Here is a 115343-nt window from a genome sequence, read left to right as displayed (position 1 = left end):
TCCGGACTGGAAGGCGTACTTTATATTGATCAAAATAATTTTGCTGTCGCCAAAGCCATTATGCGCATAAAAGGCGTACTTGACATTAGCGGAACACATAATTTTAAATACATTCCCAGTGAGAACTTATGGTTCCCATCTGATAAAACTTTTAAAATAGTAAAAGGCAAAAATGATGACGACCTAAAAATTCTGGGGGGAACCATTCAATTTGATGGTGATGTCGAAAAAGATTTTAAACGACGAAAAAAAGAAGCCTCAGATTATACTTACTTGTTATCGCAAAGCAATAATTTTGATATTCATTATAATACTCCAATAGAAATTAAAAAAGCATCCATTTACATCGAGATTAAAGATGATGCTATTAACAAACCTGAAAATTTTTGGAATACTTACAGAAAAGACAGCCTAGACAGTCGAAGCCATAATACCTATTTGGCACTTGATAGCATTTCCGTAAAAAAAAGAATCGAAAGTCGCATCCGTTTTGGTAGAAAAATCATCAATGGTTATTTGCCGATAGGAAAGTTTGACTTAGATCTTCGAAAATTATTCAGCTACAATAATTACGAAGGCTTCCGACTGGGAATAGGCGGTATCACAAACGAAGATTTTTCAAAAAAATATAGAATTGAAGGCTATTCTGCATATGGTACAAAGGATGGCAATTTCAAGTATAATTTAGGAACGGCAACTCGGGTGGGGAAATTCTCTAATTCCTGGATTGGTGCTTCCTACACTGATGATGTTCGGGAAATTGCCAGTACTTCCTACGCAATAGATAAAAGAATTTTTAAACTCTATGATCCAAGACCTATAAACATCAGTACATTTTACAAATATGTGAGTTGGAAAACATTTATAGAAACTAAAATCATCCCTAAAACAGAAAGTATATGGGAACTATCCCATTCTGTTGTTGAACCCAAATTCAATTATATTTATAATCTGAATGGAAAATTATATTCTAATTATACGATGACAACAGCTATGGTTTCGTTGCGATGGAATCCTTTCAGTGATTATATGCAAACACCAACAGGAAGAATCGAAGTAGAAAAACGTTTTCCGAAATTTACCTTTCAATACACGCAATCACTACCAAAAATATGGCAAAATAATTTTGTCTTCAGTAAAATTGACTTCAAAACAGAATATGAAAAAAAGTATTTAAATGGTCAAAAAACGAGTTTGATTTTTGAAGCGGGATATGCTTTTGGCGACATTCCATTGACCCATTTGTACAATACTTCCCCTAACAACTTAAATAAAGAAACAATAATTCAAAGAATTACTTTTGCAGGAAAAAACAGCTTTGAAACCATGTATTTTAATGAATTTTTCTCCAGTGAATTTGCTTTTTTTCAATTCAAGCACAGCTTTAGTCGGGTTACTATATTCAAAAAAATAAAACCTTCCTTAGTCCTTGTATCCCGAATGGCTTGGGGAAACATGAAAAAACCAGAACAACATGTTGGTGTCGATTACAAAACTTTAAATAAAGGTTTTTTTGAATCAGGAATAGAACTCAACCAAATTTTTAAAGGCTTGGGAATAAGCGCATTTTACCGTTACGGCCCGAATCAACTTCCTAAATTTGAAGATAATATTGCTGTAAAAATAAACTACGTACTTAATTTAGGCCTTTAAACTAAAAAACAAAGTCCTGACTTTTTTATAGAAAAGCAGAACTTTATTTATTTTAATTTAAAATATTTTAAGGTTTAATAATCAACACTGATGGTGTATTATTGAGCCAAATACTATGAGAATCCAGCAGTTTTTTCCAGCTTTCTAAACTGATAATCATCAAATCCTGTTGCTCTAAAAACTCTTTTTTAATTGTCCTTTCCTGCATCACCATAATATGATTAGGAGCTATTTGTTCTATCGAACGAATTCCTTCTTGGATTTTTCTATTGTTTCTAATGTGTCCAACAGCATCCAAAACGGTAATTTGAGAACCGTTATTGCGAATCAATTTTTGGGCAAATTCAATCAAAAAAACATCTTCATCACTAAAAATGGGCATAAAGACCTGATTAATCTCCTCTAATTCTTTATCCACAAGAATTCCAACTGACATTTTGCTTTTAGCAATAATTTGCCTCGTTCTTTCATCAAAAGGCGAATTTTCAAACAAGCCTTCTTTTCCAGTAAATTTATCAATCAAACGATCCGGATTAATAATTCTTGTCGTAAAACCAAGTACTTTACCCAGTAACGTTCCTTCGAAAATAGATTGTCCTAAACCTACTAACAGTAAATCGTATTCGCCTTGATTAGCCGTATCCGTTATATCTGAATCAATATCATTTGACGCTTTGAAAAGGGTAATTATTTTTTGATTCAGACTTTCTGATTCCGAGATAACCGGCAAAAACATATCTCGTTCATAATCTTTCATATCAAAAGAATGCAGCTCTGAACTTAACGATAAATGCATTGCGGTAATCACCGTATTTCCACTTTGCTTTTTGACTAAACTATTAGCTACTTTCAATAATGTTTTTCCTTTTTCGGGTGTGGCAAAAGAAATCAGCACTTTATATTTACTTTTATTACTGATCTCTTCCGGGATAATACTGTCTTTTGTTTTGAAAAGATAATTTATTAAATCCAAAGCCGGACCCGTCATAAAGGTCGTCGCCAATGCCATAATAACCATCATGGTAAAAATTTCGGTTGATAAAACCCCTAAATCATATCCAATATTTAGCACAACCAACTCCATCAAACCTCTCGTATTCATTAAGGTACCAATAGACAGACTGTCTTTCCAGCTATGTCCTACGAACTTTGCCGCAAGCGCGCTACCAAAAAACTTACCAACCACAGCAACCAAAATAATCAAGCCTGTAATTTTCCATAAATGAGGATCGTCAATCAATCCTATTTGGGTTCGTAAACCTGTAAAAACAAAGAATAAAGGGAGTAATATTACAACGGAAACGTCTTCTACTTTTTCGATAAAAATAGTGCGGAATTTATTATTTTCCGGCATGATTACCCCCGCCAAAAATGCTCCAAATAAAGCGTGAATCCCTATCAACTCAGACGCATAAGAAGACAATAACAATGTCAAAAAGAAAATAGCCACAACCGGTTTGTTAAGACTTTCTCTTGTGGAATTCAAATCCCCTACTCTTTTTAAGAAAGGTCTAACTACATTCAGCATTACAATTACATAAAGTATTGCGAGTGCAATAACATACAAAGAGCTCATAAAAGATCCTGCTTTTACAATTGCAATTACTGCTGCAAGAATACACCATGCCGTAATATCATCGGCGGCGGCACAGGTAATTACAATTGCGCCTAATTTAGTCTTATGAATTCCGCGTTCCCTAACGATACCCGCCAAAACTGGAAAAGCCGTAATACTCATGGCAATTCCCAGGAACAATCCAAAAGAAAGAAATTCAACTCCGGGAGGCGCAAAAGAATGGTATATAAAATAAGCCAATCCTAACCCTAAAGTAAACGGAATAATAATACTGGCGTGACTAATAACAACAGCATCGTGCGCTTTATTTTTAAGCACTTTTAAATCCAATTCCATCCCAATAACAAACATGAAAAGAATTAATCCAATTTGGCTCAAAAACTGCAGGTTGCCTAACGAATCTTTTGGAAACAACATTGCCGAAAATTCAGGAAAATACATCCCGATTAAAGAAGGTCCTAAAACTATCCCCGCAATCATCTCCCCTATTACAGTTGGCTGCCCAATTCTTCTGCAAACCCATCCAAAAAATCGAGCGACTAAAATAATAGTGACAATTTGCGCCAGAAGAATGGCCAGTGGATGTTGCAAATTATGGTTCATCGATGCTAAAAAATCATTCCAATGTCCGTTTTCTATTTGGTGATGAACAATGTTTTGTCCTATTTCGAGGGTTTTCCCTTTTAGGACAATCCAATACATCAAGGCAGAAAATCCGCCTATAATTATCAAATAAAAAAGTGAATTTTTAAAACTTCTCATACAACCTGTTTTTTTAATTAGCAATGCTTTACGATGCAAATATGGGAAGTGATTTTTGAGAAATAAAGGAAAGCACAAGGTAATTTCTTCCGAATGTAACAAGATTGGAAAACTTTGTAATAAGTTAGATTTTGACTTTGATTAAAAAATCAAAACGATAAGTTTCACTTAAAATTAGCGTGGTGAATTTTCCGTTTTGTTCTTGATGGCTTAGCGTAATTTCATTGTGATTGAAAAATTTCACGGCCTTCATCGCAATGATTTCTTTTTTATTCACCCTGCAAAAATCAGTTTCAGGAAGCTGACTTAAAAGGGAATCGAAATTAATGTTTTTTAAAATCAGAGAACTGCCGTCAGTAAGAAATACTTCTTTATCTCTACTGTCAGTCACTGCAGTTTTTACATAATGAATCTGATGGAAATACAATAATGCTTTCCCTTTATCCGTATTTAAATGGATGAATTTTTTAGTAATCTCAGGTTTATTAAATCGTTCCAAAGCCTTTGTGACTGCTTTTTGCAAACGCTCTTTTGTAACCGGTTTTGTGATGTAATCAACGGCATCAATATCAAATGCTTCGGCAGCGTAGTTTTTATAGGCAGTGGTAAAAATGACTAATTTATTTTGTAATAAACCCGCCAGACTCAAGCCATCAATTCCTGGCATTTCGATATCTGAAATACATAAATCAAAATCGAGTTTTGGAATTTCAGCCAGTAATCTTTCAGGATTGTCGAATGCTTTTACGATTTCTAATTCTGGAATTTGCTCACAAAGCATCTTCAGGTACGTCAATCCAGGTAATTCATCGTCCAGCAGTAAGCATTTGAGTTTTGTATTCAAGAAGATTGATTTTTAAGTGCGCAATATAAATGTCATTTTCTACAAATTTATCCAGTTTAAACTGATTTTTGTATATAATTTTCAATCGTTGTTCCAATGCGGTGGCTCCAATACCGCTTCGTTCTTTTTTCAATATCTTTTTATCTGAAATTTTATTCGAAACCGTCAAATAGAAACAATTGTCTTTAAATTCAAACAACACCGAAATAAAAGCATCCGCACTTTGCAAATCAGCATGTTTAAAAGCATTTTCAATTAAATCTATCGAAATTAAAGGTGCTAAAAGTCGCTGTTCATAAAGCATTTCACCTTCGTTAATTTTGGTTTTTACCTTCAATTCAAAAAGTGGACTGACTTTAATTTTATTGATTTCTATCAGATTCAGTGCAAACTCGATTTCTTCTTTTGGTGAAACAAATTTTTTCTGGCTTTCGTATAAAATGTAATCCAGCACATTCGCTAATTTATCTAACGCAAAATAGGTTTGGTATGCATGTGACTGAATGGAATTGAGAATATTTTTAAAAAGATGGGGATTAAGCTTTGATTCTAATGTTTCCAACTGTAAATTATTTACTTTCATTTCCAGTAAATGAAACTTTTCCTCTACGCTTTCTTTGGCTCTTCCAGATTGGATTAATCGATAAATAACATAGCAAAGGGCAATTATCAGGATTAAAATAATAGCCAGAAACATATAAATCACACCATTATTTTCTTGAATTTGATTCATATTTTATGTTTAAAATACTTTAGAAAGTAAAAATCATTTTCGCATTTCATTTAATGACTCGACACAAATTTTAGTCCAATAATCGAAGCTATTAAAGTAGTGATAAAGAAAACCCTCCAAAAATCAGCTGGTTCTTTAAAAACAAAAATTCCCACTAAAACGGTTCCTACAGCACCTATACCAGTCCAAACCGCATAAGCAGTTCCTATAGGTAATGTTTGTGTGGCTTTATAAAGTAATAGCATACTGATAGTCAAACAAAGTAAAAACCCACCCAGCCATAGTGTAGCGGCAACACCTGAACTCTCTTTGGCTTTGCCTAAACAAGTGGCAAAACCCACTTCAAAAAGGCCTCCGATAATCAATAAAATCCAGTTCATTATTAATGTTTCAATATCAATACCGATGGAACACCACTCAACCAAACACTTCTGGAATCCACCAATGTTTTCCAACTTTCGAGACTAATTAGCATTAAATCCTGTTTAGCTAAAAATTCCTTTTTCACAATTCTATCCGTGATTATACCTATGTTGTTTGGGTATTTTTGTTCCAATGAATTTATCGCACTCTTAATTACAAAATTAGAATCAATATGACCATTTACATCCAAAATCATTATTTTGGAATTGTTATTATAAATTAATTTTTGAACATATTCAATCAAAAATGAATCTTCTTGACAAAAAATAGGAAGAAAAATTTCATTTACATTTTGCAAATCTTTGTCAATCAAAATCCCAATCGGCATCTTGGTTTTAGAAATAATTTGTCTAGTTCTTTCATCAAAAGGAGAATTTTCAAACAATCCTTCTTTTCCGGTAAACTTATCAATCAGTCGGTCCGGATTGATTATTCTCGTGGTGAAACCAATTACTTTTCCGAGAATGGTTCCTTCAAAAATTGATTTCCCTAAACCAATAAGCAGTAAGTCGAAATCTCCTTGATTTGCAATATCAGCAATGTCGGTTTCAATATCGATTGTTGCTTTAAAAATAGTGGTAATTTCTTGTTTTAGTATTCTAGATTCTTCAACAATTGGAATAAAACTATTTTTCTCTTTGTCTTCCATATTAAATTGATGCATTTCATCACTCAATGACAAATGCATAACCGTAACTGATGCTGTTTCTTTTGTTTTCTTGATTAAACTGTTGGCCAATCGTAAAAGGGATTTCCCTTTTTCGTTATTACCAAAGGAGATTAAAATTCGGAATTTATTATTTGACACTTCCTCATTGTCAATATTGTCTTTCGTCTTAAAAATGTAATTAATTAAATCCAAAGCTGGGCCAGTCATAAAAGTAGTCACTAACGCCATGATAACCATCATTGTAAAAACTTCGGGAGTCAATACTTTAAGTTCTAATCCAATGTTCAACACAATTAATTCCATTAAACCTCTAGTATTCATCAAGGCACCAATAGTTAAACTATCGCGCCAACTCTGACCTACAAATTTAGCAGCTAAAGCACTCCCTAAAAACTTCCCGACAACCGCAACCAGAATAATAAATCCCGTTACTTTCCATAAGTAAGGATCATTGATAAGTCCAATCTCCGTTTTTAAACCAGTAAAAACGAAAAATAAAGGCAATAAAAGTATCAAGGCAACATCTTCTACTTTCTCAATAAATATAGATCTGAATTTTGGAACATCAGGCATGATAGCCCCTGCCATAAAAGCACCAAAAAGCGCATGAATACCAATCACTTCAGTAGCATAAGAAGAAAGTATAAGAACAAGAAAAAAGATGGCAACAACCGGTTTTATAATACTATCCTTACTTCCATATAAATCACCTATTCTTTTCAAAAAAGGCTTTACAATAAAAATCATCAATAGAACATAAATTATAGCTAGTGAAATGATGTATAACGAACTGACAAAAGTTCCAGCTTTTACAATTGCAATTACAACTGCCAGTATACACCAAGCAGTAATATCATCAGCTGCGGCACAGGTAATGACAATAGCACCTAATTTAGTTTTATGAATTCCTCTTTCCTGAACGATTCTTGCCAAAACTGGAAAAGCAGTTATACTCATGGCTATTCCCATAAACAAACTAAAAGAAAGAAATTTGACTCCTTCTGGAGCAAATCTATTGTAAACAAAGTAAGCCAATCCAATGCCTAGCGTAAAAGGAATTACAATACTGGCGTGACTAATCACTACGGCTTCATTGGCTTTATTTTTTAATACTTTCAAATCGAGTTCCATGCCTATAACGAACATGAACAGTATCAACCCTATTTGACTTAAAAACTTTAAATTCCCTAACGATTCCACTGGAAACAATGCCGCTGAAAATTCAGGAAAATACATCCCTAATAAGGATGGACCTAAAACAATACCGGCAATAATCTCCCCTATTACTGAGGGTTGTCCAATTTTTTTAAAAACCCAACCAAAAAATCGGGCTACAAGTATTATCGTTATAATTTGGGCTAAAAGTATCGCTAAAGGATCTTGAAAGCTATGTTGCATGGAAGCTATAAAATCATTCCAAGAACCATTTTCAATTGTAGCAAGGGTAACTTTTTTGCTTACTTCTAAATGCTTTCCTTTTTTAATAATCCAGTACATTAAAGCGGTGAAACCACCAGTTACACCGAAATAAAATATTGCATTTTTATAATTTTTCATATTTATTTTTGAATAGACTTACTCATCTCTAAAAAAAGCAAAGATGAGAAAACCAAATATATAATTTATATCTCATAAATTATCTTAATGTAAAATAAAAACTAAGAACCATCCTAGCGCCAATACAAAAAGTTTGCTTTAAACTTCATGATTTGTAACGGTTTTCATTACATTTGCATGCATTTTTAAAACAGCTATGAAAAAGAAAATAACAGTAGGATTTTGGGAATTAATCGCCCGAATTGTGCTTAAAAATAGAATCGTAATACTAGGAGTTATTCTTGCCCTAACCGTTTTTTTGGCATTTCAATGGAAAAATCTTGGTATGACCTATACCGAAGCCAATCTACTTCCTAAAAAACACATTGTAAATCGACAATATGAAGATTTCTTAAATAAATTCGGTGAAGAAGGCAATTTGATTGTTATAGGTTTCAAAGACAATACTTTTTTCACACCAAAAGCTTTTGCTGCCTGGAATGAATTAATGACTGGTTTAAAAAACTCCAAAGAAGTAGAGCTGGTTGTTTCATTGAACGATTTAAAAAAATTAGAAAAAAACGAAGCAGAAGAAAAATTTGAATTGGTACCACTTATCGACCAAACTCAAACAGTAAATCCAGGATACTTACAGAAAATAAAGAACGAACTCTTCAATAATTTGCCTTTTTACGAAGGATTATTGTTTAATAAAAAATCAGGAAGTATTCGATCAGCGATTTATTTAAACAAGAAAATTGTAAATACTGCAGGAAGAAAAACTTTTATTATTGAGAATCTGGTTCCAAAAATTGAAAAATTTGAAAAAACTACCGGAATCGACCTTCGCGTTTCAGGAATGCCTTACATCCGAACCATAAATGCCGAAAATATGAAAGGGGAAATTGGCCTTTTCATTGGTGCGGCTTTGTTAATTACTTCATTAATATTCTTTTTATTCTTCCGTTCCTTTCGAGCGACATTTATATCCATTTGTATTTTGCTTTTTGGAGTAATGTGGTCTTTTGGAACATTGGGGTTATTCCATTACAAAATCACAATTTTAACGGCTATTATTCCGCCACTAATTATTGTCATTGGAATTACAAACTGTATTTTCCTGATTAACAAATACCAGCAGGAAATAAAACTGCATAATAATCAAGCGAAAGCCTTGCAACGTGTCATTTCAAAAATTGGGGTTTCAACCCTAATGACGAATTTAACAACAGCTGCCGGTTTTGCAACGTTTATGATTACGGGTAACGACTTACTTTTTGAGTTTGGATTAGTGACTTCTATCAACGTAATCTCCGTATATCTATTGACACTGGTTGTTGTACCAATTATTTATAGTTTTATGCCTTTGCCAAAGGAAAAACACTTGTATCACCTGAGTAAAACATACATTTCGACCTTGTTGGATTGGGTGGAGAATATTGTAAAATACAAACGAAAAACGATTTATATCATCTACGCTTTATTGCTTATATTCAGTGTAATTGGGGTTTCACAGATGAAAGTTTCGGGAAGTTTAATTGGCGAAATGCCAAAAAGTGCTTCTTTCTTTAAAGACATTGTTTTTTTCGAAAAGGAATTCAACGGCGTTATGCCTCTGGAAATCATGATTAACACCAAACGCAAAAAAGGAGTTATGAAATTATCCACAATGAAAAAAATGGACGAATTGCAAGAAACCATTGCTACAATTCCAGAATTATCGAAACCTATTTCTATTGTAAATTTGGTTAAATATTCCAAACAAGCGTATTACAACGGTAATCCGGAATATTACGAATTACCAACATCACAAGAACAGGCCTTCATTCTTTCGTATGCCAAAAATGCTACTAAAAACACCAAAGAAAACTTGATGAAAAGTTATGTAGATTCTACTGGACAATATGCCAGAATCACTACTTTCATGAAAGACATAGGGACCGTAGAAATGGCAAGAGTAGAAAATCAACTGCGACAAAAAATTGACAAAGTTTTTCCTAAAGACCGTTACGAAGTGACCCTTACCGGAAAAGCGTTGGTATTTCAAAAAGGAACTTCCTACTTAATTGACAACCTTATTGAATCCTTGATTTTCGCTATTTTTCTTATTGCATTATTAATGGCCTATTTATTTAGATCAGGTAAAATGGTAATGGCATCCGTAATTACTAATGTTTTGCCGCTTTGCATCACCTCAGGATTAATGGGTTATTTTGGGATTCCGCTGAAGCCATCAACGATTTTGGTTTTCAGTATTGCTTTTGGAATTTCGGTGGATAATGCGATTCAGTTTATGGCAAAATACCGCCTTGACTTACAGCAAAACAAAGGGAAAGTAAAAAAATCAGTATTCAGTTCACTGAGAGAAACAGGAATTAGTACATTTTACACTTCGGTGGTATTGATTCTAGGATTTGCAACTTTCACTCTTTCCAGCTTTAGCGGTACGATTGCGCTTGGCGGTTTGATTTCTTGTACATTACTGTTTGCCATGTTTGCAAACTTATTGGTTTTACCTGCACTAGTATTGACTTTTGAAAAGAAAAAAGCTAAAAAAGAAGAACTTATTGAAGAACTTAATTAAGTTTTTTAGGAGCTAGTTCATGCTATTCGTTTCAATCTTTTTTCTCGTTCTAAAAAACGAGAAAAAAGGATTTTCACTGCAAACATAGTTCACTAAACTCCTATAAAAATTATAGCTAAGTGAAGTAATTGGGGGCTAGGTAATTGCAGTAAACTAAAAACATCTTTATTCAAAACTTCACTTGCTAACTTATCATTCCTCCTCGGTCAAACACGAGGGTAACATCCGGACTGGCGAAGCAATGACAATAGAAACGAAAAATTTCTAACTATTCCCATTCGTTTAGCCCCGATAGAAGCGGCATCCTTTGTGTTTTTTCTTTAAAAACACAACGATACAGCGAATAGCGGGAAATAGCTCCTGATTACCCTATTTGTCGCAATGACTTTTAAAACAAATCCTTTATATTTGCAGTTCGGATACACGATGTTTTTTAATATCAATTATATACTTAAAATGAGACATACAAAAGTTAAAGACTTACTAAACAGCGCCATGACGCTTCATGAAGTAAATGCAAAAGGATGGGTGAGAACTTTTAGAAACAATCAATTTATTGCCTTAAACGATGGTTCAACCATTGATAATATACAATGTGTTGTCGATTTTGAGAATACTCCTGATGAGACTTTAAGGAGAATTACGACTGGAGCAGCAATATCTGTAACGGGAACTTTGGTAGAAAGTAAAGGTGCCGGACAGAAATTTGAAATTCAAGTGGCAAAACTAGAAATTCTTGGAGATTCAGATGCAGAGAAATTCCCGATACAGCCAAAAAACAAACCAAGCTTGGATTTCTTGCGTGAAAATGCGCATTTAAGAGTGCGTACGAATATATTTGGAGCCATAATGAGAGTACGTTCGGTATTGTCGTATGCGGTTCACAGTTATTTTCAAGAGAAAGGTTTTGTGTATGTGAATACGCCAATCATTACAGGTTCGGATGCTGAAGGTGCCGGTGAAATGTTTAAAGTTACCGCTTTGCCATTTGACGGAACACCAAGAAATGAAGACGGAAAAGTGAATTACAAGGAAGATTTCTTCGGAAAAGAAACGAACCTAACGGTTTCGGGGCAACTGGAAGGAGAAACTTTCGCCATGGCTTTGGGTCAAATTTATACTTTTGGACCAACTTTTAGAGCCGAAAACTCGAATACTTCGCGTCACCTTGCGGAATTTTGGATGATTGAGCCGGAAGTGGCTTTCAATGATTTGAATGACAACATGGATTTGGCTGAAGATTTCATTCAATATGTAATCAAATATGCTATGGACAAATGTCCGGAGGATTTGAAATTCCTTGAAGGAAGATTATTGGACGAAGAGAAATCTAAACCAGCGGCAGACAGAAGCGAAATGCCTCTTTTAGAAAAATTAAACTTTGTTTTGGAAAACAATTTCAAACGTGTTTCGTATACGGAAGCCATTGACATTTTAAGAGATTGTACACCAAATAAAAAGAAAAAATTCAACTATATTCTCAACGAATGGGGTGCTGATTTACAGTCAGAGCACGAACGTTATTTGGTAGAAAAACACTTTAAATGTCCTGTAATCTTGTTTGATTACCCGGCAAATATCAAAGCATTTTATATGCGTTTGAACGAAGACGGAAAAACAGTTCGCGCCATGGATATCCTTTTCCCTGGAATTGGAGAAATCGTAGGAGGTTCTCAAAGAGAAGAACGTTTTGATGTTTTGGTTGAAAAAATGAAAGCCTTAGGAATTAATGAAGAAGAATTGTGGTGGTACCTTGATACCCGACGATTCGGTTCAGCAGTTCACTCAGGTTTTGGTCTTGGATTCGAAAGATTGGTATTATTTGTAACAGGAATGACCAACATACGTGATGTAATTCCTTTTCCAAGAACACCATTGAATGCGGAATTTTAAAAATTTGTTTCCCGTTTAAAGTGTCAAGTTCAACAACCTGAAACTTTAAACCTTAAACAAAAACAACAAAATATAAAATGCTAAAGCAATTCTTAAATTTAAAATTATCACAGAAATTATCTCCTCAACAAATACAGTTGATGAAGTTAATTCAATTGCCAACGCAAGCTTTTGAACAACGTTTATTGGAAGAAATGAACGAAAATCCAGCGCTGGAAACTGGAAAAGAAGAAGAGGATTACGAAAAAGACGAGTTCGAAAATGAAGATTATGACGATTATGATGATTCGGAATCAGACAGAATTGAAGCCGAAGACATTAACATCGACGAATATTTAAGTAACGACGAAACACCCGATTACAAAACTCAAGCCAACAATTACAGTGACGATGACGATGATCGCGAAACTCCTTTTGCGGCTCCAGTAAGTTTTCATCAGGATTTAATCAATCAGTTGAATACGTTCATTCTGAATGATGAAGAGCGTGAAATTGCCGAATTTCTAGTAGGAAGTATTGACGATATGGGCTACATTCGTCGCAGTGTACCTGATATGGTAGACGATATGGCATTTACTCAAGGTATTTATACTGATGAGAAAATGGTAGAAAAAATGTTGCAGGTCATTCATGAACTGGAACCTTCAGGCGTGGGAGCACGAGATTTGCAGGAATGTTTGTTGTTGCAATTGAAACACAAAACACCAACGGAATCAGTTGAATTAGCCACTGATATTATCGAAAATCAGTTTGATGCATTTACCAAAAAACATTACGATAAATTAATTCAAAAATACAACGTTTCGAATGAGCAGCTTAAAAAAGCCATTCACGAAATAGAAAAACTGAATCCAAAACCAGGAGGATCTTTCACCGGAAATAACAAAGTAACTGAAAATGTAGTTCCTGATTTTGCTATACGAATTGTGGACGGCGAGCTGGAACTGACCTTAAACGGACGAAATGCTCCTTCCCTGCACGTTTCCAAAGATTATCAGGAAATGATGCAAACCTATAAGGATTCCCGTGATAAATCAGCGCAGCAAAAAGATGCCGTGCAGTTCATCAAGCAAAAACTCGATTCGGCTAAATGGTTTATCGATGCGATACGCCAACGCCAAGAAACGCTTTTTGTCACCATGAATGCTATTATGCATTATCAGGAAGAATATTTCCTCGACGGTGATGAAACTAAGCTAAAACCGATGATTCTAAAAGACATTGCGGATATGGTAGGTCTTGACATTTCGACTGTTTCCCGTGTAGCCAACAGCAAATACGTAGAAACGCCTTATGGCACTAAATTGATAAAAGAATTCTTCTCGGAAGCGATGACTAACGACCAAGGTGAGGAAGTTTCCACCCTTGAAATCAAGAAAATCCTAAAAGATGTTATTGATGAAGAGGACAAACTCAAACCGCTTCCAGACGATCAATTAGCCGAAATCCTTAAAGAAAAAGGCTATCCAATTGCGAGAAGAACGATTGCAAAATACAGAGAACAACTGGATATTCCAGTGGCGAGAATGAGAAAGAAGATGTAAACGGAAAATTAAAAATACTAAAAAGGGGAAGTTTGTTTGAAACAAATTTCCCCTTTTTTAAATTATATTTCCAAATATCTATTTATCCTGATCTTTGCGCATTGCGTGATAATACGCAGCACGACTCAATGGCTCGTACTCTTCCGTTTCCCCCAGCATGACTAGTTTGTCATTATCTGTTTTACGGAAACTGTAATTCGCCAGATTTCCGGTGCGAGTGCATACAGCATGAACTTTAGTAACATATTCGGCAGTAGCCATTAATGCGGGCATCGGGCCAAAAGGATTTCCCTTAAAATCCATATCCAATCCGGCAACAATTACACGGATTCCCTGGTTTGCCAAATCATTACAAATTTTGACAATTTCATCATCAAAAAACTGAGCTTCGTCAATTCCCACCACATCACAACCTTGCGCCAAAATAGCAATATTTGCAGCAGCGGGAACGGGCGTGGAACGAATTTCGTTAGCATCATGCGAAACTACCATATCGTCATGATAGCGTGTATCTATTTCCGGTTTGAAAATTTCAACTTTTTGTTTGGCAAATTGCGCTCTTTTCAAACGACGAATGAGTTCCTCGGTTTTACCCGAAAACATAGAGCCACAAATGACTTCAATCCAACCAAATTGTTCTTTATGATTTACTGTATTTTCGAGAAACATTTTGTATTTTTCTGACTTAAAAAATGAATAGTTTTTATTACTTTGTAACGGATAAAACCGACTTAAAAATTTTATACTTTTACGTCGTTTCAAAAGTATAACATTTTTATTAAAGGTTACTTCTTCCTAAGGCTAAATAAAACTCAGGAAGGAATTTATTGAAAAAGACCCGCCTAACACACTATAATTTCTAAGTTATGAAAAAAAAATTGGAAGCCGATTTAATCAGCATTGCACACAGAATATTACAACTAAAAAATAAATCTGATATCAATCAATTATATTTGGAAACTCAGAAACTGTATGAAAAACTTTCTGTCTTGCGATTTGTAGACGAGCATTTTAGTGACGCAAAACCAACTATTGGAATTACCGAAATAGAGAAAAAAATTACGGAAGTTTTTGAACAACAAGAAACTACTAAACCTGAAACGAAAGTAGCTATTGAAGACATTACAACAGAAAAAACTGGATTATTTCAACCAACTGCGACTATTGTTCCAGAAGAAATAATTTCTGAGGAAACCGAGGAAAATCCGTTAGAGGAAAAAGAAGAAACAGTTACCGAGAAAGAACCTGAAATTGAAGAAGAGATAGTTGCGGACGCTGAAATTAAAGAAGAAATATCTGCGCCAGAAACCGCTCCATTCGTACCAGCTTTCGAATTATCAGAAGAAGAAGTTGAAGAAGTTGAAGAAGAAAAAGTAGCTGAAATTGAAACACCAAAGAAAATGGAAGCAGTCCAAATTTCTTTTGAAGATTTATTAGGTGGTAATTACAGCGATACTCAGTTTGTAAAAGTACATCCGCTTGAAAATATTCCTACCGCCATTGCCATTGATTTTGAAGAAAAACAACTGGACACCATTGAAGAAGTAAAAGCGGAACCGGTAGAACCAAAAATAGCTTCCCTAAACGAAAAATTAGCCAAAAATATCAATATCGATTTGAATGATCGCATTGCCTTTACAAAACACCTTTTTGGCAACAGCAGCGAGGATTACAACCGTGTTTTAAATCAATTAATCACGTTTGACACTTTCTACGAAACTAGAGACTTTATTCAGGAAATGGTGAAACCAGATTACAATAACTGGGAAGGCAAACAAGATTACGAGGAACGTTTTATGGATATTATCGAGAAAAAATTCTTGTAATTCCATTTGAATTGTTCTAAGTTCCTTTAAAAAACAACAAAATAATAAAAAACGGAATGGATTTTAAGTTTTAAAATTCATTCCGTTTTACTTCTTATCTCGAAAATTCGGGATGCGTTTAATTTTTTAATTTATGTCAAAATTATATATCGTTCCCACGCCTATCGGCAATCTCGAAGACATGACTTTCCGAGCAATTCGGATTCTTAAAGAAGTCGATTTGATTCTAGCCGAAGACACGCGAACCAGCGGGAAATTGTTGAAGCATTTTGAAATTGGCACACACATGTACAGCCATCACATGCACAATGAACACAAAACTATCGAAAATTTAATTTCTAGATTAAAAGCTGGAGAAAATATCGCCTTAATTTCGGATGCGGGAACGCCGGCCATTTCTGATCCAGGCTTTTTATTAACCCGCGCTTGTGTCGAAAATGGAGTTGAAGTAGAATGTTTGCCTGGTGCAACGGCATTTGTCCCTGCATTAGTAAACAGCGGTTTACCCAATGACAAGTTTGTTTTTGAAGGATTCTTGCCTGATAAAAAAGGGAAACAAACCCGTTATTTAGCTTTAGCCGAAGAAACCCGTACAATGATTTTATATGTTTCACCGCACAAATTAGTGAAGACTTTAGCCGAATTCATTACTTATTTTGGCGAAGACCGTCAAATATCAGTTTCTAGGGAACTATCCAAACTGCACGAAGAAAATATTCGAGGAACAGTACGAGAAGTTTTAACTCATTTTGAAAAAACAGCTCCTAGAGGAGAAATTGTTGTGGTTGTGGGCGGAAAACCAATAACAAAAGAACCTAAAAAATCTAAATTCTCAGCTGAAGAATAATCATGAAAAAGGAAAAAGTTATTGTAATCGGTGCGGGACTTTGCGGACTTTACACCGCTTTTTTACTTCAAAAAAAAGGAATAGAAGTTCTAATATTGGAGGCTAATACCAGAATTGGAGGTCGCATAAAAACCATAACGGGCATAACAGGTGTCACGATGGAAATGGGTGCGACTTGGTTTGGAAACCAACATCAACATCTTTTGGAAGTACTCCACACTTTAAAATTACCCTATTTTAGACAACATACAAAAGGTATTTCATTATTTGAAACGATGTCTTTTGTACCGCCACAAAAATTTAAAATCTCAGATTCCGAAGAACCTTCTTTTCGCATTGAGGGCGGAACAGCAACACTAATTGAGAAATTAGCATCTGAGATTGACATGCAGCATATTAAAACACAAACCATAATAACGGGAATAAAAGAGGAAAACAACCAATTAATCGTAACTGATTCAAGTGGTAATAGTTATTCAGCTGATAAAGTGATTAGTACTATTCCGCCTAATTTACTGGTAAACTCGGTGATTTTCGAACCTAAATTACCCGAAAATTTCACACAACTAGCCAAGAAAACCCATACTTGGATGGGCGAATCCATAAAATTCGCTGTGGAATATAAAACTCCATTTTGGAAAAAGAATAACTACTCTGGAACGTTATTCAGCCAAGCCAGTATCATTCAGGAAATGTACGACCACAGCACCGCCGACAATTCCGGTTTTGCGCTGAAAGGATTCCTAAATGGTGGAACCGCAGTTCTTTCCTTGGAGGAACGTAAAGAGAAAGTGATTGCACAATTAACGACTTTCTTTGGGTCAGAAGCTACCGATTATGTATGCTATTATGAAAACGTTTGGAGGGAAGAACCTTTAGCATTTCATCCGTACGAGCAACTCGTATTACCGCACCAAAATAACGGACATTTACTCTTTAAAACCCCATTATTAACAGATAAACTATATATTTCCGGGGCCGAAACCGCTACTCAAAACCCTGGTTACATGGATGGCGCTATTTTTGCCGCGAAAACAATCGCTTCACAATTTTAAACAATTAAAATCAATATGACTATAGCCGCTTTTTTAGAAAAATTAACACAAACTCCTGAATCAATAGCATTTTCGGAGACCATTGCAACTATCGAAGAAAACTACGACTTTACACCAACAGCATTCGAGAACGGTTTGCAACACAATGCAGCAGGAGAAAATTCAGGATCTTGCAAATTATTTGCTTTCGGCGAAATTCATAACTTATCAAAAGCAGCTACACTGGCTTGTTTTGGAGCGTATTACTACGATGATGTTTTGAAAAACCCAAACGGAACAGATCACCAAAACATTCGTAATTTTATGAAAACCGACTGGAATGGAATTGCGTTTTATGGAAGTGCTTTAGTGTTGAAATAAAAATTAAAATTCGCTGTCAGGTCGAGCGCAGTCGAGACACATCGGTTGGTCTCGACTGCGCTCGACCTGACAAAATTCCTAACACAATTTTATAATACCAAATCAATATGCGTTGGACCATTAAATCAAAACCTTCTGAAGAAAAGATAAAACATCTCGCTCAATCTCTGAATGTGGAAGATTTTGTGGCAACCTTATTAGTGCAACGCGGTATTGAAACTTTTGAAGATGCCAAACGATTTTTTCGTCCCAGTTTAGATGATTTACACGATCCATATTTGATGAAAGATATGGAAAAAGCAGTTGCCCGAATCGAAAAAGCGATTGAAAATGAGGAAAATATTCTCGTTTTTGGCGATTATGATGTCGATGGAACCACAGCAGTTTCACTCGTTTCTTCCTATTTAAAGACCTATTATCCAAACGTGGCGACCTACATTCCGGATCGTTATGACGAAGGTTATGGCGTTTCGTTTAAAGGAATTGACTTTGCGGATGACAATGGATTTTCGCTCATCATTGCTTTGGATTGTGGTATAAAATCCATCGATCATGTGGCTTACGCCAAAGAGCGAAACATTGATTTTATCATTTGTGATCACCACAGACCTGGTAAAAATTTACCGAAAGCAGTTGCAGTTCTCGACCCAAAACGGGACGATTGCAACTATCCGTATGACGAATTATGCGGTTGCGGAATTGGTTTCAAATTAATTCAGGCTTTAGGGCAAAATCGAGAGGAAACTATTGAAGACTTATTCCCCTATTTGGATTTGGTTGCGGCAGCCATTGCGGCTGATATTGTACCGATGACTGGGGAAAATAGAGTGTTGGCATATTTTGGATTGCAAGTTATCAACTCACAACCAAGACCCGGAATAAAAGCGTTAATCCATCAAGTAAAAAAACAAATTTTAGATATTACCGATGTTGTTTTCATCATCGCACCACGAATAAATGCTGCGGGACGCATTAAACACGGCAATCATGCGGTGGAATTGTTAACCGAATTTGATTTTGAGCAAGCGCAACAATTTGCCTCTGAAATAGAAAAATACAATTCAGACCGGAAAGAATTAGACAAACAAATTACTAAAGAAGCGCTTTCACAAATTGAAGACAATCAGGAAAAAGAGCGGTTTACATCCGTTGTTTTTCAAGAAGATTGGCACAAAGGAGTTATTGGGATTGTAGCGTCCCGATTGATAGAAACCTATTATCGGCCAACCTTGGTTTTTACTAAAAGCGGCGATAAATATGCCGCTTCAGCACGTTCTGTGAAAGGATTTGATGTTTATAATGCATTGGAAGCCTGTGCGGAACATTTAGAACAATTTGGTGGTCATATGTATGCTGCCGGAATGACTTTGAAGGAAGAAAATTACCAACTTTTCAAAGATGCTTTCGAAAAAGAAGTAGAAAAAACCATCCATCCGGATATGTTAACTCCTGAAATTTCAGTTGACGCAGAAATTAATTTTGCCGATATTACTCCAAAACTGACTCGGATTCTAAAACAATTTGAACCTTTTGGACCGCAAAATATGACACCCGTTTTCCTGACCAAAAATGTAAAAGATACCGGTTACGGAAAGCCAATGGGACAAGAAGACGAACATTTAAAACTGTTTGTAAAACAAAATAATTCCGATGGCATTGCTGCAATTGGTTTTGGCTTAGGCAAAAAATTAGAAACTACTAAAAACGGACAACCTTTTGAAATCGTTTATTCTATTGATGAAAACGAATGGAAAGGAAATATCAGTTTACAATTACGATTAAGAGATATTAAATAATTAGGTTAACACAATGAAAAAAACACATGACCCCTACGCAGCCTTGCGCTATAAAGAATTCAATACCTTTTTATTATTACGTTTTGCCATGGTTTTTGCCTGGTCCATGCAGTTTATTGTTATTGAATGGCAAGTATATAGTTTAACCAAAAATCCTCTTTCACTGGGAATCATCGGATTGATGGAAATCATCCCTGCTATAGCCATGGCGTTATTTGCAGGACATATTGTAGATCAAAATGAGAAGAAAGGGCTTCTTGTTAAATGTATTTTAGGATTTTCGGTAATTAGTTTTGGCTTGTTTTTATTAACCTGGCCACCAGTTGTGAGTGGCTATTCTACAACTGTAATTTTATATGGAATCTATTTTATGGTCTTTCTGGGAGGAATCGTTCGCTCTTTTCTCGGACCAACTATATTTTCACTTTTATCCTTAATTGTTCCTAAAAAAGTATATCCAAATGCAGCTACATGGAGCAGTTCGGTTTGGCAAATAGGGGCTGTTTTAGGGCCTGCAGTAGCTGGTTTTTCTATTACTTTGATTGGGGTTCACTGGTCAATGTGTTCCGTATTTGCGTGTTCTATTTTTTCATTAATCGCTTTATCACAAATAGCCGCAAAGCCTATTTTGAATCCAAACATTGGGGAACCTATTATGGAAAGTTTAAAAGAAGGCGTGAAATTTGTTTTTAATAACAAAACCGTTTTGGGAGCATTATCATTGGACATGGTTGCTGTTCTTTTTGGTGGAGCGGTTGCGCTGTTACCGGTTTTTGCACAGGATATCTTGAAAGTTGGTCCTGAAGGATTTGGCGTATTGAGAGCTGCACCAGCCGTTGGTTCTTTTTTAACCTTGCTTATTTCGGCTTATGTGCCTATGAATAAAAATGCCGGAATGAAACTTTTAGCAGCTATTTTTGCTTTTGGACTTTGTATAATTACATTTGGACTTTCTACAATTTTTGCTTTATCAGTGTTTGCTTTGTTTTTAAGTGGTGCCGTAGATGGAATTTCGGTAGTGATACGACAAACTATTTTACAATTAAAAACACCAGACCACATGCGAGGTCGAGTTTCGGCAGTGAATTCTATTTTTGTGGGTTCTTCTAATGAATTGGGGGCTTTTGAAAGCGGATTGACCGCCAAACTGATGGGAACAGTAACTTCAGTAGTATTTGGTGGATGTATGACTTTATTGATCGTTCTTGGAACTGGAATATTTTCTCCTTCATTCAGAAAATTGGACTTACAAAAGGATATTGACGAACATGAAAAGGGAGAGTAATCACTTTCTGGATAAAAATATATTTATACATTAGAATAGAACACAGATTTGACAGATTAAGCAGATTTTTTTAATTAAAAATAAATCTGTGATAAATTTTAAAAAGTCGGTAAATATTCTCAGGATTCGTTACCGACTTTTTTTATGGATATCATTTTTAAAAAGAAAAACAAAATATCACTAAAACTGGGTATTTCATTTGTAGTAAATTAGTCATAAGTTTGAAAACGATGTTTTTTACACGAAAAAACACTAATTTTAAATCATAATATGAAAGTAAAATTATTTACCCCCCCCCCACATTTTTAGGAATATTCTTGGTTTTAATGCTCTTTTCTTGTACTAAAGATGATCTGCAGGACAACACAACAAACCCAATTGTAAATCAACTAAAAAACGATTTAAAACTGGAACAATTTACCAATAAAAACATTGCTGATAATTTAGTTGTAAATTGGGAAACGTTCTCCAAAATTGAGAAAGACGGATTCGAAATTTATGAAATTGAAGTCTCTGAAAAAAAGCCAACTCAAATTGAATCCAATTTATTTCAAAATCAATTAAAATACGAATTGATTGCAATAAAAAAAGGAACTGAAATCCATTCCTACTTAGTGGAAGCGTATACAAGTTTAAACCATACTTTATTCTCTAATTCCATTGAAAATCTTAGTAACTTTATTGGAACTCTGAATGTATTTCAACTAAATGGAACTTCATTAGGACAACTTGTTATTTTTAATGGCCATAGCAAAAATACTACCGAAAAAAATATAATAGAACCCTTAAACGATATTATCAACTTACACAATTTCAATCAATCTGCAACCAATAAAGCACCAGAATGTATTGAAACATATATTGTATATACGTATGCATTAGAAAATACAAATCATTATTCTTCAGTTACTGTTGGAAATTATACCAAACTTACCTACAGAAATACGACGCAAGAGACAATAATTACAACTTCTTTCATGAATACTCCTTATCCTTGTGGGACAAATGGAGATTCCAATTATATTCTATACAGAACTACAATAAGTAGAGATGTAGTTGATGTAGTAATTGACCCTTGTGAAAAATTAAAAGCTCAATATAACAATCCAATATATAAAGCAAAAATTGATGTCCTAAAAACGCAAACTGGACAAACAAAAGAAAATGGTTATGCACAAACAAAGGACGGGTCCTTCACTACTTTGACTGCAAATGGTTCTGATGCCGTTACTTTGCCAAGAGACATTAACAGGATAGGTTATATGCACACTCATTTAGATTCCTATCAAAAAACAAATGCAGAAGGAGAATTAATTGATGTTTTTCCTATTAAAATATTTTCTCCAGAAGATGTAAAACAGTTTTTAATTTTAATCATTAATGCACAAAATTATGGTAATCCTATAAGTGATACTTATGGGGTGTTGGTGTCAAGTGCTGGAACCTATCAACTAGGTTTTACTGGAAATGCAGCCGATATTAATGTAAAAGCCAACACTATTAATTGGGGCGAGAGTCTAGATAAAATTTATATAACAACAATTCTCGAAAATGGTTTGGAAAAAGGTTTATTAAAATTCTTAATAGACAAAATTGGTATCGACGGTATTGAATTGTATAAAATAGAAGATACAGGAAATAAAAAAATAACATTGGATATCAACGGTAAAAAAATAACAATAAATTGTAATTAATACTTTAATAAAATATAAACATGAAAAAATTAGTAATAATAGGATATTTATTAACAATTGCAATATCCTGCAAAGCCCAAACAATTGTACCTGTAGAAAAAACAATTGATTATATGATCGCTCAAAATGGTATACCTGAAGGAACTTATCTAAAAGATGTAAATAATTTACTTGGCAAATATATAGGAACATGGAAAGGGACTTTTGAAAACAAAAATTATACATTTATAGTAAAAAAATATACTTGTAAACCACAAAATGTAACCTATGACAAATTACTTATACGATATTTAATAACTACTACTAACGGTGTGATCATAGAAGACACAAGAAATTTGCCTGATACAAGTACTTATGTAATTGAAGGATATTATTTCAGTAAAGACTTGACTTATTATGTATCAAATTATTACGGTAAGAATTCTGGCTGTGGTCAAAAAGGAACGGTATATATCCGTATGAAAAACATATCCAATACTGACATGTCTTTAACTTTTGAACCAGAAAAAATCCTTTTAACTGAGGATAGTTGTACAGGATTAAAACTGGCTGAACAATTATTGCCTAGAAACGGGATGCGATTAACCAAACTGTAAAATGACAAAAAGTAAAACACAATAAACAGTTTCAGAAATTAAATAAGCAAAAACGTTATTAAAACTAATAAATTTAAATTATTACCCTTTCAGCATTTTGAATACTGAAAGGGTTTGTTTTTTAATTCTATATCATCTTAAACAATCTCCGATTCAAAGAATAAAAACATTATTTATTCTATAATCAAGAGCAATCTTGAATTATTACTAAAACTGGGTAATTCATTTACATACTTATAAAAAGACATTGATGAACATGAAAAGTGGGAATCTTAAAATCATTGTAATATAATTTAAAAAGTCGGTAAAATAATCCCAGGATTACTTACCGATTTTTTTATGAATCTTTTATATTTTTTTATTTAGAATAAATCTAAATAATTATTGTATTTGTTTCAAATAATTCACAAAATGAAAGAAATAAAACAGATATACTACAATGATTCAGGAACTTCTTTCTACTGGAAAAAAGAGGATGAAGTGGTAACTGATAAAGTACAATTGATTTTTAGAGAAACGGGGTTTTATTTTACCAAACACGAACTCCAACTATTTAAATACTCATTGAAGAAAGTAGCATTCTAAATAAATGTTGTGACGATTGCGAACTTAGAAACAAATGCCACAAATTCTTACCAAAAACACCTTGTTCCCAAATTGATTTGGCTGTTTCCATGGAAGAATTAAATGCTGTAAAAGACTTGGTGGAGGGATCTTTATTTAAGATGAATCTGGATGATTATTTATATGGTGTGGGGATGAATTAATTCTCGTATTTTTTGATTTCGAAAGTTTCCCCATCAAAAACGCCATAGGTGAAATAAGTAATCCAGTCACCTAAATTCACATATTCTGAATTTTCTCCTACAGTTACTTTCATAGGTAAATGACGGTGCCCAAAAACAAGGTAATTGTAGTGTTTGGTTTCTAGTTTTCGTTTGGAATAGAGAATCAACCATTCGTTGTCTTCGCCAAGAAAGGTAACGTCTTCATCACCAGAAATCAATTTATTTTTTACGGAAAGATATTGCGCCAGTCCTACTCCAATATCAGGATGAAGCCATCTAAAAAGCCATTTGGAGAATGGATTTGTAAATACTTTCTTCATGCGTTTGTACCCCATGTCACCGGGACCTTTCCCATCACCATGACCCACTAAGAACGTTTTATCACCAAAAGTATATTCTTGATTATCGTGGTACACTGGAATATTCAATTCTTTCTGGAAATAATCATCCATCCATAAATCGTGATTTCCCACGAAGAAATAAATAGGGATTCCGCTGTCGTGAATTTCAGCCAATTTACCTAAAACACGAATAAATCCTTTTGGAACCACTGTTTTGTATTCGAACCAGAAATCAAATAAATCACCTACTAAAAAAATAGCTTCCGCGTCTTTTTTTACCTCATCGAGCCAAGCCACAAATTTTTGTTCTCTTGGAAAACTCAATTCTGGGGTTGGCGCACCAAAATGCTGATCGGAGGCGAAATATACTTTTTTGTTGTTTGGTAATTTCATGAAGCTACAGTATCGATTTCATATTGTCACTTGCAAACCATTCGGCGAAAGAAGATTCTGTTTCTTGCAATTTTAAGGAGAACAGTTTAATTCCTTCCGGTAATCTTCTCATGATTCTTTGAGAAAAATCGACTACCATATTCTCGCTCGTTGGCTGATAATCCACCAAAATAACGTGATGCCCACGATTTATCAATTCGTTTGCCAATTCAATATGAGGAGTGGTTTCGTTAAAAACCGTTGCGTGGTCAAACTGATCTACAATTTCTTCTTTTACAATTTTCTTTAAATCCGAAAAATCGATTACCATTCCAAATTTTACGTCGTTACGGTTTTCGATTGGTTTCCCTATCACGGTTACTGACAATTTATAACTATGTCCGTGAACATTTTTACATTTCCCGTCATAACCATATAAAGCGTGACCGGTTTCGAAACCAAATTGTTTTGTAATTCTGATATTGCTCATCGAAGTTTAATTTTGATTGCAAATTTAGCAAATTGATATGAGAAATGAGATGTAAATGTTGGTATTCGAATTTCAATGAGGTCTAGCCCTGATGGAAGCGGCATCCTATTGTGGCGGGGTTCGCCACGATAGATATAGCGGACAGCAGGAAATAGCTCCTAAAATACATCCTGAAAAAATTATTTTTTGAATTGAGATAATGCCTTTTTGGTAAAATCAGACAAGACTAATTTTCCCGAAATAGCGGCTCGTTCCAGCAATAAAGTCTCCCAATCTTGGGTTCCTTCCCACAAAACCTTTTTCATTTCGGTTAACGCTTCTGGATTATAACTGGATAATTTAGCACTGAAATCAGCTACTGCACTATCAAGTTCTTGAATCGTTTCGAAAGTATTGGCGTACAAACCCTTGTCTTTTGCCCAGTCGGCCGTTTTCCATTCGTGTGCTGCCAGCGTCATTTCGGCCATGGCCATTTTTCCCATTTTTCGTGAAACTGCGGGTTCTATTACGAACGGCCCAATTCCTATCGCCAACTCGGATAATTTTATAGCCGCATTTTTTGTTGCCAATGTGTAATCGCAAGCCGAAGCAATTCCTACGCCTCCGCCAACTGCTTTGCCATGAACGCGACCAACAATAAGTTTTGAGCAATTTCTCATTGCATTAATCAAATGTGCGAATCCCGAGAAAAATCGGGTTCCTACTTCCTGATTAGAAACTGCCAAAAGTTCATCAAATGAAGCTCCTGCACAAAAAACACCGGTACCTTCGCTTTTTACAATAATCACTGAAACAGCAGGATTATTGTTCAAATTATTGAATTCATTTGTTAATCGATCTAACAATTCTCTTGGAAAGGAATTGCTCGCCGGATGACCAAATTGAATTGTTACGATTTTATTTTCGATTGTTGTGATGAGCGAACCTGTTGGGATTTCTGTTACCATAGCACCTATTTTGATGTAAAGTTAAAAAAAGTAAAGGATGCTTTTGCTTTTTTTTCAAATAGTATGGATTTGAGTTTGGAAAATTGTTTTTTGGAAAATTTATATGTTATATTTGCGAAACAGTTTGGGGGATTAGCTCATTTGGCTAGAGTGCTTGCCTGGCAGGCAAGAGGTGATCGGTTCGAATCCGATATTCTCCACAAACAAAAACCGTAACAAGCTATAGACAAAGCTATTACGGTTTTTTTTATTTTAAAATTGTACGATTTTTGTATTGTTAGGTTGTGATTTTGTATAAAAGTACTTTTTTTAGGTAAAAATAAGTTTGTTTTTTTGGGTACATTTTTTACACCTTTTACACTATCTACTTAAAAAAAACCTCTTTTTTAATATTATTTCAAACTCAAAAACTTTATTGGTGTGCAAACAAAATAGTTACGTTAATATATTAGTTTTATCTACTTTGCTCTACTTTAGATATGTATTACATCATTAATAAACTTTCGAGTGTGTTTGCTGGATACCTTTTTGCCGTTTCAATTATATTTTTTAGTTTTTTATAGCGTTTTGTTTCTTTGCCGTTGTAATGGGTTTTGAAATGCTTTTTGTATAACTCATCATAAACCTCATCTTTTACATAAACCGCGTCAAAGACTTTATACATTGCTCGGGTGCTTTGTGATTTTATTTGACTTTCGTACATTAAACCCTTATACGCTTCTCTATGCAAAAAGTGTGTACCGTTTAAATATAATTTACGGCAACAGTTACCCGTTATGGGGCAAACAAAAAACCACATTTCGCCCTTGCCTAAATTTGAAACCCTACTAATAAGATTAACGTTATAATTGATGGGTTCGCCGTTGCATCTATAATTAAATGTTATAAACGTGCCGTTTTCTGTATGTGTTACTTTAAAATCAATTTTCGCGTGCGGTTGCCCGTTTATAGTCCAACTTGTAACGCCCGTGCGTATTCCGTACGATTTTAAGTAATTATTGTTGTTTTCGGTTAAACTCTTAACCCTGTATTTTAAACAGTCTTCAACGGTTGTATTATAATTTGCATATCGTGGCATATTGTCTGAATTTAAAACCTAAATTATTAAGGAACATTAAACCTATTTTTGTCAATTATAGATAAAACAAATGTAATGAATTATTTCAATAGTATTTAATTATAGCGTATCTTTGATGAGGTTTACCGCTTGCCTGTGGTTTACGTTTTGAACAAAAAAAAGGCGTTCCGTTATGGTTCGCCTTTTGTGTTTTATTATCACAGATTAATTTAGTTTATGTATTCCTTAAAAAATAACTGTTGGGGGAACAAAATATTGTCAATTGAATTATTTGACACTCCAAACAGTTTATAGTTTTTATCAAAAACAAAATCTTTTGTATAAATATCCAATGCACCTAATCCGTTTTTAGCTCTATATTTATGATTAACCACATAGGCAATAACTTCTTTTGAATTTTCAAGTTTTCTATATTTAGCCGTTTTTGTCGCACTTGGATGTCTTAAATTAACAGGGTCTATTATTTGTTTTTTAGCAATTACTCCTACGAAAATTGTATCTATTATTTGTGTTTCAATTGGTTCATAACTACTATAATCTTTTAAAATTTCACTCATTTTTTTATCAATTTCAGATTCAATTTTGCTGTTTGTTGTACAACTCATTACACTTATTAATAACAGACTTAACAATAATACTTTTTTCATTTTTTTAAGATTTAGATTAATAATTTTTAAATGTAATTTATTAAAAATCAATTACTTTACGGTTTCCCGTAAACGAGTTAATTTATTTTATAAATTCAAATAATAGTCTGCCAAATCAAAACCGTTTTCAAACTCGGTGTTTTCAATTATTTCGCTAACTGAAATTTTAAAACCTATTGCGTTTAACTCGGTGGCTTTGTTTAACCAGTTAATGTATTCGCCTTTATCAGGAAACGAAACAATATTTCTTTTTTTGATTGGTTTCAACATCTCAAATTTAAAGTTTCCTTTGCTTCCTGTGGCAATCCAAATGTAATGCGGTAACAAAATACTCATTATTATTGCCGTCTTTTCGCTTTCAACAATAGCAATAGTTTTTTGATAGTCTTCAGTAACTCGGTGCAATCCAAATAAGCATTGATTAAGATTAAAATCAGGCTCTTTGGTGGCTTTATGTAACCAGTTTATGCGATTGTAAGGTTCTTTAATTCTTTTGCCAGTAAACCTATCGTATTGCATTATTTTACCAGCGTGTATTTGTTCTTTGTCATCTATTTGCCAAAATACAGTTGAGTTAAACCAGCAAATATTTGTTCCTGTAATCAAATAATTTTGTGTTGCTTTGAACACCTCATCTTTTGAAAACCTCATCTTTAAAAACTCGGTTAAATTGTCAATTTGAATTTCAGTATACATTTTGTCTAATAATTCGATACTATGGTAACTCGGTGCTATTGGTAAAGGTTGTACCATTTGTTTAACTTCATTTATAAACCCCGATACATTTGAATAATTATATTTAAACTCATTCGTTAAATATTGAATAGTACTACTTTTTAAAAACCATTCCGAAATCCAGCAATCATTTTTTGACTGCTCCAGTATTTGTGATTTTGGCACTATCGAAATAAGGCCGTTTATATCAGTTGTTTTAATTGCCTTATCTGTTATTTCCTTTATAGATAAAACCTTTATTAAATAGTACTTATTGCCTTTTGGGGGTGCTTTGTGATAGTTACAGTTTTGCTCCCTGTCACATTTACCAAACTCATCAGACAAATAGTTTCTTGTTTCAGTATCAATGTACTTTACAAATGTTTTTTTGGTGCAATTTGGACAAAGAAATTTCTTACTTCCCTTGTCCAAAGTGTATCTGTAAACTTCCATTAAATAAAACTTATATCAGTAGTAATGTAGGCCACATTACCCACGTTTAAGCGTGTAACATAAATTTTGTATGCTGTTAATCGCTTCATAAAATTTGACTTATTTACGGGGCGAAAACCGTCTTCAATACAAAATATTTTAAATTGTTCGTATAGTGTTTTTATTAATGTGTAATCAGTAGTTGAAGTTTTAAAATTCAATTCATTAATAAATATTTGCACGCTATCACTTTGCTTTTCGTAATCGCTTCGGGCGTTTTCTATTGCTTCACATTTACTGAAATTCTTTTGTTCCAATACCCTGTCAAGTCCTTGCAAAATCCAGTTGAATACGCCCGATAATTCATTTTGTATTATTTTGTTTGGTAGTTGTTTGTCCTGTCTGTCTTCAGGAATAGTTACATCAAAACAAATAATTAAAAACCGTCTAAAATATGCGTTCGTGTGTTCCACGTCTTTTGGTAATTCATTACAATTGAAAATTAACTTTGCATACTCTTTTAAAATCATAGGGTTTCCATAGGGCAAACGTGCTTCTATTGGTTCGCCCGAAGCCATTTGTTTAAATACATCGGTTTCAAGTTTGCCGTTTATCTCACTTGCATAGTTTACCAGTTTATTAGCTATTTTTGCCCTGTAATAACCGTTTGCATCTGTCAAGCTTTGTAAAGAGTAGTTGCTTACATTTTCACTTCCTAAAAGGGCGTTTAAGACTTCAAAACAAACACTTTTACCATTTGCTCCAGTTCCGTATAAGATTAACATCTTTTCAAGTTTCAATACACTTGGTTTTATAAAAATGTAACCGAAAAATTCTGCAAATACTTTTTGTTTGTCTTTATCAGGCAATACCTCATCTAAAAACTTTTGCCATTGTGGGGCGGTTGCTTCGGGGTCATATTCGAACGGCAATTGGTGGGTAATAAAGTCTTTTTGCTCAAAGTTCCGTAAACCTCTTTTTGTGGGTGTTATTTCAAACGTACCGTTTTGTAAATTAATCAAAACACTATTGGGTTTCGGTTCGGGTTTCGGCAAATAAGCTTCGGCCATAAATTGTCGAAACAACTCATCTTGGAACGTATGAATTTTAGCTTTGAATTTTTCAACTCCCATTTTTAAAGACGTTTTGCCTAAGAAAGATTGAAGTAATTCTTTGCTTATTTCATTCCAGTAACAACCATTATACAAATAAATAAAGGCTTCATTTTTACATAAATCCCATTTATTCGCATTTGCAATATCCAAAAGCTTTTCAATGCAAAGGATTAGATAATGGTTTTTAGATAGCTTGCATTTATCTAATTCCCTACTGACTTTCTGCCATTGTTTAAATACTTCTTTGTACTCGGTGCTTTGTTTATCAGTATAAAGTGGTTCTATACCGTCCGAAATACTTCCAAATAATTCAAGTTGCAATTTTGAATAAGACTTTCTTAACTCATCGATGTTTGGAAATGCCAATATTTGAAAATCTAAATGCCCTATACTGTTTGTAAGTTCCTTTAAAATATCGTTTGGCGTTTTCTGTTTTGCAATCTCAAACGAATTAACTTTGCTCTCAATATCACTTGCAATGATACTTTTTAGTGTATTTACTTCCATAGCCTAAAACATTTTTAATTGGTTCGACTTTGGAAATAAATCGGGGTTTGTCGTATAAATACCAACCTTATTATGTCCTGTAATACTACATTTTCTATATCCAATTAATTCAATGCGGTTTTCATTCCTGAAAGTCATTACATACCTACAAATGTTTTCACGCATTATGCCTGTATAAACATCGACTTCTTTCATTGTCATTGGGTTTTCAAAAAAAGCATTAAATACTTTTCTTAACTGGTCTGTTTCGTTTTTGCCTGTGTAGTTCATAGCCTATTTTTTTAGTAAGGTTAAACTATTCATTAAGTCGGATTTTTTAAAAAACCGTCTGTTTGCAATACCGTAACATTGAACTTTACCAGCCTTTACCCAATGGTACAAAGTGGTTTGCTCAATTTTTAGAAACTCGCACGCTTCGGCTCGAGTGAGTAAAATGTCAGGATCGTTGGTGTTAAGGTTCTTTTTAAATTCTTCTAATTGACTTTTTACACCCTCATTAATTAGTTTTACTAATGCTTCGGGTGTTACCTGAACTAATGTACTATACTGCATAATTCAATTTTTTAGAATTATACAAAGCCACATCTTCTGCAGTAAATAAAAAGTGTCCATTCTGTAATGTAATGGCTGGAGTGATCTTTTTTGCTTTAATCAAATAGCAAATGTTTCTTTGAGTGTATCCCAATAATTGAGAAACCTCCCTTGTTGTTAGGTAGTGCATAATTTTGCTCTTAACAGTTAGTAAATAATTTATTTAACTGAAAAACAAAATGCTAAAATGAAGTGATGAGAAGTAACTGTACAAAAAATACAACTAATTAAGATTTTAGTTATATTTGCAAAGTATTAGACCGACCAAAATTTAATACTTTTGTTGTACTTGCTACTTCAAAATTTCAAAATAAACTCATTGTTTTCAGTTTTTTGAAGATAGTGGGTTTTTTTATTCCTACTTATTTTCCTTACAAAGATATTTCTTCTTTTTATGTTAGATAGCAATTTAGATGATTTAATTATTAACATCTGATGTCGCACTTTACTTTTGCAATTTGACAAATTCAATTTTGTATTTAATATTTTATCGTTTTTGATTCCGTAAATTTTTCTTACTTTTTAAAATTTAATTTCTTTTAAACTTTTTTTTATTTTTATTTAATAGTGAAAATCAATTAGTTAAAAATGATATACTATGATTTTGATATATCATTTTGTTCTAACAAATTGTAAATCAATTAGTTATTGAATATTCAAAACGCACAATTAGAAACTGTATTTTTTACGCTTCGAATGTTAATAAGGCTTGAAAAATAATTTTCATTAAATAGCATATTTTTTATATTTTAAAGAATAACCTTACAAATATATTTGTGTTTTTACTCTAATAGATTTTTAATCTTTCGCAAACTTTTTCTGCTTTTACTTTTGTAGGTGTAAAAGGTGTAAAATATGTACTTAAAATAAAACATTTATTTTTTACTATTTAAAATACTTGTGGGTTTCTTTTGCTAAATCTTTATTGCTTTTGCCTATGTACGTTAAAAACATTGTTTCGGTACTGTGGCCAGTAATATTTATCAATAAAGAAGTTGGAATAGTTCCGTAAAAATTTGATGCAAAGGAACGTCTTCCAATGTGAGAGGTAACTAAATCGCATTTTCTGTATTCTTTTGTTTCTTTGCGAAATATTCCGCTTTCGGGTGCGGTTTCTGTTTTCTTACTACCGTAAACCATTTGAGTAATTTCGGCAATCTCACAAACGGTTTTGATATAGTCATTATATTTTTGGTCTGAAATAGCATAGGGAAACATACCGTTTCTTTTGTTGAGTATTTCAATAACTTTTGGGTGTACTGGAACAGTCATAATTTTATCGGTTTTCTTTTGAGTAAATTCAATAAAACTTTTACCGTCTTCAATACGTATCATTTTATTTGTAAACCTCAAAAAGTCCGATACTCTTTGACCTGTATAACAACTAATAATTAACCAGTCTTTTGCATTTTCTAAACTCTCGGTTAATTTATCTTTTTGGATATTCTCAATTTTTTGTATCTCATCAAAAGTTAAATGAATACTATCAACTTTATAATATTTTACTTTGATATTGTATAAATCTGGGTTTACGTCTTCTTTTTTGCTCTTTGCGTGAATACAAATAGTTTTTATAAATCGTATCGTTCTCGAAATGGTATTTGGTGCGTAATTTTGAGTAATACAATAGTTTTCGAAGTCTTTTTTAAATTCAGTATCGATGTCGGTTAATAAAAGCGTTTTAACTATTTCCGTTTGATACCTTTTTAAAAGTTCTCTAACTACATTACATTTTTTTATGGTGCTTTCGGTTACTTCATTACGTCTGTCCTCCTTGTACGTTTCAATGTAGTTTATCAATTCTGTTGGCATAACTTCAATAACTTTTACAGGATTGTAATACAAATCAATTTGAGTTTGCAACCAGCCTTTATTTACCTTATCAGGATTAACAGAATTAAAAGCGTTTAAAATATGATTTTCAATTTTGTTGAGTTCATTATCAACATCGTTTTGCTTTGCCTTAATATCTTGAATTTGGTTTAACTCATCAACGTTATTCGTTTTCTTAAATACTCGTTTTTTATGTTGGTTGTTCCAGTAGTCTTTTAAAACTTCAAACTTTGTATTTGCTCCAATAACAAAATCATTTTCATTGAAACGATACAATAAACGTAAATGTAAATTTGCTTTGTCTTTTGTAGAACGGTAAAGAAAATTGATAGTTGCCATAGTGTTTGATATTTGAACACTACAAATATAATCAACTTGTACGATAGTTGTACGGTAAAAGCGTGTTTGTCGCAATCTACTGCAAATTACAATACATTTTTAATAACTTATAAAGTATTGTAATCATTGCATTTATTACTAAGTTTGCAATAAAATTAAGTGTTGAGGTAATTCTACTTTACGTTTTAAGTGGTGCGATATTCTCCACAAAAAAACCGTAAAATCTTTTAATTAAGAGTTTACGGTTTTTTAGTTTTAACAGTTTTTAGGATTACATTAAAAGAGAAATCTGACCTAAATCTAATATTCAATTTTTCCCACATGTCTCATGACACGAACAATTTTGTCTTTTCTTCTGTTAATGTAAGATGACGAACTAGTCGCTGAATATTTTCTTGGATTTGGTAATATTGCAGCTATTCCTGCAGCTTGTTGTGGGGTTAAACTAGAAACATCTTTTCTATACCAGTGTTGAGCTGCTGCTTCCGCTCCATACACCCCATCACCCATTTCAATGCTATTTAAATACACTTCCATAATTCGTTTTTTTCCCCAGATTGCTTCTATCAAAACAGTAAAATAAGCTTCGAGTCCTTTTCTTAAATAACTTCTCCCCTGCCACAGAAATACATTCTTTGCAGTTTGTTGGGATATTGTACTCCCACCTTTTATTCTGCGACCTCTTTCGTTGCTTTTATATGCTTTTTGCATCGCAGTAAAATCAAAACCATTATGTTTCAAAAAGGTTCCATCTTCACTGGCAATAACCGCTTTTTGTAAATTAACTGATATATTTTCTATAGGCTCCCAGTCATGACTGAAGTAATTTTCCTTCCCCGCCATTTTATTTTCAATGGCTCGAATCACCATTAAAGGAGTAAATGGAACCGGTACAAATTTAAAAAGGACTACAAAAAACAAAGAAAGTCCAATGAACCATAAGAAAATTTTAAGCAGAAAACGTTTTACTTTAGCCATAAAGGTTGTTGATTCTTTTTTTGTAGGTTGTTTTGATCTTTTTGGTGTTATTTTCGTTGCCATTATACTAATTCTGCTAATTCTGTTCCTATTAAACTTCCTATTGCCACTCCCATTCCGCCTAATCGTACACCACAATACACATTTTCTGACAATTGTGTAACGATAGGATTCTTGCTGTTGCCTATACCCATAATTCCACTCCAACGGTGTGCAATTTTGAAATCCTGATTCGGCAAAATTACTTCTTTTAATAATTGTTCCAATTTTTTTTGCACAATTTCCGTTTGACCAAATTCGGTTGTTGTTTCCGTCTCAAAATCAAGGTTTCTCCCTCCGCCTAACAATATTCTATCTCCAATATTCCTGAAATAATAATAGCCTTTGTCCAAATGAAAAGTCCCTTTTATATCTAAATTTTTAATTGGCTCAGTAATCAAAACTTGTGCTCTGGCAGGTTTTACAGCACCATCAGTTAGTGCATTTGCAAAACCGTTAGTAGCAAACAACATTTTTTTAGTAGTGAAACTAAAATCCCCAAGCGCTACTTCTACACAATTTCCTTTGTCTAAATACGCTGTTACCGTTTGCTGGTTCAGAATCAAAATATTTTCATTAATCGCTTGTTTCAATAAAGCCTGCATCATATTTCCAGTGTCAATCTGTGCCTCAAAAGGATTAAAAATCAAATATTCCCGAATACAGCCAAACCCAAAACGATCCACTTCTTTTGCAAAAACATCGGTCTTAAAAAGCGGTCTTAAAATTTCATTGATAAATGGTAATTTCCCCACGCATTCGTTATAACTGCTTTCTTCCGTATTCAAAAACAACTCATAACCGCCGTATGGCTTGAAATCAATTACCTCATCACCAAGTCTTTTTCGCAACAGCTGCAGTCCTTTCCATCGTTTCTGAACAAGATTGACCACATCCTCTTCCGAATGGGATTTTAAATCATCTATAATTTCCGAAAGGCTTCCAAAACAGGCAAAACCGGCATTTTTAGTGCTGGCTCCTTGCGGCAACATCCCTTTTTCCAAAACAAGAATTTTACTGTCAGGAAATCTTTCACGCAAGCGTAATGCGGCGTGTAAACCCACAATACCGCTCCCTACAATCGTATAATCTATGTCAGTAAACCAGTTTTTCAATTCCCAATAGCTCAAATCCATGCCCACATATTTTTTATAAAAATAATGATTTTTAGGATTTATTCTAAATTTATTTCAGGAGCTAATCCCGCTAGCCGTTTCAATCTTTCCAGTCCTGAATTTGTTTCAAGATCTAGAAACAAATTCAGGACTGGAAAGGATTTCCTCTATTATCGGGGCTAAAAAGCAAGTGTTAAAAACGAAAAAACATCAACTTAAATAAGCTATTTTTATGGCTCAAAAAATTCTATTTTTAAAATGAAGAAAATACTGTTTACAACACTAATAATGATGAGTCTAAATGCTATGGCACAAAATGTAATGACCCCCGAATTACTTTGGAAACTAGGAAGAGTAACACCCCTAGGCATTTCAAAAGATGCAAAAAATGTAGTTTATAAGGTATCAACTCCTTCCGTTGAAGAAAACAAATCAAACTCTAAGATTTACACCTTACCCTTAAGTGGCGGAAATCCAACTGAAATAACCGATACTAAAAATGTTTTAAAAGACAAGAACATTTCGCCTGACGGAAAGTATATTGTTTACAACGAAGAAGTAAAAATCGATAAGGTTCTAGGAAAAGATTTTTATCCTACTCTTGAAAAATCAGAAGTCCAAATCTACAATGGACTAGATTATCGCCATTGGGACACTTGGAACGAAGGTAAATTCAACCATGTTTTTTATAAAGAAAACAAAGAAGGCGCCGTTGGAATCGACATTCTGAAAGGAGAGAATTTTGATAGCCCTCAAAAACCTTTTGGTGGCGACGAAGACTATATTTGGTCGCCAGACAGTAAAAGCATTTTGTATGTCTGTAAGAAAAAAGCGGGTACAGAATATGCCATTTCGACCAATACTAATATTTTCGAATACAATCTCGAAACTGGAAAAACTAGTAACAGAACTAAAGAAAATCAAGGTTATGACACAGCTCCTCTCTTTTCTCCAACAGGAAATTTGACTTGGTTGCAAATGAAGCGTGACGGTTACGAATCAGATAAAAATGATATTATTGTCAGCTTTAAAGGAATGAATATTAACCTGACTTCAAACTGGGACGGAACAGTTGATAATTTTATGTGGAGCAATGATGGTAAAAAAATCTACTTTATTGCACCAATAGACGGAACAAAACAATTATTTGAAGTTAATTTTCCAGGATTAACCAAAATTGCTGTCAATGTTCATCAAATCACTAATGGGGATTTTGACGTGAATGATTTAGTTGGTTTTTCAGGTGACAACATCATCGTTACAAGAACAGATATGAACCATGCTGCAGAAATTTATTCTTATAACCTGAAGAAAAACACTTGGAAACAACTATCTAATAGTAATACAGCAACATACAATTCATTGGCATTAAGCAAAACTGAAAGAAGATACGTAACCACAACCGACGGTAAAAAAATGTTAGTTTGGGTAATCCTTCCTCCTAATTTTGATGCTTCAAAAAAATACCCAACACTTTTATTTTGTCAGGGTGGACCACAAGCTCCATTGACACAAGGGTATTCTTTCCGTTGGAATTTCCAGTTGATGGCTGCTAAAGGTTATATTGTAGTGGCACCAAACCGCCGCGGAATGCAAGGTCACGGAGTGGCTTGGAACGAACAAATCAGCAAAGACTGGGGTGGGCAAGTAATGAACGATTATCTATCAGCAATTGATGATGTTGCTAAAGAAAAATATGTTGATGCCACTCGTTTAGGTTGCGTTGGCGCCAGCTATGGTGGTTATTCTGTGTTTTATTTAGCAGGAATCCATAATAACCGTTTCAAAACATTCATTGCCCATGATGGTGTTTTCAACACTCAAAGTATGTTTGGAACTACCGAAGAAGTTTTTTTTAACAAATGGGACTTTGGCGGCGCATATTGGGAAAAAGACAATGCTGTTGCTCAAAAAGCCTATACTACGTTCAACCCGATGAGTCTTGTGGAGAAATGGAACAAACCCATTTTAATCATCCAAGGCGGTAAAGATTTCCGTGTACCAATAGGACAAGGGCAAGAAGCTTTTCAAGCGGCTCAATTGCGAGGTATAAAAAGTAGATTTCTATATTTTCCAGAAGAAAACCATTGGGTATTGAAACCTCAAAATGCTCAAGTTTGGCAAGGTGAATTTTTCAAATGGCTGAAAGAAACTTTATAATAAATATATGCTAAAAACAAAAACCTCACTAAAAAGTGAGGTTTTATATATTTAATATAAAATAGTTAACTATTCAGGATCATTCATTTTGAAAGTATCCATAAAAGCAGTTGTATAATCTCCTGCGATGTATCTTGGATCATCCATTAATTGTCTGTGAAATGGAATGGTCGTTTTTATACCTTCAATCACAAATTCATCCAACGCTCTTCTCATTTTGCTAATTGCTTCTTCACGAGATTGTGCAGTTGTAATCAACTTAGCAATCATGGAATCGTAATTTGGTGGAATGGTATATCCTGAATAAACATGAGTGTCTAAACGAACACCGTGTCCTCCTGGCATATGAAGTGTTGTGATTTTTCCTGGAGATGGACGGAAATCATTATAAGGATCTTCCGCATTTATTCTACATTCTATGGCATGCAATTGTGGCAAGTAGTTTTTTCCTGAAATAGGTATTCCAGCAGCAACCATAATTTGCTCACGGATCAAGTCATAATCAATAACTTGTTCTGTAATAGGATGCTCTACTTGAATACGGGTATTCATTTCCATGAAGTAGAAATTACGGTGTTTGTCAACCAAAAATTCTACTGTACCAGCACCTTCGTATTTAATATATTCGGCTGCTTTTACAGCTGCTTCACCCATTTTAGCACGAAGTTCATCTGTCATAAATGGAGATGGAGTCTCTTCGGTCAATTTTTGATGACGTCTTTGAACGGAACAATCTCTTTCAGAAAGATGACAGGCTTTTCCGTAAGAATCACCTACTACTTGAATCTCAATATGACGAGGCTCTTCGATTAATTTTTCCAGATACATTCCATCATTTCCAAAAGCTGCAGCAGATTCCTGACGGGCACCTTCCCAAGCTTTCAACAATTCATCTTCTTTCCAAACAGCTCGCATTCCTTTTCCACCACCACCAGCAGTTGCTTTAAGCATTACTGGATAACCAAAATCTCTTGATAATTGCAAGGCTTGTTCATATGATTCTAAAATTCCTACTGAACCGGGAACACAAGGAACGCCAGCTTCAATCATAGTTGCTTTTGCAGAAGCTTTGTCACCCATTCTATCAATCATTTCAGGAGATGCTCCAATGAATTTGATACCATGTTCTTGACAAATTTTAGAAAATTTTGAGTTTTCGGAAAGGAATCCATACCCTGGATGTATTGCATCTGCGTTAGTAATTTCGGCAGCGGCAATAATATTTGACATTTTCAAATAGGATAAGTTACTTGGAGGTGGCCCTATACAAACCGCTTCATCAGCAAACTTTACATGCAGACTTTCAGCATCAGCAGTAGAATAAACAGCTACTGTTTTTATACCCATTTCCTTGCATGTTCTAATCACGCGAAGCGCAATTTCTCCCCTATTTGCAATTAATATTTTTTTAAACATCTTCTTGAAATTATAAATTATAATTATAAATTTTAAATTATTTGAATGATTGAAAAACAATGTCTCATTCAAAATTCATCATTCAAAATTTCTTATGATGGATCTACTAAGAATAAAGGTTGGTCAAATTCTACTGGAGACATATCGTCAACCAATATTTTTACAATTTTACCAGATACTTCAGATTCAATTTCATTAAATAATTTCATTGCTTCAATCACACAAAGTACATCTCCTTTAGAAATTGTTTTACCTACTTCAACAAACATAGGTTTATCTGGTGATGGCTTTCTATAGAATGTTCCAATGATTGGAGATTTTATGGTAATATAATGAGAATTTTCTACTACTGGAGCTTCAGCAACGGGAGCTACAGGAGCAATTTGTTGTGGAGCTGCCGCTTGTGGAAGTGCATTTTGAGCAGGCATTTGTTGAACATACGTCGTCTCAGTTACATTCCCTTCTAAAGTTGTTCTAATGGTGATTTTAACATCATCCATCTCTAATTTAACTTCTGCAACACCTGAATTTGCCACAAACTTGATTAGATTTTGAATTTCTTTTAAATCCATAATTATTTATTTTTAGTTTAAATTTATTTTTTATCGTATGCCCATTTCAAGTATATAGAACCCCAAGTAAATCCTCCTCCGAAAGCTGCAAAAATAATTGTATCGCCTTTTTTGAATAAATGTTCAAAATCGCTTATTACTAACGGTAAAGTTGCAGAGGTGGTGTTTCCGTATTTCTCAATGTTCATTAAAACTTTTGAGTCTTCTAAATTCATTCGACTCGCTGTAGCATCAATGATTCGTTTATTCGCTTGATGTGGAACCAACCAATCTACATCATCATTGGTCAAATTATTTCTTTTCAAAATTTGTTCACTCGCATCAGCCATATTCGTAACTGCATATTTAAAAACAGTTTTACCATCTTGGATAATATTGTGTCGATTATCTTTTACAGTTTCTAAGGTAGTCGGAACTAAAGAACCTCCAGCAGGAATTTTTAAGAAATCACGCCCTACACCATCACTGCGCAAATATTCATCTTGTAATCCCAGACCTTCGTAATTAGGCTCAAACAAAACTGCTCCAGCACCATCACCAAAAATAATACAAGTTGATCTATCCGTATAATCAACTATCGAGGACATTTTATCTGCCCCAATCAAAAGTACTTTTTTATACCTACCTGATTGAATATAAGCTGCTGCTGTTGACATTCCATATAAAAAACTAGAACATGCAGCTTGCAAATCGTACGAGAAAGCATTTGTAGCTCCTATTTCAGTTGCTACATATACTCCCGTTGATGCTACGGGCATATCTGGCGTTGCGGTTGCCATTATTAAAAGATCAATTTCTAAAGGATTAATATTTGCTTTAGCTAATAAATCTTTTGCAGCCATTATGGCTAAGTAGGAAGTCCCTTTATCTTCATCTTTAAGAATTCTTCTTTCTTTTATTCCTGTACGAGAGGTAATCCACTCGTCATTAGTGTCAACCATTGTTTCTAGCACTTTGTTTGAAAGTACAAAGTCCGGCACATAGGCACCAACTGCTGTAATTGCGGCTGTAATTGTATTCATTGTATTCAATTATTTCTTATCAAATGCTTCCATCTGAAAAATTTTTAAAAGACTTGAAAATTACAAAAAAAATACCAAAGCGTATTGATTTATAACTTCTTATTTAATGAAAATTATAAACAACAAAAAAACTCTCACGATGTGAGAGTTCGAATATCATTTACAAAAAGGTATTAAGCAACAGCTACAGATTTATCTATAACAACTTGCCCTCTGTAATACATTTTTCCTTCGTGCCAGTAGGCTCTGTGATATAAATGTGCTTCCCCTGTAATTGGGCAAGTAGCGATTTGTGCTACAGTAGCTTTGTAATGTGTTCTTCTTTTATCTCTTCTTGTTTTGGAGATTTTTCTCTTAGGATGCGCCATTTTACTATATTATTTATCCGTTAATAGTTGCTTTAATTTGTCCCAACGTGGGTCAATATTTTCTTCTTTTTGTTCTTGTTTATGCTCTTTTTTTTGTTCTTTAATTGTCAGTTCTTTCAGTTTTACCAAAGCTTCAGTTTTTAAACTTCCATCTTTTATTCCTGGATGAACTCGTCTTAGAGGCACGGACAACACTATCATTTCATAGATATACTGTGCAACATCTATTTCAAACTCTCCGTGTGGCAAAATCAACAATTCTTCATTGTCATTATTATACATTTCTCCAAAACGAACAATCAATTTCATTTTGCCTTTAATAGGTAAATTAAAATCTTCACTGGTAAGATCACAAGGAACATTTACTGTTCCTTTATGCTTTAAACTTAATTCCAGCATTGTACTTTTTTTCTCTAAAACTACATTTACTTTGATGTCTGAATTTTGAAATTCATTATAATCAAAGATTTCAAAGAACGCATTACTTATTTGATATTCAAATTGATGTTTCCCTAGCTTTAATCCTACGAAAGGAATTAAATATTCTTTTGTCTTGTTCATTTCAACAACAATTTACCCTAAACTTCGGGAGTGCAAAGATATAAAATTATTACAAATCTAATAATGTTATTCACCTTTTTTTGTTCACAACTGTTTTTCTTTTGTTTTCAAAGGTTTTTGACTGATTTCCTTGTATTGATTTCTCGAATGAAAGATATCTATAGCAAGATAAACAGCCTCCTTAAATGAGTTATAATCCGCAACCCCTTTTCCCGCAATATCATAAGCGGTACCGTGATCAGGCGAAGTTCTAATTTTATCTAAACCCGCCGTATAATTCACCCCTTTCCCAAAAGACAATGTTTTGAAAGGAATTAATCCCTGATCATGATAAGTCGCAATAACAGCATCATATTTCTCATATTGATTGCTGCCAAAAAAACCATCCGCCGCAAAAGGACCAAAAACCAACGTTCCTTTATCAAATATTTTTTTCAATGCTGGTTTTATTATCAAATCATCTTCTGTTCCTATAACTCCTCCATCACCGCAATGCGGATTCAATCCTAAAACAGCGATTTTTGGTTTATTAATGCTAAAATCCTGAATTAACGATTGTTTTATAGTTTCAATTTTTTGCTTTATCAATTCTTCTGTCAAATGTGATGCAACTTCATTTAAAGGAATATGATCCGTCAATAAACCAATCCTCAAATTATCCTGCACCATCAACATCAACGCATTCCCTTCTAACTCTTGGTCTAAATAATCTGTATGACCCGGAAACTTAAACGTTTCTGACTGTATATTGTATTTATTAATAGGAGCTGTTACTAACACATCAATCAATCCTTCTTTTAAAGCCTTAGTCGCCGCAACAAATGATTTTATAGCGTATTGACCCACTTTCTCATCATTTGCACCCGGATTTAAATCAATACCCTCTTTCCAAAGATTCAAAACATTGATTTTTCCCAAAACAATTTGATCTAACCTATCAATCCCGTGAAGTGTAGAAGTAGATTCAAAACTCTTTTTTACAAATGACATTATCTTAACATTGGCAAAAATAACCGGCGTACAAAGTTCCAACATGCGTGAATCCTCAAATGTTTTCAATACCACTTCGCTTCCAATACCGTTCAAATCTCCTATAGAAATCCCAACGATTATATTTTCTGCTTTTTTCATCATGACCTCACGTTATTTATTGCTAATTTTGAAGTGCAAATTTAGTAAAATAAAATAAGAAATGTTTACAGGAATCATAGAAACCCTTGGTACAATCCAAGAAATAAAAAAAGAGAAAGACAATATTCACATCACGGTGAATTCATCAATCACCAGCGAATTGCAAATAGACCAAAGCGTAGCCCACAACGGAATCTGTTTAACTGTAGTTGCACTTAATGATACTTTTTACACAGTAACTGCTATTGACGAGACTATAAAAAAAACAAATCTAGGATATTGGCAAGAAGGCGACAGTGTAAATCTTGAAAGAGCAATGAAACTGGGAGATAGACTGGACGGTCACATCGTACAAGGCCATGTCGACCAAATAGGAACCTGCATCGTAGCCGAAGAGACGAACGGCAGTTGGCTTTATACTTTTGAATACGACGAAACGCTCAACAACATCACCATCGAAAAAGGATCAATTACTGTAAACGGAGTAAGTTTAACTGTAGTAAACTCGAAGAAAAATCAGTTTAGCGTAGCTATTATCCCTTACACACACGAACATACCAATTTCAAATCCTTTAAAGTAGGAACAAAAATCAACCTTGAGTTTGACGTGATTGGCAAATACGTTTCCAGACTGTACTCTAAAAAATAGAAAAGCAGGTAAGCTCTATAAAAACAAAAACTCCAATTTAAATTGGAGTTTTTGTTTTTAGTTTGAAGCTATAAATGATATAAATACCAAATAAAATTGCAATTATCATTAAAATAAAAATATTTTCATCAATAGGCAAGCCTGGAGGCGGAGGCGGTAGTCTCCTTCTCCCAAATGGTGATGGCGTAGGAGGGTCTGCTGCAAAAATATTCATAATCCCAAAAAGGAAAAATGCTAAAAAATAAAATTTGTTTGACTCAATTTTCATGGCTTCAAAAATAATAAATTTACTGAAATAACAAAACTTACTAAATCATAAATAACAAATACTTATCCTTAATATAACAAAGATACGTTTTTTACACTTGATTGGTTTTCAGCACATTTAAGAAAACCCTAAAAAACATTTGTCTTTTAGGGTCTTTTTTCTGTGGTCCCACCTGGGCTCGAACCAGGGACCACCTGATTATGAGTCACTCCTATATATGTTACATTTATTCTCTTTTGCTTTCAAATACAAAGAAACCAAGTATTTAGAAAGTTTTGAATCATCTTTACTTATCTCTTTTTTACTTTTAATCTTATAAATGTTTAACCTATGTTTAACCTGAACTTGTTTCATATATGAAAAGAGTTACTTGAAAGCCTATGGCTTAGTATAAATAGCTCCGTAATATTTTTACTCTTTTTAACCACATTTATTTTTATTTTTGTGGTACAAGAAAATTCATTTTGAACTTCTGAGAGTATTTTAGAATAGCTATCTCCTTTAATAAAATAGAAAATACCAGCAAGAAAATCACAATTATAAGCTAATAAGATTTTGTGAACTTCAAAGTCAAATATAGTGTTTTTATCATTGCCTATATACTGGTAAACTTCATATCTCAAATTATTATCCAATACAGTTGTTACCCAATCTAACTCAAATTCGTATTTTCCATACTGCTCTCCTATTTTAAATTTTAACTCTTTTTGTAGTTTTCTATTCATTGGTGCTGTATTAAATAATAAAACCACCCTTTCGAGGTGGTCAAATAAATTGGTGTTTTTTAATATTGGAAAAAAATCATTATAATCCTTAACCATTTTACAACGGTATAATTAAGATATAGTTCTAAATACGAAGATCATCAAATTCCTCAATCGTTAAATTAGAAATTGGCTTTATGCTTTTGTTATGAATTTTAAAATCATGACACCTCTGAATGTTAAAGTAGTCGTTTTCAATCTCTTCAAATTTCATGTTAATCCCATTGTTTGAAACATTACCAACAAATGCAAATCCAGTACATTTTACTTTGCCAAAGCACTCACAGTCTTTACAATTTCCTTTATAAGGTGTTAAAATAGTGTCATTTTCTTTTTTAAATCTATCAAAAACATCACTTATTTTATCTATAAAGGATTTTTTATCAAGACCGTTGTGATAGTACTTATTTTCATCTAAAGTCACTTCTAATAATGAGATATTCATTTCAGAAAATGCTTTAATAATCAATTCTTTTTTTGAAGTCATTTGTATATTGAATAATTGTAATTTTAGTTTAAAAAGACAAATCTTCGTCTTTTGGTAATTGAAAATTATGTGTCAAGGTGTTACAGCATCGGCTATCTATTATTCTTTTTTCTTCACTTTACTTTCATAAGTGGGATATGTTTTTACATAGGTATCATTATCGTTACTCTCTCCTGATACAACTGAAAATGTTGAATCTTTGAATGTTATCAGTACATCTTTGGATTGTAATTTATTAAGTAAATACCAATTTGACATAAACATACCAAAAGAAGCCGTTTTCTTTAGTGTTGCCTTAATGTCTCCTGTATTCCAAGACGAGCCATTTGCCCCGGATAAATAGATTAGAGAATAAGTACCATTGTTTTTTATTACTGCAAGCTCATACTTAATTTTTCCACCTACAACTTCATAAATGCCTTCGATCTCGGATATGCCGTTTTCATTCCAATGCTTAATTAAGTTTTCTTTTGTCCATTCAGTTTTTGGCATTTCATTATTAGTCGCATTACCATCAAATCCAATGTCATTTAGGGAAATATAATATTTAGATTTTAAATCCTCTTTTTCAATCGGGTTTCCAATTTGTTCTATACCCATTTTACCGAATTTAGGGTAGATTTTAATGTTATAAATTTTACCTTTTTCGACGCTAATTTTAACACCATCTTTTCTCTCAATATCTTCTTTGCCATCAATAGTAATATAAACATTTGCTTGGGTAAACATCTTATATTCTAAATGACCACCGTTATCCATTTTGCAAACTTTTTTGCCATTCAAATTAATAGTATGAGTAATTGCGGAACCTAGCATCATTTTTGGTCTGTAGATATTTATAGTCGCATAATCATTTTGAGAATATGATTTATTAAGTCCTATAAGGACTAAAAATATTAAAAATTTTTTCATATGAGATTTTATTTACATTCTTTTTTATAAACAGTTAATTGTGGTGAAGGATTTGGAATAGTTCCATTACAAAGTCCCATCGCTGCTCCACCATACAGAGTTAAAGTACCATTAGAGGATTTTAGGTATTCATTACATTTGCAAGCTTCTTCATCTTTACTACAAGAGATAATTGTAGTAAAAAGTATTAGTATTGATATGATTTTTAATTTCATTTTTGGGTGTCAACTATTTTTGTAAATCAGTTAGTTTAACTAAATAAGGTTTTGGATTAAGTGGATTAGTCAAATCATATTGAGTTATATATATGAAGTTTTTATATTCTTTAAGTGCAGTTTGAAATATCTTTACCCATAGTTTCTCAGCATCGTCAGGTAATAATTGAGCACGATAACTTACCATAATTGAGTTCCATAAAATCAATGCTTTATCAACATAAGTATATAAATCGGTATCAATTAACCTTCCAATTTCTTTAATATGTTTCTCTAAAAGCAAAGAAAAAGCTTTAGAAAATGTATCATCTCCAATTCCTTTTTTGTTCATATACTCACATAAAAATTTTAATTCACTCATAAATTCATTTACTGAACAAATAATTTTTAAATCTTCAAAACTTGAGTTTATTTTTTTTGGTCGATAACTTGAAAACTCTACCATCTCGGGGTTTACTGTTGAAATTATTCCAGCCAATGTTATTATTTTATCGTCAACATTTACTCTGTCAAAAACATATTCTTTTCCCTGTACAAATTTTCTTTCCATATTTTGTTTCTTTTTAATTTTAAAATTTCTCTTTTAATAAGAGAATAAGATTTCTTACTCTCCATAATCTGATACATAATAGAATTTCAGTTTTTTCAATTTCTCAGGTATTCATCAAACCAAATCATGTTTATATTGAAACCAATAATAATCCATATCATAAAACATTTGTTTATCATTTATTTGAATTGTGTTTCCTATAATTTCCACTAATCTTTCTATTGCTTCGTGCTTTATTTTAGTGATATATCTATCCTTGAAATCTGGTTGAATTCCCAGTTCTTTTGGAAAATTTATTTTTGTACCTATTTTATATTCATCAGTTGTAGCTTCCAAATCGATTGAAATAGTATTCTCTTTTTTTGAAAGTATAATATGGTATTTAGGAAAAATAAAATTTTCAAAATCTGTATCATTGCCTTTAATAATATAATTAACGGAACAAATTTTATTGTTCTTGAGTATTTCAACAACCTCATTTTCATTATTAATTTCATCAATATTTACTTTTCTCAATTTTTTAAGATGCGTAATAGCCTTTAAAGATCTAATCGGATTACGTTCTAGATCGAGTTCTTCTAAGGTTTTGAAAGAATAAAGAATATCTATGTTTTCAATATCATTGTCTCTGGCATCAATAAATTTGATATTTTCCAGATTTTCTAAGACATCTAAATTTTTTAATTTTTGATTTTTTATAGTAATCTCTTCAAGGTTTACACAATACTTCAAGAAAGACAAATCGAGAATATGCTCGGAATAATTTAAATAAAGACATGTTATTTTTTCAAAATCAGAAGTCTGTATAACATTTTGGTATTCAATTAAACCTCCTGTTTTATTCTGCATTCTTTTCATCGTTACATTTTCAAACATATACTCATCGGTAACCTTAAAATGAATTTTCTGTATGTCTTTTTTAGTAAAACCAATTTTTATCCAATGCAAGTGCATTAAAATTATATACTTAGTGTATTCGTCCATTTTTGATTTTATATTTAAAAGGAATAATTATAGTAGTTTACTTAAAAAGGTAAGTCTTCATCGTCTTCTGGAATAGAATCTGGGGTTATAAAAACACTATTTTCAACAATTGGTACTTTAGTCTCTGCTATTTCTATTTTCCATGCTTTTACATCAGTGTACCATTTGCTATTGAATTCACGACTTTCCAATTCATAGGATATGATAAGAGAATTACCAACTTGCAATTGACTTTCATTTATTTTATCTCCCCAAATGCTCACGCATATTTTTTTTGGATATTGTCCCTCTGTTTCTACAATAACATCTTGTTTTCTCCAAGTACCATTTTTAGATTCTCCTGATTGGAGAGGGAGTAATTGGATTAGGGTTGCGGTTAGGGCCATAGCTCTATATTTTATTCATAATATTCAAACTTGTGTGTAAACAGGTGTTCAATCTTATTGTCTTTGATAGTAAACCCGTCAATATATTCAATCGGATGATTCATTATCATATAATTTTCAGGACTTTTATTTATTAATAAATTCTCATTATATTTATAAATGAAAAATCTATTTTCTTCTATTTTTTCCTCAAAAAACATAGTATCTTCATAATCATTAGAATCCAATTCTGTTTTCCAATTTTTTTGTGTATTTATAACAGTGGATTGTTTGATTTCATTGTTTAAACCATATATAAATTTGACTTCATAACTTTTTTGACAATAATCATAGTAAGGATTTAGTAGACAATTTAACTTTAATGCCGATTCGTTTTCCTTTTCAAATAACCTTTCCCAGCCAAAAAAACTAAGTTCATCATTAAGCCAAAATTCCCCTTCATTTGAAACATTAAAATTTACACCAATAAGTCTATTTTGTAAGTATTCCAAAACTGTTTTAGAATAGAAAACTTCTATGCCATCAACTTTTTCAAAACAATCAATTTCAATAATGCTTCCATCATCATTATATTTTAAATATGAAATTGCGTTATCAACTAAAAATGATTCTAGTGCACCATCCTTATAATTGTATGTGAAATTACTCTGTATTATATTGTTTTCTATATAAACACGATTAATCAAATTACCTAAATCATCAAAGCTTCTTTTTTCTTCTGAAAATGAATTATTTTTTAAATCCGTTTTCTTTCTTGAAATTATTTCTTTACTTTCATTATAAATTATTTCTTCAATGCTTAATAATTCATTTAAAGGATAAATAGGTAAGGGACCATCACAAACATCACGAAGTCTTGACAGATGTGAGTATGTTTCATCAGGTACAAATTGATCTCTTAAATCAAAATAACCCGTTTTATAATGAAAAATACGCGTTGTTAACCCTTCATATTTATATTCACGTTTAAAAAAATCATCCCCGCCACCGTTATCTTGTGATATTTTTTCAACTAGTATTTTCCCGTCTTCAGTGTATTCAAATTCTGAGCGATACCCCGATACCTGATTAGATTTAAGTAAGCCATTTTCGTAATAATTTTTATCGAAAAAAGCAAATTGATCAAAATGATTGTCTACGCCTGTGAATGATTCTTTTTTTAATTGCATTTATATAATTGTTGTATGTTTAGCTTATTTTCACTTAGTTGCGTAAAATATATCCAAAACGCCTGTGAGCAAATGTTTTTGTCTCATCTGATTTGGCTTAACATATTAATGGCATTTTTATTTCCTAACTCTGCTGATATTTTTAGATATTTAATAGCTTCAGGTTCTTTACCTGCCTTACTAAAAATTTGAGACATCATTAAGTATGGGTTTGAATAGTTTTTATCAAAGCTTAATGAAGTTTTACAGTCTTCAAATGCTTCATTAAGTTTGTTAATGTTTTTGAAGGCATTAGCACGGTTATTATACATTCTATTAAATTTAACACCAAGCATAACTCCTAAATCTATGCCTTCGTCATCTGGGTTAAATTCAGTATTTGGGTGTGATTTTTTTAACTCTATTGCATAAGTATAAAAAGAAATAGCTTTATTGCTATCTCCTAAACTTAAATAGCAATAACCTATTTGGTGATATAATGCGTATGTATTTATATCATTATTACATATGTCGATTGCTATTTCATATTCTTTAATAGCTGATTGATAAATTTTCAAATCTTCGAATACATTTGCTTTAAACGCTCTTTGTCTCCAATCGTCAAAGTCGCAATCTTCCATTGTTTTATTTATTAATTCTAAAGATTTAATGTAATTTCCACTTGAGTAATATTGTTGCGCTGAAACATAATATTTTGTATATTCCTTTATACCGCTTTTAAATAATCCAAATAATCCTTTTTTTGGTTTTAGATTTTTATAATTTGTTTTTCTGCTTCTTCCAAATGCTTTTTCAAAAGTGTTCATATGTTATTATTTATAAAGTGACTCATTCGTTTTAAATGTGAATTTTTAATTTAGTGCTTAGCTTCTTAATCCCGTAATTATCATATACGATAACCAACTAAAGCCAAAAATAGACAAATTTTGTTTATCATATAAGATAATCAACAATTGAGAGATTTATTACAAAAAAGAGTTGGTAAACGTATTCAAGAAATCAGGATTGAGAAAAATTTATCTCAGCAAGACTTGGCTGCGAGATGCAACTTTGAAAAAAGTAATATGTCCAGATTAGAGTCAGGTGGAGCAAATGCAACGCTTTCAACGTTAGATATTGTTTGTAAGGCATTAGGTGTTGAAATTATAGAGCTTTTCAGATTTTGAGACAACTTTATTAATGACTTTTTCATTTTACTTTTTTGACTAAACATAAAGCAAATATAAAATCATATTGCATAAACATTTAAGTGTTGCAAATTTGCAAGTCTTAATCATTAAATTCAGGGTCATAAATTACATTGGTTCTTATTATTGGAATATATTTAAAATCATCCCCAAAGTTTTTTCCAGCTACAATATAGTTTTTTGCATAGACGTAATACATTTGTTTATAAAATGCTGTCTTTATTCTTGAAATATGAGTATAGATGGCTTTGCTTTCGGGATTAACTAAATCATCAATACTTTGCTGGATTTTGTCGTAATCAATTTGATATGAAATATTGGAATATAAATCTAATAATTCCTTTCTGTACTTGTAAAGTTCTTTAATATTTATGCCTTGTGGATTATTATAGAACAAAATATAAATAGCCTTTGTCAAGTGACTTAACTGTATTTCCAAATTATCAAAATAAGGGAGTACAATTCTATAATTGCTCATGATGAGTACTTTACTTACACTATTCAGGTTAATCTTATTAGCTTCGCTATTCAGAATATCTTTAAGAATAGGTAAAGCAAATAGTAATTGCCCACTATCTCTCAATTCTCTTAATTGGCTTTGTATTTCTAGTACTTTTTCTTTGGTATCGTCATCAAGATTTTGATATGCATAATATTCTGGGGAATTGTCAATCATGCAATCATATTCCTCAATCCTATCATTTTCATTCTTAAAGAATTGTATTAATTTCTCAAAGAAGGCATCTGGGCTGTCTTTTAGGAGTAAATCATTACATTCAAGTATTGAGGTATTGTAATGCGTATTGTAATTACGGTAATCTGGATGGTCAAAAAATATAAAACCGGATTTAATATTTCCTTTATAACCTATATAATCTAATATGCTTTGGTATTCAGATTTAAAAACTGAGCCACTTGATTTTCCCTCAAATAGTTCAAACATCTCATTCACCATCTTTGAAAGTATATGTTCCTCAGAATAGAATTTTTTTAAATCACTTGCGGATAGATAAGGTAAATAGAATTTTAAAAGATCTCTTATGTCTTTGGGATAATCTAAATTTGATATATAGATGAGATTTCTATTAACTTCAGCAAATTTTTTATTTAATTCTGAAAATTGATTTTCAATGTATTGACTAATCTGAGGATTATCCTCTAAATCAAAGAAAACAACCGTGTTTTCACTTACATCAAAATTTGACAAATTACTATCTAATTTGAAATTCTCAAACTTTTCAATTCTCATGTTAGCAAAAAACTCCTGAATGTCAGCCATATTGTTCTATGTTAAAAGTATTAAATTCCTAGATATAGACTTCTTATGTATTTAAAATTGAATGATACATAAAAAACTAAATTAGTTTATTTAGATTAAGAACATAAAGAATATTCTTAAAAATATTTAAACACCAAATTAAGTAAAACGCTATTAATAGTAATCTGTAAAAAAGTAAATCTTTGGAATTTAGTTATTCCAAGGTGTATCTTTACTGGTTCACGCTTTCATATTAACATTCCTTCACTTGAAAAGCTATAAAAAGTAACTTTAGTAATTATTAAGTGATCTATTAAAGTAATATCAAGTAAATCAGAACACTTTTTAATTTTCTTAGTTAAACTAATATCAGCATCACTTGGTTTTGTATTGCCAGATGGGTGATTATGAGAAATTATTATGCCACATGCATTGCATTTTAGAGCTACTGCAAATAGTAACCTTACATCTACTACAGTTCCAGTAATACCGCCTTTAGACAAAGAATAAATACCAAGAGCTTCATTGGCTCTATTGAGTAAAATGACTTTGAACTCTTCCTGCAGTTCCAGTGTACCTAGATCCCAAGAATTTAATAAAAACTCGTAAGCTGTTTGGACAGAATTAATCTTCTCCTTTTGAGTATTCTGTGTAGAGTAGTAAACCTGTATCTCTGCTAATTCATTTATTGTGTTGGTTGTCGTCATAATTTACGGGTATTTAGATAATTGGAAAAGAAATTAAATATCCTCTATACAATTTAACCATCCAGGTTTACATGAATAGAGGATATTTTAGATGAAATTAATGTTGATATTGACCATTAGTTGAGAAGGAATTTCCACTAGGAATATTGCTCATAAATTCATCAACAGTTGTTTTGCTTTTCTCCACTTTGGGAGCAGTTGCTTTTTCTTCTTCAACATATTCAAATCTATGGGTTAAGGTGATAACCTCTCCAGTATCTTTGATTACGTATTCGTAAGCTTCACATTCCACTTTCTCCACCTTTCCAGGCAATTCAGTTCCAATTAAAGCTTGACAGGTTAATTCATCAAAAGTTGAAGAGATAGATGCCTTTCTAGCAGTTACATAGAATTTGCCTGTTTCTTTGGATTTGACCATTTCAATTCCACCTTGAAGTTCGAGTACAAAGAATTCTTTCCCGTCCTCTGTTTCTCTTTTTTTGTAGCTAATAATTCTTACCATTTTCTTGATTTTTTTGAGTTATACATTTTAGCATTCAAACACATAAACCTGTAGCTTAAAATACAGCTATCAACTTGTATCTATATCTATGGGGAATATTTTTTTGATATGCTAGTGATGGGTGGGGGTATTGAGTTGGGGTAAGTTAGAGGGGGGAGTATTGTCAAGGTAGTATATGCACGAGTAATTTTGAGTCCAGAAAAAATCTAAAAAATTTTTTAAAAAAATATGTAAGTTTTTTTTTATTACTTTTAAACAATTAATATTTGAGTTTTATGTCCTTATTTCAGAATTCAGTAGTCACAAAATATCTTCAAAACCAGAATAAAACCACTTTAGCAAATCAGTGGAATTTGTTTAAAAATCATTTTCTGGATCCAAAAGTTCAAGAAGATATTAAAGGTTTAAAAGAAGAGCAGTACCAAGGAGAATTTCTGGAGGATTTGTTTGTGAAAATCTTAGGCTACACTAAACCTGCATCCTCTTCTGAAACAAAATTTAATCTTACTACAGAATATAAAAATGTTAAAGACAGCAAAAAAGCTGATGGTGCTATTATAGTAAATGATAGTGTAAAAGCAGTAATTGAATTAAAGGGAACAAATACCACTGATTTAGGCAAAATTGAATCTCAGGCTTTTGGCTATAAAAATAATCAACCAGACTGTGTTTATGTAATTACTTCTAACTTTGAAAAGCTTCGTTTTTACATTGACAATGCTATTGAGCATATAGAATTTAATTTGTTTACACTAACTGAGAAGGAATTTGAGCTACTCTATTTGTGTTTGGCTTATGATAACATAGAAAAAAATATTCCTAAAAGGATAAAAGAAGAATCTGTAAGTCAAGAAGATATAATTACTAAAAAACTATATAAAGATTACTCTTTATTCAAAAGAGAGTTACATCAAAATCTAGTTGAATTAAACCCGCAATATGAACCTTTAGAACTCTTCCAAAAATCTCAAAAATTGTTGGATAGATTTCTGTTTGTATTCTTTGCAGAAGACAGACAATTGTTACCTACTAATTTAATCTTCAGGATTAATAAAGAGTGGCAACAATTGAGACAAATGCGTATTGAAGTTTCTTTGTATGAGAGGTACAAAATATATTTTGAAGACCTAAATATAGGAGCAAAAGTATCTTTACCTGCATTTAATGAAACTACTCATCAACAAAAAGAAGAATATCAAATTTTCGCTTATAATGGTGGATTATTTAAGGAAGATGAAATACTAAACTCCCTAAAAATAGATGATGATATATTGTTTAAATATACTGAAAATTTAAGCAATTATGATTTTGCCAGTGAAGTTGATGTCAATATTTTGGGACATATTTTTGAAAATTCTCTCAATGATTTAGATGAAGTAAAAGCCCAACTAGAAGGACAGGAAATTGATAAAACTAAAACAAGAAGAAAAAAAGATGGTGTTTTTTATACCCCAAAATACATTACCAAATATATAGTTGACAATACCGTTGGGAAATTGTGTTCAGAAAAGAAAGTTGAACTTAACATTATTGAAGAAGATTACTTCACAGATAAAAAGCGTCAAAAGAAAACTATAAAAGCACTTGTAGATAAACTTAGTGAATATAGAGATTGGTTATTGCAGCTTACTATTTGTGACCCAGCTTGTGGCTCAGGAGCTTTTCTGAACCAAGCTTTGGATTTCCTGATTACGGAACATAGGTACATTGATGAACTGCAAGCCAAGTTGTTTGGAGATGCAATGATTTTGAGTGATGTTGAGAAAAGCATTTTAGAAAACAATCTTTTTGGAGTTGACTTAAATGAAGAAAGTGTAGAAATTGCCAAGCTCTCTTTATGGTTAAGAACTGCACAGCCAAATAGAAAGCTTAATGACTTGAATAGCAATATAAAATGTGGTAACTCCTTAATAGATGATATTGAAGTTGCAGGAGACAAATCTTTTAATTGGCAAGAGGCTTTTCCTAAAATATTTGAGAAGGGTGGCTTTGATGTAGTTATTGGAAATCCACCTTATGGTGCGTTTTTTAACAATAAAGAAAAGGACTTCATTTCAAATAAATACATTAGTTACCAATACAAGTTTGAAAGTTATTTATATTTTTATGAATTAGGATTAAAAATTTTAAAACAAAATGGATGGTTATCATTTATCACACCCGAATTATTTTTAAGATTAGAGAAATCTGAAAACATTAGAAAGTATTTAATTGAGAATTCAAAAGTTATAGAAATTAAATTATGCGGGGAAAATGTTTTTCAAGATGTAAAGGTTAATTCTGTTGTTTTAACCATTAAAAATATTAAATGTGACAATTATATTTTCAATATAAAATCTGAAGCTGATGTGATTAATGAGTTCACTTCAGTAAAATGGAAAAACAGTGAAAATCTAATACTTGAATATGAAATATCTGAGAATTTAGATTCTATTCTTAGCAAAATCATTCAAAAATCAACCTATTTAGGCAAATTAGGCGAATGTGTTCAAGGACTGACAGCTTATGACAGTTATAGAGGACATTCTCAAGAAATAATTAAATCCCGAGCTTTTCATTTCACAGAAAAAGCTGATGAATTTTGTGGCAAGTGGTTAGATGGTAAAAATTTAAATAGGTATTCCTTGACTGAAGGAAATGAATGGTTAAGATATGGAGATTGGTTAGCAGCCCCAAGAGAACCTAAATTTTTTGAAAACCCTAGAATTTTATTTAGAGAAATTCCAGGGCAAAATAAGAAAATTCAAGCCTCTTATACTGACAAATTATATTATTACGGTCATAGTATAACACCTTTTATATTAACTGAAATTCAAGATTTTGATATTTCATACATTCTATCAATTGTGAATTCAGATTTATTAAGTTGGTATGCTTCAGTAAAATGTTCTAACTTTTCTAAAAAGACATTTCCAAAACTTAACCCCAAAGACATTAAGGATTTACCTATTCCAAAAATTTCTTTAAAACATCAACAGCCATTCATAGCAAAAGGAAGTTCTATACTTTCATTAAACAAGGAACTTCAAGAAAATTCTCAAAAATTCCAAAGAACTATTCAAAGAAAATTTGAGTTAGAGGAGTTGCCAAAGAAACTACAGGATTGGTACAAATTGTCTTACTCTGAATTTATCAAAGAACTTGGCAAAAAGAAAGTAAAACTATCCTTATCTCAAGAAGCAGAGTGGGAAGATTACTTTATTGTAGAGTCCAAAAAAGCATTGGAGTTAAAAGCTACAATAGATGCTACAGATAAAGCCATTGATAAAATGGTATATGAGTTGTATGGTTTGAGTGAAGAGGAAATTGCAATAGTTGAAAAAAGTTAAATATAAGAAAGATGACAATAAAAGACTTAAGAAAAAAAATTGCTGAAAGTAATTTTGCAGAAGAAATAAATAAGGTTGAAATTGAAATTAATTTATCTCATTTAAATTATAATAAAAACTTAAAGGGTCTTTCGTCTATCTATAGTTTTTTTTTAGAGCAAAAGACAAATTGGGAAGCAACGCAGAATATACCTGATGATTTCAAAACTTCTAAAGATTTTTACTTAAATTTTCACAATAAGTTTTTCTCGATAAGTAATTATTTTGACACCATTGAAAACTTTAATTACTACTTCACATCTTATAAAAATGAGTTGCTTAGTTATCTTCAAAATTATAGCAGTTTAATTTTCCCTTTTGAGGTTACTGAAACAAAATTTTTATTAGATATTTTCAAAAATAACACAAAGGAATTTGAAGGCGCTTTTAATTATTTGACTAATTCTAATTTTCAAATTAGAAATGATAAAGATTATTTTAATGGATTATTATTAGGATCTGAATTTAAAGAAAAAGATAAATCCAATAGAAGTGCAAGAGTCCAAAACGATAAAAAAGAGTTATCAGATTTGAGAAATGCATATAATAAAAAAATAGTAGATGCAGAACATGATTTAACTGAACATATTATTAATACTGAAAAAAATTATAAAACTCATTTAGAAGAAATTGATACTTTAAAAGAAGAAAAAGATTCTGAATTTAATACTTGGTTTGAAAATACAAAAAATGAAGAATGGAAAAAATGGTATGATGAAAAAAAAGAAACTTTGACAAGATTAGAAAAAACCTATGAAACAAATTTAAAACTTGAAAAACCTGCAAGGTATTGGCAAACAAAGTCAACGAAGTATTTTGACCAAGCAGAAAATGCTCAATACTATTTAAAATGGATTATAGGAATCTCATCACTATTTCTTGCCTTAATTTTAGTTATTGCACCTGATTATATTTTTGAAAAAGTATTTGATGCGAACCCAGTAAAAATAATCAGATGGTCTTTTGTTTTTCTGACACTAATAACATTAATTGCTTTTACAATTAAGGCTTTGTCAAAATATATGTTTAGTTCTTACCATCTTGCTAGAGACGCGGAAGAAAGGCATACATTAACATTTTTCTATTTATCCTTATTAAAAGATACAGAAATCAAAGAAGAGGAAAGATTAATGATTTTGCAATCACTATTTAGTAGAACTGACACTGGGCTTTTAAAAGAAGATTCATCGCCAACTTTACCAGGAGGCATTTTTGAAAAGTTTAAATAATAAATAAATGGAGAACTTATACAAACTCAAAGAAGAGTTTTTAAATATATGGTCATTAGATAGAGTTAGAAGCATGACTCTTGAAGAATATACAAACTTAAATAGAGATGATTCTTTTTGTTATTGGTTAGAAAGTAGGACTACTGATTTAGGAGGTATTGGGGGAGGCTCTGCTTATAAATTTGGCATTTACAAAAGAAGTGATTTAAGTAGAGCTGTTGAGGCTGATAATAGAAAAACAGATGGTGAATATGCTTGGTTTACAAAATATGGAGCAAACACAAAGGAAGAAGCTTTCGAATCTGTAAAAGGAATAATCATTGATATAATTGAATGTGTAAAAAACAACAGACTTGAAAGAATAGATAAAATTGATTTAGGAGCTGCTTACAAATGGAAAATTGCTTTTTTGTACAGTGATTTTAATATCATAAATATTTTTAAATATGAAGCTTTAAAGTTTCTTGCTTTAGGAAAAGGATTTGATAAAACTAAAAGACAGCCTATTTCAGAATATCAAAAATTCCTAATGAATTTAAAATCTGATGAAGAAGACTACTTTACTTATGCCCATAACTTATGGAGAGAATATGAAGACTCTTTAAAAAGAACAGAATCTATATCTGTAAACCAAAAACAACTTTTTATAAATTGGTTAATCTCAAGTAATCTAGACCCTGAAATAGCTGAAGATTTAGAATCCCTATCAGATGATGTTCTAGCAAAAGGTTATTTTTCTAAACCAATATATGATTGCACAACCTATGATGATGTTGTACAGTTGTCATTTCAGGACCCTATTTCAGAAAATTGGAATGGTTGTTATGAACATTATAACAACTTTGTATTTACCCAATTAACAGATAAGACAGGAATAGATTTATTCATAAAATACGGATTAGTTACAGTAAGTAATAGAGCAGAATTTGAAAAATTTACAAAGAATAACTACTGGAGCGGGGATAATAAAAAAGCATATGAGCAGTATGTAAATGGATTTCACAAAGACTCTAGGTTAGCAATTTATAGCAGAATTAATAAAAATCAAATAAAAATTGGAGCACTTGGGACTGTTATTAATAACCCTAACAATGGATTTGAATTAAAAGTTGAATGGGATTCTGATTTTGAAAGTTTTACTGTTGACTTAATTTGCAATCCAGGCACTTTAGATTTCTATGAGATTCAGCCTTACTGTAACGAAGATGAAAATTTAGATATAAAAAATATTTTCTACAACATTAAACCAAAAGTTAACTGTATGACTCATCCTTTAAATCAGATTCTTTATGGTGCACCTGGAACTGGTAAAACCTATAATACTAAAAGATTAGCAGTAGAAATAATTGATGGCTTAGATTATTCCAAATCAGATAGAAATACTGTTTTAAAAAGGTATCAGGAATTGTATAGTTCAAAACAAATCAATTTTACAACTTTTCATCAAAGTTCCAGTTACGAGGATTTTATTGAAGGGATAAAACCGGTATTAAAATCTGATGATGATAATGATGATACTATTATTACGAAAGATACTATTGAATATGAAATTAAAGATGGTCTTTTCAAAAATTTATGTAGACTAGCAGAAGGTGTTTCGGGAAATATTGAAGTTGTTGAAAATTTTGATTTTCAGAACAAAAATTTCTACAAAATGAGTCTAGGAGGAAAAAATCATTTAGAAAAGCATAATTGGAGTATTAAAAATAATTTGGTTTTTCTAGGTTGGGGTCGTGATAAAGATTTTACAAAACTTAAAGATATTAAAGATTGGAAAACTTTCAGAGACACCTTTAAAAAGGAATTTCCAGAATTAGTAGAGGACAGTAAATTTGTGATTCAAGCAGTTTATGCCTTTCAAAATATGAAGATAGGTGATGTAGTAGTTATTACTAAAGGGAATAATGTACTAGATGCTATAGGTATTATTGAAAGTGAATATTTTTATGACGACTCACAGGAAATTGATCATTATCAATTTAGAAAAGTAAAATGGTTAGCTACTAATATGAATGCTTCTCCTCAATTATTTATAGATAAGAACATATCTCAACAAGCTATTTATCAGTTCTATAATGATGACGTTAAAATTGATGTATTCAATGAGAATTTCAAAAAAGAAAACAAGAAAGCGGAACATAAAAAATATGTATTAATCATTGACGAAATAAATAGAGGAAATATTTCTTCAATCTTTGGAGAGTTAATTACTTTATTAGAAGATGATAAAAGGAAAGGAATTTTAAAAGAAAATAAAGAAGCTATAGAGGTTGAATTACCTTATTCTGATGATAAATTTTCTGTTCCTGACAATCTTTATATCATAGGAACAATGAATACTGCTGACAGAAGTGTAGAGTCGTTAGATACTGCATTAAGAAGAAGATTTTCATTTGTAGAAATGTATCCTAATTCCGAAATCCTGAAAAATGAGCATGACTCTAAAGGTATTATTTCAAATGAAGAAGGAGAAATAGATCTTGTGCAGCTTTTGGAAACAATTAATGGCAGAATTGAAATTTTGATAGATAAGGACCATAAAATTGGACATTCTTTTTTCATAAATACTAAAACTTTTCAAGAATTAAAACTTGTTTTTAAAGACAAAGTAATTCCTTTATTAGAGGAGTATTTCTTTGGAGATTTTGGAAAGGTAGGTTTAGTTCTAGGTAAAGGATTTATTGAAAAAGCAGATGTTAAAGATAAAGTTGCCTTTGCTGATTTTGACCATGATGACAAAGATATTTTAAGAGAAAAGGCAATTTATCTATTTTCCAAATGTGCTGATTGGAAAGCTAATGATTTTATTCAAATTTATAAATAATTGAGTAAGGGCAATTTTATACAGGTTTTTGAATATCAAAAAATTAGATATGATGCAAATGGTGATTTCAAAAGTCATCATTTTGATTCTATGGTGCTATATAATGAAAAGAACCAAAGTAAACATTTTACAGTTATTCATAAAGGTATTCAGTTCAATAGTTACGTAGGAGTAATTCAAATAGGAGGCTTAACTATAGAGATACTGCCTAAAGCAGATAATGACATTTCGCATTCAGAAGAACAAAAGAAAAAGTGGCAAGGTGTACTTTTAAATATGCTCCGAGTTTGTAAACACATTACAGTTGACAATGTCTCAGAAACTAATTTAAGCAAAAGATACAATTCAATTTTAGAAGTATATTTTGAAATGTACTTAAATGAAGTAGAAAGCTTAGTAAAGAGAGGTTTAATAAAAAAATACAGAAGAGTTCAAAGCAATCAATTAGCTCTTAGAGGGAAATTGTTGTTTTCACAAAACATACAGAAAAATATAGTTCATAAAGAAAGGTTCTATTGTGAGCATCAAATTTATGATAAAGAACACTTATTACATTTAATATTGTTGAGAGGTCTAAAGGTCTTAGATTCGCTTATCAGTAGCCATTTAAAAGACAAACTAAACAGGCTGTTATTTGAGTTCTATGATTATAAAGAAATCAATATCAATGCAACACATTTTGATAAGATAAATTTAGAAAGAAAGTCTTTACCTTATCAAAAAGCTGTTGATATAGCGAAAATGCTAATCCTAAATTACTCACCTAATTTGAATTCAGGGAATGACAATATGCTCACACTATTGTTTGACATGAATAAACTTTGGGAGGAATACATTTATAGAATTTTGCAGAAACATAAACCAGAAGGATACAGAGTTAATTTTCAAAACAAGACAAGTTTTTGGGAGCATAAAACCATTAGACCTGATATACTGATAGCTTCTGATACCAATGAAATATTTGTTATCGACACTAAATGGAAAATAGTAGATTCCAGAAACCCTTCTGATGATGATTTGAAGCAAATGTTCACTTATAATCTACATTGGGAAGCAGAAAAAAGCATGCTCTTATATCCAAAAATAAACCAAGAGGATAGCAAGTTTGGAGTTTATCATTTTGATGGTTTAGAGAAGAAATGCAAGTTAGGGTTTGTGAGTATAGTGGATAATGGTATAAGAAGAAGTGAGAATATAGTTCTTGAAATAATGGAAAAATTGAAATAATAATTTAAAAGGCATAAAATATGGGGGAATGGTCAAAAAGTGTTGGGGAGCAAGGTGAAAAAATTGTAGAATATTTATTTGAAAATGTATTAGGATACAAAACAATCAGACAAAACCTTACTATTAACTGTAATAATGGAGAAAAACATAAAGTAAAAGAGAGCCCAAAAACTACTCACGGTATTGATGGACTTATAACGGTAAATTCCACTTTAGAAGATAAGGTTTTAGATGTTGGTGTAATTTCTGTTAAGTTTACTTCAAATGAATATCCAAGTGCTCCAAAAGGAGATTTTAAAAAACATTTGATGGATTTAATTTATACTTTAGAATGTTTTGAAACGTCAAAGTTAAGTTCAGAGGTTAATAAGAATTTTTCTAACATTACTAAAACGGATATAACAGGGATATTAGTTTGGGCGTCAAATGAAAGTGATTTAGATTCTGAAATTGTTTCTAAAGTATCAAATTTGTCACTAGGTTCAGAATATCATTTTAATAGAATTGTAGTTTTAGATAATTCTAAAATTTCTTTTTTTGTAAACTTAATTGAAAATGTTAAAAATAAATATGGAGAAAAAAATGTCTCTTTTATATATCATAATTCAGGGTTAAATTCAATTGGATTGCAGTCAAAAAGTTATGGGGAGTTTTTACCAATTCAATATTTATTTTCTGACATTATTCCAATGAGAATTGAAGCTGATAATAAAGTAGATTTTTTAATAGGTATAAGAGATAATTTTAAATATGAGGATTTTTTAAGAATTTTATCATTCATTAAAAGTTTTGACCATTTAGACTCATCAAATAATGTTATTGTTTCATTTCCTGATTACAATGAAACAAAAAACAGTGAAGAAGTTAAAAAAGCACTTTCGTTTTTTGGAAATGATAGTTTTAAATCAAATTTGATAGTAACCAAACATACTTTAGATTTTAAAAATAGATAATATGAAAGATAGAATATTACCTTATGGGGATAGATTGAGACAATTACTTGTAAAGTCCAATATTACCAACTCAAATCTAAATTTGTTCTTAAGAGAAAAGGGTGTTTTTTTAGGTAATAATGAAAAGAATGATTCTGTTCCTCTCATAATGAAAACAATAATAACTCCTTCTGAATTTGAAGAATTATATGATACTCAAAAAAAGAGAGAAGATAATATTAAGATTAATTCAGCTGTATTAAAATGTAGTAAAGACTTCAATTTGCCGGACATATTAAGAACTGGATTTGATATAAATGAACTTATAGAGAAATCAAGTGATTACAAACAAAACTTCACAATAAAAGGCACACCGAAATTTTATTTCGAAGATGAAATTGGCATTCTTGATTATGAAATTGAAAGAATAAATTTGCTTGATGATTGGACAAGTAACACAACCTCTCACAAAGGAACTATATTTGTAAAAAAACTGAATAATGGTAATATAGAACTAAAAGTTGAGCAGAATTCTACTTCAAAGGAAACCAAGTTTATCAATGATTTAATTAACAAGGAGATAAAAAATATTTTTACTAAAGATGAAATTATTTCTCCTAAAGACGATTATATTAAAATTAGATTCAATGATTTTACCAACCCCAATAGATTGCAATTTTTATATTCATTTACCACTAAAATTTGTATTTATTTGGAGTTTATTTCTGTTTCAGATATAGATATATATTTAGATGAAAATGAAAAAACTCCTGAAGATTTAAAAAAGTTCTTAGACGAATTAGAATCTTTGAAACTTAATGGAAAAAAACTTCAAAATCATTCTCTTGTTACTGATAATAAATATCATAATAAGGTAATCTTTGCTTCTATATCATTAAAGTATAAGTTTAATATTGATGGAGTTAAAGGAGATTGTATTGTGAAAATAAATTTTCCGGAATATATTTCAAAAAAAGATGAAACTTCAGAGGTGCAATATGTCATAAATTTTACCATAAGCAAGGAATGTCGAGGTATAGCGACTGATAATGAATTAAGGAAAAAAGTCGTCTCTTATATAGATACACATAAACTAAAATCTTATAATGAATTTAAAAAAGTATAATGGAAGTATTGTTATATTCATAAAAATGAAATGCTTCTGTGAAAATTAACGATTCTTTTTTTGGTTATTAACAAAATGTTGATATCTTTGCCCTAATAATACCTGCCACGCTTCCCTTGAGAACAGCGCACCTGGGCAGGTTTTCGATTTTTTATACCTGACCAATTCATGAAATACACAAAGCCTGCGGTGACCTTCCCGGATCAAGTAAGTATTTTAAAACAAAGAGGACTCCAATTTAAGGATGAAGCTAAAGCTGAACATATTCTATCTACGATTAGCTTCTATAGGCTAAGAGCATATACTTATCCTTTTCAAGATAATATTAATCCAAGTCATCCATTTATTATTCCTGTGACTTTCGAGAGTATTATTGAACTTTATAAATTTGACAGAAAACTACGTCTAATTATATTTGATGCAGTGGAAAAGATGGAAGTGGCTATAAGGACACAAATCATATATCAGTTTTCTTTGAATTATGGGAGTCATTGGCAATTAGAACCTTCGCTTTATAGGGATATACCTAGATTTGCTAGGCATATACAATCATTGAATGAAGAAATAGACCGCTCAGATGAAACATTTATTAAGCACTATAAGACAAAATATACTCAGCCTACTCAACCACCATCTTGGATGACATTAGAGGTAGCAAGCATGGGTCTTCTCTCTAAATTGTACCAAAATTTAAAAGATGGTCCTGAAAAGAAATCGGTAGCTTCCTATTTTGGTCTGCCTAATGTAGTAATTATGGAAAATTGGTTATTGTGTTTTAGTAATCTAAGAAATATTTGTGCTCACCATGGAAGATTATGGAACAGAAGGTATACAGCTAAGCCACTTTTGCCATATAATACAGCAAAACCCTTTTATAGTAAGGCAGATATAAAAGGAATATATCCGAATAAATTTTATGCAATTGCAAGCTGTATGTTATATATGTTAAATCAGATAGATCCCGAAAATACTTTTAAGTTACAAATCATTAAAGCAATGCAAAGATGTCCCATGCAACAGGAAAAAGAAATGGGATTTCCTACTGGTTGGCAAAAGCAAAATCTTTGGAAATAATATTAAATTGTATCCATTGCCTTAATAATTAGTATTGTATTTAAAAGCCTCTTCAGTACTTGAATTAAACCCAACTACTAGTTAAAGGGGTTGAATTCTTCAACTCAAGGACCAAGAATAGTTGGTAGAACTATTACTTAGTGCTTTTGAGATACCTTCAGAAAAGCTGAAGGCATTAATTAGCTCCTCTTTCGGGGATGTCATCTGCATAAGATGATTTATTTAAGCCTGTGAGCAAGTTTTAAAATTCCCACATACCTATTTCTCAGTTAGCTTTCTATTTTAGATGCTATTCTAAAAAAAATCTTTCTCTGTCTTTTAGTTCTGGTGATTTAAGAAAAAAAGAATGTACATTTCCAATATCCCTTAAACAATTTATTTTTGTATTAAGGTCGTTTAAGTCTTGTGACAAAATTATTTCATCACTTAAATTAATAATTTTTTTCATTTTTCCTTGAAACCTGAGTTTCGAATCTAAATCTCCTGATTTAATATTCTCCAACTCATCCAATAATTCTTTTGCTATTATCCTTATGTCATCCATAATAATTGTTTTTCTAACTTATCATTGCATTTTAATTAATGCGTTCTCTAATTCATATTACTTATTTGTATCATCAACTTCAAAAATTCTTAGTAATCCTTAATCATTCAAATCTGTAAAGTGAGGTTCAAATAACAAGCTTGGTTCTATTGTCCTATTTCTTGGTTAAATAAGAAAAATATTTTGGATTTGAGTAAAAATAGTCTTTTTTTGGAATTATTAAAATATGTTATTTAAAATTTTAAAGGATTTTAATATTTTTATAGTGGTTTATTTTGCATTTCCAAATGGTCAACATTTAGAAAATTTGAATGGATTAGTTTTATTTATCAACAGTTAAAAATCAGATTTTATTTTTATCTAATTTTGTATTATCAAATGAAAAGGCAAAATGAAAGTAAGAAATATTAATAGCGTTACCCTCGAATTCTTAAAATCCGATTTAACATCAATTAATGAGGTTCCATTTTTTGATGAGGGTATCTCCGCTGGTTTTCCTTCTCCTGCTGATGATTTCCAAGAGTTGAAAATAAGCTTTGATAAAGAGGTGTTTGGTACTTCGCCATCAACTATTTTTTGTACCAGAGTTAGTGGTTCATCTATGGAAGGTGCTGGGATTTCAAATAATGACATTATTGCAGTTGATAGATTACTTGACCCAGAAGATGGTGATATTGCAGTTTGTCTTATTCACGATGAATTCACACTTAAAAGATTAAAGGTTGATAAGGACTGTATTTGGTTAATGCCAGAAAACGATAATTACAAACCAATCCAAATTACAGATAACGAATCGTTTCAGATCTGGGGTATTGTTATCAACACCTTAAAATTCCACCGCAAAAGAAAATAGCTATGTATGCTTTAATTGATTGTAACAATTTTTATGCTAGCTGTGAACGAGTTTTTAGGCCTAGTCTAAGAAATAAACCTATTGTTGTTTTAAGTAACAATGACGGATGTGTTGTTGCACGTTCCAATGAATCTAAAGCACTGGGAGTTAAAATGGGTGTTCCCATTTTTCAGATTAATGATATAGTTAAACAGCACAGTATTGTGGTTTGTTCTTCAAACTATACTCTTTACGGTGATTTATCCAATAGAGTAATGACTTTAATTAAACAATTTTCTCCCGATGTTGAAGTGTACAGTATTGATGAAGCATTCCTTAAATTCCAAAACCACAAATATGCCAATCTGGATGAAATAGGTTTAGAGATGCACCGTATTGTAAAAAAAGGAGTTGGAATTCCAATTTCAATAGGTTTTGCACCCACAAAAGCACTTGCCAAGGTTGCTAACAAAATTGCCAAGAAGTTCCCTGAAAGAACCAAGAACTATTACATAATAGATAACGAAGAAAAGAGAATTAAAGCACTAAAATGGACTAAAATTGAAGATGTGTGGGGTATTGGAAGACAGTTTTCAAAAAGACTTCAGTCAATAGGTGTTATCAACGCATATCAATTTACTCAATTAAGCGATTCCTATGTTAGAAAGTATTATACCGTTGTTGGGTTAAGGCTTAAAAAAGATTTGGAAGGAGAACCAACAATAAATTTTGAAGATATAAAGCCTAAACAGAATATTGCAACAACACGAAGTTTTGATGTGATGATGAAAACACAGGATGAATTGAGAGAGCGAGTTTCTACATTTGCATCACTGGCTGGAGTTAAATTAAGGAGTCAAAATAGTAATTGTGAATTGATACAGGTCTTTATTTATACCAACAGGTTTAGGCAAGATTTACCGCAATACAGTGGCTATAAAACAGTCAAATTGCCATTCCCAACTTCTTCCACATTTGAGTTAAATAAGTATGCCCAAATGGCTTTAAATTCAATTTATAAAGATGGGTATAGTTACAAAAAAGCGGGTGTGATATTAATGGGAATCAGTCAAGATGAAACACAACAATTATCAATGTTTGAGTATGAAAATCCAAAGCATAAAGTTCTAATGAATGTGTTAGATAAACTGAATATTAAGATGGGTGAGAAGGTGAAGTTTGGTGGTCAAGATTTAAAAAGAAAATGGAAAATGAAACAGGATAGTTTGTCACCTTGTTATAGCACCAATTTGAAAGATATTATAACAATTAATTGCTAATAGTTATATGTTTCTTTATCCTCCAATTGAAAAAGTTGAACTAAAATTCAATGCAAGGTTGATAATCCAAATGGTCTTTTTCCTAAATCATCTTGCAAAAGTCATAAATAAAAAAACAATTCCCAACCCCAAAAGAGAGGTTGGGAGATTGTCAACTCAAAAACCAACGGTAAGCACTATCGCCGTCAATTGCCTTTGAAATTCCTTCCGAAAAATGGAAGGCATTTAAACTTTTATCTAAAAAGTTATCGATATAACTCGACTTATTTGCGCCAGTCAAAAGGTTATACATTTTCCAACAATTAATATCTCCATTTTCATTTTTAGAGAAATTTTCATCTTCAAAGTAGGCTTTAGCTATAGCGTTTAACTGCCCATCATTAAATAGAAGTTCAGGAATACCTGCTTTTAACTTTTTCGGCAAATGTTGATATAATCTTCCTCTACCAAGAATTTGGCAAAACTGGTTTTCAGTCAAGTACTTGTTTTCCAAATTTTGCATCTGTGAAAAATGATTTTCCATATTGTAACTGGAAAGTAGTTGCATAATGTGATTTTTTAGTTCATTGATGCTTAAAACTTTTACATCATTTAATATGCCATCAGTTGAAACACAGGTATTTGTACAAATTTTATTTCTGAAACCAGTGAATACTTTAAAGCGTTCCACACTTTTTTTGCTGTACAGATTTTGATGGTTTAAAGCTCTTACGCCACCTACACATAATGTTAAAGTGTTTCCTCCGACAACTCTAGTAATAGTGGGAATTTCAATAACGAATGCTAATCTTTCCCAGTACATGGTTTTTTCGTGTGGTAAAAGTTCTTGAACAGGTTTTCGCAGTGCTTCGGATATTCGACCTTTTATAACGTGTGAAACTCTAATGTCAGGTTCTGAAATAACTTCATTACCAAAGACTTTAGAAGCACATTCACGCATCGCCACAATAAAATCGTGATGCGCAATTGTTAACTCATTATCTTTGGAAAAGACAGCCGTTGTGCATTCATTTTCGAGCTGAAATAGCGTTGTAACTTCTGTGTTAGCTTCTATGAAAGGTGATTTTTGTATAATATTAGAAGATTCGTATAAACCTGGATCCTTTATATAGTTAAGGAATACAGGTACAGGTGAAACTTGTCTATCTTCTCCCAAATTTTCACTTCTATTTTCTGAATTAGATTCAATAAAAGAAGTATTTGTGAGTATTTGTGAAGAGTCACTTAAACCTGGAGATATAATCTTTTTTAAGGCTCCAGGTATTTGTGAAAGAGTCTCCTCGTTTCTGATTTTAGTGAGTTCCATTTCCATTTGATGATACATTTGAGGTTAGTTGTTGTAGAAGGTTTTTCTTGGCTACAAAGTCCTGTTCAATAGTTTTAGCCAACTCTAGGTTTGCATTATAAAGGTTTGTAAGCTCTGATAGGTTATTACATTCACTTACCTTAACCTGTAGCTCTCCTTTAGTCATGTTGCTGTTGCACCAATCTAAAATCTTCTTACCAGTGTTTGAGTTAATAACAAACTGAGGTTTCCCCTCAAACAAATTGGTTCTGTCTTTGGAAGCAGTTGCAAAATGTTTATAATCGATGTCAAAAACTATTGTAAACTCGTAGCTAATCTCATCTCTTTGAATTGCTTTTAACCCTACTTTTTCAGGAACCATTTTCCCGTTTTTTTCACTTAACACATAGTCTTGTTTTACTCGCATTGTGCAAATGATATGAACATCACTTTGAAGAATCTTTTCTACAAATGCTTTTTGTCTAGGAGTTATCTTGTTCCAATTTGTAAATGAGTTTCCAGTAAGGGAAGCATGATAATCCAATAAGAAATCCCAGCAATGGCTGATGCTATCAAGAATTATCACTTCCATCCCTGACTTGATGCATAAGTCTATTGCCTCAATATATCTTTCAGGGGAATGAGGAGACTCTAGGTTAAGAACATTGTAACTACCTATGTGAGCATAAAGATTGCTTGAGCCTGCTTCTGTGTCTATCACAGCCACTTTAGAAAGGTTTCCATTGGTTAAACCTTGAGCTAATAATAAAGCACTGTAACTTTTTCCTGCTCCTGATGGAGCCTGTAAAGCCATTTTGATTTTGGCTTTACTTCTTTCTGATTTTTTTAATTCCATAATTTATAATTTTAAAGGTTATTATTTAAGTTTGTTTAGATTAAAATGAAAAAGCGACTATCACAGTGACATAGTGACAATCGCTTTTGAAAACTTTTTTTGAAAAGTAAAAAAAGTTAAAAGAATATCTGAAAGAACGATATTAAGAGGTGCTTTTAAAAATACTTTCTAAAACTTAAAGTCACTTTGTCACTTTTTAAGTTTAAAATTTATAATATGTTGGTAACATCTTAAAAAGTCTTTTTGGAATAATTCAGATGCTTATCTAAAATTATTCATTTTTAAAATTTTAGTTTAACATTACTTCTTATATTTTTTAAGCACTGTTTTTATCTCCTTTATCGTGAACTTCATCACTTCTAATTCTTTCACTAATATTTAGTTTTACCAACACTTTTCCATTACTTTTATAATGACTACTTTTTATTTGATAAAAAGCACAATATTTATCAATCCATTTTTTTAATGTTTTAATTGCAACTCCTTCCGAAAAACTTGGATTAGTTTTTATAAACTCTTTAAATAGTTCCACTTTATCAAAAACAATTATTTCTGAGGTTAACTCCCCTTCAAGTTGACTTTTTTCGCTTATTAAAGCATCCATAAACTCAATAAAATCAACACTAGTTTCCGTTTTTAATCTATTATAATCAATGTTTATTGACATGGGTTCAATAAGTCCATTTTTAAGATAGAATTGTACTGCTTTAATCATAAAATTATCGAATTGAACCCATTCGTCTTTATCCCAATCATCAAATAAACGATGATCAAATTCCTCTAATGGTGATAATTCATTTTTAAAATATGATGACACTTCAAATTCCACTTTTCTTCGTTTTTCTGCATTACCACCACCTCCTTTGACAATATAGTTTGATGTGATAAGAATTTTTGGAGACTCCTTATTTGGGATCACTACTGCGTTTTTATATTTTTTTTCAATATGAAGGTCTCCTGTTATGAGTGGATACAAACTTTCAAAATCAAAATCTTTTTTTACGTCATCAAAAAAGATAAGCCTATGTTGGCTATTAAGTCCTGACAATCTAAATTTATCTTGACTTTTCATTGTTTTACCATCAATAAATAATGAAGGAATTACATAACCAATAGCCTTTCCTATGAGTGATTTACCCGTTCTGCCATTAGCTTCATCAGATTCTACATCAATTTCTGAATCCATCAAAATAATTGCTTTTGCACAAGAAGGATCCTTGTAAGAATGTATAAGGTATCCAATAATAGATACTATACTTTTAATTCGCTCCTCTTTATGGTCAGCAATTATCTGAATAAATTCCCAAAATACACACTCCTTATTATCTCTAATATAAAACTCTCTTTTTAGTATTTCAAGTTCCCATACATACCCTTGAAAATTTTCATATTCTACTAATTCCAATTTATCCTGAGTCACTTCTACTATGGTATTTTCGTAAAATAGATACCCTGTTCTTTCATCTCCCGAATTTCTATTCATGTCTAATGAATGAAAAGATTCGAAAAGTTTTTTTACAACATATTCTTTATCTAAATATTGAATCCATAGAGCTTCTTCGTTTTTAAAAGTTGTATACTGTCGAATTTCATCCCGTAGCTGATGCTCTTTAATTTCTTTTACAATTGAATTCCTTTTAACGATAACTAGTTTGTAGTCGCCATTTTCATCAACTACTTTTCTATAACCCAAACTTTCCCAAAACTTAATTAGATTTGAATTACTTATGGAAATTTTACCATCTTTGTTTTTTGTAAAAAAAGGCACAGCATCTTTAAATTTTTCATGCATATTTAATTCATTTTTAGGCTGTATATCTTTTCTCATAATTTAGATTGTAAATTGAAATTGGTTCCATTAAAAGTTTTTCATTGGCATCATCAATAATATCATTATCAAAATCTTTTAGATAAGCCGTAGTGATACTTACGTTATGATGCCCCATAGATTGACTTATAATATCAGTTGAAATCCCTAATTCTTTCAGATTAGTGGCAAAACTGTGTCTCGCTACATAACTCGTAACAGGCTTTTCAATACCAACTATTTTTGCAATTTTCTTCAGATCACTATTAAACTGCTTTAGCTTCTTAAATTTCCTATTCTCAATTTGAATAGGAGTAAGCCCCTCTTTTAAAAGGATTGGAAACACATATCCTGTTAAAATATTTACTGTTTTGTAAAAATTGAGAATTTCCTGAACTGGTTCTAGAATCTTAACAATAAATTTTCCTTTAGTCTTAGAACGAGTATAGATAATTTTATCATTATCAATATTATCCCATCTTAGCTTCATCATGTCATAAAAATTCATACCTCTTGTGTAATAAGAAAAAACAAATAGATATTTAGCTTCTGATAAATGAGGATGTTTATTCTCATCCAGGTTTTCAATCTTTTTAACTTCATCTCTTGTCAAGGCTTTTTTGAAACCCTTCCCTTTTAATTTTGAGACTTTATAAACTTTGAAAGGATAGTATTTCTCTAGAACAACACCTCTTCTAATAGCTTCATTATATAATGCTCTTAGTTCACGCATTCTTACTCCTATTCCCCCATCATTACTGCCATTGGCTCTTAGATGAGTCTCATACTTATCCAAAACTTCGACAGTGATTTCTCTGAATAAAACCTTTTGGTTTTTATGGAATTTAAAGAAAGAGTTTTTTGTGTCTTGATGAGCACGGGCATTCCCTGTCCTTCCTGCAAGGTTTAAATCATTAATTTTATCCAACCAAAATTCTAAAACAGTTATTTTACTCTGCTCCTTTCCCTTAAGTTTCTCTTCAAATTGATTTAGAGTAAAATCTATCTCTTCAAAATTAAATCCATCTATTATAGTCAAAGCTTTTTGTTTGAAGTTTAATAACGCTCTATTTCTTTGAAGATAGTTAGGATAACTTTTTTTAAATTGGGATGATTTCTCATCCCAATCTTTTTTAAGACAATACATGCCTAATGTAATTATCTTCGTTTTTCTATCTTTAGTTATCTTAAATACGATAGGATATAATCCCTCTCTATTAGGCTTATCTCTTAAGGCTATTTTTATATTTGACATGTTTTTTAAGTTTTAATGGTATAACGATATAATTTCCTTTGTGGATCTATAACATTTTGGGGAATAATTTCTAGTTTCACATATTTTGATTTTAAACCCTTAAACCTTAGATTATTTATTTCTCTTTTTTCATAAGTTAATCTATATTGTATATCCTTACATAATAAAGCGGTTTTGTGTCTGAGACCATCAATACAAATTGGATTTTTAAAATCCAGACCAAATTCCATTTGTGTTATTTGTGTGTCTTTTAAAAAAGGTAACTTTTCACTCAATCTATTTATAACAGCATTTAATTTTTCTGCATTAAAATTTTTACCCTTGATTATTGGATTATAGAACTTAAGCAGTAAACTGTTAATATCAATAAGATGTTCAGTAAACATTAAATTAGCACTTAGGAACTTTATAATCAAAGGATACTTCGCTTTTACGGAGTCAATTTCATAACTCATTGAAATTTCTTCAAAGTTCCCTTCACCATAAATGATAATTTTTACTTTTTCCTTATTCTCAAAATTTATTTTAATAAAATCTATCATCATGATTGGTTTTTAGAAGTTTTACCCAAGTAACGTTCTGTTTCTAGGTTAATTTCATTTACAGAATTAACCTTACCACTTAAAACCCAATTGTCAAGATCCCCTTTAAGGATGTAGATTTTTTTACCTCCAGGTACGTAATGCGGGATTTCCTTACTACTTGTAATTTTGTAAAGACACGATTTTGATAATTGCAGATACTTTGCTGCTTCTTCAAGAGATAAAATCTCTTTTTTTAGAATGTTTTGTTTCTCTATTAAGACTTCAATTCTGTCTAATTGTTTTTGGAATAATTCCATATTTTTTTAAAATTATGGATGTGCACATCCTGTTCATCATGCAAAGAAATGCCATAAAAAAACCCTCATTTCAAAAGTGTAATGAGGGTGTAAGGAGTAGTGTAAGGAAAAGTGTAAGGTTAAATTCTAGTCAAACTCAGTATTCTCGACTTGATATTGTTTAATTTTTCGTTTTGAATTTTATTCAATTGGCAATTAACCTTAATATAGTTAACTGTAGAAATTGGGACTGAAGGTTTATTTTTAGTTGATTTTGTCATGAAAGCTTCGCTATTTCCAATTGATGTTGGATTCAAATTTTTAAAGTATTTTTTAATTTGTTCCAAAAAGTAGACAGCTTCTCTCGTTGAACATTGGAATAAAATCTTATCATTACTTAACAACGGATTTGATCCTGTAAAAACATTCTCAAAACTTTGTTGTGTTACTTGAGCGAAATCAATAAGCCCCAAATCTTTTGCAATATGATAAAGTAATCGAATTTTTTTTTTACTTATCAATGGTATGAAGTATGGCTCTACGTTTGTTTTTTTTGAATAAACATTAGTGTCATTAAAATGTCCCAGCTGTTTTCTACTTAATGTTTTTGAAATTTTTTTTAAGTAAGGATGTATTAAGTTGTGATGCTCTTGATTAATTTCAGAATATAACGTTATATCAGCAAGAATCTGTTTTTGTTTGTCAAGGTAATTTTTTGTTGAATTTCCATTGTTTACTATTTGTTCAGTCTTTTCTTCAATTAGATAAATACTGTTAGTTACTGTAGTATTCAGCCTGCTTTCTAAATAATCTTTAAAATAAACTTTTACAGGTAAAAATGGTTCGTTTTCATAATAGTCTTTGATGTATTGAATTGAAAGGTCATCCTTATTAATCTCTACAGATGGATTTATATAATGTGAATTTATAAAATCTGTAAACAAGTCAGATTTTATAAATTTTTCCAAAAAGAGAAGTGGATTGTCTAATGTAGAATTTATTTGTTGAGCCATAAGTCAAAATTAAATAAAAATTAAATGTTTGACCTATGTTTAACCTATAAAACAAAAAAGCCTTTACATCTCTGTAAAGGCTTGATTCTACTAGTGGTCCCACCTGGGCTCGAACCAGGGACCACCTGATTATGAGTCAGGTGCTCTAACCAACTGAGCTATAGGACCGGTTAAGAGTTTGCAATATTACCACTATTTTTCATTCGCTCCAAATATTTTTGACTTAGATTTTCAGATAGTTTCATTATTAATCGCTTTAAAACAGAAACTAGCTGAATATTAGAATTCTAAAGAACTTAACATAAATTACCTTATTTCCTGACACAATTCAATTAAGACCCCATTAGTACTTTTAGGATGCAAAAAGACAACCAACTTGTTGTCTGCTCCCTTTTTTGGGATTTCATTCAAAACAACAAATCCTTCTCCTTTCAAACGCGACATCTCTGAAATGATATCTTCTACATCAAAAGCAATGTGATGTATCCCCTCTCCTTTCTTGGCAATAAATTTCGCAATAGGACTATCTGGATTGGTTGCGGCTAAAAGTTCAATTTTATTAGAACCAACATTAAAGAAAGAGGTCGTTACCCCTTCACTTTCTACTTCTTCAAATTTATACGGAGCAGAGCCTAATAGCTTTTCAAAAATTAAATTCGATGTTTCTAAATCAGTGACCGCAATACCAATATGCTCTATTTTTTTCATCATTATAAATATTATTTTGAAAATTAATTATTAAATTTAAAGATATAATAACTGTATTTATTGTAATTCACAAACCTTACTACCTTGTAAAATTACATATTAAAAATCACAAAAGCAGGAAGAATTACAAAAGCAAGCCAAGTTAAATACCTCATAATAATTCGATAAAAAGTTTCAATTACATTAATTATAATTGTTATTTTGTAAATTCTAATTTAGACTTGATATGTTGAAAAACAATTTAAAATATATTTCCTTATTTTTAATTTTAATTATGGTTGGTTGTGCAAAAAGAGGCAGCATTACCGGAGGCTTGAAAGATACCATTGCACCCGTTTTAAAAATAAGTTTCCCAAAAAATTTCAATACTAACTTCAAAGGAAATGAGATTAAATTAGTCTTTGACGAAAATATCAAATTAAAGAATTTAAACAAGCAGTTGATTATTTCACCTCCAATGAAAAATGAACCTTTGATTCTACCAACAACTGCCAGTAAATTTATCACTATAAAAATTAAAGACACACTGCAGCCCAACACAACTTATAGCTTCAACTTTGGCCAGAGTATAGCAGATAACAACGAAGGAAATCCATTCAACCAGTTCAAATATGTGTTTTCAACCGGAAACTATATTGACTCTTTGTCTATTGGAGGAACTGTAAAAGATGCTTATGAAAAAGATGCAGAATCATTCATTTCTGTTATGTTATATGAAGCAAATGATACTTTTAAGGATTCAATAGTTTATAAAGAAAATCCACGATATATAACAAACACTTTAGATAGTCTAAAAACATTCCGTTTAGAAAATCTTAAAGCAGGAAAATACCTTCTTGTAGCAATGAAAGACTACAACAATAATAACAAATTCAATTCAAAAAAAGACAAAATTGGATTTCACAAACAATTCATTTCTATCCCAAACGATACTATTTACAACTTAGCATTATTTAGAGAAGTACCTACATTCAAGGCTTTCAAACCAATCCAAGCATCAGGAAATCGATTAGTAATGGGATACGAAGGAAAGATTAATCAAGCCAATTCAACACCTAAAATAATCTTGAAAAATAAGAATGAAATCCTAAATACAATTGTCACCCAATTACCAAAAAAAGATTCCCTACAAATATGGTACAAACCTGTAAAAGCAGATTCGTTAACTTTAGCAGTAGCCAAAGAGAACTATAACATGACTTTTTCTTTTAAAATAAAAGACCAGAAAAAAGACACTTTAAACATTGCACCTTTACAAACCGGAGTATTACATTTCAGAGATCGATTTACTTTAGAAACCGCCACACCATTAGCAGCTTTTGATAATTCAAAAATAAAGCTAGTTAACAAAGCAAAGGCTTCTGTTCCTTTTACAACTGAATATGATGAATTCAACCAGAAATTGTATTTCGATTTTAAGAAAGAACCTCTTGAAAACTATACCGTTTCCATCCTACCAGGTGCATTGACTGATTTTTTTGAAAAATCAAATGATTCACTAACATATAAGTTAACTACAAAAAACACCGCTGACTATGGAAATCTTAGTGTGTCTTTACAAAATGTGAAACAATTTCCAGTCATAGTAGAACTGACTAATACAAAAGGAGAAGTTTTAGCTACCGGATATTCTGAAAAAAACACAATAATCGACTTTAATCTAATTGAACCTGCACTTTATACCCTAAGAGCCGTTTACGATGAAAACAAAAATAAAGAATGGGATTCAGGAAATTATTTAGAAAAACGCCAGGCAGAAGAAGTGATTTATTTTTCGAAAGAAATAGACGTTCGAGCTAATTGGGACGTTAACCAAGTTTTCGATTTAAGCCTTCCCTATACTGCTGAACCTAAAAAGAAAGCGGATAAAAAGAAAACAGATAAAAAGAATAAAAAACTATAATTTTTTTATTTCAAAAGCATCTCTATCATTCAAAAAACCTAACTTTTGTCTGGTTTGCAGCATCTTTTCTTTATTTAATTCCGCAAAGAGAATACTTTCAGACTCTACTGGTTCAACAATGTAATTCCCGAGAAAATCTATCACTTGCGAGTGGCCAATATATTGATAGCCATTATTGTCTTCCCCTATCCTATTAACCCCAATCGCATAGCACATATTTTCTATTGCACGGGCTTTAAGCAATGCATCCCAAGCATTTGTTCTTATTTTTGGCCAACTTGCTACATAAATCAACAAATCATAATCCTCAGAATTCCTGGAGAACACCGGAAATCTTAAATCATAACATACTTGCAGGCAAATTTTCCAATCCAAATACGCTACAATATTTTTTTGAGATCCACTGGTATACACTTTATCTTCTCCAGCCAACGTAAATAAGTGTTTTTTATCATAGAATTGAATTTCCCCTGATGGAAAAACGAATACCATTCTGTTATAAAAATTATTATTTTCTTTTATAACTAAACTTCCTGTAATAGCCGTTTTTTTTGCTTTCGCCAAAGACTTTAGCCACATCATCGTTTCTCCTTGCATTGTCTCTGCAACATTTACCGGATTCATCGTAAAACCCGATGTAAACATTTCCGGAAGTACAATCAAATCACTGTTAATTGTATTGATTTTTTCTTCGAAATAGTTTCGATTTTGCCTTGGGTTTTCCCAGTAAAGTGACGATTGAATAATTGCTACTTCCATTAGATAAGTTTCATTTACTTTATATACAAATACTATATTAGAATTTAATACCGAATTTCAAACATCAATTTACAATTTGATACTTCCAGTTTTCACTTTTATGTTTATTAGTACGTATGGGAACCAAAACCATAGGCAAGCCAACAGGAATTAATGGAGATAAGATAATACCATACCCCCCCCCCACAATTAAGCCGAATGTTCCAAGCGCCATAAATACAGTCCCAGTTACCACAAACAAAGGCGAGGCAACAGATGAAAATCTTGAATGACTACTGATTGATTCTATTGAATCAATTGCAATGACCTGATCCGCTATCATAATCGTTTTATCGTCCAAAATAGTATAATTTCCAATTATCTTTTTATCTGCTTTAGTTATAATTTTTATCCTTTTGTTTTCCTTTAAGAAAATTGTTTTTTTACTATTTTCTTTTTTTAAAGAAATTCCCTTTTCCTGTGCTGATAAAAACAAACCAGTGAGCAAGAAAAGAAAAGACAACACCATATTTTTACCAATGAAATTGTGTAATCCTATTGAGCGTAATTCCATGTTTTTTTTTCTAAAGTACAAAATAAATTCCAATAAAAAACGCATCCAAATTAATGAATGCGTTCCTTATTTTGAGCCTACTATTTTATCCTTTCAGACTTGCAGACATATATTCTCTATTCATACGAGCAATATTTTCAAGAGAGATTCCTTTTGGACATTCTACTTCACAAGCTCCAGTATTGGTACAGTTACCAAAACCTTCAGCATCCATTTGACTAACCATATTTAAAACTCTGTCAGTAGCTTCAATTCGTCCTTGTGGTAACAACGCATATTGAGACACTTTTGCAGCAACAAATAACATTGCTGATGAGTTTTTACAAGTAGCAACACAAGCTCCACAACCGATACAAGCAGCAGCATCAAATGCAGTATCAGCATCTTTCTTGTTAATTGGAATTGTATTTGCATCAATTGTATTTCCAGAAGTATTTACAGATATAAACCCTCCAGCATGTTGAATCCTGTCAAAAGAACTTCTGTCAACAACTAAATCTTTAATTACAGGAAATGCTTTAGCTCTAAATGGTTCAATAAAAATAGTATCACCATCTTTAAACATTCTCATGTGCAATTGACATGTTGTAACACCTCTGTCTGGCCCGTGAGCCTCCCCATTGATATACAAAGAACACATTCCGCAAATTCCTTCACGACAGTCGTGGTCAAAAGCTATTGGTTCATCCCCTTTCATGATTAATTCATCATTCAAAATGTCAAGCATTTCAAGAAATGACATATCTGGTTCAATATGATCTATAGGATATTCAACTATTTTCCCTTCTGTAGCGGCATTTTTCTGACGCCATATTTTTAATGTAAGTTTCATCTTTTTTTAAGTATTAAGTATTAAGAGTAATCTTCAAGATTTCGAAATACTATTTATAACTTCTTTGAACTAATTTCACGTTATCAAATACCAACGGCTCTTTGTGCAATACAGCTTCACTTGGTTTTCCGGTATATTCCCATGCCGCTACGTATGCGAAATTCTCATCGTCACGTTGCGCTTCACCTTCTTCTGTTTGATATTCTTCACGGAAATGTCCTCCACAAGATTCATTACGATGTAAGGCATCTTTAGCGAATAATTCTCCCAATTCAAGGAAATCGGCAACACGAGTTGCTTTTTCTAATTCTTGATTCAAGCCATTGGCATCACCAGGAACTTTTACTTCTTTGTAGAACTCTTCACGTAAAGCAGCGATTTCTACAATTGCTTCATTAAGTCCTTTTTCGTTACGAGCCATTCCAACTTTATCCCACATAATTTTCCCTAATTTCTTATGGAAATAGTCAACAGAATGTGTTCCTTTATTGTTTATGAATTTATCAATCTGATCTTTAACCGCTTTCTCAGCAGCTATAAACTCAGGTAAATCTGTAGAAATTGTTCCCATTTTGATATCTGGAGCTAAATAATCACCTATTGTATAAGGCAATACAAAATAACCATCAGCTAAACCTTGCATCAAAGCCGAAGCTCCCAAACGGTTCGCTCCATGATCTGAGAAGTTTGATTCCCCGATAGAGAAACAACCTGGAATAGTAGTTTGTAAATTATAATCAACCCAAGTACCACCCATTGTATAATGTACCGCAGGGTAAATCATCATTGGAGAAGTATAAGGATCCTCATCTACAATTTTATAATACATCTGGAACAAGTTCCCGTATTTGCTTTTAACAATTTCAGTACCTAATTTAGTTACTAATTTAGTATCCTTAGTATCCAAACCTTTTACATATGCTTGCTCATTTCCGTAACGTTGAATAGCTGCGGCAAAATCCAAATAAACTGCTTCTCCTGTTTTGTTTACTCCAAAACCAGCATCACATCTTTCTTTGGCAGCACGTGAAGCTACATCACGAGGCACTAAGTTACCAAAAGCAGGATACCTTCTTTCTAAGAAATAATCTCTTTCAACTTCTGATAAGTCGGTTGCTTTTTTCTTTCCTTCACGAATAGCTTGCGCATCTTCTAGTTTTGCAGGAACCCAGATTCGACCATCATTACGCAATGATTCCGACATTAATGTCAGTTTCGATTGGTGATCTCCAGAAACTGGAATACAAGTTGGGTGAATTTGTGTGTAACAAGGATTTGCGAAGAAAGCTCCTTTTTTATGGATTTTCCATGCTGCAGTAGCATTAGATCCCATTGCATTAGTCGATAAGAAGAAAACGTTTCCATATCCTCCAGAAGCAATAACAACAGCGTGAGCTGAGTGTCTTTCTATTTCACCAGTAACTAAGTTACGAGCGATGATTCCTCTTGCTTTTCCATTTACAATTACTAAATCCAGCATTTCGTGACGGTTGTGCATTTTTACTTTACCACGACCTATTTGACGATTCATAGCTGAATAAGCACCCAAAAGCAATTGCTGACCTGTTTGCCCTTGCGCATAAAAAGTACGAGAAACCAAAGTTCCTCCAAAAGAACGGTTATCTAACAATCCGCCATACTCACGGGCCAATGGAACACCTTGTGCCACACACTGGTCAATAATATTTCCTGAAACTTCAGCTAGACGGTGTACGTTAGCCTCACGAGCACGATAATCTCCACCCTTTACAGTATCGTAAAACAATCTGTGAACAGAGTCACCATCTCCTTTATAATTTTTTGCAGCATTAATCCCCCCTTGTGCAGCAATTGAGTGCGCACGACGTGGTGAATCTTGAAAGCAAAAAGCTTTTACGTTATATCCTAATTCTGCTAAAGTTGCAGCAGCAGAACCTCCAGCTAAACCTGTACCAACTATAATTATATCTAAATTACGTTTGTTAGCAGGGTTTACTAAATTAATATGATCTTTATAATTTGTCCATTTGTCCGAAATTGGACCGCTAGGAATTTTTGAATCTAATGCCATTATAATTGAATATTAATGATTGAAATGATGAAAAAGTGCAATAAAAATAAATCCGAAAGGAACTACATAAGCAAATCCTAATCCGAAATTTTTCAATCCTTTAGAATATTTGTTATTAAATCCTACCGATTGAAAAGAAGAACTAAATCCATGGTTTAAGTGCAATGATAACAATACAAATGACAAGCAATATAATGCGGTGCGAACTGGATTTTCAAATTTTTCTACTAATTCAGGATAATATCTTGTTGCATCTAATGGATTAACATTTACATATTTATAAACCATTTCAGGAAACCAGAAATCGTAAAAATGCAACGCAATAAAGGCCAAAATAACTGACCCGCTCACAATCATATTTCTTGAAGCCCAAGAAGAATTTGCCGCTCCATTATTCTTTGCGTAAGAAATAGGTCTTGCACTTCTATTTTTGAAATCCAAAACAAAACCCATAATAAAGTGAAAAACAACCCCTACAATCAACACAGGCTGAATTACGAATTGAACTAATGGATTATTCCCCATAAAATGAGAAATCGAGTTAAAAGTATCGGAACTAAAGACCGACGTCATATTGATAAAAAAATGCTGTGCTAGAAACAACATCAAAAAAAGTCCTGAAAGTGCCATAGCTACTTTTTTTGCTATTGACGATTTCAATAATGCAGATTTTGCCATAAGATTTATATAATTTGTTTTAAAAAATTCTACAAAAATAAAGCAATTGGACACTAACTACAACCTTTTCGCTGTTATTTATAATGAATTTAAAGTGTTTTACACAAAACGCCAAGAAATCCTTAAAAATTCAACAAAACTGAAAAAACTGAAAAAGAAACCGTTAAACAAAAAAGAAAAAAACCTCAAATAAGGCATAACGAAATTTATCAAAAACCAACCCACAGAGGAACTAAAATCAGTAATTCCATAATTTTTATTATTATTTAATTCTAAATTAATAAAAACGCTGCATACACTCATTTTATACACTTAAAATAATTGTACCTAGACAATGCATTTTTAACTTTACACCTTAAAAATCGAATAATGAAAACAGGAATTGATTCCATCTCTTTTGATGTTGCCAAAATACACTTACCAATTAAAACTTTGGCAAAAGCCAGAAATATTGAACCTGAAAAATTAGAAAAAGGTCTTGGTTTAATCAAAATGACACTACCAGACACACATCAAGATACCGTAGTTTTTGCAGCAAACGCTTTGACAAAACTGATTCAAGAAAATAAACTGGATTTGAATGAAATTGCAAGAATATATGTTGGGACTGAAAGTGCTATCGACAGTTCAAAACCTATAAGTTCTTTTTTAATTGCCTTAATGGAACAAAAATTTGGAGAAAACACTTTATCCGAATGTGATGTAGTCGATTTTACATTTGCTTGTATTGGCGGTGTTGATGCATTGCAAAACTGTGTCGATTTTATAAAACTAAACCCTACCAAAAAAGCAATCGTTGTCAGTACTGATTTTGCCAAATACGATTTGAATTCAACTGGAGAATACACACAAGGAGCCGGAGCTTTAGCAATGTTAATCACTTCAAACCCCAGAATTATTGCTTTCGAAAATAATTGGGCAACCAGCACTAAAGGTGTTTTTGACTTTTTCAAACCATTCAGAACACTTTCAAAAGAAGCAATCACAGGAAATACAAATAACGAATCTTGGTTTGATAATCTTGAAGCCGAAATAGAAATTCACAAAGACCAACCGGTTTTTGACGGACAATATTCCAACCAATGCTATATGGATCGTACGAGAAACGCCTATTTCTCGTTCAAAAAATTAAAAAACACAAGCGAAACAATCTATAATTCATGGGAAAGCATCATCATGCATTTGCCTTATGCGTTTCAAGGACGCCGCATGTTATCTGAGATTTATGCTTTGGACGCAGAAAATAAAATTATTTCTGGAAATGAAGATGCTTCGGAATACCAGAACAAATTGAGAGGAATAAGCAAATCTGAAGAATACCAAAATTTTGTAAATGAGAAATTAATGCCTGCTGAATTAGCCTCTTCTCTAATAGGTAATTTATACACCGGTTCCATTTTTATGGGATTACTTTCTACTTTAGCACATTTTTATGACACCAATAAAGAAATAACAAATTCTAAATTTGGGTTTCTAGCCTATGGAAGCGGTTCTAAATCTAAAGTTTTTGAAGGAGAAATTCAACCTGATTGGAAAAATGCAATAGCCAACAGCAATCTATTTGAAACCTTAGAAAAAAGTTTCGAAATTGACTTCCCAACTTATGAAAAACTGCATAAAAAAGAGCAGAAACAAAGCATTCTACTTCCAAAAAACGAATGGATTCTAGACAGAATAGAAAAAGAAATCCCAAATCTATTAGGAGCACGTTATTACAAATGGGTTGATTAGATAATTTTTTAAACCAATTTATTGAAACACAAAATACGATAGACTTCAGCTTATTTTATTTTGTGTTTTTTTATATAAAATTTAACAAATTCACAACAAAAAACGATTTAATCTTAGTATTTTTGAGTAATTAAAAATATAAACCGAATTGTTATGAAATACCATCAAATTGACCGGGATTTATTTATAAAAAATCGCACTAAATTCATGGCTCAAATGAAGCCAAAAAGCGTTGCTATTTTCAACTCTAATGATATTTACCCAATAAGTGCTGATAGCACAATGCCTTTTGCACAACACCGCGATATTTTTTATTTAAGTGGAGTCGATCAGGAAGAAAGTATTTTATTGCTTTTTCCAGATGCACCTTACGAACATCAAAGAGAGATGTTATTCCTGAAAGAAACCAGCGCGCACATTGCGATTTGGGAAGGTGAAAAACTGACCAAAGAACGCGCTCTGGAAGTTTCAGGAATAAAAACAGTGTATTGGCTGCAGGATTTCGAGAAAATTCTGTTCGAAATGATGACTCATTCGGAGACTATTTACATCAATACAAATGAGCATTATCGCGCAACGGTGGAAACCGAAACCCGTGAAGCCCGTTTTGTAAAATGGTGGAAAGAAAAATATCCGGCGCACACTGTTGCAAAAAGCAATCCAATATTGCAACGTCTTCGCTCCATAAAAGAAAGCGAAGAATTGGATTTAATCCAAAAAGCATGCAATATTACCGAACTTGGTTTTAGAAGATTATTGTCATTTGTAAAACCAAATGTAACCGAATACGAAATTGAAGCCGAACTGATTCATGAATTCATTCGCAACCGTTCCAAAGGTTTTGCCTATACACCAATTATTGCTTCGGGAAATAATGCCAATGTATTGCATTACATCGAAAATAACCAACAATGCAATGCCGGCGATTTGGTTTTACTAGATGTAGCTGCAGAATACGCCAATTATTCCAGTGATATGACTCGAATGATTCCTGTTTCAGGAAAATTTACTAGCAGACAAAAGGACGTTTACGAAGCTGTTCTTCGCGTAAAAAATGAAGCAACCAAAATGCTTACTCCAGGAACACTCTGGAAACAATACCATTTCGAAGTGGGGAAAATTATGACTTCTGAATTACTAGGTTTAGGGTTGCTGGACAAAGCCGATGTTCAAAACGAAAACCCGGAATGGCCTGCTTACAAAAAATATTTCATGCATGGAACTTCCCACCACATGGGATTAGACACGCACGATTATGGAATCCTGACAGAGCAAATGCAAGCCAATATGGTTTTCACCGTAGAACCGGGAATCTACATTCCGGCTGAAGGTTTCGGAATCCGTTTAGAGGACAATGTAATCGTTCAGGAAACTGGTGAACCATTTAATTTAATGCGCAACATTCCTATTGAAGTGGACGAAATTGAAACGCTGATGAACGTTTAAAATTTCAAACTACTAATAACAAATCGGTTTACAGCAATGTGAACCGATTTTTTTTTGGGCGCAACCCAGCCTCCGTAAACTCCAGCTGCGTCGGGCTATCCGCTATAAGTCCTCGTCTCGTCAAAAAAAACGAGACTGTGGGCTTTCCGCTATTATACCTTGCGCGCTACAACGAGAAAATCTGTAATTCCAAAATTTATCTTAAAGCTGTAACTTTATAATCATCCTTCCGACTTATTTAAACACAATAAATATTTTGAAAAACATATTCTATATGTAATTTGAACCATTAATAAATTAAGAAAAATTAAGTACTGATTCTTAATGAAACTTAATTTCTTAATGGTTAAAAAATTAAATAAAAACTTAAAACACAGAAACCATGCAAGCACACGAAATAGACTACCACATTTACGGCGAGGAAATGCAATATGTGGAAATAGAATTGGATCCACAGGAAATTGTAATTGCCGAAGCGGGAAGTTTTATGATGATGGACAATAATATCCAAATGGAAACCATTTTTGGGGACGGTTCTGGGCAGGAAAACGGTTTGTTCGGTAAACTTTTAAGCGCCGGAAAAAGAGTGCTGACAGGCGAAAGTCTTTTTATGACTGCGTTCATCAACCAAAACAATACTAAAAGTAAAGTTTCCTTTGCATCGCCTTATCCTGGGAAAATAATCCCAATTGACTTGACCCAATTTGGTGGAAAATTCATTTGCCAAAAAGATTCTTTCCTTTGCGCTGCCAAAGGCGTTTCTGTTGGAATCGAATTCTCTAAAAAACTTGGTCGCGGACTTTTTGGCGGCGAAGGTTTCATCATGCAAAAAATAGAAGGCGACGGAATGGCATTTGTACATACCGGCGGAACATTAGCCAAAAAAGAATTAGCCGCAGGCGAAATACTAAAAGTCGACACAGGATGTATTGTAGGTTTTACCAAAGATGTCGATTATGACATTGAGTTTATTGGCGGCATCAGGAATTCCATTTTTGGTGGCGAAGGTTTGTTTTACGTCAAACTTCGCGGTCCCGGAACGGTTTACGTACAATCTTTACCTTTCAGCAGATTAGCGGATCGAATAATTGCTTCTGCTCCAAAAGCTGGCGGAAACAGTCGAGATGAAGGCAGTTTACTGGGTGGATTAGGAAGTTTGCTCGATGGCGATAGACGATTTTAAATTTTACAAACGGCTTGCAGAAATGGGAGCCGTTTTTATTTTAAAGGAAGCTGAATTTGCGGCAAAGGTTTACAAAGTGTTTTGTTCACAATTTTTGACCTCATTAATTTCTTCTTATTAAAGTGCCTTGAAATATTTTGAATTATTTCAGTGTAATTATCTTTAATCACTTTCCCATTCTCATCTTCTGTTTCATGATAAAAAACCTTGATAGAGCGACAGTTATTATGTTCAAAAACAGTATTCAATAATGTTCTATCCGATAATCCGCAAGAATGCCCCATAATCAGAACTTGGAATTTATTAGCATCAATAAAATCAAGTAGATTTTTATAATTAGAGTTCTGCAAGTATTGAAATGATTTAAAATTCTTTAAATATTCATTATCATCTAAATTTTCGATTATATTATAATCTTCATCCATTTCATCTCCGAAACCAAAATTAATTTTGTTACTATTATCATTCAATCTTCCGTGAATTTGTAAATTTTCAATTTTCCCAAAACTCCTATCTTCTCCATGTTCTTTAGTAAAACTTATATACTTATCAATAGTTTTTGTGTAATTAAAATTCAAACAATAAGTAATTACTTCCTTTATTTTATTAGGACTATATTCTTTATAAAAATCCTTTAATTCTATTTGATCTTGACTTGGGAATTCTAAAAAATATTCATCTGTACCTCTATTAATTTTTAACAAATCAGAAATAGTTGCCATTCTTTCTTCATCTATAATTATTTTATCATTGAGATATTTTTCTAAACTATCTCTTACTTGATTAAACTCAGTGTTAAGTTTTATTATATTATTGTTTCTTAAAATTTCAAATTCATATTTATCTACTAATGTATTTACAGGTTTTAAATTAACAATACCTTTCAATTGTTTGTAATATTCATTTTCAACATCAACCCAATTCTGAATCGATTTCTGATTAATTAATCTAAAAAAAATATTTTTATAATTAAGAATATGAGCTCTTGGATATTTTCCAGTTAGAATATTATTGCCATATTCCGTATAAATTTCAGCTTCAGAAAACTTTACTTCTTGATTAAGTGCAATAAATTGTTTTGATATACAATCAATATTTTTGACATTCTCGAACTCTACCTTAGAGTTACAATCAAATGAAACAAACTCATCATTATGATTTGAATCTTTGATTCCTCTCCAATAGTCATCAATAAAATCTTTGTAAGAAGTCGGTAATCCGTGCGCTAAATCAAATCCGTTTCCAATAATCACAAGTCTGTTCATATTTATAAATGCTTTTCTCAAATATACTATTTTTAATACAAGTGCATTCATGAATTGCTTACATGACCTTATATTTCTCAAATGGTTAAAAAAATAAAATGTTACTTTTGTAGACTAAATTCCCATTTTGAAACAAATTCTCTTTAAAAACACCAACATCTCCTATTCCGATACCGGGAAAGGAACCGCTATTGTCTTACTTCATGGTTTCCTGGAAAACAAAGGCATGTGGGATTTTTATATTCCAGAGTTTGCTAAAAAAAACCGTGTCATCACGATTGATTTATTGGGACATGGCAAATCGGAATGTTTGAGTTACGTACAAACGATGGAAGATAATGCTGATGCGGTTCATGCCGTTTTATCGGAACTGCGCATCCGAAAAGCCATTTTTGTAGGACATTCTATGGGCGGTTATGTAGCTTTGGCATTCGCCGAATTGTATTCTAGCACTGTAAAAGGATTAGTTTTATTAAACTCAACCTCAAGAGCTGATAGCGAAGATCGAAAAATAAATCGGGATCGAGCTATTAAAGCAGTAAAACAATCTTTCATCAATTTTATATCACTTTCCATCGCAAACTTATTCAGCGAAACCAATCGAGAGCGACTTTCGTCAGAAATTGAACAAGTAAAAAAGGAGGCTTTAAAAACGCCTTTGCAAGGAATCGTAGCCTCGCTAGAGGGAATGAAAATTAGAAAAGACAGGGAAGTTTTATTGCACCTTACCCCCTACCCAAAACTTTTGATTCTGGGCGAAAAAGATCCTGTTTTAAATTACGAAGAGACCAAAGAACAGATAGAAAACACTACTGTACAATTTATAACTTTTCCAGACGGACACATGAGTCACATTGAGAACCAAGACCAGTTATTAAGCGTATTGTTATTGTTTTTGAAAAGTATCTAATTAATTTTTTCTTCAAAAGGAATATTCTGATCTAAAATTTCGCTTAATAAAAGAACCATTTGTTCGAGATAATTACTCAAAATTTCTTCATTTATAATTGCATTTATTTCTTTGTCTTCTTTAAAATTAAACGGAAGAAATCCCGCTTTTAAATTCTTGAAAGAGATAATTCCGGCTTCAATTGGCTTGCCTTTTGCTTCGTGCTCATACATATAAGCATACGCCAGCACTTGAATGATTTTGTCGCTTTTAATGTCTTCAGTTAATCCTTTCCAGGATTTCAAAGTGACACTTACTTTCTCTACTTTTCCGGTTTTATAATCGATAATTCGAATTATTCCGTTACGTTCTTCAATTCGATCCACATTTCCTTTTATCAATACCGGAAAAGGCAAATTCGGATGATTTAAAATTCGCTCAAAAGTTTGTTCCAAAGCTAGAATTTTTATTGCATCGCCGTTTTTAATACTTTCCAGTTCCACTTTCAGGAAATTTGAAACGTTCCGTTTAGCAACTTCAAACGCCAATAAATTTCTTCCTTTTTTTATTTCACCTTCTTTATAAACCAATTTGAATTGCTGAAGAACCTCAGCATCAATTTGTTTGAAACAATTTAAAATATTACTTTCTGAAATAAATTTACCAATAAATGGCTCGTACAAAACTTTTAGTGTTTCGTGGATAATGGTTCCCAAAGTATTCAAAGCAATATTTTCCTCGACTTCTTCGACTTCGCTGATGCGTAAAATCTTCTGGAAATAAAACTGAATCGGATTCCGAATATAACTCGTCAATGCCGATGGAGAAAACCCTTTTTCAGCAATTTCCTTCAATCGCACCATCACACTTTCCGATTTTGGAATTACCATCGGCTGATATGCCGTTTCAGGTAACACAGCATTATAAATTTCGTGTGTAAGAGTATGATTATTTTGTTTTTCTACTTCTAGTTGCGTTATGAATCTACTTTTTTCTCCGGCATCAAGGCCTTCACTTTCGGTATTGTAAAGCAAGTAGATATTTTTGGCGCGTTGCAACAAATGATAGAAATGATAGGTATAAATGGCATCTTTTTCTTTGAATGTCGGCAAGCCTAATTCGCGTTTCACATCATAGGGAATAAATGAATTCTGAGATTTCCCTGCTGGAAATTTCCCTTCATTCATCGAAGTGACAATAACGGTGTCAAAATCCAAAACACGACTTTCTAAAACGCCCATAATCTGCAAACCATTCAACGGTTCTCCTTCAAAAGAAACTTCCGCTAAATCAATGACTTGTTTGTAAATGGCATAAAGCGTTTCTATTTTATCAATATGTTCGTGTTTCGAATAATAATTAATCAGTTTATTAATCACTTTGAAAATAGCAAAAACAAAAGCTTTAGTGATTTTTTCTTCTTCATTATCGTTGCTTAAATTTTCTTTTATGGTTTGCAATAATTTAGAAATCGTCTTCAATACCGGAATCGACCCATTTTCCCATTTTTGGAATAACAATAAAAACAACTCACTTGGAATTGCATTCAATTCCATTAATTTATCATGCGTAATAAAAGTATAATTGTTTTGATTGATAATCTTGACCAGAGAACTGATCTTTGCATACGGTTCCACTAAAGGATGCGTCAAAATATCCAATACATCTTTGTAATACAATACATAACTTTTGGCATTTCTTGACAACGCATTCGTGTGCATTTTAAATAATTTGGCAATCAAAATCTGAGCCGGATTGTTCTTACTTGAATAACCCATAGTAATATTCAAAGCGCCAACGCTTGACGGCAACGAATATAAAAGCGGAACCAAAAGATTTTCCTCGCCAAGAACCACAGCTACTTTATCTAGCTTTCCATTTGGATTTTCATTAATTACATTTTCAATAATACTTCCGACTATTTTGGCTTGACCAATTGTTTTAGGCGTTCCAATAACCTGAATGTTTTTTGTGTGCGAAAAATCATTTACGATCCATTCAAACGGATGCTGTTTATAATGTTTCCAATTTTCTTTGAAACGGCGTACAAACAATCCTGCATCATGATAGGGATCATTTAGAAAAGTTTGATCTACATCCCAATATATTTTGGCTTGATCAAAAGCAATAAGGTGTTGGATTATTTTTTCTTCGGCGGCATTCAATGCATTAAAACCTGCAAACAGAAATTGTTTGTTTTGTACTGAATTCGAAAAATGGTTTAAATTGTTTACCGCTTCTCTGTAAATCAAACCTTGATAACCGATTCCTTTATTCAATAAATGAGTATAAAGTGATTGATAGTAATTAGGCAGAAGTTTCCAAAAATCAATGTATTTCTCTAATAATGTAGTCTTATTTTCGACTTCGACTCCCCATTTTTTGATATCTTCAATATCCTTCAGATAAGAAAGAACATGTGACGGGTCTAATAAATACCGATCGATTTCATTAAAATCCTGTAAAAGCGTTTTCGCCCAATTCGCAAATAATTCAAAGGATTGTTGATTTGCTTTATCAGTAACTGACAAATAGACTTCATAGAATTCGAATAATAGTTCTATCGGATCAATCGTACGAATGCCCGCTATGTCTTGAACAAAATCTTCAATACTTATAATTTCAGGAGAAAAAATATTTGAGGTTACCTGATTTTTCAGTCCTTCAATTAAGAAGATTTTTGCTCGTTTATTTGGTAAAACTACAATAGTATTCGAAAGATTATCTAAATAGTTTTCAATTAGAACGGAAGCTATTTTATCTAAAAAAGAAGTGTTTGTCATTTTATAAAAATAAAAAAAACGCCCCGATAAATCGAGGCGTTTTCTAAAAAATTTTGAAGTAAATTATTTTTGTAACAACACTTCAGTTCTTCTATTTTGAGCTTTACCTTTAGCTGTTTTGTTTGTTGCAACTGGTGCAGTTTCACCATAACCTACAGCACTTAAATTATCAGCATTAATACCTCTTTCGATTAAAGCATTTTTAACAACACTTGCTCTAGCATCAGAAAGTTTTTGGTTGTATTCATCTGAACCATCGCTATCTGTATGTCCTTCGATACGGAATTTAGCATTAGGATAATTTTTAAGAATATTTGCCATAGCATCTAATCTTACAGGAACGTCAGCCGTTTTAAAAGTAGCTTTACCTGAATTAAAGTAAACTGCTCTAGCTTGAATTTTAAGATTATCTAAAGCTTCAGTAGTTACTTCAGGACATCCTTTGTTACTAGCTGGACCAGCAACAGCAGGACAAGCATCATCTTTATCTAAAACTGAATCACCATCAGTATCTGGCCAAGGGCAACCTGCATTTTCTTTAGGACCAGCAACAGTTGGACATTTGTCATCTTTATCAGCAACTCCATCTCCGTCAGCATCTGGACAACCTTTTAAAGCAGCTAAACCAGCAACTTCTGGACAAGCATCATCTTTATCAGCAATTCCATCTCCATCTGTATCAGGACATCCGTTTAATGCAGCTAAACCAGCAACTTCTGGACAAGCATCAGCACTATCTTGAATTCCATCTCCATCAGTATCAGGACATCCGTTGAATTGTTTCAAACCAGCAACTTCTGGACAAGCATCATCTTTATCATATATTCCATCACCATCTGTATCTTTACCACCAAATTTGAAGATAAGACCTGCAGTGTGCTGCCAATGAGAAGGAGAATCAATAACACCGTTGTTGTCTTCTCTATCTCCAAAAGATTTTTTGTAAGTTGTAGTAAAAGAAAGTCCGATATTTTCAGTAAACCAGATATTTAATCCAGCTCCTGGATTAACAGTTCCAAAGCTATCTTTTCCTAAGAAAGTATACCCCCCACCTACAGCAAGAGACGGATCAATTACTTTAGATTTAATCAAGTTCATAAAACTGTATCTGATAGTACCATCGATACCATAATACATTAAATCCCCAGGATTAGTTACGATATAACCACGAGAATCATGACCTGCAGCAGTTGGACGAAAATAAACTGCTTTTGTAATTTTATTTACTGATCCAGAAAGTCCAAACGAGAAATTATCTCCTATGAATCTAGATACACTTAAATAAGATACAGAAGGAAGAACATTCCAGTCATTTTTAGCAGCAAATGGCTGAGAAAAGTGACGGTCTAACCATCCATGTCCTCCCATGGCGCTAGCTTTAGTGTCAACGGCATTAACTCCAAAAGAGATTGCCCATGGATTGTTACTGTCTTGTGCGTGAGAACTTAAACCCAACACCATCATTACAGCAACTAAAAGTTTGTTAAGATGTTTCATACTTAATTTTTTTAATTACAATTTAGTTAATTATTAAACAAAAGTAACCCGTAAATTTTTAACTACAAAATGGAATGTTAAAAAAAACAATAATAATAGCGGTAAAGTGGAAATTATATAACTTTCAACAAGAATTATACAACTCCCAACATACGTCCTACTTCAACAAAAGCGCTAATTGCCTTATCCAAGTGGGCTGTTGTGTGCGCTGCAGATAGTTGTACTCTAATTCTGGCCTTATCCTTAGGAACCACCGGAAAAAAGAAACCTATAACATAAATTCCTCTTTTCAACAATTCATTAGCCATATTCTGAGATAATTTAGCATCATATAACATCACTGGAACAATTGCAGAATCACCATCAATGATATCAAAACCGGCTTTTTTCATTCCTTTTTTGAAATAGCTGGTATTCCATTCCAATTTATCTCTTAAAACAGTATCTCTTTCTAATATTTCAAAAACCTTTATAGAAGCCCCAACAATTGCTGGTGCCAAAGAATTAGAAAACAAGTAAGGTCTTGAACGTTGACGCAATATTTCTATAACTTCTTTTTTGGCAGTCGTATATCCTCCCATTGCTCCACCAAGCGCTTTCCCTAATGTCCCTGTTATAATATCTACTCTTCCCATTACGCCTTTTACTTCCAGCGTACCCTTTCCTGTTGCACCAATAAATCCGGCAGCATGACACTCATCAACCATTACCATTGCATCATATTTATCAGCTAAATCACAAATTTTATCCAATGGCGCTATTACTCCGTCCATAGAGAAAACACCGTCCGTAACAATTAATTTAAAACGAGTTCCAGCCTCAGTAGCTTTAATCAGCTGTTGTTCTAAATCTTCCATGTTACTATTTTCATAACGGTAACGGGCTGCTTTACATAAACGAACACCATCTATAATAGAAGCGTGATTCAAACTATCTGAGATTATTGCGTCGTTTTCACCTAATAAAGGTTCGAAAACTCCTCCATTCGCATCAAAAGCTGCTGCATAAAGAATAGTATCTTCTGTACCATAAAATTCAGAAATCTTTTTTTCCAATGTTTTGTGAATATCTTGGGTCCCACAAATAAAACGGACGGACGACATTCCAAAACCATGAGAATCTAATGTGTCTTTTGCAGCCTGTATTACTTCAGGGTGCGATGCTAATCCCAAATAATTATTGGCACAAAAATTCAGAACAGTTTCTCCTGTCGAAATAATGATTTCTGCACCTTGAGGCGAAGTAATTATTCGCTCCGATTTGAAGATTCCATTATCTTCTATAGTTTGCAATTCTGCCTGTAAGTATTCTTTGATTTTTCCGTACATTTTATGCGTTTGTTAAAGCGTTGTTTATTCCTTTTTCTATAAGCTTACAAATTTACTACATCGATTTCTTTCCCTATGTATATTAATGCCTTTTTAACTACTTTGTATCCCATTTTCTCAATAGCATGTTGATAATTCGCTAATTGTTGTTGGTATTTAACATTATGTGTTCCTGTTTTATAATCCAGCAACAATACTTCTTTGTTTTTTGTTAAAACTATTCGGTCTGGTTTAACTGTTTTTCCTTCTTTTTGAATGATTGTTTGTTCATTCAAAATTTCATTTTCTTCGGCAAAATAAGTGGAAAGTTCCAAATGGCCAACAATTTCTTGAATCGTATTGTACACTGTTTCTTTTTGAGCAAAAGTGATTAATCCGTTTTCAATAGATTTTATAATTGCCAAATCAACATCATTCTTGGTTTTTACAAAAGATAAAATTTCATGAATTACATTTCCATATTCAATAGCTTCCTGCTGATGCGTTCCCCACATTAAAGCTTCGCGTTGTGCGATTTTTATATTTTGGGGATTTAGAATTTCTGAAACTAAAGGAATCGTTTTTGAAGTATCGACATGCTCTTTCCCTACAGACAATCTAATCAAATTACCAAATTCATATTCCATTTTATTTTCATCAAATTCGCATTTACTACCTATATAATTAATAAAAAAGCTACACATATTATTCTTTGGAATCTCCCCTTTGTTGGATAAATTCATATTCGAAATCACATACAATTGTTCCTCAGCTCGGGTTAAAGCAACGTATAAAACATTAATATTATCCAACAATTCTTCCTGTTTCTTTTGGTTATAAACTTCAGCAGCTTCCTCTCCAAATCCTTCTACTGCGCTACTATTGTCAATCAATACTTTTGGCAAACCAAAATCCTGTTCCTCAGCATTAATCCATAATTTATCTTTTGGTTTTCTATTGTAATCTTCCTCCGCAAAAGGAAAAATTACAACTGGAAACTCCAGTCCTTTCGATTTGTGAATGGTCATAATTCGAACCGCATTTGTCCCTTCCGGAGATGGAATACTGAATTTCTCCGCATTTTTATCCCAGAAATTCAAGAAATCTGAAATTCCTGCTTGGTTCCGAATATCTCGCTCCAGAACAATGTCTAGGAAATATTGGACGTAAGCATTCCCCTCCCCAACCCTCTCCGAAGGGGAAGGAGCCGAAACTGGAGCAATAGAATCTAGAAAAATTTCTTGACTTACTAACTCCTTTTTTATCTCTTTTAAAACTTCTGAAATACTCTTTACTACTTGCTCATTGGTAAATCGAATGACTTTATAGCCTAATTTATTTAAAGTAATTGTTCTATAATTATCCAACTGTATTTGTTCTTCTGTAAAATGGTATTCACCATCCACTTCAAGAACCAGTTTTTTGGACAAGCAAACAAAATCAACAATAAAATCATCTATCAAATGTTGTTGCCTAAATTTATAATCTTCCAGTGATTTAGATTTAAGTTCCATCCAAAGAACTTTCTCAGCATGCGTGGGCTGCTTTCGCATTTCTTTTGCTTTTTCTATCAAAAGATGAGAATAATTACCACCCGTCATTAACCCTAATTTATTTGATTCAATAAGACTATTTTTATCCACACGATTAACCACTCCGTCACCCTTTCCTTTGGAGAGGGCTGGGGTGAGGAACTTTGCTATTATAGTTTCCACCGCTTCATACAATGATTTTTTTCGAATATTTTGAAAAGAAAGTGAAACATCAAAACTCATCAACCAATTTTCGAAATCAGTTTCTTGAAACAACGCCATTCCCTGAGCGATAAAATCATGAATCGGTAATTTATCCTGACTGTTTTTCGCTAAATATTGAAGAAAATTTGCTTTGGATTCTAGGTCTGAACTGTTTTTCAAATATTTCAATAAATGAATAATCAATCTAACTTCGGTCGCATTTTGAATCATCAAAGTTTCCGAAGACAAAAGCGGAATTCCTTGCTCGGTTAGATAATTCGCAATTGCAATTCCCTGACTTCTTTTTCTAGTCAGAATCACAATATCTTTGTATTGAAAGCCTTGTTTTAGCGTTTTTTGAATCGTATTTAAAGTTGCTAAAACATACAAATCGGTTTTATCTAAAGTTTCGTCGTCATCTTCCGAAGTTTCTACTTTTGGAATGAAAGAAATATTTACATAGCCACCAGTTTTATCATTCGTTTTTTGATGGCTATGATTTTCATACAAATCTTTATAATCCAAATGGTCAAATTCATTCGATAACAATTTAAAAAAATCATTATTAAATTCTATTATTTGCGAATAACTACGGTAATTTTTATCTAAATGTTCGAGTCTTTTATCGGGATTATTGAACGGATTTTGGTCCTTACTTAGTTCAATAAACTGTTCTGCTTTTCCACCACGCCATCTGTAAATGGATTGCTTAGGATCTCCAACAATCATCAAGGTTCCTTTTACACCAAAATCATCCTGACCCGAAAGCGCATTGTCAATCAGCGGAATCAGATTCTGCCATTGCATTTCGGAAGTATCCTGAAATTCATCTATAAAAAAATGACGGTAGCGTTCACCCAATCGTTCGTATATAAAAGGTGCCGGCTGATTTTGAATCTCCCGATGAATAATCGCATTAAATTCTGAAATGGAAAGTACATTTTGTTCTTCCTGAATTTTGGCTAATTCATTACTCACCGTATTTAACAATGATAAAGGCGTAATGTTTTTTAGGAACGCTTTATAGAAATTTATCTTTTCAAAAGTCGAATAAACTTTCGATAGAATTTGTAAAAATTCAGGAATTAGATTTTCAATAATCGCACGATCTTTTGCCGTTTTATTGATAGCAATATCATCAAACTCATGAAACATTTTATTCTTGGGATTGAATTTCCCTTGCTGAATACTCGTAATATGATTGGGAAAAGTGCCTCTAGAAAAGGATTTGGTGTCAATCCCGTTTTTATCAATTAAGGCTAACGCTTCTTCTGCAAAAACAATAGTTTGCTTTTCTAAGTCTTTGCAGGCTTCAGAAAGTTTGTTTTTGATTTCGACAAACTCAAGGATAGATTTATCTTGAAAATGAGTGATTTCATTTCGGTTATTTTCATTTAAAACCAAACGACCCGTTTCAAGAATTTCACGAGAAATGTCCCAAGATTTGTCATCATCGGTTTTTTCCATCGTAAAATCGATGAGCAATTTAGTTAATGTTTCATCTTCTCCGGCTTGGGCGATGATGGCATCAACAGCTTCTACAAGCAGATTTTCGGTATCCAAAGTAACTTCAAACGTCATAGGTAAATTCAAATCATGTGCAAAAGCCCGAATCACTTTATGCGTGAATTTATCAATGGTCGAAATATCAAAAGCAGCATAATTATGAATTATGTGCTTGATGATTTGCTGTGATTTAGTTTTTATTTCAATGATTGAAAGCCCTATTGGTTCTTCGCTCCATTCTTCAGGATTATTTTCTTTTCGTTTTCCGTTCACCAAATCCTGCATTAAATCCAGTGCTTTCCCACTAGGCTCTTCTTTGGCAAATTCTGACAAACTGCCTACGATTCGGGATTTCATTTCGTGTACCGCTTTGTTGGTAAACGTAATGGCGAGAATGTTGCGATATGCATCATTCTTGGGCGCAACAAGGATAATTTTCAGGTATTCTTTGACAAGCGCATAGGTTTTTCCGGAGCCGGCAGATGCGTCGTATATGGAGAAGGAAGGTCTTTGCATTAATATTTTTGATTTCTGATTAACGTTTTTTGATTTCTGATTTAGAATGAGCGTCCTAATTTCCCAAATTCCCTAGCCCTGATGGAAACGGCATCCTTTTTATAAGGTGATTTTTCATCATCTTATAAAAAGGATGCCGTTTCCATCAGGAAATAGCTTCTAAAAACACACGTATTAATAGGTTACTTTTAAAATTTGTCCCGAAACTTCGGGATAAAACTTAAAAGTAGTATTTTTGCAGCATGGAAACAAATAGACAGAAAAAAATAGGTGGGGTTATCCAAAAAGATTTGGTTGACATTCTGCAAGGTGAGGTGAGAAAAAACGGAGTGGCAAACTTAGTCATTTCGGTATCCAAGGTTACGGTGACTACCGATTTATCAGTAGCGACAGTGCATTTAAGCGTTTTCCCTCAGGACAAAGCCAAAGAAATCTTAGAGGCGGTTAAGTCCAATGCTAAAAACATAAAACATGATTTATCGCAACGAGTTCGTTTGCAATTAAGAAAAGTTCCCAATTTGGTTTTCTTTATTGACGACTCTTTAGACTACATTGAAAAAATTGACAATGCGTTAGCCAATAGAGATAATCCTATAGAAAATAGAGATCTTTTGGACAAACGCAGATTCCAATAAAATTTGAATTTTCCCCTTTACATAGCCAAACGCTACATTCTTAGCAATAGTAAAAATAATGCTATCAATATCATCAATCGAATTGCCAGCATGGGAATTATTGTTGGCGCAATGGCTTTGTTTGTGGTTTTGTCCGTTTTTAGCGGACTGAAACTTTTTAGCCTTTCGTTTACGAATGACATTGATCCGGATTTGAAAGCGAGTTCGATTCTAGGAAAATCTTTTTTTATTTCTCCCACACAAGAAAGTCAAATTAAAAAAATTAACGGCTTAGTTTCGTACACTAAAATTATTGAAGAGCGCGTTTTATTTACTTTTGACGGAAAACAGGAAGTTACCTACTTAAAAGGAGTTGATGCCAATTATGTCAAAGTAAATGCGATTGAAACAAAACTTTTCAACGGACAATGGCTTAAACCAGATACGTATCAAGTGGTTGTAGGTTACGGAATCGCCCAAAAATTCTCGATGGGATTATTGGATTTCAATCGTCAATTGGAAGTTTTAGTTCCAAAACCAGGAAAAGGTGCTATTGAAAATCCAGAACAAGCTTTTAACAAAACGGATATTATTCCGGTTGGAATTTATGCAATTAGCGAGGATTTAGATTCCAAATATGTTTTTGCAGATTTAGGTTTAGCGCAAGAATTATTGGAATACAAAACCAATCAGGTTTCTGGGATTGAAATCAAAATGAAAAGTGCTGCTGACGAAAGTGCTATTACTGACAAACTCAAAACTATTTTCAATAATAAAATCACCGTAAAAAACAGAGCACAACTTAACGAATCATTGTATAAAATGTTGAATACCGAAAATATTGCGGTGTATCTAATTTTTACTTTGGTGATTATAGTGGCGCTTTTCAACTTGATTGGCGCACTGATTATGATGATTTTAGACAAAAAAGGAAATCTTAAAACCTTATTCAATCTAGGAACTGAAATCAAAGATTTGCGAAAAATATTTCTGCTTCAAGGTACTTTATTAAGTGTTTTTGGTGGAATTATTGGACTCATTTTAGGCATTATAATTGTATTACTGCAACAACATTTTCAGCTGGTTATGATTACTCCTACACTAGCTTATCCTGTTGTTTTTTCTCTTGAAAATGTACTGATTGTAATGGGAACGATTGTCTCACTTGGTTTTGTCGCTTCGCTGATTGCAAGTAGTAGGGTGAGTAAAAAATTGTTGGACTAAAACCAAACTAATCCCTTTAGGGTTTAAAATCCTAAAAGACTGAACGATTAAACAACCTCATATCCTGCATACGCTTCTTCGATTTCATTCAAAGCGGCGAATAATTCTTCAGGACGATCCAGCGTAACTAATTTTTGTTTGTGCGTTTTAAAAGAATGAATTCCTTTAAAATAATTGGTATAATGTGGACGCGTTTCTACAATTCCTAGTCTTTCACCTTTCCATTCCATTGCCCAAGTAAGGTGATTTCGCACTGCTTCAACTCTATCAATAACAGTAGGTTTTGGCAAATGTTCTCCCGTTTTGAAATAATGTTTGATTTCGTCAAAAATCCAAGGATAACCTATTGCTGCACGACCAATCATGATTCCGTCGATGCCGTATTCATTTTTGTATTGCAATGCTTTTTCTGGGGAATCAATATCTCCGTTACCGAAAATAGGCATTGTGATTCTAGGATTATTTTTTACTCGGGCAATGTGAGACCAATCAGAATGACCTTTGTACATTTGGGCACGAGTTCTGGCGTGTATACTCAAAGCGGCAACACCAATGTCTTGCAAACGCTCTGCCACTTCATCAATATTTATGGAATTATCATCCCAACCCAAACGTGTTTTTACAGTGACAGGTAAATGTGTACTGTCGATAACGGCCTGAGTAAGACGAATCATTAAATCTACATCTTTAAGAACTCCGGCTCCGGCTCCTTTGCAAACGACTTTTTTAACGGGACAACCAAAATTAATATCGATTATATCTGGGTTTACGGTAGATACAATTTTTGATGACATTGCCATTGCTTCTTCGTCTCCGCCGAAAATCTGGATTCCTACAGGTCTTTCGTAATCAAAAATATCTAATTTCATTCGGCTTTTGATAGCGTCACGAATCAAACCTTCGGAAGAAATAAATTCAGAATACATCATATCAGCCCCATGAGCCTTACATAATCTACGGAAAGGTGGATCACTCACGTCTTCCATAGGCGCGAGAAGTAAAGGGAAATCAGGTAATTCTATGTTGCCAATCTTGATCATCAATTTATTTTTTTGCAAAGATAGTTAAGAAAACTCGGTTATGAAATTTAATCTTATGTGTGACAATCATTTAAAATTAATAATTATTTTTACGAAAACTTAGCAATGCTTTTTCAATTTGGATTTTATAGTTCGGTTTTACTTATTTCCTTTACACAAGGTTTAATCTATAGCGTTTTAATACTCGCAAAGGCTATAAAAACTCAAAACAAATCCAATTATTTATTGAGTCTTTTTATTTTTTTGTGCTGTCTTTATATTGCGCCCTGGATGTTAGGTTTTGCTGGTTGGTATGACAATCAACCATACAGGGATTTTTTATTTTATACTCCGTTCCAACACTTATTTTTTGTTGGCCCAATTATCTTTTTTTACACGCAAAGTTTATTAAATCCCTCCTTCAAATTTTTAAAAAAAGAAGTACTCCATTTAATTCCTGGATTCATTTATCTCCTATACATTATTGCAATTTGGATTTATGACAAGTTTATTTTTGGTGATTACTATTTCTATAAAAACGGCATGGATAAAGATTTTGATTATTGGTATCAAAAGCTAGGTTTAGTTTCCATGATTGTCTATTTTATTTTGAGTATTCAATATTATAATATTTACAAAAAACTAATTTTTCAAGTAGTTAGTTATGCCGATTCCATTTTATTTGAATGGATAAAAACCTATCAGATGGCTTTTTTAGTGATGCTTCTTCTTCCTGTTTTTTTTGACATTTTAGGATTCTTTTATCCCGAAATAAAATCGTATCAAGGCAGTTGGTGGTTTTTTCTGTCCTTTTCGATAGTTATGTATTACATTGCAATTGCCGGATATTCCAATCCTATAAATACTACAATTCCTTTCAAGATGTCGTTTTTTGATAAAAATCCGACTCTTTTATTGAATGAAAATAATACAAATGAATCAGAAACCATAATTGATATTCAGCACGAAACTTTTGAAGAAAAAAATTCGCCAGAAATTGAACTTTGGAAATCAAAAATTGCAACCTTAATTCAAACTGAAAAATTGTATAAAAATCCCGAATTGACGCTTACCGATTTGGCAAAAAAATTAGAAACAAATGCTTCTGTGATTTCTAAAACTATCAATCAAGGTTTTCAAATGAATTTTAACGATTGCATCAATAATTACCGAATTGAAGCCGTAAAAAATAGTTTTACAAATGGCGAACAAAAAAAATCTACCTTATTAGGAATTGCTTTTGATAATGGATTCAATTCAAAAGCTACTTTCAACCGCTCTTTCAAGAAAAATACTGGAAAAACTCCGAAAGAATTTATCGAAACTTTGTAACCTCAACGTTCACGACACTTCCCAAATACTATTTAGTTAGTCTCAAATCATAATTTGAAGCGATTGGCTATGATTTATGACGCAATTTTGTTCTGTTATTAATCATTAAAATTTAAATTATGAAAACAGCTATTGCATTATTCGCTATTTTATTACTTACTACTTCTTGTGGTGTTTTTGGTTCGCTAACTTCTAACACAACTATTAAACCAAACGAAAGTTTTGTTTTAGGAAATAATGAACACGGAACCTTTAAAGTAAAACTTAAAAACGTTTCCAAGCACGATTTACAAATAATTATGGCTCCTATTACTGGAGGAACGCATTCGCCAATTATTGTTAGTCCAAATGAAACTATTAAAGTAAAAGCAGAAAGCAATACCGCTTTAGTTATTGAAAACAAATCCAATGAAATTGCATCGGTCGATTTGTATGTTACTGGCGATATCGGATTATCTATGGGTTATAAAAATTAAACGAGTTTTCAATCAAAAATCAATCATTAAAAAACTAATTATGACAAAATTAATCATCTCAATTGTTTTGGCTTTATCGTCAACTTTTGCAAACGCACAACTAAGAGGTTCAGGAAAAACAATTACCAAAACTTACGATTATAAAAATTTTGATAAAGTACGTTTTGATGATTTAGACGGAAAACTCGAAATAGAAGTAGGAAAACCATTTTCAATTACAATAACGATTGATGATAATTTATCCAGCTTATTGACACTAGTAGAATATTCTCACGACAAACAATTGACAATAGCATTAAAAGGAAACCGAAATAACAAAATGTATATTGAAAACACTAAAATTTATGTAAAAATAACCATGCCTTTTATACTAGAAGTAAGCAATAATGGTAATTCTGGTTTAACTGTTACTAGTGTAAACAGTAAAAATTTCAAATCAGTAAATCCAGTAAATGGAAGTACTACTCTGTCAGGACTTGTTGATAATCTTGAGATAATTTGTCGAGGCAATGGAAATCTTAACGCCGAAAAACTAATCGCAAAAAATGCTAAAATAACTTGTAGTGGCAATGGAAATGCAAGAGTAAATGCAACTAATATTATTGAATCAATCAAATCTGGAAACGGAAATATTGTAAATGTTAACAAATAGTACTATTAATTTCAAATCTAAAAAATATGAAACTACTCACTAGAATTACAAAACCCATTTTGTTGCCACATTGGTCGCAAGATTTATTTATAACTATTCCACGAATCGTTTGTGGTTACTTGCTTGCTTTTAATTTTGGAGCGGCAAAATTCGGAATGCCTTGGTCTCCAGTCGATAATAATTTAGGATTGTTTGAAGTAGCTTTTTGGTTTCCAAATGATGTAGCAAAATACGGTGGAATTTTTGCTATTGCTCCCGTTTTCTTTGCTTGGATAGGTGCCTTTTCTGAAGCCATTGGCGGATTATTGTTATTGTTCGGATTTCAAACTAGAATAGCCTCTTTTCTTATTATTTGCACCATGTTAGTAGCAATTTTTATGCAACAAATCAACAACGGATTATGGAGTTGTCTAGCCGCCATGGGATTTCTTTGGGTTGTGATGTTCCATTTAATTCTAGGTTCAGGAAGATTTGGAATTGATTATCTAGTAACTAAAACCAAAATATAATTATGAAAACCCCAGTAACAATAATCGCATTATTACTTACTTTATTAGTAACAAGTTGCGTGCAGAAATCGTATAAAAAGACTATTGTTTTTACTTTGGATGCATCCGAAATAAAAAATAGTAAAAAAGTGGGAATTAGAGGAAACGACAAACCTTTATCTTGGGATTATGACACCAAAATGAAAGAGATTAAAAAAGACAGTCTTTATGAAATAGCTGTAACTTTTGAAACTGGATATAAATTTACTGAAGTGAAATTTGTTGTAAATGACACTTTTGAATTTAGAGATAAAGAAAACAGAAGAGTACTATTTTCTGAAAAAGACACCACTTTTTACAATGCAAAATATAATATGAGGTAAAATATAATTTTTTAAAATACCTGAAAATTAATTCCAATTCAACTGTCAAACTTTTACCCTATATTTGCAGATTAAATGCGAAAGCATTAGTAAAATTGACAGATACAGAAGATGAAGCATATTAGAAATTTTTGCATTATTGCACATATTGACCACGGAAAAAGTACGCTTGCTGACAGACTTCTTGGCGCCACACAAACCGTTACCGCTCGTGAAGAAAAAGCGCAATTGCTTGATAACATGGACCTGGAGCGTGAACGTGGGATTACGATTAAGAGTCACGCGATTCAGATGGAATACACGTATAAAGGACAAGAATACATCCTGAATTTAATTGATACTCCGGGACACGTGGATTTTTCCTATGAGGTTTCTCGTTCGATTGCTGCTTGTGAAGGTGCGCTTTTGATTGTAGATGCAGCGCAAAGTATACAAGCACAAACGATTTCGAATTTATATTTGGCTTTGGAGAATGACTTAGAAATTATTCCAGTTTTGAATAAAGTGGATTTACCGAGCGCCAATCCTGAGGAAGTGAGCGATGATATTGTTGACTTGTTAGGTTGCAAATTAGAAGAAATTATTCATGCTTCAGGTAAAACTGGCTTAGGTGTTGAAAATATTTTGGCAGCCATTATCGAAAGAATTCCGCCTCCATCAGGAAATGTGGACGAACCATTACAAGCATTGATTTTTGACTCGCATTACAATCCGTTTCGCGGAATTGAGGTTATTTTCCGTGTGAAAAACGGACAGATTAAAAAAGGCCAAAAGATTAAATTCATGGCTACCGGAAACGAATATTTTGCGGATGAAATTGGTACATTGAAATTAAACCAAGTTCCGAAACAAGTAATTTCAGCAGGTGATGTTGGGTATTTGATTTCGGGAATTAAAGAAGCAAAAGAAGTAAAAGTGGGTGATACGCTAACCGATGCGAAAAACCCAACTACTAATATTATTACTGGTTTTGAGGATGTGAAACCAATGGTTTTTGCAGGGATTTACCCAGTAGATACTGAAGATTATGAGGAGTTGAGAAACTCTATGGAAAAATTACAGTTGAATGATGCTTCGTTGGTATTTTTACCAGAAAGCTCAGCGGCTTTAGGATTTGGTTTCCGTTGTGGATTCCTTGGGATGTTGCACATGGAAATTATCCAAGAGCGTTTGGAGAGAGAGTTCAACATGACGGTTATAACTACGGTCCCCAACGTTTCGTACCATGCATTTACGAAAAAAAATCCTGAAACGGTTTTAATAGTAAACAACCCATCCGACTTACCTGAGCCATCTCGTTTGGACCATGTTGAAGAACCATTTATTAAAGCTACCATAATTACAAAAGCCGATTATGTTGGGAACGTAATGAGTCTATGTATTGAAAAACGTGGATTGATTACCAACCAAACGTATTTGACTACGGAACGTGTAGAATTGACTTTTGATATGCCATTAGCAGAGATTGTATTTGACTTTTATGACCGATTAAAAACGGTTTCTAAAGGGTATGCTTCCTTTGATTATACACCAATTGGAATGAGAACTTCTAATTTGGTTAAAGTAGATATCTTATTAAATGCTACTATTGTTGATGCTTTATCTTCATTGATGCACGTAGACAATGCCTATTCTATTGGTAAAAAAATGTGTGAGAAGCTGAAAGAATTAATCCCTCGCCAACAATTTGACATTCCTGTTCAAGCGGCTATAGGTGTAAAAGTGATTTCGCGTGAAACAATAAAAGCATTGCGTAAAGATGTTACCGCCAAATGTTATGGTGGGGATATTTCCCGCAAACGTAAATTATTGGAAAAGCAGAAAAAAGGTAAAAAACGTATGAGATTGGTTGGAAATGTTGAAATTCCACAAGAAGCGTTTATGGCAGTTTTGAAATTGAATGATTAATTTTTTTTAGAAAAAAGAACGGAGATTAAATATATAGAACCCTGACGATTTTAAAATCGTCAGGGTTTTTTTTTATTTATCTTTCAACCATTCAAACAATCGCTCGGCATCTTCCCCTTTAAATAATTGTGTCCCTTCATTCATCGTTGCTGCCGAACCGCAAGCGACTCCCCAGCGAATAACTTCTTTCAGACTTTTATTTTGTGAAAGTGCCCAAACCATTCCACCCACCATACTGTCACCTGCACCCACAGTGCTTTTTTTTGCGACATTGGGAGCAGGAACAAATTCGTAAGAATCTTTTGTAACCAGCACAGCACCCTGCGGTCCTAGGGAAACCACAACAATTTCAGCACCTCCTTTAGCAATGATTTGTTTTGCGGCTTCATTTACTTCTTCCAGTTCCAATCGCTCCACACCAATGAGTTTTGCCAGTTCACCAACATTGGGTTTTATCAAATAGACACCAACTTCTAAGGCTTTTCTTAATGCCTCGCCAGATGTATCTACAATTAATTTAGCATTTGATTTTTTGGCGATTTCTGCGATTTTTTGATAAAAATCTACTGACAGACCTTCATTCAAACTCCCGCTGGCTACTAGAAATTTTAGTTTAAAATTAGCTATGGTTTCTAATATCCTGTTACTTTCGTCAGGAGTAATTTTTCCCCCTGTAAAACCAAATCGGTATTGTGAATTGGTATTATCATCCACAGCGACAAAACTTTCTCTTGTCCAAGTTTGAACTTCGATTGCTTTAAATTCAACTGATTCTTTCGCAACCAATTCTTCCAGCATTTTACCCATTGGTCCACCAGAAGTAAATACTGCTAAAGATGTACCTCCCAGACGGGAAATTGCTTTAGAAACATTGATTCCCCCACCTCCCGCATCATAACGAGGCTCATCACATCGTATTTTTTGTTCCGGGACTAAGCCTTTAAAATGAGTACTTTTATCTAAAGCAGGATTAACTGTAAGCGTAACTATATCAAATGGCTTCATTTTTCTCAAATTTAATACTCTAAAGGTCGGATAAAATTGATAGAATTTGATACAAATCAAGGCGAATATTTCTTTGTATATTTGCAACCTCAAAACAACGAAAATAATGATCGAAGATAAAACCCCACAACGCACAAGTATTGCTCAATTAGGAGAATTTGGATTAATAGACCATTTGACAAAAAACTTTGAAATCAACCAAGCTTCTACTTTAAAGGGAATTGGAGATGATGCTGCCGTCTTGGATTTTGCATCTAAAAAAGTAGTAGTTTCAACTGATTTGTTGATTGAAGGTGTGCATTTTGATTTGGCTTATATGCCACTAAAACATTTAGGCTATAAAGCTGTTGTGGTCAATGTTTCTGACATTTGCGCGATGAATGCCAAACCAACACAAATAACGGTTTCAATTGCTGTATCTAATCGGTTTCCATTAGAAGCTTTAGAAGAATTATTCGCAGGGATTACGCATGCTGCTCGTGAATATAATGTAGATGTTATTGGTGGCGATACTACTTCATCCCAAAAAGGATTAATCATCAGTATAACCGCCATTGGCGAGGCAGATGCTGAAGAAATCGTTTATAGGAATGGTGCCAAACAAACTGATTTACTAGTTGTTACTGGTGATATTGGTGCTGCCTATATGGGATTACAAGTTTTAGAAAGAGAAAAGCAAGTTTTTCAGGTTAATCCAAATTCGCAACCAGATTTAGATGCTTATACGTATTTGATAGAACGTCAATTGAAGCCAGAAGCCAGAAAAGATGTCCGTACTTTATTGCACGCTTTAGAAATAAAACCAACTTCAATGATTGATATTTCAGATGGATTGTCATCGGAAATTATGCATTTGTGCAAACAGTCTAAAGTGGGTTGTAATTTATACGAAGACAAACTACCAATCGACCCACAATTTATTAATGTTTGCGAAGAATTCAACATCGACAGTACAACAGTAGCAATAAACGGAGGTGAAGATTACGAATTACTTTTCACCATTGCCATGGAAGACTTTGAAAAAATAAAGGGCAATCCAAATTTTACTATTATAGGCCATATGACACAAGAAAGTGAAGGTATTCACTTAGTCACTCGAGCCAATACCAAAATTGCTTTAAAGGCCCGTGGTTGGGATGCTTTGAGTCAATAGGAATCTGTAAAATAAACAAAAAACGACACCTGAAAAGTGTCGTTTTTGTTTAAAGTTCATTTACAGCTAAAAAAGTAATCCTTGATTTTTTGCCTCACGAATTAAATCTATATCGCTACCATTGTCTATTTTCAATAATTCTTTTAAGTTTAGTTTTCTCCTTTCAATTTCTCCTAATGAAATAGGAATGTATTGCGGTATCTCATTCAGCTTAGTCCCTTTTGATAAATGAAATAAAATTTGTTTGTCAAATTGATCAATTTCTATCGTATCCTTTTCGGCTAAGTTTAGCATTTTTTGAACGGATTCACTATAATAAATTTTATTATTTATGACTTTGTCAAAAGCAAAAAGTAATTCGTCGAATGTCAAATCATTTTTTATTACTAATCCATTTGGGCTTATAGTACTTATAATAGTTTTTAATTTCAGTAATTCAGTATACATAGTCAGCAAAATGATTTTGCAGGAAGGCATTGTTTCGTTGATTAATTTCGCTAAATCCTCACCAGAATAAATACCTTTTTCTTCATAAGAAGGCATACTAATATCTAAAAAAGCGATATCAAAAGCTAAAGTATCTGGGTTAGTAATCAAATCATATGCCGACTTACAGTCCTTAGCCTGACTAATAAAAAACTCAAAATCTTTAGGATTATATCTTGTAATTGCATTTTTATATCCTTCAATAATAAAAGGATGATCATCAACGATTAGTATATTATTTTGAATCATTGTCTTTTCAGTTGAGGCAATTGTCATTTCTATGTAAGTATTAATTTTTGTTCTATTGGAACTGTAATTGTAATTGTTGTTCCTTCCCCTTTATTTGATTTTATATCTACTGTTCCAATACATTCTTTCGTTCGAGATTGAATGTTTTGTATGCCAATACCTCTTTTTGCTTTATTTACATTAAACCCAACCCCATCATCATTTATTGACAAAAATAAATTTTCACCATTTTTCTTGAGTTCCACTTTAATTGTATTTGCGTTAGCATACTTATTAATGTTTTGAAGTGACTCTTGAATAATTCGGTATAAGTTTATTTTAATAGCATTACTTAATAACTCCCATTTTATAGCCGGATCAATTGTCGTTATTAATTTTGGTTTAAATGTTTTTTTCTGATCTTCAAATAAATTATTTACAATGGCAACGAAGTTATTAATTAATTCCGATTTTTCTCTATTCAAGTCATGTGAAATTTCACGAATATCTTGCTCAATATTTTTTAATTCTGCCAAATAACTATTCCTTTGATTAACTGCAATCTCATCATTAAATTTATTCAAACCATCCAAATTCATCCGTACGCCAAACATTCTTCCCAAAACACCATCGTGCAACTCTTGCGCCACTCTTTTTTTCTCGACAATCCTACTCGTTTCAATGGTGCTTTGTTGCGAAATCATTAAATTATAGATTTCTTCATTGACTTTTTGTTGCTCTTGTTTGAACAATAATTCTCTATTCTTCGTTTTTTGAGCTTTAATTACAAACAACAAGAGGCCTAACATAGTAAAACCACTAAACCCAAATAACAAATTTCGGTTTTTAGTTTCCAGATTTGTATTCTCTCCTTTTATTTGATCTGTTTCATACTCAATGCGAGAAAACTTATCGCCCATTTTACGCTCTGCTTTCTGCAGTTCTTCATTAATATGAATGTATTCCTTTGTATAATCAGATGCCTTTTCGGGTTCTATAACAGCCAATTGTTTTAACGCCACTAAAATATCTCTAGAAATATTGGTGCTTCGGGCAAGTAATAATGCTTCTTTAGAATACTGTAAAGCTTTGATAGTATCCTTTTTTGAAGCAAAATATTCTGATAAATGGATTTTATTAATAAATATTCCAGATGTTAATTTCAAACTATCTCTTAGTTTCAACGACTGATAAAACATTTTCGGGAGCCCTTCAGTCTCATTTAATTTGAATTTAGAATAAGCCAAATTGTCCAACAACATTGTATAAACGTATGGTTTTTGGATAATTAGATTTTTCTGTTCCAATCCCTTTTGAAAATATTCTTTTGCAAATAAGTATTTTTGCGAATTGAGATAGAGAAAGCCAATATTATTATAAGAAGTGGCTCTAGACTGAAATTCCAATGGTATAATTTCATCATCAATTACAGTCAATGCCTTATTATTATAAACTATAGCCGATTCATAATCCCCAAGCTCATTATAAATCAATCCTAAAAGATTATAGGCATCATATAAAATACTATTTATTTTATTTTCTCCTTTAACAATACGCAAAACATTGAACACTGATTTTTCGCTTCCTAAAAAATCCCCTGCTTTATAAAGTAAATTTGCTTTACTAAATAATGTTTTACCTAAATTAATATTATCTCCCAGTTTAGCATACATTTTTTCTGCTTTATAATAAAACTGAAAAGAACTGTCCAAAATTGCTTGTGACTCATAATAATCCCCCAAATAAGTATAGCCTTTTATTATACTTGTAGTATCCTTAGCACTTTCAGACTTTTCCAAAACTAAATGCACCGTTTTATTAAAATCTTTCCAGTTGTTAATGTTATAATACCTATTGGCAACTTTGAACAGATTGACTCGATTTAACGAATCGTTTTCTTGATTGATTACTATTTCAAAAGCTTTATGACTATATTCTTGTCTCTTTTCTCGTGCTAAGGTAAAATCATTTGCTAATGAAAAATAAGTAGAAAGACTGTCTTCTGATGAAGTAACAGTAATGTCTTCTGCTTTTTTTGGGGTACAACCAAAACAAACAAAAATCAGAAACAATAATAGAAGTATGTAGTATTTATTTTTCAATAGCCGCTAATGAATTTTGCCAAAAATAGTGAAATAAAACTATTGACATAAAAAAAGGCTATCAAATTATTGATAGCCTAAATATTATTTAAAAAATTTACTTAAATTATTAGTCAACTTTTACATTTCCTCCTGTTGCTCCACCACCAATGATATCCACTTTTACATTTCCTCCTGTTGCTCCACCACCAATGATATCCACTTTTACATTTCCTCCTGTTGCTCCACCACCAATGATATCCACTTTTACATTTCCTCCTGTTGCTCCGCCACCTATAATATTAACATTAGTATCAGATTTCACAGTGTTTTTAGTTTCTGGTGTAGTGAATGATGTTAATATCATTACTAAAGAGAATAAACCGATTGTTAAGATTGCTTTTTTCATAATTTGGGGATTTTATATTGTTATGTTTTTTACTTTTTCGCCTCCTTTTGCAGGAAATTGTTTAGTAAAATTACATAAGCATTATTAAAATTTCCTACAAAAAAAGGCATTTATGGTAGATCATATCCGTTTGATAGTGAATGGCAGTCAAATTATGGTAGATGGTTGAATTTTAAATTTCCAAATAATTTCCATTAGAAAAATCGGAAATAATTAGGTCAACATTTGCCTTATACGATTTGGAGAAAGGAAGCTTTGTAGTAGTATTTTTAATGTAGCAAACTGTATTTCCTGTATGAATTCTAGAAATGTAATTTCGGTTTACTATATAACTATTATGAATCCTGATAAAAGGGAAAGATAAAATTCCTTCAAAATGCTTCAATGTTTTGAAAGCAGTTATCATTTCACCATTATTTAAGTGTATGTCAGTAGAATTATTATCCGCTTGGAAATAGCAAATATCTTTAGCATCAATATACCTATAATCACCATACGATTTTATACATAGAATGAGAGGCTGCTCCTGATTTGGTGCCTCTTGCCTAACTGAAACTATAGGCTTTTCATCAAAAGTTGGTAGTTGTTTCGAAAGGACTTCTTCTGCATTAGTCGATTTGTTCAATTTTAAAATTGATTTTACAATATCGATACGTGTTAATGGTTTTAATAAATAATCTGCTACTTCATATTGAATAGCTTCAAAAGCCAAATCTTTCTTGGCGGTAGTAATAATAATCTTAGGAACTATTTTAAGATACCTATACAACTCATTAATAAGAGTCAAAGATAAATTACTCTCTTTATTTGCAGGATCAATTTCAAGAAAAACTAATTGAGGAGTGTGTTCTAAAATAAGATTTAAGCCATCCGTGTAATTATTTGCTGAAGCCACAAAAGTAAGCTCCGAAAAACTATCAGCAATGGCTTTTGTTTTCGAAACACTTTCTTGATCATCGTCAATAACAATGTACGAGTAATTCATCAATGGCTATTCCTAAAATCGTTAGGCATAACATCAGATTTCCAAAGTAAAATGTACTTCAAATTATTAAGTAATATTGGTAGTTTTGGGAAACTAATTAAACAAAAGCATGAAATACTGCATAAAAACCCTTATTTAACAGTCTAAAAATAAGCATTTAACCAATTTTCAATATGTGTTGTTAATATGTTTTTAACAAATGTTGATACATTAAGATGAAGCGCATATAAATCCGATAAAGCGCATAAATTCTTGTTACAAAAGGAATTAATAACTATTTTCTTTCTAATTAATTGTGCTTTAAAAAAATACGGATCGTATGCTAAATAAAAAAGCTTTCCTAAATAGACTGCACCCAAAAGTTTAGACAAATTTATAATTAATTTTGATAATAATGAGCTCGATATTGTATCGGGCTCATTTTGTTTAAATTCGACTTGATTCTATCTTTATTGTAATATTTTATATATTCATTTATTTCCTTTTTTAATTGGTCTAATGATGTGTATTTTTTAAGATAAAACAGTTCAGATTTTAATATTCCAAAGAAGTTTTCAATTATAGCATTGTCTAAACAATTTCCTTTTCTTGACATACTTTGTACAATTCCTTTTTCTTTCAGCAAATACTGATATTGTTTCATTTGATATTGCCAGCCTTGATCTGAATGCAGTGTTAGATTAGTGTTATTAGGTATTTTTTTAAATGCTTTTTTGAGCATTATAACTACTTGATTAAACACTGGGCGTTCTGTTAGTTCGTAACTGATTATTTCTTGATTAAATAAATCAATAATAGGCGATAGATACAATTTTTGACCCGAGACATTAAACTCGGTTATATCGGTTGCCCATTTTTGATTTGGTGCAACTGCTTTGAAATTTCTTTTTAGAACATTTGGTGCAATTTTACCTTGTTCGCCTTTATATGATTTATATTTCTTTAATCTAATAAGACTTTTTAATCCCAGTAATTTCATTAATCTAAAAACTGTTTTATGATTGATAATCATTGCTCTATTTTGGAGTTCATCGGTTATTCTTCTGTAACCATAGCGCCCTTTATGGCTTTGATAAATGGCTTTAATTAACTCTTTGATTTCTTTGTATTTATCAGGTAATTTATTCTGCTTTTGATGATAATAAAAACTACTACGTGCCATTTTTGTTAAATCTAGAAGTAATTCTAAATCAAATTTATGCCTTAACTCCATTATGGCTTGGGATTTCTCCTGGCTTGAATTAAGGCTTGTAACTTTTTTAGCAATTCATTCTCACAACGAAGTCTTTCGTTCTCTTTTAAGAGTTCTTCCTCTCTTGTTAAAGGTTTGTCTGATTTACGTTTTTTACGCTTATAATCACTCATAGATATTGGTCTGCCTTTAAGTTTTGGTTTTAATCCTTCAATACCAAAATTAGCAAAATCTTTCTTCCATTTTACAATAGTAGATTCTGATGGAATATTAAACAACAAACATGCTTTACTTAAAGATAGATGTTCTTCTGATAACGATTTTAAAACTTTCATTTTAAAATCAATGGAATAGATCCTGTTTTTAGATGGCAATAATCCTTTGCCTCCATAGTTATTGTACAATCTAACCCATTTTTGTAGTTGCGATTTCGAAAATCCCTTTTGCTTTGAAACGGAACAACAAGACTGATGTTCGTTTAAAACCTCCTGTACACATTCAAGTTTAAATGTGTAACCATACTTAACTTTTCTTTCCATAAAAAATGCCCCAAATAGTGTCTAACTTTTTGGGGCATGTCCAAAACGGAAAGCTTTTTTTATATAAACAAAAAAATAATTACATTTTCATCAACCAATTTTTCATCGAAACTTCATTTTCAATAATTGATTTCAAATCTAAAATTTTCACACGGTCTTGTTTCATTGTATCTCGGTGACGAATCGTTACCGTTTGATCTTCAATAGTTTGATGATCAACAGTAATACAAAAAGGAGTTCCCAAAGCATCTTGTCTTCTATAACGTCTTCCTACAGCATCTTTTTCGTCATACGCCACATTGAAATCCCAACGTAAATCGTCAATGATTTTGTGTGCGATTTCTGGCAATCCGGCTTTTTTTACTAATGGCAAAATCGCGGCTTTTGTTGGCGCCAGAACTGCTGGTAATTTCAGAACCGTTCTTGTAGAACCATCTTCTAAAGTTTCTTCTTTTAGAGAAGTAGCAAAAACAGCTAAGAACATTCTATCTAATCCCACTGAAGTTTCCACTACATAAGGAACGTAATTTTGATTCAATTCAGCATCAAAATATTGCAATTTTCTACCTGAAAACTGTTCGTGTGCTTTCAAATCAAAATCAGTACGTGAATGAATTCCTTCTAATTCTTTGAATCCAAAAGGGAAGTTAAACTCAATATCAGCCGCAGCATTAGCATAATGTGCTAATTTTTCGTGATCGTGAAAACGGTAATTTTCTTTTCCTAAACCAAGCGATAAATGCCATTTTAATCTAGCTGCTTTCCAATGTTCGTACCATTTCATTTCATCACCTGGACGTACAAAAAATTGCATTTCCATTTGTTCAAACTCACGCATACGGAAAATAAATTGTCTAGCGACAATCTCATTCCTAAATGCCTTACCCGTTTGCGCGATTCCAAAAGGAACTTTCATTCTTCCTGATTTTTGCACGTTCAAGAAATTCACAAAAATACCTTGAGCTGTTTCCGGACGTAAGTATAAATCCATTGCTGTATCAGCAGATGCTCCTAATTTAGTTCCAAACATTAAGTTAAATTGACGCACTTCAGTCCAATTTCTTGAACCTGATTCAGGACAAGC

The 115343-nt window shown here is 32.3% G+C and carries 103 protein-coding genes and 2 tRNA genes (2 of these 105 running past the window's edge); 40 read left to right on the top strand and 65 right to left on the bottom strand.

All coding sequences use genetic code 11. The annotated features are described in order from the left end of the window. Positions 1-1653, top strand: the 3' portion of a protein-coding gene (locus T410_RS06035; RefSeq protein WP_035669494.1) for a DUF5686 family protein. The gene continues 846 nt to the left of window position 1, outside the view; the window shows 1653 of its 2499 coding nt (coding positions 847-2499); its start codon lies off the left edge, out of view; the stop codon is at positions 1651-1653. A gap of 67 nt (positions 1654-1720) precedes the next feature. Here the strand turns inward: T410_RS06035 and T410_RS06030 are convergent, their stop codons facing one another. From T410_RS06030 to T410_RS06010, 5 genes are all read right to left on the bottom strand, one after another. After that, positions 1721-3991: a cation:proton antiporter gene (locus T410_RS06030; RefSeq protein ID WP_035669491.1), complete on the bottom strand. Its 2271-nt coding sequence runs from the start codon at positions 3989-3991 to the stop codon at positions 1721-1723. Positions 3992-4115: 124 nt separating this feature from the next. Next, on the bottom strand, positions 4116-4835 hold the full coding sequence (locus T410_RS06025) for a LytTR family DNA-binding domain-containing protein (RefSeq protein WP_035669488.1): 720 nt from the start codon (positions 4833-4835) through the stop codon (positions 4116-4118). After that, positions 4798-5568 (bottom strand): sensor histidine kinase, encoded by a 771-nt coding sequence (locus tag T410_RS06020; RefSeq protein WP_051929364.1) that lies wholly within the window; start codon positions 5566-5568, stop codon positions 4798-4800. Before T410_RS06020 ends, T410_RS06025 begins: the two co-directional genes overlap by 38 nt. A 50-nt stretch (positions 5569-5618) precedes the next feature. After that, on the bottom strand, positions 5619-5948 hold the full coding sequence (locus tag T410_RS06015) for a multidrug efflux SMR transporter (RefSeq protein WP_035669485.1): 330 nt from the start codon (positions 5946-5948) through the stop codon (positions 5619-5621). A gap of 2 nt (positions 5949-5950) precedes the next feature. Then, entirely contained in the window at positions 5951-8218 is a 2268-nt protein-coding gene (locus T410_RS06010) for a cation:proton antiporter (protein ID WP_035669482.1), read from the bottom strand. A gap of 196 nt (positions 8219-8414) precedes the next feature. Between T410_RS06010 and T410_RS06005 the strand changes: the two genes are divergently transcribed. From T410_RS06005 to rpoN, 3 genes are all read left to right on the top strand, one after another. Continuing rightward, positions 8415-10781 (top strand): RND family transporter, encoded by a 2367-nt coding sequence (locus T410_RS06005; protein WP_035669480.1) that lies wholly within the window; start codon positions 8415-8417, stop codon positions 10779-10781. Positions 10782-11237: 456 nt separating this feature from the next. After that, entirely contained in the window at positions 11238-12674 is a 1437-nt protein-coding gene (asnS, locus tag T410_RS06000; protein ID WP_035674168.1) for an asparagine--tRNA ligase, read from the top strand. 77 nt (positions 12675-12751) lie between these two features. Then, complete coding sequence (rpoN, locus tag T410_RS05995) at positions 12752-14218, top strand: RNA polymerase factor sigma-54 (protein WP_035669477.1); 1467 nt, start codon at positions 12752-12754, stop codon at positions 14216-14218. Positions 14219-14296: 78 nt separating this feature from the next. Here the strand turns inward: rpoN and T410_RS05990 are convergent, their stop codons facing one another. Beyond that, positions 14297-14887, bottom strand: a complete 591-nt coding sequence (locus T410_RS05990; protein ID WP_035669475.1) for a thymidine kinase — start codon at positions 14885-14887, stop codon at positions 14297-14299. 197 nt (positions 14888-15084) lie between these two features. On the opposite strand from T410_RS05990, the gene T410_RS05985 reads away from it, so the two are divergent. The 9 genes from T410_RS05985 to T410_RS17205 all read left to right on the top strand — a co-directional run bounded on the left by T410_RS05985 (position 15085) and on the right by T410_RS17205 (position 24262). Further along, on the top strand, positions 15085-16044 hold the full coding sequence (locus T410_RS05985; protein WP_035669474.1) for a hypothetical protein: 960 nt from the start codon (positions 15085-15087) through the stop codon (positions 16042-16044). 133 nt (positions 16045-16177) lie between these two features. Further along, entirely contained in the window at positions 16178-16891 is a 714-nt protein-coding gene (rsmI, locus tag T410_RS05980; RefSeq protein WP_035669472.1) for a 16S rRNA (cytidine(1402)-2'-O)-methyltransferase, read from the top strand. A 2-nt stretch (positions 16892-16893) separates the two neighbouring features. Beyond that, positions 16894-17946 carry an NAD(P)/FAD-dependent oxidoreductase gene (locus T410_RS05975; RefSeq protein WP_035669469.1) on the top strand — a complete coding sequence of 351 codons (1053 nt, stop codon included), beginning with the start codon at positions 16894-16896 and terminating at the stop codon, positions 17944-17946. Positions 17947-17961: 15 nt separating this feature from the next. Next, positions 17962-18306 carry a HopJ type III effector protein gene (locus tag T410_RS05970; protein WP_035669467.1) on the top strand — a complete coding sequence of 115 codons (345 nt, stop codon included), beginning with the start codon at positions 17962-17964 and terminating at the stop codon, positions 18304-18306. Between the two features lie 107 nt (positions 18307-18413). Next, the gene (recJ, locus tag T410_RS05965) at positions 18414-20102 is read left to right on the top strand and encodes a single-stranded-DNA-specific exonuclease RecJ (protein ID WP_035669465.1); all 1689 of its coding nucleotides are present in this window, start codon (positions 18414-18416) and stop codon (positions 20100-20102) included. A gap of 13 nt (positions 20103-20115) precedes the next feature. Then, positions 20116-21387, top strand: coding sequence for an MFS transporter (locus T410_RS05960; protein WP_035669462.1), 1272 nt, complete (start codon positions 20116-20118; stop codon positions 21385-21387). A 326-nt stretch (positions 21388-21713) separates the two neighbouring features. Then, positions 21714-23081 carry a hypothetical protein gene (locus T410_RS05955; RefSeq protein ID WP_035669459.1) on the top strand — a complete coding sequence of 456 codons (1368 nt, stop codon included), beginning with the start codon at positions 21714-21716 and terminating at the stop codon, positions 23079-23081. A 20-nt stretch (positions 23082-23101) separates the two neighbouring features. Then, positions 23102-23677, top strand: a complete 576-nt coding sequence (locus T410_RS05950; RefSeq protein ID WP_035669457.1) for a DUF6705 family protein — start codon at positions 23102-23104, stop codon at positions 23675-23677. Positions 23678-24088: 411 nt separating this feature from the next. After that, a complete protein-coding gene (locus T410_RS17205; RefSeq protein WP_238567347.1) occupies positions 24089-24262 on the top strand; it encodes a hypothetical protein in 174 nt (57 codons plus the stop codon). A gap of 178 nt (positions 24263-24440) precedes the next feature. Here T410_RS17205 and T410_RS05940 read toward each other — a convergent pair whose 3' ends face one another. From T410_RS05940 to T410_RS05930, 3 genes are all read right to left on the bottom strand, one after another. After that, positions 24441-25199, bottom strand: coding sequence for a UDP-2,3-diacylglucosamine diphosphatase (locus T410_RS05940; RefSeq protein ID WP_035669454.1), 759 nt, complete (start codon positions 25197-25199; stop codon positions 24441-24443). Positions 25200-25203: 4 nt separating this feature from the next. Next, the gene (locus T410_RS05935) at positions 25204-25668 is read right to left on the bottom strand and encodes a 6-carboxytetrahydropterin synthase (protein ID WP_035669451.1); all 465 of its coding nucleotides are present in this window, start codon (positions 25666-25668) and stop codon (positions 25204-25206) included. A 179-nt stretch (positions 25669-25847) separates the two neighbouring features. After that, positions 25848-26615, bottom strand: a complete 768-nt coding sequence (locus T410_RS05930) for an enoyl-CoA hydratase/isomerase family protein (RefSeq protein WP_035669449.1) — start codon at positions 26613-26615, stop codon at positions 25848-25850. 126 nt (positions 26616-26741) lie between these two features. Between T410_RS05930 and T410_RS05925 the strand changes: the two genes are divergently transcribed. Further along, positions 26742-26815, top strand: a tRNA-Ala gene (locus T410_RS05925). A gap of 284 nt (positions 26816-27099) precedes the next feature. On the opposite strand, the gene T410_RS05920 is transcribed toward T410_RS05925, so the two are convergent. From T410_RS05920 to T410_RS05875, 10 genes are all read right to left on the bottom strand, one after another. Continuing rightward, a complete protein-coding gene (locus tag T410_RS05920) occupies positions 27100-27693 on the bottom strand; it encodes a hypothetical protein (RefSeq protein ID WP_035669447.1) in 594 nt (197 codons plus the stop codon). A 209-nt stretch (positions 27694-27902) separates the two neighbouring features. After that, a complete protein-coding gene (locus T410_RS05915) occupies positions 27903-28340 on the bottom strand; it encodes a hypothetical protein (RefSeq protein WP_035669445.1) in 438 nt (145 codons plus the stop codon). 87 nt (positions 28341-28427) lie between these two features. After that, positions 28428-29507: a DUF6371 domain-containing protein gene (locus T410_RS16440; RefSeq protein ID WP_051929363.1), complete on the bottom strand. Its 1080-nt coding sequence runs from the start codon at positions 29505-29507 to the stop codon at positions 28428-28430. Continuing rightward, positions 29507-31108: a phage/plasmid primase, P4 family gene (locus tag T410_RS05905; protein ID WP_051929362.1), complete on the bottom strand. Its 1602-nt coding sequence runs from the start codon at positions 31106-31108 to the stop codon at positions 29507-29509. Before T410_RS05905 ends, T410_RS16440 begins: the two co-directional genes overlap by 1 nt. Before the next feature lie 3 nt (positions 31109-31111). Beyond that, complete coding sequence (locus T410_RS05900) at positions 31112-31378, bottom strand: hypothetical protein (RefSeq protein ID WP_035669443.1); 267 nt, start codon at positions 31376-31378, stop codon at positions 31112-31114. A gap of 3 nt (positions 31379-31381) precedes the next feature. After that, positions 31382-31660, bottom strand: a complete 279-nt coding sequence (locus tag T410_RS05895) for a helix-turn-helix domain-containing protein (protein ID WP_035669441.1) — start codon at positions 31658-31660, stop codon at positions 31382-31384. After that, a complete protein-coding gene (locus T410_RS05890; protein WP_035669438.1) occupies positions 31650-31829 on the bottom strand; it encodes a MerR family transcriptional regulator in 180 nt (59 codons plus the stop codon). Before T410_RS05890 ends, T410_RS05895 begins: the two co-directional genes overlap by 11 nt. Before the next feature lie 755 nt (positions 31830-32584). After that, positions 32585-33871, bottom strand: a complete 1287-nt coding sequence (locus T410_RS05885; protein ID WP_035669436.1) for a phage integrase SAM-like domain-containing protein — start codon at positions 33869-33871, stop codon at positions 32585-32587. A 300-nt stretch (positions 33872-34171) separates the two neighbouring features. After that, a complete protein-coding gene (gene mtgA / locus T410_RS05880; RefSeq protein ID WP_035669430.1) occupies positions 34172-34912 on the bottom strand; it encodes a monofunctional biosynthetic peptidoglycan transglycosylase in 741 nt (246 codons plus the stop codon). Then, positions 34912-36024: an FAD-binding oxidoreductase gene (locus tag T410_RS05875; RefSeq protein ID WP_035669428.1), complete on the bottom strand. Its 1113-nt coding sequence runs from the start codon at positions 36022-36024 to the stop codon at positions 34912-34914. Before T410_RS05875 ends, mtgA begins: the two co-directional genes overlap by 1 nt. 237 nt (positions 36025-36261) lie before the next feature. Here T410_RS05875 and T410_RS05870 point away from each other — a divergent pair, with 237 nt between their 5' ends. Beyond that, positions 36262-38163 (top strand): S9 family peptidase, encoded by a 1902-nt coding sequence (locus T410_RS05870; RefSeq protein WP_035669425.1) that lies wholly within the window; start codon positions 36262-36264, stop codon positions 38161-38163. 69 nt (positions 38164-38232) lie between these two features. Here T410_RS05870 and accC read toward each other — a convergent pair whose 3' ends face one another. The 6 genes from accC to pdxA all read right to left on the bottom strand — a co-directional run bounded on the left by accC (position 38233) and on the right by pdxA (position 43236). Further along, positions 38233-39579 carry an acetyl-CoA carboxylase biotin carboxylase subunit gene (gene accC, locus T410_RS05865; RefSeq protein WP_035669422.1) on the bottom strand — a complete coding sequence of 449 codons (1347 nt, stop codon included), beginning with the start codon at positions 39577-39579 and terminating at the stop codon, positions 38233-38235. A gap of 92 nt (positions 39580-39671) precedes the next feature. After that, positions 39672-40151 (bottom strand): acetyl-CoA carboxylase biotin carboxyl carrier protein, encoded by a 480-nt coding sequence (accB, locus tag T410_RS05860; protein WP_035669420.1) that lies wholly within the window; start codon positions 40149-40151, stop codon positions 39672-39674. A 23-nt stretch (positions 40152-40174) separates the two neighbouring features. Next, entirely contained in the window at positions 40175-41173 is a 999-nt protein-coding gene (locus tag T410_RS05855; RefSeq protein WP_035669419.1) for a beta-ketoacyl-ACP synthase III, read from the bottom strand. 173 nt (positions 41174-41346) lie between these two features. Continuing rightward, the gene (rpmF, locus tag T410_RS05850; RefSeq protein WP_007137315.1) at positions 41347-41541 is read right to left on the bottom strand and encodes a 50S ribosomal protein L32; all 195 of its coding nucleotides are present in this window, start codon (positions 41539-41541) and stop codon (positions 41347-41349) included. A gap of 9 nt (positions 41542-41550) precedes the next feature. Beyond that, the gene (locus tag T410_RS05845; RefSeq protein ID WP_035669417.1) at positions 41551-42102 is read right to left on the bottom strand and encodes a DUF177 domain-containing protein; all 552 of its coding nucleotides are present in this window, start codon (positions 42100-42102) and stop codon (positions 41551-41553) included. 84 nt (positions 42103-42186) lie between these two features. Further along, positions 42187-43236 (bottom strand): 4-hydroxythreonine-4-phosphate dehydrogenase PdxA, encoded by a 1050-nt coding sequence (pdxA, locus tag T410_RS05840; protein WP_035669414.1) that lies wholly within the window; start codon positions 43234-43236, stop codon positions 42187-42189. A gap of 58 nt (positions 43237-43294) precedes the next feature. Here pdxA and T410_RS05835 point away from each other — a divergent pair, with 58 nt between their 5' ends. Further along, positions 43295-43882 (top strand): riboflavin synthase, encoded by a 588-nt coding sequence (locus tag T410_RS05835; RefSeq protein WP_035669411.1) that lies wholly within the window; start codon positions 43295-43297, stop codon positions 43880-43882. Between the two features lie 618 nt (positions 43883-44500). On the opposite strand, the gene T410_RS17200 is transcribed toward T410_RS05835, so the two are convergent. The 9 genes from T410_RS17200 to T410_RS05785 form a co-directional block, all read right to left on the bottom strand. Then, on the bottom strand, positions 44501-44875 hold the full coding sequence (locus T410_RS17200; protein WP_238567346.1) for a hypothetical protein: 375 nt from the start codon (positions 44873-44875) through the stop codon (positions 44501-44503). Between the two features lie 124 nt (positions 44876-44999). Further along, positions 45000-45401, bottom strand: a complete 402-nt coding sequence (locus T410_RS05820) for a hypothetical protein (protein WP_035669404.1) — start codon at positions 45399-45401, stop codon at positions 45000-45002. A gap of 99 nt (positions 45402-45500) precedes the next feature. Then, positions 45501-46313, bottom strand: coding sequence for a hypothetical protein (locus T410_RS05815; RefSeq protein WP_035669402.1), 813 nt, complete (start codon positions 46311-46313; stop codon positions 45501-45503). 8 nt (positions 46314-46321) lie between these two features. Beyond that, positions 46322-46528: a hypothetical protein gene (locus T410_RS05810; protein WP_035669400.1), complete on the bottom strand. Its 207-nt coding sequence runs from the start codon at positions 46526-46528 to the stop codon at positions 46322-46324. Positions 46529-46541: 13 nt separating this feature from the next. Further along, positions 46542-47078: a hypothetical protein gene (locus T410_RS05805; RefSeq protein WP_035669398.1), complete on the bottom strand. Its 537-nt coding sequence runs from the start codon at positions 47076-47078 to the stop codon at positions 46542-46544. Positions 47079-47192: 114 nt separating this feature from the next. Continuing rightward, complete coding sequence (locus T410_RS05800) at positions 47193-48062, bottom strand: leucine-rich repeat domain-containing protein (RefSeq protein WP_035669395.1); 870 nt, start codon at positions 48060-48062, stop codon at positions 47193-47195. A gap of 41 nt (positions 48063-48103) precedes the next feature. Continuing rightward, positions 48104-48448, bottom strand: a complete 345-nt coding sequence (locus tag T410_RS05795) for a DUF3127 domain-containing protein (protein ID WP_035669392.1) — start codon at positions 48446-48448, stop codon at positions 48104-48106. An 11-nt stretch (positions 48449-48459) separates the two neighbouring features. Then, positions 48460-49617, bottom strand: coding sequence for a hypothetical protein (locus T410_RS05790; RefSeq protein WP_035669389.1), 1158 nt, complete (start codon positions 49615-49617; stop codon positions 48460-48462). An 83-nt stretch (positions 49618-49700) separates the two neighbouring features. Next, on the bottom strand, positions 49701-50423 hold the full coding sequence (locus T410_RS05785) for a tetratricopeptide repeat protein (protein WP_035669386.1): 723 nt from the start codon (positions 50421-50423) through the stop codon (positions 49701-49703). Between the two features lie 147 nt (positions 50424-50570). Between T410_RS05785 and T410_RS05780 the strand changes: the two genes are divergently transcribed. Beyond that, the gene (locus T410_RS05780; RefSeq protein ID WP_035669382.1) at positions 50571-50783 is read left to right on the top strand and encodes a helix-turn-helix domain-containing protein; all 213 of its coding nucleotides are present in this window, start codon (positions 50571-50573) and stop codon (positions 50781-50783) included. A gap of 103 nt (positions 50784-50886) precedes the next feature. Here the strand turns inward: T410_RS05780 and T410_RS05775 are convergent, their stop codons facing one another. The 3 genes from T410_RS05775 to T410_RS05765 all read right to left on the bottom strand — a co-directional run bounded on the left by T410_RS05775 (position 50887) and on the right by T410_RS05765 (position 53271). Then, complete coding sequence (locus tag T410_RS05775; protein WP_035669380.1) at positions 50887-52083, bottom strand: hypothetical protein; 1197 nt, start codon at positions 52081-52083, stop codon at positions 50887-50889. Positions 52084-52310: 227 nt separating this feature from the next. After that, complete coding sequence (locus tag T410_RS05770) at positions 52311-52769, bottom strand: RadC family protein (protein ID WP_035669378.1); 459 nt, start codon at positions 52767-52769, stop codon at positions 52311-52313. Positions 52770-52866: 97 nt separating this feature from the next. Continuing rightward, positions 52867-53271 carry a hypothetical protein gene (locus T410_RS05765; RefSeq protein WP_035669375.1) on the bottom strand — a complete coding sequence of 135 codons (405 nt, stop codon included), beginning with the start codon at positions 53269-53271 and terminating at the stop codon, positions 52867-52869. 353 nt (positions 53272-53624) lie between these two features. Between T410_RS05765 and T410_RS05760 the strand changes: the two genes are divergently transcribed. The 7 genes from T410_RS05760 (at position 53625) to T410_RS05730 (ending at position 65051) form a co-directional block, all read left to right on the top strand. After that, entirely contained in the window at positions 53625-56600 is a 2976-nt protein-coding gene (locus tag T410_RS05760; protein WP_369793013.1) for an N-6 DNA methylase, read from the top strand. 11 nt (positions 56601-56611) lie between these two features. Next, positions 56612-57868 (top strand): DUF6161 domain-containing protein, encoded by a 1257-nt coding sequence (locus T410_RS05755; protein WP_035669372.1) that lies wholly within the window; start codon positions 56612-56614, stop codon positions 57866-57868. A 7-nt stretch (positions 57869-57875) separates the two neighbouring features. Then, positions 57876-60692 (top strand): AAA family ATPase, encoded by a 2817-nt coding sequence (locus tag T410_RS17145; RefSeq protein WP_051929360.1) that lies wholly within the window; start codon positions 57876-57878, stop codon positions 60690-60692. Beyond that, a complete protein-coding gene (locus T410_RS05745) occupies positions 60693-61919 on the top strand; it encodes an McrC family protein (RefSeq protein ID WP_035669371.1) in 1227 nt (408 codons plus the stop codon). A gap of 20 nt (positions 61920-61939) precedes the next feature. Continuing rightward, positions 61940-62872 (top strand): hypothetical protein, encoded by a 933-nt coding sequence (locus T410_RS05740; RefSeq protein ID WP_035669369.1) that lies wholly within the window; start codon positions 61940-61942, stop codon positions 62870-62872. A gap of 1 nt (position 62873) precedes the next feature. Continuing rightward, on the top strand, positions 62874-63977 hold the full coding sequence (locus T410_RS05735) for a hypothetical protein (RefSeq protein ID WP_035669367.1): 1104 nt from the start codon (positions 62874-62876) through the stop codon (positions 63975-63977). 168 nt (positions 63978-64145) lie between these two features. Then, positions 64146-65051 carry an Abi family protein gene (locus tag T410_RS05730; RefSeq protein ID WP_035669366.1) on the top strand — a complete coding sequence of 302 codons (906 nt, stop codon included), beginning with the start codon at positions 64146-64148 and terminating at the stop codon, positions 65049-65051. Positions 65052-65340: 289 nt separating this feature from the next. Here T410_RS05730 and T410_RS05725 read toward each other — a convergent pair whose 3' ends face one another. After that, positions 65341-65595, bottom strand: a complete 255-nt coding sequence (locus T410_RS05725; protein ID WP_035669364.1) for a hypothetical protein — start codon at positions 65593-65595, stop codon at positions 65341-65343. A gap of 391 nt (positions 65596-65986) precedes the next feature. Between T410_RS05725 and T410_RS05720 the strand changes: the two genes are divergently transcribed. Both T410_RS05720 and T410_RS05715 read left to right on the top strand, forming a co-directional pair. After that, positions 65987-66448 carry a LexA family transcriptional regulator gene (locus T410_RS05720; RefSeq protein ID WP_051929359.1) on the top strand — a complete coding sequence of 154 codons (462 nt, stop codon included), beginning with the start codon at positions 65987-65989 and terminating at the stop codon, positions 66446-66448. Between the two features lie 2 nt (positions 66449-66450). Continuing rightward, complete coding sequence (locus T410_RS05715) at positions 66451-67707, top strand: Y-family DNA polymerase (RefSeq protein WP_035669363.1); 1257 nt, start codon at positions 66451-66453, stop codon at positions 67705-67707. Between the two features lie 151 nt (positions 67708-67858). Here T410_RS05715 and T410_RS05710 read toward each other — a convergent pair whose 3' ends face one another. From T410_RS05710 to mce, 9 genes are all read right to left on the bottom strand, one after another. After that, a complete protein-coding gene (locus T410_RS05710) occupies positions 67859-69031 on the bottom strand; it encodes a DUF3871 family protein (protein ID WP_152556932.1) in 1173 nt (390 codons plus the stop codon). Next, positions 69000-69806 (bottom strand): AAA family ATPase, encoded by an 807-nt coding sequence (locus tag T410_RS05705; RefSeq protein WP_255360747.1) that lies wholly within the window; start codon positions 69804-69806, stop codon positions 69000-69002. Before T410_RS05705 ends, T410_RS05710 begins: the two co-directional genes overlap by 32 nt. 358 nt (positions 69807-70164) lie before the next feature. After that, complete coding sequence (locus T410_RS05700; protein ID WP_035669358.1) at positions 70165-71676, bottom strand: primase-helicase family protein; 1512 nt, start codon at positions 71674-71676, stop codon at positions 70165-70167. After that, a complete protein-coding gene (locus T410_RS05695; RefSeq protein WP_051929358.1) occupies positions 71654-72910 on the bottom strand; it encodes a site-specific integrase in 1257 nt (418 codons plus the stop codon). The genes T410_RS05700 and T410_RS05695 overlap by 23 nt, the downstream gene beginning before the upstream one ends. A 5-nt stretch (positions 72911-72915) precedes the next feature. Then, the gene (locus T410_RS05690) at positions 72916-73455 is read right to left on the bottom strand and encodes a hypothetical protein (protein ID WP_035669355.1); all 540 of its coding nucleotides are present in this window, start codon (positions 73453-73455) and stop codon (positions 72916-72918) included. Beyond that, positions 73452-73751 (bottom strand): AlpA family transcriptional regulator, encoded by a 300-nt coding sequence (locus T410_RS05685; protein ID WP_035669352.1) that lies wholly within the window; start codon positions 73749-73751, stop codon positions 73452-73454. Before T410_RS05685 ends, T410_RS05690 begins: the two co-directional genes overlap by 4 nt. 119 nt (positions 73752-73870) lie before the next feature. Beyond that, on the bottom strand, positions 73871-74743 hold the full coding sequence (locus T410_RS05680) for a DUF6617 family protein (RefSeq protein WP_035669348.1): 873 nt from the start codon (positions 74741-74743) through the stop codon (positions 73871-73873). Positions 74744-74837: 94 nt separating this feature from the next. Continuing rightward, positions 74838-74911: transfer RNA gene (locus T410_RS05675), tRNA-Ile, on the bottom strand. Between the two features lie 138 nt (positions 74912-75049). Continuing rightward, positions 75050-75451 carry a methylmalonyl-CoA epimerase gene (gene mce / locus T410_RS05670; RefSeq protein WP_035669345.1) on the bottom strand — a complete coding sequence of 134 codons (402 nt, stop codon included), beginning with the start codon at positions 75449-75451 and terminating at the stop codon, positions 75050-75052. A gap of 226 nt (positions 75452-75677) precedes the next feature. Here mce and T410_RS05665 point away from each other — a divergent pair, with 226 nt between their 5' ends. Beyond that, a complete protein-coding gene (locus T410_RS05665) occupies positions 75678-77354 on the top strand; it encodes an Ig-like domain-containing protein (RefSeq protein ID WP_035669343.1) in 1677 nt (558 codons plus the stop codon). Here T410_RS05665 and T410_RS05660 read toward each other — a convergent pair. From T410_RS05660 to T410_RS05640, 5 genes are all read right to left on the bottom strand, one after another. Beyond that, on the bottom strand, positions 77349-78113 hold the full coding sequence (locus T410_RS05660; RefSeq protein ID WP_035669341.1) for a nitrilase family protein: 765 nt from the start codon (positions 78111-78113) through the stop codon (positions 77349-77351). The two genes, T410_RS05665 and T410_RS05660, sit on opposite strands and share 6 nt — an antisense overlap. A 64-nt stretch (positions 78114-78177) precedes the next feature. Further along, on the bottom strand, positions 78178-78666 hold the full coding sequence (locus T410_RS05655) for a hypothetical protein (RefSeq protein ID WP_035669339.1): 489 nt from the start codon (positions 78664-78666) through the stop codon (positions 78178-78180). 85 nt (positions 78667-78751) lie between these two features. After that, on the bottom strand, positions 78752-79498 hold the full coding sequence (locus T410_RS05650; protein ID WP_035669336.1) for a succinate dehydrogenase/fumarate reductase iron-sulfur subunit: 747 nt from the start codon (positions 79496-79498) through the stop codon (positions 78752-78754). A gap of 49 nt (positions 79499-79547) precedes the next feature. Beyond that, positions 79548-81548, bottom strand: a complete 2001-nt coding sequence (locus T410_RS05645; protein WP_035669333.1) for a fumarate reductase/succinate dehydrogenase flavoprotein subunit — start codon at positions 81546-81548, stop codon at positions 79548-79550. A gap of 12 nt (positions 81549-81560) precedes the next feature. Beyond that, entirely contained in the window at positions 81561-82226 is a 666-nt protein-coding gene (locus T410_RS05640; protein ID WP_035669330.1) for a succinate dehydrogenase cytochrome b subunit, read from the bottom strand. A gap of 369 nt (positions 82227-82595) precedes the next feature. On the opposite strand from T410_RS05640, the gene T410_RS05630 reads away from it, so the two are divergent. The 3 genes from T410_RS05630 to T410_RS05620 all read left to right on the top strand — a co-directional run bounded on the left by T410_RS05630 (position 82596) and on the right by T410_RS05620 (position 86586). Beyond that, a complete protein-coding gene (locus tag T410_RS05630) occupies positions 82596-83957 on the top strand; it encodes a hydroxymethylglutaryl-CoA synthase family protein (RefSeq protein WP_035669326.1) in 1362 nt (453 codons plus the stop codon). A 153-nt stretch (positions 83958-84110) separates the two neighbouring features. Beyond that, positions 84111-85403, top strand: coding sequence for an aminopeptidase P family protein (locus T410_RS05625; RefSeq protein WP_035669323.1), 1293 nt, complete (start codon positions 84111-84113; stop codon positions 85401-85403). Between the two features lie 382 nt (positions 85404-85785). Continuing rightward, complete coding sequence (locus T410_RS05620) at positions 85786-86586, top strand: TIGR00266 family protein (RefSeq protein ID WP_035669320.1); 801 nt, start codon at positions 85786-85788, stop codon at positions 86584-86586. A 35-nt stretch (positions 86587-86621) separates the two neighbouring features. Here T410_RS05620 and T410_RS16710 read toward each other — a convergent pair whose 3' ends face one another. Beyond that, complete coding sequence (locus T410_RS16710; protein ID WP_193743727.1) at positions 86622-87872, bottom strand: AbiH family protein; 1251 nt, start codon at positions 87870-87872, stop codon at positions 86622-86624. A 106-nt stretch (positions 87873-87978) separates the two neighbouring features. Here T410_RS16710 and T410_RS05610 point away from each other — a divergent pair, with 106 nt between their 5' ends. Next, positions 87979-88761, top strand: a complete 783-nt coding sequence (locus tag T410_RS05610; protein WP_035669318.1) for an alpha/beta fold hydrolase — start codon at positions 87979-87981, stop codon at positions 88759-88761. Here T410_RS05610 and T410_RS05605 read toward each other — a convergent pair. The 4 genes from T410_RS05605 to T410_RS16705 form a co-directional block, all read right to left on the bottom strand. Next, positions 88758-91523 carry a PD-(D/E)XK nuclease family protein gene (locus T410_RS05605; protein WP_035669315.1) on the bottom strand — a complete coding sequence of 922 codons (2766 nt, stop codon included), beginning with the start codon at positions 91521-91523 and terminating at the stop codon, positions 88758-88760. The two genes, T410_RS05610 and T410_RS05605, sit on opposite strands and share 4 nt — an antisense overlap. Positions 91524-91586: 63 nt before the next feature. Then, on the bottom strand, positions 91587-93020 hold the full coding sequence (locus T410_RS05600) for an OmpA family protein (RefSeq protein WP_035669313.1): 1434 nt from the start codon (positions 93018-93020) through the stop codon (positions 91587-91589). Between the two features lie 134 nt (positions 93021-93154). Then, a complete protein-coding gene (gene kbl, locus T410_RS05595) occupies positions 93155-94348 on the bottom strand; it encodes a glycine C-acetyltransferase (RefSeq protein ID WP_035669311.1) in 1194 nt (397 codons plus the stop codon). A gap of 44 nt (positions 94349-94392) precedes the next feature. After that, positions 94393-98085 carry an exodeoxyribonuclease V subunit beta gene (locus T410_RS16705; RefSeq protein ID WP_081897812.1) on the bottom strand — a complete coding sequence of 1231 codons (3693 nt, stop codon included), beginning with the start codon at positions 98083-98085 and terminating at the stop codon, positions 94393-94395. A 242-nt stretch (positions 98086-98327) separates the two neighbouring features. Between T410_RS16705 and rbfA the strand changes: the two genes are divergently transcribed. Further along, the gene (gene rbfA / locus T410_RS05580) at positions 98328-98720 is read left to right on the top strand and encodes a 30S ribosome-binding factor RbfA (RefSeq protein WP_035669309.1); all 393 of its coding nucleotides are present in this window, start codon (positions 98328-98330) and stop codon (positions 98718-98720) included. Positions 98721-98723: 3 nt separating this feature from the next. After that, positions 98724-99923 (top strand): FtsX-like permease family protein, encoded by a 1200-nt coding sequence (locus T410_RS05575; RefSeq protein WP_035669308.1) that lies wholly within the window; start codon positions 98724-98726, stop codon positions 99921-99923. 47 nt (positions 99924-99970) lie between these two features. On the opposite strand, the gene dusB is transcribed toward T410_RS05575, so the two are convergent. Beyond that, positions 99971-100963, bottom strand: a complete 993-nt coding sequence (gene dusB / locus T410_RS05570; RefSeq protein WP_035669306.1) for a tRNA dihydrouridine synthase DusB — start codon at positions 100961-100963, stop codon at positions 99971-99973. A 522-nt stretch (positions 100964-101485) separates the two neighbouring features. Here dusB and T410_RS05565 point away from each other — a divergent pair. The 6 genes from T410_RS05565 (at position 101486) to lepA (ending at position 106181) form a co-directional block, all read left to right on the top strand. Beyond that, positions 101486-102274 (top strand): AraC family transcriptional regulator, encoded by a 789-nt coding sequence (locus T410_RS05565; protein WP_238567345.1) that lies wholly within the window; start codon positions 101486-101488, stop codon positions 102272-102274. 119 nt (positions 102275-102393) lie between these two features. Then, positions 102394-102750 (top strand): hypothetical protein, encoded by a 357-nt coding sequence (locus tag T410_RS05560; RefSeq protein WP_035669302.1) that lies wholly within the window; start codon positions 102394-102396, stop codon positions 102748-102750. Positions 102751-102790: 40 nt separating this feature from the next. Beyond that, positions 102791-103402: a GIN domain-containing protein gene (locus T410_RS05555; protein WP_035669299.1), complete on the top strand. Its 612-nt coding sequence runs from the start codon at positions 102791-102793 to the stop codon at positions 103400-103402. Positions 103403-103428: 26 nt separating this feature from the next. Beyond that, a complete protein-coding gene (locus tag T410_RS05550) occupies positions 103429-103911 on the top strand; it encodes a DoxX family protein (protein WP_035669297.1) in 483 nt (160 codons plus the stop codon). A gap of 2 nt (positions 103912-103913) precedes the next feature. Then, complete coding sequence (locus tag T410_RS05545; RefSeq protein ID WP_035669295.1) at positions 103914-104273, top strand: hypothetical protein; 360 nt, start codon at positions 103914-103916, stop codon at positions 104271-104273. A gap of 111 nt (positions 104274-104384) precedes the next feature. Then, positions 104385-106181, top strand: coding sequence for a translation elongation factor 4 (lepA, locus tag T410_RS05540; protein ID WP_035669292.1), 1797 nt, complete (start codon positions 104385-104387; stop codon positions 106179-106181). Positions 106182-106253: 72 nt separating this feature from the next. Here the strand turns inward: lepA and T410_RS05535 are convergent, their stop codons facing one another. Further along, the gene (locus T410_RS05535) at positions 106254-107186 is read right to left on the bottom strand and encodes a 1-phosphofructokinase family hexose kinase (protein ID WP_035669289.1); all 933 of its coding nucleotides are present in this window, start codon (positions 107184-107186) and stop codon (positions 106254-106256) included. A gap of 106 nt (positions 107187-107292) precedes the next feature. On the opposite strand from T410_RS05535, the gene thiL reads away from it, so the two are divergent. Further along, on the top strand, positions 107293-108339 hold the full coding sequence (gene thiL, locus T410_RS05530) for a thiamine-phosphate kinase (RefSeq protein ID WP_035669286.1): 1047 nt from the start codon (positions 107293-107295) through the stop codon (positions 108337-108339). Between the two features lie 66 nt (positions 108340-108405). On the opposite strand, the gene T410_RS05525 is transcribed toward thiL, so the two are convergent. The 6 genes from T410_RS05525 to T410_RS05495 form a co-directional block, all read right to left on the bottom strand. Then, entirely contained in the window at positions 108406-109101 is a 696-nt protein-coding gene (locus tag T410_RS05525; RefSeq protein ID WP_035669285.1) for a response regulator, read from the bottom strand. 2 nt (positions 109102-109103) lie between these two features. Further along, positions 109104-111155: a tetratricopeptide repeat-containing sensor histidine kinase gene (locus T410_RS05520; protein ID WP_035669284.1), complete on the bottom strand. Its 2052-nt coding sequence runs from the start codon at positions 111153-111155 to the stop codon at positions 109104-109106. Between the two features lie 109 nt (positions 111156-111264). Further along, the gene (locus T410_RS05515; RefSeq protein WP_035669283.1) at positions 111265-111543 is read right to left on the bottom strand and encodes a hypothetical protein; all 279 of its coding nucleotides are present in this window, start codon (positions 111541-111543) and stop codon (positions 111265-111267) included. A 172-nt stretch (positions 111544-111715) separates the two neighbouring features. Continuing rightward, positions 111716-112528 (bottom strand): LytTR family DNA-binding domain-containing protein, encoded by an 813-nt coding sequence (locus T410_RS05510; protein WP_035669281.1) that lies wholly within the window; start codon positions 112526-112528, stop codon positions 111716-111718. A 379-nt stretch (positions 112529-112907) separates the two neighbouring features. Further along, positions 112908-114259 (bottom strand): IS3 family transposase gene (locus T410_RS16700; protein WP_369793010.1). Its coding sequence is split into 2 segments (ribosomal slippage): positions 112908-113797 and positions 113797-114259, totalling 1353 coding nucleotides; the frame shifts between segments, so codons are not numbered across the junction. A 79-nt stretch (positions 114260-114338) separates the two neighbouring features. Further along, positions 114339-115343, bottom strand: partial view of a glycine--tRNA ligase gene (locus T410_RS05495; protein ID WP_035669279.1) — the 3' portion only. 537 nt of this gene lie beyond the right edge of the window; only the last 1005 of its 1542 coding nucleotides appear in the window; the start codon falls outside the window, past its right edge; it ends in the stop codon at positions 114339-114341.

The organism is Flavobacterium sp. 83 (genome assembly GCF_000744835.1).
Classification (GTDB): domain Bacteria; phylum Bacteroidota; class Bacteroidia; order Flavobacteriales; family Flavobacteriaceae; genus Flavobacterium.
This window is presented reverse-complemented; position numbering and strand designations above follow the sequence as displayed.

Coding starts and splice junctions, on each gene's coding strand:
- T410_RS06030 (WP_035669491.1), bottom strand. CDS start 3,991: ATGAGAAGTTTTAAAAATTCACTTTTTTATTTGATAATTATAGGCGGA.
- T410_RS06020 (WP_051929364.1), bottom strand. CDS start 5,568: ATGAATCAAATTCAAGAAAATAATGGTGTGATTTATATGTTTCTGGCT.
- T410_RS06015 (WP_035669485.1), bottom strand. CDS start 5,948: ATGAACTGGATTTTATTGATTATCGGAGGCCTTTTTGAAGTGGGTTTT.
- T410_RS06010 (WP_035669482.1), bottom strand. CDS start 8,218: ATGAAAAATTATAAAAATGCAATATTTTATTTCGGTGTAACTGGTGGT.
- T410_RS06005 (WP_035669480.1), top strand. CDS start 8,415: ATGAAAAAGAAAATAACAGTAGGATTTTGGGAATTAATCGCCCGAATT.
- asnS (WP_035674168.1), top strand. CDS start 11,238: ATGAGACATACAAAAGTTAAAGACTTACTAAACAGCGCCATGACGCTT.
- rpoN (WP_035669477.1), top strand. CDS start 12,752: ATGCTAAAGCAATTCTTAAATTTAAAATTATCACAGAAATTATCTCCT.
- T410_RS05990 (WP_035669475.1), bottom strand. CDS start 14,887: ATGTTTCTCGAAAATACAGTAAATCATAAAGAACAATTTGGTTGGATT.
- T410_RS05985 (WP_035669474.1), top strand. CDS start 15,085: ATGAAAAAAAAATTGGAAGCCGATTTAATCAGCATTGCACACAGAATA.
- rsmI (WP_035669472.1), top strand. CDS start 16,178: ATGTCAAAATTATATATCGTTCCCACGCCTATCGGCAATCTCGAAGAC.
- T410_RS05975 (WP_035669469.1), top strand. CDS start 16,894: ATGAAAAAGGAAAAAGTTATTGTAATCGGTGCGGGACTTTGCGGACTT.
- T410_RS05970 (WP_035669467.1), top strand. CDS start 17,962: ATGACTATAGCCGCTTTTTTAGAAAAATTAACACAAACTCCTGAATCA.
- recJ (WP_035669465.1), top strand. CDS start 18,414: ATGCGTTGGACCATTAAATCAAAACCTTCTGAAGAAAAGATAAAACAT.
- T410_RS05960 (WP_035669462.1), top strand. CDS start 20,116: ATGAAAAAAACACATGACCCCTACGCAGCCTTGCGCTATAAAGAATTC.
- T410_RS05955 (WP_035669459.1), top strand. CDS start 21,714: ATGCTCTTTTCTTGTACTAAAGATGATCTGCAGGACAACACAACAAAC.
- T410_RS05950 (WP_035669457.1), top strand. CDS start 23,102: ATGAAAAAATTAGTAATAATAGGATATTTATTAACAATTGCAATATCC.
- T410_RS17205 (WP_238567347.1), top strand. CDS start 24,089: ATGAAAGAAATAAAACAGATATACTACAATGATTCAGGAACTTCTTTC.
- T410_RS05940 (WP_035669454.1), bottom strand. CDS start 25,199: ATGAAATTACCAAACAACAAAAAAGTATATTTCGCCTCCGATCAGCAT.
- T410_RS05935 (WP_035669451.1), bottom strand. CDS start 25,668: ATGAGCAATATCAGAATTACAAAACAATTTGGTTTCGAAACCGGTCAC.
- T410_RS05930 (WP_035669449.1), bottom strand. CDS start 26,615: ATGGTAACAGAAATCCCAACAGGTTCGCTCATCACAACAATCGAAAAT.
- T410_RS05920 (WP_035669447.1), bottom strand. CDS start 27,693: ATGCCACGATATGCAAATTATAATACAACCGTTGAAGACTGTTTAAAA.
- T410_RS05915 (WP_035669445.1), bottom strand. CDS start 28,340: ATGAAAAAAGTATTATTGTTAAGTCTGTTATTAATAAGTGTAATGAGT.
- T410_RS16440 (WP_051929363.1), bottom strand. CDS start 29,507: ATGGAAGTTTACAGATACACTTTGGACAAGGGAAGTAAGAAATTTCTT.
- T410_RS05905 (WP_051929362.1), bottom strand. CDS start 31,108: ATGGAAGTAAATACACTAAAAAGTATCATTGCAAGTGATATTGAGAGC.
- T410_RS05900 (WP_035669443.1), bottom strand. CDS start 31,378: ATGAACTACACAGGCAAAAACGAAACAGACCAGTTAAGAAAAGTATTT.
- T410_RS05895 (WP_035669441.1), bottom strand. CDS start 31,660: ATGCAGTATAGTACATTAGTTCAGGTAACACCCGAAGCATTAGTAAAA.
- T410_RS05890 (WP_035669438.1), bottom strand. CDS start 31,829: ATGCACTACCTAACAACAAGGGAGGTTTCTCAATTATTGGGATACACT.
- T410_RS05885 (WP_035669436.1), bottom strand. CDS start 33,871: ATGGCAACTATCAATTTTCTTTACCGTTCTACAAAAGACAAAGCAAAT.
- mtgA (WP_035669430.1), bottom strand. CDS start 34,912: ATGGCAACGAAAATAACACCAAAAAGATCAAAACAACCTACAAAAAAA.
- T410_RS05875 (WP_035669428.1), bottom strand. CDS start 36,024: ATGGATTTGAGCTATTGGGAATTGAAAAACTGGTTTACTGACATAGAT.
- T410_RS05870 (WP_035669425.1), top strand. CDS start 36,262: ATGAAGAAAATACTGTTTACAACACTAATAATGATGAGTCTAAATGCT.
- accC (WP_035669422.1), bottom strand. CDS start 39,579: ATGTTTAAAAAAATATTAATTGCAAATAGGGGAGAAATTGCGCTTCGC.
- accB (WP_035669420.1), bottom strand. CDS start 40,151: ATGGATTTAAAAGAAATTCAAAATCTAATCAAGTTTGTGGCAAATTCA.
- T410_RS05855 (WP_035669419.1), bottom strand. CDS start 41,173: ATGAATACAATTACAGCCGCAATTACAGCAGTTGGTGCCTATGTGCCG.
- rpmF (WP_007137315.1), bottom strand. CDS start 41,541: ATGGCGCATCCTAAGAGAAAAATCTCCAAAACAAGAAGAGATAAAAGA.
- T410_RS05845 (WP_035669417.1), bottom strand. CDS start 42,102: ATGAACAAGACAAAAGAATATTTAATTCCTTTCGTAGGATTAAAGCTA.
- pdxA (WP_035669414.1), bottom strand. CDS start 43,236: ATGATGAAAAAAGCAGAAAATATAATCGTTGGGATTTCTATAGGAGAT.
- T410_RS05835 (WP_035669411.1), top strand. CDS start 43,295: ATGTTTACAGGAATCATAGAAACCCTTGGTACAATCCAAGAAATAAAA.
- T410_RS17200 (WP_238567346.1), bottom strand. CDS start 44,875: ATGAATAGAAAACTACAAAAAGAGTTAAAATTTAAAATAGGAGAGCAG.
- T410_RS05820 (WP_035669404.1), bottom strand. CDS start 45,401: ATGACTTCAAAAAAAGAATTGATTATTAAAGCATTTTCTGAAATGAAT.
- T410_RS05815 (WP_035669402.1), bottom strand. CDS start 46,313: ATGAAAAAATTTTTAATATTTTTAGTCCTTATAGGACTTAATAAATCA.
- T410_RS05810 (WP_035669400.1), bottom strand. CDS start 46,528: ATGAAATTAAAAATCATATCAATACTAATACTTTTTACTACAATTATC.
- T410_RS05805 (WP_035669398.1), bottom strand. CDS start 47,078: ATGGAAAGAAAATTTGTACAGGGAAAAGAATATGTTTTTGACAGAGTA.
- T410_RS05800 (WP_035669395.1), bottom strand. CDS start 48,062: ATGGACGAATACACTAAGTATATAATTTTAATGCACTTGCATTGGATA.
- T410_RS05795 (WP_035669392.1), bottom strand. CDS start 48,448: ATGGCCCTAACCGCAACCCTAATCCAATTACTCCCTCTCCAATCAGGA.
- T410_RS05790 (WP_035669389.1), bottom strand. CDS start 49,617: ATGCAATTAAAAAAAGAATCATTCACAGGCGTAGACAATCATTTTGAT.
- T410_RS05785 (WP_035669386.1), bottom strand. CDS start 50,423: ATGAACACTTTTGAAAAAGCATTTGGAAGAAGCAGAAAAACAAATTAT.
- T410_RS05775 (WP_035669380.1), bottom strand. CDS start 52,083: ATGGCTGACATTCAGGAGTTTTTTGCTAACATGAGAATTGAAAAGTTT.
- T410_RS05770 (WP_035669378.1), bottom strand. CDS start 52,769: ATGACGACAACCAACACAATAAATGAATTAGCAGAGATACAGGTTTAC.
- T410_RS05765 (WP_035669375.1), bottom strand. CDS start 53,271: ATGGTAAGAATTATTAGCTACAAAAAAAGAGAAACAGAGGACGGGAAA.
- T410_RS05755 (WP_035669372.1), top strand. CDS start 56,612: ATGACAATAAAAGACTTAAGAAAAAAAATTGCTGAAAGTAATTTTGCA.
- T410_RS17145 (WP_051929360.1), top strand. CDS start 57,876: ATGGAGAACTTATACAAACTCAAAGAAGAGTTTTTAAATATATGGTCA.
- T410_RS05740 (WP_035669369.1), top strand. CDS start 61,940: ATGGGGGAATGGTCAAAAAGTGTTGGGGAGCAAGGTGAAAAAATTGTA.
- T410_RS05735 (WP_035669367.1), top strand. CDS start 62,874: ATGAAAGATAGAATATTACCTTATGGGGATAGATTGAGACAATTACTT.
- T410_RS05730 (WP_035669366.1), top strand. CDS start 64,146: ATGAAATACACAAAGCCTGCGGTGACCTTCCCGGATCAAGTAAGTATT.
- T410_RS05725 (WP_035669364.1), bottom strand. CDS start 65,595: ATGGATGACATAAGGATAATAGCAAAAGAATTATTGGATGAGTTGGAG.
- T410_RS05720 (WP_051929359.1), top strand. CDS start 65,987: ATGAAAGTAAGAAATATTAATAGCGTTACCCTCGAATTCTTAAAATCC.
- T410_RS05715 (WP_035669363.1), top strand. CDS start 66,451: ATGTATGCTTTAATTGATTGTAACAATTTTTATGCTAGCTGTGAACGA.
- T410_RS05710 (WP_152556932.1), bottom strand. CDS start 69,031: ATGTATCATCAAATGGAAATGGAACTCACTAAAATCAGAAACGAGGAG.
- T410_RS05705 (WP_255360747.1), bottom strand. CDS start 69,806: ATGGCTTTACAGGCTCCATCAGGAGCAGGAAAAAGTTACAGTGCTTTA.
- T410_RS05700 (WP_035669358.1), bottom strand. CDS start 71,676: ATGAGAAAAGATATACAGCCTAAAAATGAATTAAATATGCATGAAAAA.
- T410_RS05695 (WP_051929358.1), bottom strand. CDS start 72,910: ATGTCAAATATAAAAATAGCCTTAAGAGATAAGCCTAATAGAGAGGGA.
- T410_RS05690 (WP_035669355.1), bottom strand. CDS start 73,455: ATGATGATAGATTTTATTAAAATAAATTTTGAGAATAAGGAAAAAGTA.
- T410_RS05685 (WP_035669352.1), bottom strand. CDS start 73,751: ATGGAATTATTCCAAAAACAATTAGACAGAATTGAAGTCTTAATAGAG.
- T410_RS05680 (WP_035669348.1), bottom strand. CDS start 74,743: ATGGCTCAACAAATAAATTCTACATTAGACAATCCACTTCTCTTTTTG.
- mce (WP_035669345.1), bottom strand. CDS start 75,451: ATGAAAAAAATAGAGCATATTGGTATTGCGGTCACTGATTTAGAAACA.
- T410_RS05665 (WP_035669343.1), top strand. CDS start 75,678: ATGTTGAAAAACAATTTAAAATATATTTCCTTATTTTTAATTTTAATT.
- T410_RS05660 (WP_035669341.1), bottom strand. CDS start 78,113: ATGGAAGTAGCAATTATTCAATCGTCACTTTACTGGGAAAACCCAAGG.
- T410_RS05655 (WP_035669339.1), bottom strand. CDS start 78,666: ATGGAATTACGCTCAATAGGATTACACAATTTCATTGGTAAAAATATG.
- T410_RS05650 (WP_035669336.1), bottom strand. CDS start 79,498: ATGAAACTTACATTAAAAATATGGCGTCAGAAAAATGCCGCTACAGAA.
- T410_RS05645 (WP_035669333.1), bottom strand. CDS start 81,548: ATGGCATTAGATTCAAAAATTCCTAGCGGTCCAATTTCGGACAAATGG.
- T410_RS05640 (WP_035669330.1), bottom strand. CDS start 82,226: ATGGCAAAATCTGCATTATTGAAATCGTCAATAGCAAAAAAAGTAGCT.
- T410_RS05630 (WP_035669326.1), top strand. CDS start 82,596: ATGAAAACAGGAATTGATTCCATCTCTTTTGATGTTGCCAAAATACAC.
- T410_RS05625 (WP_035669323.1), top strand. CDS start 84,111: ATGAAATACCATCAAATTGACCGGGATTTATTTATAAAAAATCGCACT.
- T410_RS05620 (WP_035669320.1), top strand. CDS start 85,786: ATGCAAGCACACGAAATAGACTACCACATTTACGGCGAGGAAATGCAA.
- T410_RS05605 (WP_035669315.1), bottom strand. CDS start 91,523: ATGACAAACACTTCTTTTTTAGATAAAATAGCTTCCGTTCTAATTGAA.
- T410_RS05600 (WP_035669313.1), bottom strand. CDS start 93,020: ATGAAACATCTTAACAAACTTTTAGTTGCTGTAATGATGGTGTTGGGT.
- kbl (WP_035669311.1), bottom strand. CDS start 94,348: ATGTACGGAAAAATCAAAGAATACTTACAGGCAGAATTGCAAACTATA.
- T410_RS16705 (WP_081897812.1), bottom strand. CDS start 98,085: ATGCAAAGACCTTCCTTCTCCATATACGACGCATCTGCCGGCTCCGGA.
- rbfA (WP_035669309.1), top strand. CDS start 98,328: ATGGAAACAAATAGACAGAAAAAAATAGGTGGGGTTATCCAAAAAGAT.
- dusB (WP_035669306.1), bottom strand. CDS start 100,963: ATGATCAAGATTGGCAACATAGAATTACCTGATTTCCCTTTACTTCTC.
- T410_RS05565 (WP_238567345.1), top strand. CDS start 101,486: ATGGATAAAGATTTTGATTATTGGTATCAAAAGCTAGGTTTAGTTTCC.
- T410_RS05560 (WP_035669302.1), top strand. CDS start 102,394: ATGAAAACAGCTATTGCATTATTCGCTATTTTATTACTTACTACTTCT.
- T410_RS05555 (WP_035669299.1), top strand. CDS start 102,791: ATGACAAAATTAATCATCTCAATTGTTTTGGCTTTATCGTCAACTTTT.
- T410_RS05550 (WP_035669297.1), top strand. CDS start 103,429: ATGAAACTACTCACTAGAATTACAAAACCCATTTTGTTGCCACATTGG.
- T410_RS05545 (WP_035669295.1), top strand. CDS start 103,914: ATGAAAACCCCAGTAACAATAATCGCATTATTACTTACTTTATTAGTA.
- lepA (WP_035669292.1), top strand. CDS start 104,385: ATGAAGCATATTAGAAATTTTTGCATTATTGCACATATTGACCACGGA.
- T410_RS05535 (WP_035669289.1), bottom strand. CDS start 107,186: ATGAAGCCATTTGATATAGTTACGCTTACAGTTAATCCTGCTTTAGAT.
- thiL (WP_035669286.1), top strand. CDS start 107,293: ATGATCGAAGATAAAACCCCACAACGCACAAGTATTGCTCAATTAGGA.
- T410_RS05525 (WP_035669285.1), bottom strand. CDS start 109,101: ATGACAATTGCCTCAACTGAAAAGACAATGATTCAAAATAATATACTA.
- T410_RS05515 (WP_035669283.1), bottom strand. CDS start 111,543: ATGAAAAAAGCAATCTTAACAATCGGTTTATTCTCTTTAGTAATGATA.
- T410_RS05510 (WP_035669281.1), bottom strand. CDS start 112,528: ATGAATTACTCGTACATTGTTATTGACGATGATCAAGAAAGTGTTTCG.